General features: G+C 33.9%; 107 protein-coding genes and 4 tRNA genes (2 of these 111 running past the window's edge). 60 read left to right on the top strand and 51 right to left on the bottom strand.

Going from position 1 to position 115,343, the window contains the following annotated elements; translation table 11 throughout:
- Positions 1–213, top strand: partial view of a hypothetical protein gene (locus Q1A01_RS01160; protein WP_299674695.1) — the 3' portion only. It extends 81 nt beyond the left edge of the window; only the last 213 of its 294 coding nucleotides appear in the window; its start codon lies beyond the left edge, outside the window; its stop codon occupies positions 211–213.
- Between the two features lie 12 nt (positions 214–225).
- Here the strand turns inward: Q1A01_RS01160 and Q1A01_RS01155 are convergent, their stop codons facing one another.
- Both Q1A01_RS01155 and Q1A01_RS01150 read right to left on the bottom strand, forming a co-directional pair.
- On the bottom strand, positions 226–441 hold the full coding sequence (locus Q1A01_RS01155) for a hypothetical protein (RefSeq protein WP_299674692.1): 216 nt from the start codon (positions 439–441) through the stop codon (positions 226–228).
- A gap of 6 nt (positions 442–447) precedes the next feature.
- Positions 448–1,029, bottom strand: coding sequence for a MarC family protein (locus Q1A01_RS01150; RefSeq protein WP_299674689.1), 582 nt, complete (start codon positions 1,027–1,029; stop codon positions 448–450).
- 270 nt (positions 1,030–1,299) lie between these two features.
- Between Q1A01_RS01150 and Q1A01_RS01145 the strand changes: the two genes are divergently transcribed.
- From Q1A01_RS01145 to Q1A01_RS01105, 9 genes are all read left to right on the top strand, one after another.
- Positions 1,300–1,869, top strand: coding sequence for a DUF3109 family protein (locus Q1A01_RS01145; RefSeq protein WP_299674686.1), 570 nt, complete (start codon positions 1,300–1,302; stop codon positions 1,867–1,869).
- 61 nt (positions 1,870–1,930) lie between these two features.
- Positions 1,931–3,073 carry a methionine aminotransferase gene (locus Q1A01_RS01140; RefSeq protein WP_299674683.1) on the top strand — a complete coding sequence of 381 codons (1,143 nt, stop codon included), beginning with the start codon at positions 1,931–1,933 and terminating at the stop codon, positions 3,071–3,073.
- A 154-nt stretch (positions 3,074–3,227) separates the two neighbouring features.
- Entirely contained in the window at positions 3,228–4,190 is a 963-nt protein-coding gene (locus Q1A01_RS01135) for a DUF2268 domain-containing putative Zn-dependent protease (RefSeq protein WP_299674680.1), read from the top strand.
- A 31-nt stretch (positions 4,191–4,221) separates the two neighbouring features.
- Positions 4,222–7,158: a histidine kinase gene (locus Q1A01_RS01130; protein WP_299674676.1), complete on the top strand. Its 2,937-nt coding sequence runs from the start codon at positions 4,222–4,224 to the stop codon at positions 7,156–7,158.
- Positions 7,159–7,163: 5 nt separating this feature from the next.
- Positions 7,164–7,910, top strand: a complete 747-nt coding sequence (locus Q1A01_RS01125; RefSeq protein ID WP_299674674.1) for a LytTR family DNA-binding domain-containing protein — start codon at positions 7,164–7,166, stop codon at positions 7,908–7,910.
- A gap of 331 nt (positions 7,911–8,241) precedes the next feature.
- On the top strand, positions 8,242–9,225 hold the full coding sequence (locus Q1A01_RS01120) for a hypothetical protein (protein WP_299674671.1): 984 nt from the start codon (positions 8,242–8,244) through the stop codon (positions 9,223–9,225).
- A 234-nt stretch (positions 9,226–9,459) separates the two neighbouring features.
- Positions 9,460–11,013, top strand: coding sequence for a hypothetical protein (locus tag Q1A01_RS01115; protein ID WP_299674668.1), 1,554 nt, complete (start codon positions 9,460–9,462; stop codon positions 11,011–11,013).
- Entirely contained in the window at positions 10,986–11,564 is a 579-nt protein-coding gene (locus Q1A01_RS01110) for a T9SS type A sorting domain-containing protein (RefSeq protein ID WP_299674665.1), read from the top strand. The genes Q1A01_RS01115 and Q1A01_RS01110 overlap by 28 nt, the downstream gene beginning before the upstream one ends.
- Before the next feature lie 148 nt (positions 11,565–11,712).
- Complete coding sequence (locus Q1A01_RS01105; RefSeq protein WP_299674662.1) at positions 11,713–12,600, top strand: alpha/beta hydrolase; 888 nt, start codon at positions 11,713–11,715, stop codon at positions 12,598–12,600.
- A gap of 5 nt (positions 12,601–12,605) precedes the next feature.
- Here Q1A01_RS01105 and Q1A01_RS01100 read toward each other — a convergent pair whose 3' ends face one another.
- Together Q1A01_RS01100 and Q1A01_RS01095 are read right to left on the bottom strand one after the other, a co-directional pair.
- Positions 12,606–13,256 (bottom strand): DUF2459 domain-containing protein, encoded by a 651-nt coding sequence (locus tag Q1A01_RS01100; protein WP_299674659.1) that lies wholly within the window; start codon positions 13,254–13,256, stop codon positions 12,606–12,608.
- A 3-nt stretch (positions 13,257–13,259) separates the two neighbouring features.
- Positions 13,260–14,408: a serine hydrolase gene (locus Q1A01_RS01095; RefSeq protein ID WP_299674656.1), complete on the bottom strand. Its 1,149-nt coding sequence runs from the start codon at positions 14,406–14,408 to the stop codon at positions 13,260–13,262.
- A 236-nt stretch (positions 14,409–14,644) separates the two neighbouring features.
- On the opposite strand from Q1A01_RS01095, the gene Q1A01_RS01090 reads away from it, so the two are divergent.
- Positions 14,645–15,109: an ankyrin repeat domain-containing protein gene (locus tag Q1A01_RS01090; RefSeq protein ID WP_299674653.1), complete on the top strand. Its 465-nt coding sequence runs from the start codon at positions 14,645–14,647 to the stop codon at positions 15,107–15,109.
- 10 nt (positions 15,110–15,119) lie between these two features.
- Here Q1A01_RS01090 and Q1A01_RS01085 read toward each other — a convergent pair whose 3' ends face one another.
- Both Q1A01_RS01085 and Q1A01_RS01080 read right to left on the bottom strand, forming a co-directional pair.
- Complete coding sequence (locus Q1A01_RS01085) at positions 15,120–15,587, bottom strand: DUF6252 family protein (RefSeq protein ID WP_299674650.1); 468 nt, start codon at positions 15,585–15,587, stop codon at positions 15,120–15,122.
- 162 nt (positions 15,588–15,749) lie between these two features.
- Positions 15,750–17,054 (bottom strand): OmpA family protein, encoded by a 1,305-nt coding sequence (locus Q1A01_RS01080; protein ID WP_299674647.1) that lies wholly within the window; start codon positions 17,052–17,054, stop codon positions 15,750–15,752.
- 117 nt (positions 17,055–17,171) lie between these two features.
- Here Q1A01_RS01080 and Q1A01_RS01075 point away from each other — a divergent pair, with 117 nt between their 5' ends.
- Both Q1A01_RS01075 and Q1A01_RS01070 read left to right on the top strand, forming a co-directional pair.
- Positions 17,172–17,714 (top strand): sigma-70 family RNA polymerase sigma factor, encoded by a 543-nt coding sequence (locus tag Q1A01_RS01075; protein ID WP_299674644.1) that lies wholly within the window; start codon positions 17,172–17,174, stop codon positions 17,712–17,714.
- Positions 17,707–18,435 (top strand): tetratricopeptide repeat protein, encoded by a 729-nt coding sequence (locus Q1A01_RS01070; RefSeq protein WP_299674641.1) that lies wholly within the window; start codon positions 17,707–17,709, stop codon positions 18,433–18,435. Before Q1A01_RS01075 ends, Q1A01_RS01070 begins: the two co-directional genes overlap by 8 nt.
- On the opposite strand, the gene Q1A01_RS01065 is transcribed toward Q1A01_RS01070, so the two are convergent.
- The 5 genes from Q1A01_RS01065 to Q1A01_RS01045 are packed head-to-tail and all read right to left on the bottom strand — an operon-like array spanning position 18,425 to position 25,162.
- Positions 18,425–21,460, bottom strand: a complete 3,036-nt coding sequence (locus Q1A01_RS01065; protein ID WP_299674638.1) for a CHAT domain-containing protein — start codon at positions 21,458–21,460, stop codon at positions 18,425–18,427. The genes Q1A01_RS01070 and Q1A01_RS01065 overlap by 11 nt on opposite strands.
- Before the next feature lie 30 nt (positions 21,461–21,490).
- On the bottom strand, positions 21,491–22,141 hold the full coding sequence (locus Q1A01_RS01060) for an HAD family hydrolase (protein ID WP_299674635.1): 651 nt from the start codon (positions 22,139–22,141) through the stop codon (positions 21,491–21,493).
- Entirely contained in the window at positions 22,138–22,794 is a 657-nt protein-coding gene (locus tag Q1A01_RS01055; RefSeq protein WP_299674632.1) for a 3'-5' exonuclease, read from the bottom strand. Before Q1A01_RS01055 ends, Q1A01_RS01060 begins: the two co-directional genes overlap by 4 nt.
- Positions 22,794–24,701 (bottom strand): DUF294 nucleotidyltransferase-like domain-containing protein, encoded by a 1,908-nt coding sequence (locus tag Q1A01_RS01050; protein ID WP_299674629.1) that lies wholly within the window; start codon positions 24,699–24,701, stop codon positions 22,794–22,796. Before Q1A01_RS01050 ends, Q1A01_RS01055 begins: the two co-directional genes overlap by 1 nt.
- Positions 24,698–25,162 (bottom strand): NADAR family protein, encoded by a 465-nt coding sequence (locus Q1A01_RS01045; RefSeq protein ID WP_299674626.1) that lies wholly within the window; start codon positions 25,160–25,162, stop codon positions 24,698–24,700. The genes Q1A01_RS01050 and Q1A01_RS01045 overlap by 4 nt, the downstream gene beginning before the upstream one ends.
- 151 nt (positions 25,163–25,313) lie before the next feature.
- On the opposite strand from Q1A01_RS01045, the gene Q1A01_RS01040 reads away from it, so the two are divergent.
- Together Q1A01_RS01040 and Q1A01_RS01035 are read left to right on the top strand one after the other, a co-directional pair.
- Entirely contained in the window at positions 25,314–26,090 is a 777-nt protein-coding gene (locus Q1A01_RS01040) for an amidohydrolase (protein WP_299674623.1), read from the top strand.
- Between the two features lie 81 nt (positions 26,091–26,171).
- Complete coding sequence (locus Q1A01_RS01035) at positions 26,172–26,342, top strand: TonB-dependent receptor plug domain-containing protein (RefSeq protein WP_299674620.1); 171 nt, start codon at positions 26,172–26,174, stop codon at positions 26,340–26,342.
- Between the two features lie 58 nt (positions 26,343–26,400).
- Here the strand turns inward: Q1A01_RS01035 and Q1A01_RS01030 are convergent, their stop codons facing one another.
- Entirely contained in the window at positions 26,401–27,966 is a 1,566-nt protein-coding gene (locus Q1A01_RS01030) for an Ig-like domain-containing protein (protein WP_299674617.1), read from the bottom strand.
- 113 nt (positions 27,967–28,079) lie between these two features.
- Positions 28,080–28,760, bottom strand: a complete 681-nt coding sequence (locus Q1A01_RS01025; RefSeq protein ID WP_299674614.1) for a phosphoribosyltransferase family protein — start codon at positions 28,758–28,760, stop codon at positions 28,080–28,082.
- A 54-nt stretch (positions 28,761–28,814) separates the two neighbouring features.
- On the opposite strand from Q1A01_RS01025, the gene Q1A01_RS01020 reads away from it, so the two are divergent.
- The 4 genes from Q1A01_RS01020 (at position 28,815) to Q1A01_RS01005 (ending at position 37,399) form a co-directional block, all read left to right on the top strand.
- Positions 28,815–29,696, top strand: coding sequence for a hypothetical protein (locus tag Q1A01_RS01020; RefSeq protein WP_299674611.1), 882 nt, complete (start codon positions 28,815–28,817; stop codon positions 29,694–29,696).
- Between the two features lie 207 nt (positions 29,697–29,903).
- Complete coding sequence (locus Q1A01_RS01015; RefSeq protein WP_299674608.1) at positions 29,904–31,439, top strand: glycine--tRNA ligase; 1,536 nt, start codon at positions 29,904–29,906, stop codon at positions 31,437–31,439.
- 133 nt (positions 31,440–31,572) lie between these two features.
- Positions 31,573–34,245 carry a T9SS type A sorting domain-containing protein gene (locus Q1A01_RS01010; RefSeq protein ID WP_299674605.1) on the top strand — a complete coding sequence of 891 codons (2,673 nt, stop codon included), beginning with the start codon at positions 31,573–31,575 and terminating at the stop codon, positions 34,243–34,245.
- Between the two features lie 202 nt (positions 34,246–34,447).
- Positions 34,448–37,399 carry a GEVED domain-containing protein gene (locus tag Q1A01_RS01005; RefSeq protein ID WP_299674602.1) on the top strand — a complete coding sequence of 984 codons (2,952 nt, stop codon included), beginning with the start codon at positions 34,448–34,450 and terminating at the stop codon, positions 37,397–37,399.
- Positions 37,400–37,635: 236 nt separating this feature from the next.
- On the opposite strand, the gene Q1A01_RS01000 is transcribed toward Q1A01_RS01005, so the two are convergent.
- Positions 37,636–37,983: a hypothetical protein gene (locus Q1A01_RS01000; protein WP_299674599.1), complete on the bottom strand. Its 348-nt coding sequence runs from the start codon at positions 37,981–37,983 to the stop codon at positions 37,636–37,638.
- A 37-nt stretch (positions 37,984–38,020) separates the two neighbouring features.
- On the bottom strand, positions 38,021–41,458 hold the full coding sequence (locus tag Q1A01_RS00995) for a hypothetical protein (protein ID WP_299674596.1): 3,438 nt from the start codon (positions 41,456–41,458) through the stop codon (positions 38,021–38,023).
- A gap of 252 nt (positions 41,459–41,710) precedes the next feature.
- Here Q1A01_RS00995 and Q1A01_RS00990 point away from each other — a divergent pair, with 252 nt between their 5' ends.
- From Q1A01_RS00990 to Q1A01_RS00975, 4 genes are read left to right on the top strand one after another with little or no spacing between them, the layout of a single operon-like run.
- Complete coding sequence (locus Q1A01_RS00990; RefSeq protein WP_299674593.1) at positions 41,711–42,475, top strand: exodeoxyribonuclease III; 765 nt, start codon at positions 41,711–41,713, stop codon at positions 42,473–42,475.
- A 39-nt stretch (positions 42,476–42,514) separates the two neighbouring features.
- The gene (locus Q1A01_RS00985) at positions 42,515–43,498 is read left to right on the top strand and encodes an OmpA family protein (protein WP_299675583.1); all 984 of its coding nucleotides are present in this window, start codon (positions 42,515–42,517) and stop codon (positions 43,496–43,498) included.
- 19 nt (positions 43,499–43,517) lie between these two features.
- A complete protein-coding gene (locus Q1A01_RS00980) occupies positions 43,518–43,928 on the top strand; it encodes a hypothetical protein (RefSeq protein WP_299674590.1) in 411 nt (136 codons plus the stop codon).
- Positions 43,929–43,973: 45 nt separating this feature from the next.
- Positions 43,974–45,008 (top strand): aldo/keto reductase, encoded by a 1,035-nt coding sequence (locus Q1A01_RS00975; protein ID WP_299674587.1) that lies wholly within the window; start codon positions 43,974–43,976, stop codon positions 45,006–45,008.
- 195 nt (positions 45,009–45,203) lie between these two features.
- On the opposite strand, the gene Q1A01_RS00970 is transcribed toward Q1A01_RS00975, so the two are convergent.
- The 6 genes from Q1A01_RS00970 to panC all read right to left on the bottom strand — a co-directional run bounded on the left by Q1A01_RS00970 (position 45,204) and on the right by panC (position 50,990).
- Entirely contained in the window at positions 45,204–45,962 is a 759-nt protein-coding gene (locus Q1A01_RS00970; protein ID WP_299674584.1) for a T9SS type A sorting domain-containing protein, read from the bottom strand.
- Positions 45,963–46,043: 81 nt separating this feature from the next.
- The gene (gene radA, locus Q1A01_RS00965) at positions 46,044–47,414 is read right to left on the bottom strand and encodes a DNA repair protein RadA (RefSeq protein WP_299674581.1); all 1,371 of its coding nucleotides are present in this window, start codon (positions 47,412–47,414) and stop codon (positions 46,044–46,046) included.
- Between the two features lie 202 nt (positions 47,415–47,616).
- On the bottom strand, positions 47,617–48,765 hold the full coding sequence (locus tag Q1A01_RS00960) for an alpha/beta hydrolase-fold protein (RefSeq protein WP_299674578.1): 1,149 nt from the start codon (positions 48,763–48,765) through the stop codon (positions 47,617–47,619).
- A gap of 40 nt (positions 48,766–48,805) precedes the next feature.
- Positions 48,806–49,768, bottom strand: a complete 963-nt coding sequence (locus Q1A01_RS00955; RefSeq protein ID WP_299674575.1) for a lysylphosphatidylglycerol synthase transmembrane domain-containing protein — start codon at positions 49,766–49,768, stop codon at positions 48,806–48,808.
- A 4-nt stretch (positions 49,769–49,772) separates the two neighbouring features.
- The gene (gene panD / locus Q1A01_RS00950) at positions 49,773–50,123 is read right to left on the bottom strand and encodes an aspartate 1-decarboxylase (RefSeq protein ID WP_299674572.1); all 351 of its coding nucleotides are present in this window, start codon (positions 50,121–50,123) and stop codon (positions 49,773–49,775) included.
- Positions 50,124–50,141: 18 nt separating this feature from the next.
- Positions 50,142–50,990 (bottom strand): pantoate--beta-alanine ligase, encoded by an 849-nt coding sequence (panC, locus tag Q1A01_RS00945; protein WP_299674569.1) that lies wholly within the window; start codon positions 50,988–50,990, stop codon positions 50,142–50,144.
- A 95-nt stretch (positions 50,991–51,085) separates the two neighbouring features.
- Here panC and Q1A01_RS00940 point away from each other — a divergent pair, with 95 nt between their 5' ends.
- Genes Q1A01_RS00940 through glmS form a run of 3 tightly spaced genes read left to right on the top strand, consistent with a single transcriptional unit; the run spans position 51,086 to position 55,474 of the window.
- A complete protein-coding gene (locus Q1A01_RS00940) occupies positions 51,086–51,895 on the top strand; it encodes a glycogen/starch synthase (RefSeq protein ID WP_299674566.1) in 810 nt (269 codons plus the stop codon).
- Between the two features lie 7 nt (positions 51,896–51,902).
- A complete protein-coding gene (locus Q1A01_RS00935) occupies positions 51,903–53,603 on the top strand; it encodes a DUF4270 domain-containing protein (RefSeq protein WP_299674563.1) in 1,701 nt (566 codons plus the stop codon).
- Between the two features lie 23 nt (positions 53,604–53,626).
- Positions 53,627–55,474: a glutamine--fructose-6-phosphate transaminase (isomerizing) gene (gene glmS / locus Q1A01_RS00930; protein WP_299674560.1), complete on the top strand. Its 1,848-nt coding sequence runs from the start codon at positions 53,627–53,629 to the stop codon at positions 55,472–55,474.
- Between the two features lie 61 nt (positions 55,475–55,535).
- Here glmS and Q1A01_RS00925 read toward each other — a convergent pair whose 3' ends face one another.
- The 8 genes from Q1A01_RS00925 to Q1A01_RS00890 form a co-directional block, all read right to left on the bottom strand.
- Positions 55,536–55,802, bottom strand: coding sequence for a hypothetical protein (locus Q1A01_RS00925; RefSeq protein WP_299674557.1), 267 nt, complete (start codon positions 55,800–55,802; stop codon positions 55,536–55,538).
- A gap of 4 nt (positions 55,803–55,806) precedes the next feature.
- Positions 55,807–56,421, bottom strand: coding sequence for an inorganic diphosphatase (locus Q1A01_RS00920; RefSeq protein ID WP_299674554.1), 615 nt, complete (start codon positions 56,419–56,421; stop codon positions 55,807–55,809).
- 8 nt (positions 56,422–56,429) lie between these two features.
- On the bottom strand, positions 56,430–57,128 hold the full coding sequence (locus Q1A01_RS00915) for a LytTR family DNA-binding domain-containing protein (RefSeq protein WP_299674551.1): 699 nt from the start codon (positions 57,126–57,128) through the stop codon (positions 56,430–56,432).
- Positions 57,115–57,876, bottom strand: coding sequence for a sensor histidine kinase (locus Q1A01_RS00910; RefSeq protein ID WP_299674548.1), 762 nt, complete (start codon positions 57,874–57,876; stop codon positions 57,115–57,117). The genes Q1A01_RS00915 and Q1A01_RS00910 overlap by 14 nt, the downstream gene beginning before the upstream one ends.
- 289 nt (positions 57,877–58,165) lie before the next feature.
- Positions 58,166–58,825 carry a hypothetical protein gene (locus tag Q1A01_RS00905; RefSeq protein WP_299674545.1) on the bottom strand — a complete coding sequence of 220 codons (660 nt, stop codon included), beginning with the start codon at positions 58,823–58,825 and terminating at the stop codon, positions 58,166–58,168.
- A gap of 101 nt (positions 58,826–58,926) precedes the next feature.
- Positions 58,927–59,661 carry a VTC domain-containing protein gene (locus Q1A01_RS00900; protein ID WP_299674542.1) on the bottom strand — a complete coding sequence of 245 codons (735 nt, stop codon included), beginning with the start codon at positions 59,659–59,661 and terminating at the stop codon, positions 58,927–58,929.
- Positions 59,642–62,659, bottom strand: a complete 3,018-nt coding sequence (locus Q1A01_RS00895; protein ID WP_299674539.1) for a hypothetical protein — start codon at positions 62,657–62,659, stop codon at positions 59,642–59,644. Before Q1A01_RS00895 ends, Q1A01_RS00900 begins: the two co-directional genes overlap by 20 nt.
- An 8-nt stretch (positions 62,660–62,667) precedes the next feature.
- Positions 62,668–63,342 carry a DUF4956 domain-containing protein gene (locus tag Q1A01_RS00890; protein WP_299674536.1) on the bottom strand — a complete coding sequence of 225 codons (675 nt, stop codon included), beginning with the start codon at positions 63,340–63,342 and terminating at the stop codon, positions 62,668–62,670.
- Between the two features lie 295 nt (positions 63,343–63,637).
- Between Q1A01_RS00890 and atpD the strand changes: the two genes are divergently transcribed.
- The 4 genes from atpD to Q1A01_RS00870 all read left to right on the top strand — a co-directional run bounded on the left by atpD (position 63,638) and on the right by Q1A01_RS00870 (position 67,371).
- Complete coding sequence (gene atpD / locus Q1A01_RS00885; RefSeq protein WP_299674533.1) at positions 63,638–65,146, top strand: F0F1 ATP synthase subunit beta; 1,509 nt, start codon at positions 63,638–63,640, stop codon at positions 65,144–65,146.
- A gap of 70 nt (positions 65,147–65,216) precedes the next feature.
- On the top strand, positions 65,217–65,495 hold the full coding sequence (locus tag Q1A01_RS00880) for a F0F1 ATP synthase subunit epsilon (protein WP_299674530.1): 279 nt from the start codon (positions 65,217–65,219) through the stop codon (positions 65,493–65,495).
- A gap of 172 nt (positions 65,496–65,667) precedes the next feature.
- A complete protein-coding gene (locus Q1A01_RS00875) occupies positions 65,668–66,402 on the top strand; it encodes a LytTR family DNA-binding domain-containing protein (RefSeq protein WP_299674527.1) in 735 nt (244 codons plus the stop codon).
- A gap of 111 nt (positions 66,403–66,513) precedes the next feature.
- Positions 66,514–67,371, top strand: coding sequence for an alpha/beta fold hydrolase (locus tag Q1A01_RS00870; protein ID WP_299674524.1), 858 nt, complete (start codon positions 66,514–66,516; stop codon positions 67,369–67,371).
- A gap of 4 nt (positions 67,372–67,375) precedes the next feature.
- On the opposite strand, the gene Q1A01_RS00865 is transcribed toward Q1A01_RS00870, so the two are convergent.
- The 12 genes from Q1A01_RS00865 to Q1A01_RS00810 all read right to left on the bottom strand — a co-directional run bounded on the left by Q1A01_RS00865 (position 67,376) and on the right by Q1A01_RS00810 (position 76,562).
- A complete protein-coding gene (locus Q1A01_RS00865; protein WP_299674521.1) occupies positions 67,376–69,157 on the bottom strand; it encodes a PDZ domain-containing protein in 1,782 nt (593 codons plus the stop codon).
- Between the two features lie 45 nt (positions 69,158–69,202).
- The gene (locus tag Q1A01_RS00860; RefSeq protein ID WP_299674518.1) at positions 69,203–70,741 is read right to left on the bottom strand and encodes a polyamine aminopropyltransferase; all 1,539 of its coding nucleotides are present in this window, start codon (positions 70,739–70,741) and stop codon (positions 69,203–69,205) included.
- An 8-nt stretch (positions 70,742–70,749) separates the two neighbouring features.
- Positions 70,750–71,547, bottom strand: coding sequence for a hypothetical protein (locus Q1A01_RS00855; protein WP_299674515.1), 798 nt, complete (start codon positions 71,545–71,547; stop codon positions 70,750–70,752).
- Between the two features lie 71 nt (positions 71,548–71,618).
- Positions 71,619–71,981, bottom strand: coding sequence for a hypothetical protein (locus tag Q1A01_RS00850; protein WP_299674513.1), 363 nt, complete (start codon positions 71,979–71,981; stop codon positions 71,619–71,621).
- A 284-nt stretch (positions 71,982–72,265) separates the two neighbouring features.
- Complete coding sequence (locus tag Q1A01_RS00845) at positions 72,266–72,751, bottom strand: DUF4178 domain-containing protein (protein ID WP_299674510.1); 486 nt, start codon at positions 72,749–72,751, stop codon at positions 72,266–72,268.
- 3 nt (positions 72,752–72,754) lie between these two features.
- Entirely contained in the window at positions 72,755–73,567 is an 813-nt protein-coding gene (locus Q1A01_RS00840) for a potassium channel family protein (RefSeq protein ID WP_299674508.1), read from the bottom strand.
- Positions 73,557–73,949: an adenosylmethionine decarboxylase gene (gene speD, locus Q1A01_RS00835; RefSeq protein ID WP_299674505.1), complete on the bottom strand. Its 393-nt coding sequence runs from the start codon at positions 73,947–73,949 to the stop codon at positions 73,557–73,559. Before speD ends, Q1A01_RS00840 begins: the two co-directional genes overlap by 11 nt.
- 224 nt (positions 73,950–74,173) lie before the next feature.
- Complete coding sequence (locus Q1A01_RS00830) at positions 74,174–74,710, bottom strand: GNAT family N-acetyltransferase (RefSeq protein WP_299674502.1); 537 nt, start codon at positions 74,708–74,710, stop codon at positions 74,174–74,176.
- 8 nt (positions 74,711–74,718) lie between these two features.
- Positions 74,719–75,285, bottom strand: a complete 567-nt coding sequence (locus tag Q1A01_RS00825) for a DUF2975 domain-containing protein (RefSeq protein ID WP_299674499.1) — start codon at positions 75,283–75,285, stop codon at positions 74,719–74,721.
- A 64-nt stretch (positions 75,286–75,349) separates the two neighbouring features.
- A complete protein-coding gene (locus tag Q1A01_RS00820) occupies positions 75,350–75,790 on the bottom strand; it encodes an ankyrin repeat domain-containing protein (RefSeq protein ID WP_299674496.1) in 441 nt (146 codons plus the stop codon).
- Between the two features lie 28 nt (positions 75,791–75,818).
- Positions 75,819–76,025, bottom strand: a complete 207-nt coding sequence (locus tag Q1A01_RS00815; protein WP_299674493.1) for a helix-turn-helix transcriptional regulator — start codon at positions 76,023–76,025, stop codon at positions 75,819–75,821.
- Between the two features lie 3 nt (positions 76,026–76,028).
- A complete protein-coding gene (locus Q1A01_RS00810) occupies positions 76,029–76,562 on the bottom strand; it encodes a DUF2975 domain-containing protein (protein WP_299674490.1) in 534 nt (177 codons plus the stop codon).
- 121 nt (positions 76,563–76,683) lie between these two features.
- Here Q1A01_RS00810 and Q1A01_RS00805 point away from each other — a divergent pair, with 121 nt between their 5' ends.
- The 7 genes from Q1A01_RS00805 to Q1A01_RS00775 all read left to right on the top strand — a co-directional run bounded on the left by Q1A01_RS00805 (position 76,684) and on the right by Q1A01_RS00775 (position 83,702).
- Complete coding sequence (locus Q1A01_RS00805) at positions 76,684–77,229, top strand: hypothetical protein (RefSeq protein WP_299674487.1); 546 nt, start codon at positions 76,684–76,686, stop codon at positions 77,227–77,229.
- Entirely contained in the window at positions 77,216–78,400 is a 1,185-nt protein-coding gene (locus Q1A01_RS00800) for an aminotransferase class I/II-fold pyridoxal phosphate-dependent enzyme (protein WP_299674484.1), read from the top strand. The genes Q1A01_RS00805 and Q1A01_RS00800 overlap by 14 nt, the downstream gene beginning before the upstream one ends.
- Entirely contained in the window at positions 78,384–79,211 is an 828-nt protein-coding gene (locus tag Q1A01_RS00795) for a LytTR family DNA-binding domain-containing protein (protein WP_299674481.1), read from the top strand. The genes Q1A01_RS00800 and Q1A01_RS00795 overlap by 17 nt, the downstream gene beginning before the upstream one ends.
- A 113-nt stretch (positions 79,212–79,324) precedes the next feature.
- Positions 79,325–80,323 carry a S41 family peptidase gene (locus Q1A01_RS00790; protein ID WP_299674478.1) on the top strand — a complete coding sequence of 333 codons (999 nt, stop codon included), beginning with the start codon at positions 79,325–79,327 and terminating at the stop codon, positions 80,321–80,323.
- A gap of 98 nt (positions 80,324–80,421) precedes the next feature.
- The gene (gene bioD / locus Q1A01_RS00785; RefSeq protein WP_299674474.1) at positions 80,422–81,042 is read left to right on the top strand and encodes a dethiobiotin synthase; all 621 of its coding nucleotides are present in this window, start codon (positions 80,422–80,424) and stop codon (positions 81,040–81,042) included.
- 69 nt (positions 81,043–81,111) lie between these two features.
- On the top strand, positions 81,112–82,377 hold the full coding sequence (bioA, locus tag Q1A01_RS00780) for an adenosylmethionine--8-amino-7-oxononanoate transaminase (RefSeq protein ID WP_299674471.1): 1,266 nt from the start codon (positions 81,112–81,114) through the stop codon (positions 82,375–82,377).
- Between the two features lie 44 nt (positions 82,378–82,421).
- Positions 82,422–83,702 carry a hypothetical protein gene (locus Q1A01_RS00775; protein WP_299674469.1) on the top strand — a complete coding sequence of 427 codons (1,281 nt, stop codon included), beginning with the start codon at positions 82,422–82,424 and terminating at the stop codon, positions 83,700–83,702.
- A gap of 1 nt (position 83,703) precedes the next feature.
- Here the strand turns inward: Q1A01_RS00775 and Q1A01_RS00770 are convergent, their stop codons facing one another.
- Positions 83,704–84,165, bottom strand: coding sequence for a cytochrome c oxidase assembly factor Coa1 family protein (locus tag Q1A01_RS00770; protein ID WP_299674466.1), 462 nt, complete (start codon positions 84,163–84,165; stop codon positions 83,704–83,706).
- A gap of 14 nt (positions 84,166–84,179) precedes the next feature.
- Positions 84,180–84,593 (bottom strand): cytochrome c oxidase assembly factor Coa1 family protein, encoded by a 414-nt coding sequence (locus Q1A01_RS00765; protein ID WP_299674463.1) that lies wholly within the window; start codon positions 84,591–84,593, stop codon positions 84,180–84,182.
- A 158-nt stretch (positions 84,594–84,751) separates the two neighbouring features.
- Between Q1A01_RS00765 and Q1A01_RS00760 the strand changes: the two genes are divergently transcribed.
- The 3 genes from Q1A01_RS00760 (at position 84,752) to Q1A01_RS00750 (ending at position 88,067) form a co-directional block, all read left to right on the top strand.
- Positions 84,752–85,981 carry a beta-ketoacyl synthase N-terminal-like domain-containing protein gene (locus Q1A01_RS00760; RefSeq protein WP_299674460.1) on the top strand — a complete coding sequence of 410 codons (1,230 nt, stop codon included), beginning with the start codon at positions 84,752–84,754 and terminating at the stop codon, positions 85,979–85,981.
- A gap of 70 nt (positions 85,982–86,051) precedes the next feature.
- Positions 86,052–86,627 (top strand): hypothetical protein, encoded by a 576-nt coding sequence (locus Q1A01_RS00755; protein ID WP_299674457.1) that lies wholly within the window; start codon positions 86,052–86,054, stop codon positions 86,625–86,627.
- Positions 86,628–86,636: 9 nt separating this feature from the next.
- Positions 86,637–88,067 (top strand): flotillin family protein, encoded by a 1,431-nt coding sequence (locus Q1A01_RS00750; protein WP_299674454.1) that lies wholly within the window; start codon positions 86,637–86,639, stop codon positions 88,065–88,067.
- Positions 88,068–88,150: 83 nt separating this feature from the next.
- Here the strand turns inward: Q1A01_RS00750 and Q1A01_RS00745 are convergent, their stop codons facing one another.
- Positions 88,151–88,342, bottom strand: coding sequence for a hypothetical protein (locus Q1A01_RS00745; protein ID WP_299674451.1), 192 nt, complete (start codon positions 88,340–88,342; stop codon positions 88,151–88,153).
- A 330-nt stretch (positions 88,343–88,672) separates the two neighbouring features.
- Here Q1A01_RS00745 and Q1A01_RS00740 point away from each other — a divergent pair, with 330 nt between their 5' ends.
- The 3 genes from Q1A01_RS00740 (at position 88,673) to Q1A01_RS00730 (ending at position 91,750) form a co-directional block, all read left to right on the top strand.
- A complete protein-coding gene (locus Q1A01_RS00740; RefSeq protein ID WP_299674448.1) occupies positions 88,673–89,638 on the top strand; it encodes an alpha/beta hydrolase in 966 nt (321 codons plus the stop codon).
- Between the two features lie 63 nt (positions 89,639–89,701).
- Positions 89,702–90,793, top strand: a complete 1,092-nt coding sequence (bioB, locus tag Q1A01_RS00735; RefSeq protein WP_299674446.1) for a biotin synthase BioB — start codon at positions 89,702–89,704, stop codon at positions 90,791–90,793.
- 93 nt (positions 90,794–90,886) lie between these two features.
- The gene (locus tag Q1A01_RS00730) at positions 90,887–91,750 is read left to right on the top strand and encodes a cupin-like domain-containing protein (protein WP_299674442.1); all 864 of its coding nucleotides are present in this window, start codon (positions 90,887–90,889) and stop codon (positions 91,748–91,750) included.
- A 105-nt stretch (positions 91,751–91,855) separates the two neighbouring features.
- Here the strand turns inward: Q1A01_RS00730 and Q1A01_RS00725 are convergent, their stop codons facing one another.
- Entirely contained in the window at positions 91,856–92,665 is an 810-nt protein-coding gene (locus Q1A01_RS00725) for a S24 family peptidase (protein ID WP_299674439.1), read from the bottom strand.
- Between the two features lie 686 nt (positions 92,666–93,351).
- On the opposite strand from Q1A01_RS00725, the gene Q1A01_RS00720 reads away from it, so the two are divergent.
- The 15 genes from Q1A01_RS00720 (at position 93,352) to Q1A01_RS00655 (ending at position 107,470) form a co-directional block, all read left to right on the top strand.
- The gene (locus Q1A01_RS00720; protein ID WP_299674436.1) at positions 93,352–96,888 is read left to right on the top strand and encodes a hypothetical protein; all 3,537 of its coding nucleotides are present in this window, start codon (positions 93,352–93,354) and stop codon (positions 96,886–96,888) included.
- A gap of 194 nt (positions 96,889–97,082) precedes the next feature.
- A complete protein-coding gene (locus Q1A01_RS00715) occupies positions 97,083–99,434 on the top strand; it encodes a hypothetical protein (protein WP_299674434.1) in 2,352 nt (783 codons plus the stop codon).
- A 5-nt stretch (positions 99,435–99,439) separates the two neighbouring features.
- Positions 99,440–99,844 (top strand): hypothetical protein, encoded by a 405-nt coding sequence (locus tag Q1A01_RS00710; RefSeq protein WP_299674431.1) that lies wholly within the window; start codon positions 99,440–99,442, stop codon positions 99,842–99,844.
- Positions 99,845–99,993: 149 nt separating this feature from the next.
- Positions 99,994–100,383: a hypothetical protein gene (locus tag Q1A01_RS00705; RefSeq protein ID WP_299674428.1), complete on the top strand. Its 390-nt coding sequence runs from the start codon at positions 99,994–99,996 to the stop codon at positions 100,381–100,383.
- Positions 100,384–100,586: 203 nt separating this feature from the next.
- A complete protein-coding gene (locus Q1A01_RS23865; protein ID WP_366520077.1) occupies positions 100,587–100,703 on the top strand; it encodes a hypothetical protein in 117 nt (38 codons plus the stop codon).
- Positions 100,700–101,188 (top strand): SMI1/KNR4 family protein, encoded by a 489-nt coding sequence (locus Q1A01_RS00700; RefSeq protein ID WP_299674425.1) that lies wholly within the window; start codon positions 100,700–100,702, stop codon positions 101,186–101,188. Before Q1A01_RS23865 ends, Q1A01_RS00700 begins: the two co-directional genes overlap by 4 nt.
- Positions 101,189–101,562: 374 nt before the next feature.
- Entirely contained in the window at positions 101,563–101,955 is a 393-nt protein-coding gene (locus Q1A01_RS00695) for a hypothetical protein (RefSeq protein WP_299674422.1), read from the top strand.
- A 199-nt stretch (positions 101,956–102,154) separates the two neighbouring features.
- Entirely contained in the window at positions 102,155–102,457 is a 303-nt protein-coding gene (locus Q1A01_RS00690) for a hypothetical protein (RefSeq protein ID WP_299674419.1), read from the top strand.
- 129 nt (positions 102,458–102,586) lie between these two features.
- Positions 102,587–103,138 (top strand): hypothetical protein, encoded by a 552-nt coding sequence (locus Q1A01_RS00685; RefSeq protein WP_299674416.1) that lies wholly within the window; start codon positions 102,587–102,589, stop codon positions 103,136–103,138.
- A 320-nt stretch (positions 103,139–103,458) separates the two neighbouring features.
- Positions 103,459–103,809: a hypothetical protein gene (locus Q1A01_RS00680; RefSeq protein ID WP_299674413.1), complete on the top strand. Its 351-nt coding sequence runs from the start codon at positions 103,459–103,461 to the stop codon at positions 103,807–103,809.
- A 119-nt stretch (positions 103,810–103,928) separates the two neighbouring features.
- Positions 103,929–104,399 carry an SUKH-3 domain-containing protein gene (locus Q1A01_RS00675; protein ID WP_299674410.1) on the top strand — a complete coding sequence of 157 codons (471 nt, stop codon included), beginning with the start codon at positions 103,929–103,931 and terminating at the stop codon, positions 104,397–104,399.
- Positions 104,400–104,579: 180 nt separating this feature from the next.
- Positions 104,580–105,050 carry a hypothetical protein gene (locus Q1A01_RS00670; protein WP_299674407.1) on the top strand — a complete coding sequence of 157 codons (471 nt, stop codon included), beginning with the start codon at positions 104,580–104,582 and terminating at the stop codon, positions 105,048–105,050.
- Between the two features lie 209 nt (positions 105,051–105,259).
- On the top strand, positions 105,260–105,835 hold the full coding sequence (locus Q1A01_RS00665; RefSeq protein WP_299674404.1) for a hypothetical protein: 576 nt from the start codon (positions 105,260–105,262) through the stop codon (positions 105,833–105,835).
- Positions 105,836–106,087: 252 nt separating this feature from the next.
- The gene (locus tag Q1A01_RS00660) at positions 106,088–106,549 is read left to right on the top strand and encodes a hypothetical protein (RefSeq protein WP_299674402.1); all 462 of its coding nucleotides are present in this window, start codon (positions 106,088–106,090) and stop codon (positions 106,547–106,549) included.
- A 486-nt stretch (positions 106,550–107,035) separates the two neighbouring features.
- Positions 107,036–107,470 carry a phage holin family protein gene (locus tag Q1A01_RS00655; protein WP_299674399.1) on the top strand — a complete coding sequence of 145 codons (435 nt, stop codon included), beginning with the start codon at positions 107,036–107,038 and terminating at the stop codon, positions 107,468–107,470.
- Between the two features lie 596 nt (positions 107,471–108,066).
- Here Q1A01_RS00655 and Q1A01_RS00650 read toward each other — a convergent pair.
- Together Q1A01_RS00650 and Q1A01_RS00645 are read right to left on the bottom strand one after the other, a co-directional pair.
- Positions 108,067–110,259 carry a T9SS type A sorting domain-containing protein gene (locus tag Q1A01_RS00650; protein ID WP_299674396.1) on the bottom strand — a complete coding sequence of 731 codons (2,193 nt, stop codon included), beginning with the start codon at positions 110,257–110,259 and terminating at the stop codon, positions 108,067–108,069.
- 226 nt (positions 110,260–110,485) lie between these two features.
- Positions 110,486–111,586, bottom strand: coding sequence for a slipin family protein (locus tag Q1A01_RS00645; protein WP_299674393.1), 1,101 nt, complete (start codon positions 111,584–111,586; stop codon positions 110,486–110,488).
- A gap of 148 nt (positions 111,587–111,734) precedes the next feature.
- Here Q1A01_RS00645 and Q1A01_RS00640 point away from each other — a divergent pair, with 148 nt between their 5' ends.
- A complete protein-coding gene (locus Q1A01_RS00640) occupies positions 111,735–111,902 on the top strand; it encodes a hypothetical protein (protein ID WP_299674390.1) in 168 nt (55 codons plus the stop codon).
- Between the two features lie 349 nt (positions 111,903–112,251).
- Here Q1A01_RS00640 and Q1A01_RS00635 read toward each other — a convergent pair.
- The 4 genes from Q1A01_RS00635 to Q1A01_RS00620 form a co-directional block, all read right to left on the bottom strand.
- Positions 112,252–112,330 (bottom strand) — tRNA-Leu (locus tag Q1A01_RS00635).
- Between the two features lie 162 nt (positions 112,331–112,492).
- A tRNA-Phe gene (locus tag Q1A01_RS00630) sits at positions 112,493–112,565 on the bottom strand.
- Between the two features lie 7 nt (positions 112,566–112,572).
- A tRNA-Trp gene (locus Q1A01_RS00625) sits at positions 112,573–112,643 on the bottom strand.
- A gap of 35 nt (positions 112,644–112,678) precedes the next feature.
- Positions 112,679–112,751 (bottom strand) — tRNA-Phe (locus Q1A01_RS00620).
- A gap of 610 nt (positions 112,752–113,361) precedes the next feature.
- Here Q1A01_RS00620 and Q1A01_RS00615 point away from each other — a divergent pair.
- Positions 113,362–115,343 carry the 5' portion of a T9SS type A sorting domain-containing protein gene (locus Q1A01_RS00615; RefSeq protein ID WP_299674387.1) on the top strand. It continues 1,528 nt past the right edge of the window, so 1,982 of the gene's 3,510 nt are visible here — the first part of the coding sequence; it begins with the start codon at positions 113,362–113,364; its stop codon lies off the right edge, out of view.

Raw genomic sequence — 115,343 nt, 5'->3', positions numbered from 1 at the left:
TCAAATGGAATATCTGTAAGCCCATTCTATCTTCCGGCAGAAACAGTAATAGAAGAAATGAATAAGCTAGATGATGACAAACTAAAGCAAAAACTAAAACGCAATTTATTATACCAGAAATTACATAAAATATTTACCATCCTATCTATTATAACCCTTCTCGTAGGTATAGGATTAGAAATATATAAGCCAGAACTTATATACCTGTTTTAATACGTATTATACTTATTTAGCGCTTCTTTTTTGTTCTTTCTGTTTTCTTGCAATCTTTCTAGAGATTTGAAGAATAAATAGTAAAATAATAGCACATGCACTTCCTAATATACCAATAAGAGCAACAGAGCTATTACCTTGAAAAGGAGCATCATAATCAACTTTTGTTATATTATAAATGAGTAATATAGCGGCAAGGGTAATAAATATAGGAATAGCAATACGCATATGTTTTTATTTAAATAGTTCTTGAATATTAGCTGTAAATAATTTTACAGCAATGGCTAGCAAAATTACGCCAAAAACTTTTTGAATCACAGCAATTCCATTTTTACCCATAAAACGTTCAATATGTCTAGAGGTTTTTAGAACAATATAGATCAGTAAAATATTAATAGCGATGGCTACAATGATATTTTCAATTTTATATTCTGCACGTAAAGCTACTAAAGATGTAAGACTTCCAGGTCCTGCAAGTAATGGAAATGCTAGTGGAAATACCGTTACGGTTTTAGGACTTACCTCTTCATCTTTAAATAATGTAATACCTAAAATCATTTCTAAGGCGATAAAAAATAAGATAAAAGAACCCGCAACTGCAAATTCATTTACCTGCACCCCTATAACATTCAAAATACGTTCTCCTAAAAAAACAAAAGCAATCATAATAACTAAAGCAATGATAGACGCCTTAGCACTTTGAATATGCCCTGCCTTTTTACGTAATTTTATAACAATAGGAATATTTCCCACAATATCAATTACGGCAAATAAAATCATAGTAGCCGCTGTTATTTCTTTAAAATCAAAATTCATAACCTAAAGGTTTAAAATGCGCGGCAAAATTACTATAAATTGCAAGATCTTACTTGTATAATCTATATAAAGTTATAGTAAAATATATGTAAATTTATATGCTTTTGACAGAGTTCTACGTTTATGTTGAGTTTATCGAAACACGAAAGCGTATACTGGAAAATTAGAAAAAAATAGCTTGTCTCAAAGGGAAAAGTATGTTTAATCATTCCTATTTTAAATCTTTAAAGTGCTATTTTATAGCTCATACTTTCGGGGTATCTTTGTGATATGTTTCAGCTTAAAAATACTATTGTTTCTGAAGAGATTATCGAAAAAGATTTCGTGTGCAATCTCAATGCTTGTAAAGGAGAATGTTGTATTGCTGGTGAGGCTGGAGCCCCTCTTGAAGAGAATGAAGTTGAGACTTTAGCTGCTATTTATGAAGATGTAAAACCTTTTTTAAGACCTGAAGGAATTGCTGCAATAGAAGAACAAGGTACTTCTATTAAAACTGATTTGGGAGATCTTGAAACTACCTTAGTAAATGGTGCCGAATGTGCCTATGTCACATTTAATGACAAAGGTTTTGCTAGTTGTGGGATAGAGGATGCATATAATGCAGGAAAAGTCACTTTTAAGAAGCCTATATCATGTCATTTATACCCAGTTAGAGTACAAAAGTATAGTTCGTTTTCGGCAGTAAATTATCATAAATGGCCTATTTGCGATGATGCGTGTACCTTAGGAAAAGAATTACAGGTTCCAGTATATAAATTTACAAAAGATGCGCTTGTACGTAAGTTTGGAGAAGCCTGGTATAAGGAACTAGAAAAAGCTGCAGCAGAACTTCAAAAATAAGGTCAAACAACCATACCTGTTAATTTATACTGCCTGTGCTTCTAAATGAAATGAATACACTATGAGAAACACTTCCAAATTACCCGAAGTAACCAACTCTATTTTTAGTGTGATGGGGCAAATGGCACATACACATAATGCTATTAATCTTTCACAAGGCTTTCCAGGATTTGATACAGACCCTGAATTACATGCCTTAGTTACCGAGGCGATGGCTTCTGGCCATAATCAATATGCGCCTATGCAAGGAGTATATAGTCTTAGAGAGCAAATAACTTTAAAACTAAATACGCTTTATGGAAGTGACTACCATCCAGAGACAGAAGTAACGGCAACTGTAGGGGCTACCCAGGCAATTTATACTGTCATATCTGCTTTTGTAAATGTAGGTGATGAGGTAATCGTGCTAAAACCTGCATATGATTCATATGAACCTGCTATTTTAGTAAATGGAGGTAAGGTAGTGCCAATACAGCTCAAAGCTCCAGACTATAAGGTAGATTGGAATGTAGTACAGCAAGCCATCACATCAGCTACAAAAATGCTGATTATCAATACGCCTCATAATCCTACAGGAACGGTATTGACAAAAGCAGATATGATTGCTTTACAAACTATTTTAGAAGGAACCAATATTATATTGTTGAGTGATGAAGTATATGAGCATATTGTCTTTGATGGGATTACACACGAAAGCGTCGCTAAATACCCAAAGCTAGCCGAAAGAGCTTTTATAACAGCTTCTTTTGGAAAGACATTTCATAATACAGGATGGAAAATGGGGTATGCAGTAGCGCCTAAAGAGTTAATGTATGAATTTCAAAAAGTACATCAATTTGCTGTTTTTTCTGTGCATCATCCCACACAAAAAGCATTTGCTGAGTATTTAAAAACACCTAATCATTATTTAGAATTAGGAGCATTTTACCAACGTAAAAGGGATTTGTTTTTAGATCTTATAAAAGGCTCTCGATTTAAAATGACCCCTTCTTCAGGAACCTATTTTCAATTAGTAGATTATAGTGCTATTACAGAAGAATCTGATATTGTTTTCGCCGAAAGGCTGATTAAAGAAAAAGGGATTGCTTCTATACCAACATCTGTATTTAATTTAGATCAAGAAGATTTTAAAATGTTACGTTTTTGTTTTGCTAAAACAGATGAGACATTAGAGCAAGCTGCAGAAATTTTGAATTCGATTTAATTAAATTTTATGTGTTTAGTTAAGAAATGCAAAGGCGTATTTCAACAAGTATGAATCTGCTTTGAGCAGTTTGTAAATCGTTTTGAGTAGGATACTCTTATTTTTATATAATGATTATTCATTTTAAGCAGATGAACCTTTTATTCTAAACACAATGAAACGATTTTTTCTTTTTTTCTTTCTGATATATTTAGGAACATTACAAGCCCAAAATAGTACAACAGTTCAAACAAAAGACATCACCCATTTTTGGGAAGCTTTTGATGCGCTATCTACCTGTAAAACCAATACAGATAGTATACAGACCATGCAGCGATTGTATTTAGATCGTGCGACAAGAGGTTTAAAAGATTTTGCAAAAGTAAGAGATTTTACTGCCGATGGGTTTGTAGAAGTGATTGCTACATATCCAAAATATTATCAATCTATTAGAGCAAATACGCTTACTATTTCCAAAATACTTTCCGAGCTAGAAGGTATTGTTACCGCTTTTAAAAATGTATACCCTAGATTTGAAGAAAAAGGGATTTGTTTTGCGATAGGAATGCTTAATACAGGCGGAACCATCTCTGAAGATTTCTTATTAATAGGTTCAGAGATTGCAGCGTCTACAAATGCTACCGATCTTTCCGAAATTGATAATGATGCTTTTAAAAAAGTGTTATCATCTGGTACTAGTGTGAAACAGAAAATACGTAATATGATTGCACACGAGTATGTTCACACACAACAGAAAATAATGTATAGTGACAATGCAGTAAAATGTTCACTGTTAAAGAATACACTAGAGGAAGGACAGTGTGATTTTATAGGAGAACTTCTTGCTGGCGGTCAAATTAATACCATCGCAAAATCCTATGGAGATCAACATGAAGAAGCGCTTTGGAATTCTTTTAAAAATGAACTTTGTAATGTTTCTGATGAAAACTGGTTGTACAATTTTACAACTGTAAAAGAAGAACCTGCAGATCTTGGATACTATATAGGATATCAAATTACTAAATCGTACTATGAGCAAGCTATAGATAAGCAACAAGCTATTATTGATATATTAGAAATGGATAATCCTTTACACTTTTTACAAATGAGTGGTTATGATCAAAAATTTAAAGATTAATTTGCCTGTGTCTAACACCTTTTAAGTTTTATTGAAGAATCTTGTTTTCATATTATTTTTTATTAGCTCTTGTTTTAGTTTTGGCCAGAGTCCTGTTTATATACATCTTACAGAAAAAGACGGATTGCCAGATATTGAGTTTTATGATATGCTAGAAGATCGTAATGGTTTTATATGGTTTGCGGCAGATAAAGGACTTTTTAGATATGATGGTAAAGAATTTAAAAGCTACAGTAATGCCTCAAAAAAAGGACTCTCCGTTTTTGAACTATTTGAAGATGAGAAAGGTCGTATCTGGTGTACTAATATTTCTGGTCAGTTTCTTTATGTGGAAAATGATAAGCTTCACACGTTTATCGATGTCTCTGACAATCTAAAAGGGTCATTGGCAAACTATAAAATAATTAATAAAGCACTCATTATTTTTGGAGACGGGCAAATCATTAAAGTTTCTCTAGCAGATGGTTCTAAAAAAGTGATTTCTCAAAAAGAGAAGAGTGTTATAGGCTCTCCTTTTTCGGTGCCGGACGGAATTTTATTTAAAGATGAGAAAGATATTTTTAAGTTAGATTTTAATTTTGAAAAGACAAGAGTTGCGACTGCAACAGCCTTATTTGAAGATTTAACCGCAAAAAATGCCATCCCTACAAAGAAAACAACAATATTTCAAGTGGGTGAAAGGCTGTTTTTTTTTCATACTATTAGTAAAGAAAATATATTTTATACGCTTTCGCGAAAAAGTAATACTCTTCATAAAACCAGAACTCCAGAAATTTTAAAATCATGCCTCATCACTCGTGTGATCGAGCTTAATGATAAACTTTGGTTTTTAACAAGTACAGGAGCTCATGTTTTTAAAATGACTAATAATGAACTCTTATATGAACAAACGTATTTATCTAATGAATTTGTTACTAAAATAGTGATAGATAAGGATAATAATTATTGGTTAACAACACTGCGTAATGGAGTCTTTATAATCACAAATATTTATGTAGAAAATTATAACATTCAAAAATCAGTGTCAAATGTAAGTACGCTAGAAAAGATAGATGAGCAAACTTTTGCCTTTGGGACGGTACGTGGTGATATAGGTTTGTATAACCTATACAACAATGATATTAAAATCTTAAAGTCTTCTTCTGGAAGTAAAGTCTCTTCTTTGAGTTATAATGCATATTATCATAAATTATACATAAGCCACGATACTGATGCTTATGAGTTGGATCTAAAAACAGGATTTTTTGGATCTAGACTTAACGGAGTTGGAGCAAAAGACCTTGTTATTAAAGGAAGAGATACATTGCTTATTATAGGGGGGGGTAAATCTTATTTTGTGGCTAGAAATGATTTAGAAAAGAGAATCTCTTTTACGTATACGCTCACTAAAAAAAGAGCGTATGCGGGTTTCTATGACAAAACCCTAAAAAACACATACATAGCAACTATAGATAACTTAATTCAATATGATAGGAAACTAATAGCACACAAAATCTTATACAATGGAGCTCCTATTTTAGGTAAGCAAATCACTCAAACAAGAGATGGAATTATATGGATCTCTACGTTTAAAGATGGTGTATTCGGTATAAGAGGTAATCAAGTGATAAGGCACTTCTCTACAGATAATGATCTTGTTGCTAATGAAATTGTAGCCATTACAAGTGATGAGAACAACTTATGGATTGCCACAAATAAAGGCATACAACTTATTAATAGGACTACAGGCGCTATTAAGACACTCACAAAACGAGACGGTATACCTTCCTATAAAATATCTGGTATGATTGTTTTTGAAGATCATATTGTTTGTGCCAGTAATGTAGGCATCTTTAGTGTAGATAAAGAAAAAACATTTTACAGTAGACCTTTACCAGAACTTTACTTTACAGCGATTAAAATTGCTGACACGGATACTGTTTATAAACCCAATTATAAATTAGCGCATGATCAAAATAGTGTACGTCTAGACTTTAGAGCAAATAGTTTTCAATCAAGTGAGCATATCGTTTATCAATACAAACTCAATGCTGAGCCTTTTACCTCATTAGACAAAGGAGTAGACTATCTTGATTTAAAAAATCTAAAAAATGGAACCTATAACCTTAAATTAAGAGCCAAAAACAGATACAATAATGAGGTGTCGCCTTTACAACATATTTCATTTGTAATCGCATTGCCATTTTGGCAACAATGGTGGTTTATCTTGTTAACTCTGTTATCTGTAGTATTAATTGTATATTTTTATGTGCGTAGTATTATTACAAAAAGAAAACGATTACAACTTATTGAAGTAAAACAACTACAACAGAATAATAGGCTTACAAGCCTAAAGCTTGAGAATTTACGCTCACAAATGAACCCTCATTTTATATTTAATGCACTTAATTCTATTCAAGAGTATATTGTGTTGAATCAAAAAGATCTAGCAAGTGATTATCTAGGAAAATTTGCAGATCTTGTGCGTAAATATTTGAATCATAGTAATAAAGGAAGTATAACTCTTAGAGAAGAAATAGACTGTTTACAAATGTATTTAGAGTTGGAAAAACTGCGATTTGAAGATAAATTAATGTTTTCTATAACAGTAGATAATTCTTTAGATACCCATGAGATTATGATTCCAACAATGCTCGTACAACCGTATGTAGAAAATGCTATTAAGCATGGTCTTCTTCATAAAAAAAACCAACGAGAGCTTACTATTCTTTTTCAACACTCAAAAACTAAAAATACAATACAATGTCAAGTAATGGATAATGGTATTGGTCGGGAGAAGGCAGGTGAGATAAAAAATAGTCGTAATCCAGCACATGCTTCTTTTGCTACAAAAGCAACAGATAATAGGCTTCAATTGATCAACTTAAATCGAGTACATAAAGTAGGTGTTCACATTAAAGATTTAAAAGATTCCAATGATAATGCTCTGGGGACCGAAGTAACCATTGAAATACCTTATAAAATATAAACACAATGAAAGCAATACTGATAGATGATGAGCCTAAAGCTCGTAGACTTTTAGAGGTGCTTCTTAGAGAAAACTGCCCAAAAATTAAGCAGACATACCAAGCTGAAGATTTATTAAGTGGTGTTGCTTTAATCAAAGAAGAAGAACCCCAATTGGTTTTTCTTGATATAGAAATGCCAGAACATTCAGGGCTAGAAATTTTAAATTTTATAGATAAAGAATCTTTTAATTTTGAGATTATATTTACAACAGCATATAGTGAATATGCGATACAAGCTTTTGAACTATCTGCGGTAGATTATTTACTTAAACCATTAAGATCTCAAAATGTTGCTATAGCTGTTGAAAAAGCCATCACAAACCTAGGTAAAAGCCGAATTAATTTAAAGCTTGAAGAACTCAAAGAGACATTAAACAGTGCGCAATTTAAAAAAATTGCACTCCCAGTTTCTAATGGGATTCGTTTTGTGCCTTTTGAAGAGATTATGCTTTTAGAAGCAGATGGAATGTATACAAAAATAAACACAACTCAAGAAGAAATTCTCATAAGCAAACCTCTACGTCATTTTGTAGATATATTAGATAAAATACCCACTTTTTATAGACCCCACCGCTCCTTTCTTATTAATCTTTCGTTCATACAACAGTATGTAAAAAGTGATGGAGGTTATATTTTGATGGATAATGGAAAGAGTGTTTCGATATCCAAAGACAAAAAAGAAGAATTTTTAGAGTTAGTAAGTAATATTTAGGTTTTAAAAGCTGAAAATTAGGTTTCAGAAACTGTTAGCGCTAACTATTATTTTTTAATGTGAAATTTATCGTATGATTATATCTCATTAAAATTAGATTATACTAAGATCAAGCCCCATTATATGTAATGGGGTTTGGTTTTTTACGTTTTGTCGCTTTGTTTTTTGTTTGGTTATGAATCTCGTGTATTCGATTTCGCGAAAGCGTATGGCTTCAAAAAAGGACTTATTTTAAAAGTTTAGCAACCCAACTGCGACTTTCAGAAACTAGAAAGGATTACTTAGACCAAAGAGGAGGTTATTTGTAGTGTTACTAACTAAAATTATACTCATGAAAAATATCTTAACACTATTCATCCTTTTTGCCGTTGTCACAATGACACAAGCACAACAATCATTTTTTGAAGCCTTGGAGGCAAATGGAGAAAATGCAGTCTACGAGGGATTTGGTGGCGGCAGAAGTAGGCCTGCCATAAAAGTAAGTATTCAGCGTACTGCAGGAGGGATCCCTGTAGGATTTACTGGAGAACCCGTAACAGAAGACTGGGGATCTATTGGCCAGACAGAATTAAGTGATTATGGGAGAATGGACCATTATCCGCTAGCTATGAATATGAAACACACCTATACCAATGATGGGTATGTGGTGATAGACAATGTCATTTTTGTAGTTGATAATATTCCTAATGAAGGCGTACCCGCTTTTGAAAATGTGACTGCAATATATCTATTGAAAAAAGAAGGACAAAGCAATCAAGACGAGACCAAAAAAGGAAAGAAAAAGAAAGGCGGTCTTCTCTCAAAAATGAAAAAGAAGTTAGGAAATGCAGGGCAAAATTCTGTGCAGAAATACATAAAAAGTGTCAATATTGAACAACTATTTACAGACTATGTAACAGCTATGAAAGCAAAGCAAGATGCTTACATGCTTACCTCAAAAGATAAGATGGATATTGCTGCCATAAAAGCTGCACGTAATGCAGGAGATGAAGAAATTAAAAAGTATAACGACTCGATTAGAAAAACACCTGAGTATAAAAAATTAAAAGAGCACCAAGCACGTATGGAGCGTATGGAAAATAATAACATCGTAACTCTTAAAAACAATATGGGTCGTACTATTTACGTAGGGACTTCAGGGAGTCGTAATCGTGGTACTAAAATCAATCCAGGGGAAACCGCACGATGGGATTGTAGTACGGATGGCTATCTACAATCTGAAATCGTTTCGGGGGGTAGTTATAATTATAGCTCTACAAATCGCAAAGTATATAGCTCAAATACTGGATGCGGTAATACGGTATCTATAAACTAGAGTTTTCACCCTTATCTACAAAGAATCCCACACGCTAATGGTGGGATTTTTTTGTACGCTTTCGTACTTCGATAAACGCAGCATAAACTTCGGTTTTGTCAAAAACGTATCTCTAGTTATTACTTCTTTTAAAATTTAGAAATTCAAAACTGACATTCAGAAACCGAGGCCAAAATGACTGTCGATCTCTATGTTATTTAGCCATAAATAAAGACTAACAAAAACAAAGAACTTATGAAATCAAAACTACTTTTTGCAGTATGTCTAATCATTAATCTATATGGTTATGCACAAAACGTGAACATACCAGATGCTACCTTTAAATCGCTATTAGTAGCAAATACAACTATTAATACAAACGGCGATGGAGAAATACAAATGACCGAAGCCACGTCTTATACTGGAACTATTTCTGTGGCAAATCAAAATATACAAGATCTTACAGGAATAGAAGCTTTTACAGAAATTGTAGCGTTACAAGCGTTTTTTAACCCTATATCGAATATAGATATTTCTCAAAACACAAAGCTCACACAATTATTACTAGAACAAACAAATATTTCTGGGGAGCTAGACTTAAGTATGCTCACCCAACTTACCGATTTTAAAGGGCATACTACTAGTCTTACAGCTGTAAATATGGCCAACGGTAATAATGTGAATATGACAAGGTTTCAAGTACAAGGCACTCTGGTCACTTGTGTACAGATTGATCCTAGTTTTACACCAAATAATGATTGGATGATTCCTACAGGTTCATCTTACAGTGAGAGTTGTCCTGAATTTACGTGTATTGTAGATATACCAGACCCTATTTTTAAAAGCTTTCTTTTAGGATCTGCAATTGTGAATACTAATGGGAACAATGAGATAGAGTGTAGTGAGGCTGCATCGTTTACTGGAGAACTATTTTTGACAGTTCTTAATATACAAGATTTAACAGGTATCGAAGCATTTACATCATTGACTTCTCTTAATTGCTCAGAAACGTTACTTACAAATTTAAATGTAAGCGCTAACATTGCTTTGACTGAATTAAATATAGCTAACACTCAGATAGCAATATTGGATTTGAGCTCTAATAATCTACTTAATGAATTTATTGGAGTAAATACTTCTCTAACAAGCTTAGATGTAAGTGGAAATTCTATGCTGTCAAGAATAGTGGTTAGTAATAATACTCAACTTGAAGATCTAAATGTGGCAAATGGTAATAATACTGCTATTACGGATTCAGATTTTTTGGCTAACAACAACCCTAACTTATCTTGTATTACCGTAGATGATGTTGCTTATAGTGATACTAACTGGACAAATATTGATGCGCAGACAAGTTTTAGTTTAAATTGTAGTTCAAATACAGATACAACACCTCCTACAGCGGTATGTCAAGATTTTACACTTGTATTAGATGTAAATGGTGAGGCAATGCTTTTTGGAGCAAATATAGATGGAGGTTCGACAGATGATGTAAATATAACGACACTAATCGTAAGTGAATTTGAGTTTGATTGCTCGAATATAGGCGCAAATACTGTAACATTAACAGTAATGGATGCAGCTGGAAATTCAGACTCCTGTACAGCGACAGTAACGGTGGTAGATACTATAAATCCAACTATCGTTCCTGTAGCAGATATTACAGAAAATGTAGATGCAGGTATGTGTAGTGCGATGGTTTCGTTTCCAGTAATTATTGTAAACGATAACTGTTCTAATACAAGTTTTACGACAGATGCACCAGCAGGTCAAATTTTTCTGTGGGGACCACAGTGGTTACTGTTATAGGAATGGATGATTCAGGAAATATCGCTACAAACTCATTTAATGTAACGGTAGTAGATAATGAAGCTCCCGTTCTTGATTGTGTTGTTCTAGAGACGATAGAAGTAAACGAAGGGGAAACCTTTACGTTGCCAGATTATGTGGCAGATGGTGATACTACTGCAACAGATAACTGCTCAGTAACGATTACTCAAGATCCAGCAGCTGGAACAGTGTTAGTAGCAGATACATACCAACTTACGTTTACAGCAACTGATGCAAGTGGCAACACGGAAATATGTACACAAAATCTTATTATTGAAGAAGTATTAAGTGTTCAAGATGTCTCTATAGAGAGTGTAGTTTCAATATACCCTAATCCCGCAACAGACTTTATTCAGATAGCATCTGAAATAGCGCTTATAAATGTTGAAGTGTACAATATTAACGGACAATTGGTACTTACTAGCAATCCCGTAGCGGAGATTAATATTTCAAAGTTATCTTCAGGAGTGTATTTTGTAACCTTATATTCAGAAACTAGTTTTATTACTAAAAAACTGATTAAAAAATAATTGACGACGTTGATTTTTAAAGGCCGTCTATTTTTGATAGATGGCCTTTTTTTGTTTTATTTGGTATATGCTTTCGCGAAAGCATTGACCCAAAAACATAAACTGGTTTACATTTCAAACGCTGTTTTGTTTTACAAAAGATGATGAAATGCTCAATCTGACTACAGGTGTTTTTAAATGCAGGATACTACAAAGACTTTGGGTAAGTATTATACTTATCATACTATGCTCTTCTTGTACAGTATTACAATGGAGATCTAGTGATCAAGAAATTCAAGAATATTTTGCTAAAAAAGAGATTCCTACAGAAATTAGTTATTTTGAGATTGATAGCCTAGATCTAAAAATTAGGGTACAGCAAATTAAACAATCTGAAAACGATATCAATATTGTGTTTTTTCATGGCTCTCCAAGTTCATTGTCTGCTTGGAATGGCTATTTGAATGATACTACATTTGTAAAAAAAGCAGCACTTCATGCGATTGATAGACCTGGATATGGGTATTCAAATTTTGGAGATGCTATGACATCTATAGATACACAAGCTAAAGTCATGAGTCAACTTTTGGATTATTACGATCTTGAAAATGTAGTAGCTATTGGATCTTCCTATGGTGGACCACTTGCTGCTCGACTTGCTTATGAGAATCCTCGTGTAAAAGGAGTTGTCATGATTTCTCCTGCTATTGACCCAAATAATGAAAAGAAAATTTGGCAATCAAGATTTACGCAATGGTGGATCACCCGTTGGTTGTGCCCTACAGGATATCGTGTTGCGGGAGATGAAAAAACAGTCCATGCGCAAGAATTAGCATTGATTGCTGATAATTGGGATGAGGTTACGGTTCCTGTATTACATATACATGGTGATATAGATGATATTGTTCCTTATGAAAATGTGAAGTATACGAAAGAAGTTTTTTCTGATATAGAAATTATTACAACTCCCAATACAGGACATGAGATTGCTTGGGGGCGTCCTGAATTGATGAAGCCTTTAATTTTGAAGTTTATGGAGCGAGTGTTTGTAGAATAGTAAAATTATTCTTCATACCACCTCAAAACACCAAAATCAAAAGGTGTCCATAAACTCGCTTTCATATCACTTTCTTTAAGAGCCGTATTTGTCCAAGTGTTGCAGGTTTTATAGAACATATAATTCCCTTTTGCTTTATAAAAATTATCTCGATCTGGTGTATATGTAGCGCCTTCTATTAGTTGTTTTCCGTTGTCGTCCTCTTTAAAAGCAGCAAGTATATATGCATTGAGTTTTTGAAGTTGTATTTCTGTGACAGGAACTGCAATCCATTGGTCACGTTTGATGCGATAACGTGTTACATGAACCAATGTGTTACTTTTTAAAAAAGCAGCTCTAAATGCTGTAGAAAATGTAAGATCTCCCCATGTGGGTGTATTTATATAAAAATTTTCTTCTCCCCATCCAAATGCAAAATATTGTTCTCTTGGATGGTATTTTTGTCCGTTAAGAAGGTCAGGAACTATAAGCTTTTTCGGAAGTATAATATCACTATGCACACCATTAGAGGTAAGATATATAGTATGTTTTTTTTCAGCGTTTTCTGTCTTTTCAGAAACAGGAATGTATGTCAGAATAAGTGATATGATAATATACGTAATAGGTATCAATAGTACGTAGCCAATACTTTTTAGAAAGAGCTTTAGGTAGCGCATAGTTTATAATGCTTTTGTGAGCTTTGCCATGAATTCACCTACTTTACTAGGCTCTAACCAGCGAGTCACAACAACAAGATCATGCTTGCGATCTATAATAATAAAATTTCCTCCAAACCCAGCAGCATAGTATACATCTTCACCTACTTGCTCCCAATGTCTAGGTCCTTTTTTATTGAGCCACCACATAAACCCATAATTTACATTAGGTTCAGAAGGTATTATGGCATCTTGTATCCATTGAGAAGAAATCAAACGCTCTGTATTCCAGACACCGTCATTTAAAAATAGTAGGCCAAAGCGAGCCATATCTTCGGCACTTATAAATAAACCAGCACCACTATGTCCTCCTCCAGTGACAGATTTCATTTGGATGCCATCTATCTCTGCCCAAGCATCTTTATAGCCATGCCATCTCCAAGTAGTAGAAGCCCCTATTTTGTCCATAACTTCGTCTTTTAAGACTTGAGGTAAGGGTTTGCGCCACACTTGTAAAAGACTATATGATAATACATTTACACGCACGTCATTATATTCCATAACACTTCCAGGAATTTTGGGTGCTGCATATTGCCAATCATCTAAATCACCTTCTCTAGGTGGACGATCAGCCCAATCTTTTCCTCCCCAAAGAATTCCTTGCCAAGCACTATTTTGTTGTAATAAATGACGCCAAGTAATTTGAGAGTTATGACGTCCATCAAAAGTGCCATCCCAGATATAGTTTTTTACAGGGTCATCTACACTTGCAATAAGATTTTGATCTATAGCAAGTCCTGCCATAGTCGATAAGAAACTCTTGGTAACAGAAAATGTCATATCAACGCGTTTTGTGTCTCCCCATTGTGCTACCAGTTTTCCGTTTTTTAAGATCATACCTGCGGGACCTCCACGTTTTTTGGTAGGACCTAAAATTTGATGGAATGGTTCTCTTTTAAAGCCTTCTAAAATAGCAATACGTAAATCCCTAGAGCCTGAATATTCATTCGCTTTCGCGAAAGCGATCACATCAGAAAGACCTTCTGAATTTATATTGGCTTCTTTGGGAGTGATTTTTTCCCACGAAGCATTACGCTCAGGAAAATAATAATCTTGTGCGTGTACTTGTAAACCAGTAAGGAATACAATAAAAAGTATACTAAGTGTTTTCATTTAGCGTGAAGTTTCTATTTCATAGACTTTAAAAGTACTATTTTACTTCTTATAAAGAAAAAGAGAAAACTGTTTTCCATTTTTAGATCGTAAGAAGTAGGTTTTAAACAAGTTTTTTTGATAATGACATAAGAATTTCACGGTGTTAACGACTCTTATTTGTGAATTCTTAAAAAATAAATCAGGTTCAACAAAAAACAAGAGTAGTTATCTCGTTTTTTTATATCTTAATACCCATGAATAACTCACTATTTGATGCTATACGTTCTGCAGACCTAGAGATGGTTTCAAAAATACTGAACGCGCATCCGGAGCTCGTTGATATAAAAGACCCTAGAGGTTCAACACCTTTATTATTAGCAACCTATTATGGACATAAAGATATTTCTGAAGAAATATTAAAACATAAACCTGATGTAAATGCAAAAGATGGATCAGGAAATACACCATTAATGGGCGTGTGTTTTAAAGGATATCCTGAAATTGCAAAACTTCTTATAGATGCTGGTGCAGATGTAAATGCTATTAACTTTAATAATGCTACAGCGCTTATTTATGCAGCAACTTTTGCACAATCTGAAATTGCGAAGCTCCTTATAGAAAAAGGAGCTAATAAAGGTCATAAAGATGATCGAGGGCATACCGCATATGATCATGCTAAAATGCAGGGCGTGACAACTCTCATGGAGATTTTGTTATAAACTCTTATAGTTAATATGCGATTTTAAAAGTTCCTCTTGTAATATCAAAAGAAGGATTTTCTTTAACTATAGGTTTTGTTGTAAAATCGAAAATTCCTTCTATCTTTTTAGACGCTACATCATGTGTAGTTATTGTTACGGCTCCACGTATCGCAAACCCGGCTGACTCTTCATCTTGCTGATATTTTCCTTGAACAAGAAGATCTTCAAAAGGATATACTCCTGGGGTTATTTCTTTAGGGAGTATCAATTGTATATCTTCTCCTGTACCCATTGCTCCAGTAAGTAATAAGGTATTAGGTATTGTAGAGATAAATCCTGTAACATGAACAGCTTTATAGGCTTTTCCATTTATAGCTGCTTTTAAACTATTTGTTGAGGCGTGAACAGACTGATTTTTTCCTTGCTGTCCGCAGCTACTAACACTAAGTGTAGTGATTACAAATAGTAGAACATATATATAGTTGGTGATTTTCATAATGTGAAGGTGGTTTATTTTGTTAATGTTTGCGCCTTTTGCAAGACGCAAACAAACAAATGGGGTGTTTTAGTGAGATAAGATTACTATGATTAATAAGCTGGTTCTTAAAGCATATCAATTCTATATAGTAGTGTAATAAGACCCCATTATATGGCTATTCTATAATTGAATGATTTCTACACGTCTATTCTGCGCTTTTGCTGTTGCAGTGTTTTCACTAGAAAGCGGTTCTGATGATCCCTTTCCTAATGTTTGAAGTCTTGAAGAATCAATGTCAAATTCTTTCTTTAATGTTTTTTGTACTGCAATTGCCCTGTTTTCTGATAATGGAATATTAACACTATCACTTCCGTCATTATCTGTATGCCCTATAATCTTATAAGATGTATCTGGGTTTGCTTTCATTACCTGAGCAATTTGTTTTAATGTGGCATATGAAGACGCTTTGATATTAGCAGATCCACTATCAAAAGTGATCCCATGAGCTTGATAGCTCCCGTTTTCAAATAAACGATCTGAGGTTTTAACTCCTGTTGCAAATTTGATATTGTTGAGATAAAAATGCTCATTTTCAGTAGTGATTTCAGATTCAAAACGAATCGTTTTAAATAAAATATCTGATTCTGTAGCTCTAGGAATATCGATCACTTTTTCTTCATTGGAATATACCTTAATACGTGTCCCTTTTTTTAGAATAGAAATATGTATAGTTTCATATGCAGTACCCTCTTTTGAAAAAGAAACCGGATAACTTTTACTCGACAGATTTAAGCCTTTATTAGGTGTTTTTTTTGTAAAAAAAATACCTCTTCCACTTCCGCTACCTATTGCTAGCCCTATTTTAGCATAGTTTTTTCCTTGGTCATGATAGCTCATATAAGTATTTGGATCTGCTAAATCTGATAATAGAATATTCAAGTGTCTTTTAAAAGCCCATGAGTCTGGTTTGAAGTCATAAATAATATCAAATTCTAAGGTGAAATCTTCTGGGATATCACTCGGTATTTCAGAAAACACATATATCCCTACTCCTTTCCCTATACGCATCCAATTACCTGGTGTCGTATTTATAGTAACAATTTCAGAGCTTAAATTTGTATTCCATTTTTGAGGCAAATCTCCTACCATATCGTTAGAAAAATCTTCGTAGGCTACTAACTTTTCTCCGGGGATGAAATCATATTTAGAATATGCTTCAAATCCTACTTCTGGAGTTGTGATAGTTTCGTTTTCAGAAGTTTCATCTGTTTCAGTAGTTGAAGACTTTTTTTTCTTTTTCTTTCGTTTTTTCTTTTCTTTTTTTTCGCCGTCAAAAACATCGTCTATTTCTTTATCTACTTGTTGATCGACTTTTTGTTCAATTTTTCGTTCCACTTTATTTTTAATTTTTTTAAAAAGTTGTGCTTGAGCTTGTGAACTACATAATAAAGAGAGTGTCACGAGTGCTAATGATATATATTTCATAATGAGTTATTGTTGATTTCATATCTTTATGAGAGGGATTTTAAAAAGGTTAACAGAATCTCGAAAAAAAAAATTATTTTAGACTTGATGTTAACCTTCTACTACGTATTTACATAAATGAAAAACGAACCCTCTATTACAACACTCAGAACTGGAGATCCTGTTGCATATCAGGTGATTTACGAAGGGTACAGGGATGCTTTTGTGGGTTTTGCCAGTAAGTATGATATACATCACGATATTATTTTAGATGTTTATCAGGAGAGTATGATTACGCTGTATGAAAATGTGATGAGAGGAAAGGTAAAAGATTTTAGTAGTAGTATAAAAACATATCTTTTTGGTATAGGTAAGTTTAAGCTCTATGAGCAGTTAAGAGATCAAAAAAAAATGGTGCTGGTTGATGATTTTAACGATCAAGAAGCAATGGAAGAAGTTGAAATAATTGAACTTACAGATAGACAGAAGGCACTAAAGCAACATTTTCAAAAATTAGGAGAGCGTTGTCGTAATATATTAGAACTCTTTTACCTAAACGGATTGAGAATTAAAGAGATTATGATTGCTGCCGATTACGAAAATGAAAATACCGTAAAAGCTCAAAAATCACGTTGCCTCAAACAACTTAAAACAATGATGAACCCCCAAAATTATGGATAAGGATACACTTATACATAACTATTTCCATCAAACTCTCACAGAAGAGGATGAGGTCCTATTAAATAAATTATTGGAAAGTGATCCTGAATTTAATGCCTTATTTGAACTTGAAAAAGATTTAAATGCAGTACTTATAGATACGGGTAAAGATCGTTTAAAACAACAGTTTATTGATTTTGAAAATCAAGAACCTGAAGAAAATAAAGTTACATCATCTCCTTCATTTTTAAGATATGCTGTTGCAGCATGTGTTATTATAGGGTTGAGCATTTTAGCTTCTAAGTATTTTATAGATACCACAAATACAGATGATCTTTTTGCAGAAAACTTTACAGCCTACCGTAATATTGTAGTGCCAATAGAGCGAGGAGAAGGTATAGATACTTCTCAAGAAGATGCCTTTTTTAAATACGAAATGAAAGATTATAATGCTGCAATAACAGGATTTCAAGCTGAATTCAAAAAAACGCAAGCGTCTTATTATTTGTTTTATATAGCTAATGCTCATTTAGCGCTAGGAGATACAAAACAAGCAATACCTTTGCTGGAAGAGCATCAAAAATTTAAAGATGATTTTTATCAGAAATCCAGATGGTATCTCGCATTGGCATATGTAAAAGAAAAAAATAAAGAAAAGAGTATCGCACTTTTAGAAGAGATCAGTGCTAGTGATGGATTCAATCATAAAGAAGCTAAGAAACTCTTATATGCTATTCGTTAGTTTTTGTACGCTTTCGCGAAAGCGTATACATCAACACTAAAAGTAATAATCCACCTATTACATACCACCATACATGCGAAGTTTGCGTAATAGGAGCGGTATTACCACTAAGTGTAAAAGCAGCCCAATAATAAGGGTGTTTTAAAGTTTCATCTGTAGTACTATTTAGATACGTTAGATTTGCTTTTCTTAAAGCTATATGTTTTGAATCTCCATTTTTTAAATTATGATAAAATGATTTCATAATCTCTTTAGTAGATTGGTCATTTACATTCCATAAACTTGTAAGCGTACTATTGGTTCCCGCATATGTAAAGGCTCTTGAGAGACTTTGAAGGTCTTCTCCTTCTTTTAAAATGCCAGTTCCTGTATTACATGCACTTAATACGGCTAGTTGCGCAGGAATATTATAGGTGTATAACTCATCAAATAAAAGGCGTTCATTTTGAGAAAATACGAGGCTAGATTGTTCCGAATCATTTGACGCAGATAATGCATGCATTGCTAAATGAAGAATATCATAGTTTTCTTTTTCTTTTATAAACATTTCTTTTGATGCTCTATCGCCAGTGTATAAATCGCCATCAAAAAGAGCACTTATCTCTTTACTTTCTTCTTGTGCAAAAGGAAGTTCATAAAATCCACTTCGTTGTAGAGCAATTAAGTCATCAGGCATTTGATCATTGTGTGCATATATAGGAGCAAAAACCCCTAAACGCTTTCCGTTTGCTTTTAACTCCTTTTGTATATCCAATAGTGGTAATGAAAAAGCTGTAGAAACGGTATTAGATTCAATTAAAAATTTATCTTCTGGATTTATAAGTGCAGCAAACGGAACATAGCTCAATTCATTTTGTGTGATAAATGTAAAATGTTTTTGTGATGGATTTTTAAGGTCTTTAAGTAAAGGAGCTAAAAGTAATTGGTATAATTCTTTAAACGTTTGTTTATAAGACGCTGTTCGATCAAATATAGTGCTGCGTTGTGTGTCTATAAGCGCTATAATTTTTTCTCTACTTCCCAAAGGCATCATAGAGATGTGATCTTTTTCTATCCGAATTCCGAAGAGTGTTTGGTCACCTAATACATATCGAATAATGCATTGGTCTTCTGAAAGTGTGTTTTGAAACGTATTTACAGACCACGTCCCTGTTGATACTATATTTTTTTTGTCTTGTAATTGTTGTATGACTGTTTTAATACTATCTGCCGTTTTTTGAAGTGCGCCTATATTTTCGGGATAGTCTACAATAGCTTCTGAAGTAATAGCCTCTATTTTTATATCTATAACATCTTTTAAAATATCAAGGTTTTCAGGTACTTCTACATGGGTATTTCGTTTTTGATTGAAAGTAGCTGTAAGATGTTGGGATAAATTATTTTCTATGAGATTAACAAGCTCAGAAGTATCTTCAAAGAGCTCTTGATGATCTAATAAATTTTGATTGATATGGAAGATGTAACGCTCTAAATTTGCATTAAATAATCCATCTTTATATAGCTGATTAAACTTTTGCGCTGCTATATAAGAAAGGTCTACTTTTCGATAGAGATATGTAGTGTCTTTAGTAGCCTGGTATAATTTATCAAAATCATTACTGATTTGTAATAAAAGATTAATAGTATGGGCAGAGTTTTCTTTTTCAAAGGAAGCACTAAATAATCGTTCTTTTTTTATATCGCTACTATCCTTCATGAGTTTTACAATAGCTTCATTTAGTTGTAAAACAAATGCATTTTTATTTCCTGTTTTAAAAGCGGCCTGCGCTCTTAAACTTTTTACTCTAGCTTGAAAAGTTTTAAAATAAGAAGCACCTTCAATAGCAATATCTTCAAATTCTTGATTCATGATCTTGTAATCTCCTGATGTGAAATATGCTTTTCCAAGCATAAATTTTGCGACACTATAATTATGTGTACAATTAGAGACTTTCATCTCTTCAGTAAATTCTTTGAGGTGTATTTTCTTTTCTTCAAGTGTCCAGATCATTTCCATTTTTAAGGCAGCTAGTGAATAAGGTTCTAAAAAATCACATCGTTTATCAGTCAGGGTTTCTTTAAGCTCCTTCATTTTCTGGAACGTTGCTACGGCCTTATCTACATTACCTGTTTGTGCATAATATCTTAAAAATGGTAAGTGGTAGTAAAGTTTAGTCATGATGATAGAATTGTATCGCTCATGGGGGTCAAACTGATGTCCTAAGAATTCAGATCCTAACCAGCTTTCTTGCTTTTGCTTTAGTATGTGTAATATTTTTAATGCTTCGTCATAGTCGCCGTATAGAAGAACTTCATTAATGTAATTTCCTAATTTATGTATGATTGGGTACGGATCTTTAATATCACTATTTAATCCAAAGGCAACCCCTTTTTTGTAATACTTTAATGACTTGTCTAATATATCTTGATCACTATAATTAGAGCCAATCCAATTATAATACTCGGAAATTAAAGAGGAATCTACTTCCTTTTCTTTTTGCATAAGTTCTATACCTAATACATTATAATAAGAAGAGGCTTTATAATTTCTTGAAAAGTTATGTAAGAATCCAAGATCAGAATATATTGCTTGAATAATACTAGCAGAGGCATTTTTAGACTCTAAAAAAACAATGTATTTTTCACATATGTCTAGACAAAAATCGACCCCTTTACTTGGAAAAGCTGTTACATAATAATTAGCTACTGACGAAGTTAAATAATCAAGAGCATACTCATTTGAAGGTGTCATTTCTTTATATTGCCAAACAGAATCTAGATAGGTAAGCCCTTTTTCAATTTCATTACTTTGGATGGCTAATGATCCTTGAGTAGACCAGTACCGAATCTGATTTAAACCATATAAAGAATCTGTTTCAGAAGGTTGTTGTAGTACTTTTTTTCTGATTTTTAAGGCCTCTTCATTTTTGAATTCTTTAAACTGTAAAGAGTCTGCTAGTCTTGATAGCTCTTCGATGTCTTGAGAATATATAAAAGAAGTACTGAGAATAAGAAAATTCAGCGTGAGAATTAATTTTCTTTTCATTTTTAGATGGTTAGCTATCAACTAAGATACTCAAATTTTATAATCTCTAAAATTTTCAACCCATGCAGTACAACCATGCTGTTGTATGACTTCTTTATTCTTTAATCCTACTCCTAAAAAATCAATTTTTAATGCTTGTGCTGCTTTCAAATCCCATAATCCATCACCTACGGCTACTATCTTAGTAAAATCTCGTTGGTAATATGTTTTAGATTTTTGAATGGCTTCATTTACAAATCCTACTCTAGAAACACTTGTTATTGAAGTAGCCAACACTTCTGGAATAAAAGGAATATTAGCATCGTTCATTTTGACAACCGTTGCTTTAGGAAAAGCCCCCGTTCCATAAGCAAATGGGATTTTTTGATCTTGAAATTGTAACAGTAGCTCTCTAGCGCCAGGAATTTCAATCACAGGATCATGTTTACGAAGTTCAGTTTCTAGGAGTGTATCTAGTTCATATCGCAATGAGTCTGGTGCTTTTTTACCAAAATTTCGTTCGTAATTATATTCTAATGCATATCTATCTGTATGATGTAAGTAATTGTCATAATCGGTGTCAATATCTTTTAGTCCAATACCGGTAAGTACTTTTGTAATCACTTTTAAATACGTAGGTATACTATCTGTGAGTGTGCCGTCTATGTCAAATATATATAGTGTATCAGAAGAAGTGCTCATGTAAATAATTCTTTGAATTTTAAGGTGCCGTCTTTTTTGAGGCGTTTACTTATTTTAATAAATGCAAGGGCTGTAATCATAGCATCACCAGAGGCGGTATGTCTGTCATATAAAGGTATTTTTAAGGCTTCACTTAATTGATCCAAGCTATATCCTTGTTGCATAGACATTCTATTTACAGGATGTTGTAGCTTTTTGTATAAAGTACTAGTATCTATCACTTTATTTTTTAATTTTCCGAGATGATGTCGCTGTAACATTTTATTAATGACTGCAATATCAAAACCGATATGATGTCCTATGATAATAGCTGTTCCAATGTAGGCTAAGGTTTGTTGTATAGCTTCTGCCTCTTCTATTTTCTTTACTTTTCCTTTCTTTAATATACCGTGTATTGGTGTGCTTTTAGAGTCATAATGATCTTGTGCTACATACAATTCAAGGCTATCAGACACGGCAATAGTATTTCCTTTTAATCCGACAGCGCCAATCGATAAAATTCGATCCTTTTTAATGTCTAAGCCCGTGGTTTCTGTATCTAAAGCAACAAATCGAGTCTCTGCTAATGGTTTTTGTTCCGCTTTCGCGAAAGCGGACTCATACTGCTCCCAATAAGGAGGATATTCTTTAGTAAGTTGCCATGGCCATTTCATTAAATATGTTGTGTTTGATAACGAGCACGAAGCACTTCCTGAACATCTCGTAAAGGTTTAAAACATCGTTTTAATTTTAGTTTTTCAGATTTTGTGAGTGCCTCTAAATTAATAAAACGACCACTGTCACTTTGAGCAATCCCTCTTTTTGTTCGAAATTTTAATAATGCCTTAAATGCATACGAGCAATTTTCAAATAACTCTCTATTGGGAGTGTCTAATTGAGCCAAAGCCTCAAAACGCTCAGCAGTATTTTTAGTATATAAAATACCTTGTCCTAATGCCAATACTCTGGCAGCATCACTTAAAGGAGCAATAGCTCTATGTTTAATATCAAAAAAGTCTTTATGTTCACCATTGTGCTCTACAATGAACTGTCTAAAAAAACTAACAGGAGGTAAGTTTTTAAGTGCATTTTTTGCCATATGGCGTAATAAAACTTTTTGGTTTTCAAGTTTTTGTGAAATATGATCGGTAAGTTTTTTTACTAAAACTTGATCTCCATACATAAGCGTATAATCAAAGAAAATACCAGAGAGTAAAATGTTTTCTGGAGTAGGAGTTGTAATCCAAGTAGAAAATTGTGACTCCCATTCTGAAAGAGAAAGACAATACAAAGGATTGCTTGCCATCATATCTGCTGGACAATAATCGTATCCTATTTTATGTAATCGTTTATTCATTCTATTAGCCAACTTTAAGAAGTATTGTTTTACTTCTTTAGCATTTTCTGGACTACTATTTGCGTAGATCAATGCATTATCTTGGTCAGTATATAATAATTGCTCTTTACGTCCTTGGCTTCCTAAGGCCAACCAAGCAAAAGAAACAGGAGGAGCGTCCTCCATCTTACGCAATGATAATTGCATAGTTTGATATACAAGTGCATCTTTAAGTTCTCCAAATATTTTAAGAATTTCCGACAACGGAAGGTTTTGATCTAAGTACCGTTTTAATAAAACCATCGCTTTATCCCAAGCATGTCGTAGGTGCTTTGTACGGGTAGCTCGTTTTATTTCTTTAAGTAGTCCAACAGGGCTATTCCCAAAAGAAACCACAATATCATGTTTGCTTAAAATACCGACAATATCAGTTTGAGGACTCCCATCTTTTGTAATGATGAGATGACTGATACCATGTTTTAATAATATAAGTTGTGCTTGAGTCACATTAATATCTGGAGTGCCGCAAATTACAGGAGAAACCATTACATCATTTACCAAAGTAGCTGCTGTAAATTCTCCAGAAGCAATAACATTACGAAGTTCTCTATTGGTGAGAATCCCTATGGGTTTATTGTTTTTAGAAATAACAAGACATCCTATTTGATGTTTTTGCATTTGCATTGCTGCTTTCTGAATAGATGTTTTAGGATTGTTTTGAATAACGGTCTCGGTAAATCTTGCAGTCGAAATATTATAGATGTTTTGAGACTTGTCACGGTCATATTCATTTAATAATTGTCCGCTATATTCAAGGCTATAGGGATCTTTTATATTAGAAGCAAAACTTGTAATTAGGTAGTTAGAAATGACTTTATTTGATTCTGTAAGCTTAGAAAAAGCTTCCATAGGAAGCGCATATACGATAGTTTCTTCATTAGCAATTGCGGTAGTACGATAGGAATCTTCTTTAGTAACACGTAATCCTAATAAATCTCCTTCATCACAGACATCTACAACTTTATCTGTATTATTGGAGGGGCGGGAAAGCTTAATAGCTCCTTGATGTACGATATAAAAATGAGAGTTATAAGGAGTATTGCGTTTAAAAAGTACTTGATCTTTATCTAGATACTGTACTTCAGCTGACTCGCAGATTTCTATTAAATCCCATTTTGCCATAAATTGAAATGGCGGAAATTGCTTCAAGAAATCATAGATACGATAAGCAATCGTATTTTTCATGTGTTATTGAATTCGTTAGTAGTCTTAATCTTATCTCTTACTTTCATAAGTATTTTACCTAAACGATTTTTTCCAGTGCCATTGCCTCCATCACCCCAATAAGAATCGTTTTCAGTATGTTCTATTAATATAGCATCATTCGTGCTTATGAGTATACTTTTTAATTCTTCATGTTGCGTGAATTTCGCATAAATAACATCATACATGGCATTGTCTTTTTTGTTATCCCAATTCTTTTTAATCTTTACTTTTCTAGATCTTCCCATTTCAGCAGCTTTCATTGGAGAAGCACTTTTCCTTATTTTTTCTTGATAATTTTTATCGTCAAATTTTTGAGCTTGAAAGTAATGCTCGCTAGTTGGCCAAGTTTTACCATTGAGTTTTACTTGGTATAATGAGAAATTAGAAAATTCGCCCCATTGAGCTTTCTCGCTATAAAACTTAATTTCTTCTTTTTTCATTACAAGCTTTCTTTTCAAAGTTACATAGAATTAAGGACTTAAAAACAATAGGGATACGTGATTTTTATTATAAGATAATTTTGATATTGCAATATTACATTGATGTAAATTATGCTAAAATTAATTTTAAACTTCTTGTATCTTTGAGTCTATGACAGATACACTTCATATTGCTATTATTCAAACCCATCTAGTTTGGGAAAATGCAGTTGCAAATCGTAAAAACTTAGACGCTTTATTAAATGAAGTGCCTGAAGAGACACAACTAACTATTTTGCCTGAAATGGTTACAACAGGATTTAGTATGAATCCCGTCGTTCTTGCAGAATCTATGAGTGGAACCACTGTGCAATGGATGAAAAAATGGGCATCAACAAAAAATATGGCAATCTGTGGGAGTGTCATTATAATAGAAAACGATAACTATTATAACCGATTTTTATTTGTACAACCAGATGGAACTATTGTTCATTATGATAAACGTCATCGTTTTATGATGGCAGGTGAAGGAGAGTTGTATACCGCAGGAGAACGTCAAGTGGTTATAGAATACGAAGGGTGGAAATTGTTTCCACAAATATGTTATGATTTACGTTTTCCTGTATATGCACGTAATACCATGAATTATGATGTAGTTATATATGTGGCAAATTGGCCTAAACCTCGTGTGTCTGCTTGGGATGCGTTACTCAAAGCAAGAGCAATTGAAAATATGAGTTATTCTATAGGCGTAAATCGAATAGGTCTTGACGGTAATGGATTGGAATATGTAGGTCATTCTGGAGTATACAATGTCTTAGGAGATGAGATTGCTTTCGCGAAAGCGGAAGAAAAAATAATCACAGCTATCTTGTCAAAAATACATATTAAAGAAACTCGTGAACGCCTGCCTTTTCTAGAAGATAGAGATTTGTTTACACTGAGCTAATTTGCTGTTAAATATTTGATTGGACTACTATAAGTAATTTTATAGCAGTAACTTATAGTTTATTAATATAAAAATAAGCTCATGGAAAAATTAACAGAAAAAGAAATGCAATTGCTATTAGGTGGTGCTAGTTCTAATGGTCGACCAGGAAATGCTGCTATTGTGCGAATCAGAGGTTTGGGTAGTGTGCAACCTTTATATGTTGTAGACGGAAAACCTATTACTGAAGCTCTTATTGTAGTTGGAGCATAAAAAATAGTGTTTTATGAAATAGATAAGAATGAAGAGAGTTATATGCCTTCTTCATTTTTTAGTTTTTAAACGTAAAGTTCTCTTGCTTATACCAACTTGCATTCACTTCTATAGGAGCGCCAAAATGTATCACTTTTTCAGGTTGTCGTTTTTCTAGATAATTTCCAGTATCATAGATTTTATTGCCATTTTGATCCTCGATGAATTGAATGAGATATGTTGAAGGTTTTAATGTAGTAAAATCAAACACTGTTTCCTCCGTGGTATATCGTTCCTGTATGACTTCTCCTTTTTGATTTGTTAATTGAATGATATACGGGAAGTTTTTTGCATTTGTAAGCGTAAGCTTAATATTTCCATAATCAGAAGCTTCTTTTGTAGTAGAAGTATAAGATAGTGTGTCATTTGTAGTTCCAAAAAAATCTGTTAGCGCACCTGGTAATGCAGTAATTGTATATTTAGTTTTCTCTTCTGTTTCAAAAGATACTGAGAGTTTTGTATCTCTTTCTGAAAGGAGTGCTTCATAAGCTATAGGAATAGAATCTCTAACTACTTGTATGAGGCTGTCTTGTATTTTTTCTATAGGAATATTACTTCCAATTTCAAAAGGAGCCCCTAACACTAACGTTCCTCCAGATTTTGAAGAAAAACGTAAGGAATCTACTTGTGGGCTACGAAGTTTTGCAACGAGTGTATCTCTATACTTTGGACCAGTTACTTCAAAAACAAGGGAATCTATTTCTGGTTTTGGATCATACCAATAATATAAAGTATCACTATTGACTTTCTGTGTAATCTTAGATCTAAAATCTGGAGAAGTCTTTGTAAGTAAATCTATCGAAACACTATCTACAGGTCCAGAAATACCAAAGGTAATTCTATTAGATCCAGAATGTCTAGGTCGAGATGATTTGGTCTCAGGTACTTCTTTAAATAATTTTAAAGTATAAGAGCTGTCTGTAGGAACAGTTATAAATTCTTTTAAAAATCCTACCTTATCTTTATTTGGTTGAAATGTAAAATTAGCATCCTCATCTTTCATAGCAATGAGCATATATTCACCTTCTTTAATATTCCCTATTTCAAAAGTAGTAAGACTATCTAGTGTATTTGTCACATACCTTGGACGCTCATTATAAATAATAGAATCATTAAATGTACTATCTACAGCATATAGCATAACAGAAACAAAATCGTCTGGAGTCGTTTTTAATTCATCAGTAATGACTCCTTTAACGGTAAGACTATCTATATAATCTCCAGTAGAAAACACATATTTGAAATAAGAAAAAGGGTTACTTTCGTTATTATCTACAATACTTTGTCCGAAGTTAAATACATATGTAGTATTAGGTTCTAACGTGTCTTTAATTTCAATATTTACATATTTAGCAGCAGACCCTTGTGGAGAGATAACACTGTTTTCTAAAGGGGGTGATACAATTAATTGTTTCTGATAATCTTTCAGCTTGATGTATTCGTCAAAATAGATACGAATTCTATTGCCATCAAAATTTGTCGTGTAATTGGGAGGTTCAGATTTAATGAATACTGGTGGAATGCTATCTTGAGGACCACCAGTAGGAGACCCTGTCTTTGCACAATTTACTAAGGTAAGCGCCATAAACGCTAGCATACCAATATAGTAGAGGCACTTTTTTGCTTTCAAAATATATAGAGATCTAGTATTCATTTAATATGACAAAGAAACAACTAATTTTTAGCCAAACGAAATACTTATTGCGCTATTGCCATGGTTGCAATACTTAACTTTATTTTAGGAATCTTGAGTAATTGTAATGCACATGCCTCTAAGGTGGCTCCAGTAGTAAGAATATCATCTACTAATAAGATGTGTTTTCCTTCAAGAGATTGGTCTTCTGTAATTGAAAAAGCATCTAATATTTCATCACTTCTAGAAAAACGACCTTTAAAAACTTGTGTCTTGGTATTTTTAGATTTTATTAAAACATCATCAATATGTGAAGCATCGAGATGTTTAGCTAGTGTATTTGCAAATCCAGAAACTTGATTATATCCTCGTTTTTTTCTTTTTTTAGGGTGTATAGGTACAGGAATGACAGCATCTACAGTTTGATAAGTAGATAATTGTGATAACTCATGACCTAACCAATCACCTAAAAAAGAACTTATCTCTTCTTTACCATTATATTTTAAATTATGTAATAATGCCTGAACAGGACCTTTTTTCTCAAAATAGAGCAATGCAGTTGCTTGCTCTAGCATAATACGCCCGTAGAATACTTTTTGAACAACCCTGTCGTTATACAAATGAAACTGAGTAAGTGGTAAGTGATGCCTACATTGCGTGCAAATCATATATTCTGAAGCTTGTAAACTTTCAGAACACGCATGACAAGCTTTTGGAAATAAAAAATACCGTAATGATTGCAACATGCATTTGTTATTTTTTTTCTAATTTAACCACTTTTCAAGGAATAAAGAATTTCTATGGGTACTAAAAGTACTAAAAACACACTTCTTATACTTACGATACTACTTTGTGTGGTTGTTGTGAGCTTGGGAGCATACACTATAAAGGTGCATGGTGAGATGCAAGAAAATGAGTCGCGACTCAAAGAAGAAAAAGCACTTATAGCAGAAGAACTTAAAGAAGAAATAAAGAAGTATAATGATATTCTGACAGAAAAAAATATCCTTTCCAATGAACTTTCTGATGCCAAAGAAAGCTTAGAAGCACTACAAAAGCGTTTAGATAGTAATGAGATAACACAATCTATAGTAAGAGCATATAGAATAGAACTCAATAAGATGCGCCGTGAGCGCGAACTATTATTTAAACAAAATGATAGTCTACTTAATGAAACCGAACGATTAGCAAAACTCCAAGCAGAAACCCAAGATGCTTTAGAAAAAGCAACTAAAGCGCAAAGCACATTAGAAAATGATAAAAGAGTGCTTGAAGAAAAATTAAGTTTAGGGGCTCAGATTACAGCAAATAATCTCATAGTGAGGGGCGTTATACAACGTAATAGCGGTAAGTTTTTGAATACTTCCAGAGCAAATCGAGCAAAGATGGTACGTATTTGTTACGAAATAAATGAAAATAAATTAGCAAAACCAGGAGATCTTCAGTTTTTTGTGCAAGTATTCAACAGCGATGGTAAAATGATAGGAATCCCTAGAGAAGAAAAACTTTCTAATGGAAAGAATATTCTTTTTAATTCCCGTACCACGATACCTTATCGTAATAAGCCTTTTAATGTGTGTGAATTAGTACTTCCCGTTCAAACTTTTGAAAAAGGAATCTATACTGTAAACGTACTTCATGAAGACAGACTTCTATTAACTTCCGAGTTGGAGTTAAAATAACATACCTTCTATTTCTTCAAAAGAAGCGGTATTCCTATTTTTGCGATCTTAATTATAAGATGTTACCTATGTAACAATTTATATAGAGGTATACGCTTTCGCGAAAGCGAACCCTTGAGATTCACAACCATGAGAAGAGTGAAGCAATAAAGCGTATAAAGAAATAAAACAATAAAGCAACAGCATAAAGTAAATAACATATAGGTTATGGCGAAGCAAGAAGATAAATTCAAGAAAGTAATCTCCCACGCAAAAGAATATGGATATATTTTTGGAAGCAGTGAAATTTATGACGGACTAAGTGCCGTATATGATTATGGCCAAAATGGAGCAGAGCTTAAGAAAAATATACGAGAGTACTGGTGGAAGAGTATGGTGCAAATGCATCAGAACATTGTGGGATTAGATGCCGCTATCTTTATGCATCCTACTACTTGGAAAGCTTCTGGTCACGTAGACGCATTTAGTGACCCTCTTATAGATAATAAAGATTCAAAAAAGAGATACAGAGCAGATGTTCTAGTAGAGGATTATGCCGAAAAGCTAAACATAAAAGCTGAAAAAGAAATTGCAAAAGCAGCAAAGCGTTTTGGAGAAAGCTTTGACCGTGATCAATATGAAACAACAAATCCTCGTGTAGTGGGATATCGTCAAAAACAAAAAGACGCTACTGCTAGACTTGCAAGATTGTTGGAAGATGAAGACTTGGCTGGTGTAAAAACTCTTATCGAAGAGTTAGAAATTGCATGTCCAGAATCTGGATCTAAAAACTGGACAGATGTACGTCAATTTAACCTGATGTTTGGAACAAAACTAGGGGCTTCTGCCGAAACAGCAACAGATCTGTACTTACGTCCAGAAACAGCACAAGGTATTTTTGTAAACTTCTTGAATGTTCAAAAAACAGGAAGAATGAAAATCCCATTTGGAATTGCTCAAACAGGAAAAGCTTTTAGAAATGAGATTGTAGCAAGACAGTTTATTTTCCGTATGCGAGAATTCGAACAAATGGAAATGCAATTTTTTGTACGTCCAGGAGAAGAAATGAAATGGTATGAATACTGGAAAGAAACACGTTTAAACTGGCATAAGTCATTAGGACTTGGAGAAGAAAATTACCGTTTTCATGATCATGAGAAATTAGCTTTTTACGCAAATGCAGCTACAGATATAGAATTTAATTTTCCATTTGGATTTAAAGAATTAGAAGGGATACATTCTCGTACTAATCATGATTTAAGTGCTCATGAAAAACATTCAGGGAAGAAGTTACAATTCTTTGATCCAGAACTTAATGAAAGCTATGTTCCTTATGTGGTTGAGACTTCTATTGGTCTTGATCGTATGTTTTTAGCAGTATTTTCTACGGCATTGCAAGATGAGGTATTAGAAGATGGATCTTCAAGAGTTGTTTTAAAATTACCTTCTATACTTGCTCCAGTGAAAGCTGCTATCTTACCACTTGTCAAAAAAGATGGATTACCAGAAATTGCACAACAAATCATAGATGATTTAAAATTTGATTTTAGTGTAATTTATGACGAAAAAGATGCTATAGGTCGTCGTTATCGTCGCCAAGATGCTGCTGGAACACCATTTTGTATTACTATAGATCATGATACAATCAAAACTAAAACAGTGACGATACGTCATCGTGATTCTATGAAACAAGAACGAATAGCTATAGAGGGTATTAAAGGAATTATTGAACAGCAAGTGAGTTTTAAGAACTGGATTTCATAGTGCTATTTACTATGCGTACATAGTTAAAACGAGTAATTGTGTGTCTTTTTGTGTTGTAGTTAGCGAGATTTTAAGTAAATTTAGCAACTTTTTAACAAAAATTTTATACTAATTAGACAAAAAACTACGCACGATGAGTAAGTTCATGAAACTAGTGGTAGTTGCATTATTAGCCTTTGGCTTTAATGCTACCGCTCAAGAAAAATTCCCAGCAGGAAGCAAGGGAACATTACCAGCACCTATACTAGTTCCTAGTATTGCAGACCAGATTAAGAATGGTACTGTAAAGTATGCTGACAATACACCACAACTAGGCCACCCTAAAGGGAGAGCAGGAAATAATGTTGTGCCAGGTAAGGGTATGCCAGAAGGACCAGATCCTTTAATAGAGCTACAGCGTAACGCTGTACAGACTCCAATGAGAGCTCCAAACCTTATTTTTACAGCAGATATTTCTCAAGCAACACCATCTGATCCAACAGGAGCGGCAGGTGTAAACCAATATATGGCTGCTTGGAATAGTGCATTTAGAATTTTTGATAAAGATGGAAACCCTGAAACAGCAGAACTTGCTTTAGGAACTATCTTTCCAGGAAACAATATTGGAGATCCAATTATCTTTTTTGATGCTGAAGCAGACAATGGAGATGGAGAGCCAAGAGGGCGTTTTGTAATCACTGAGTTTGATAACAATCCTAATGGATTTAACGTAGCAGTATCTACAGGTCCTGATGCAATGCAATCTGCATGGCACGTATATACTACAGGTTTTGGTACAGGAGCTTTTCCTGATTATACTAAATTCTCTGTATGGGGAGATTCTTATATTGTAACTGCAAACGTAAACAATGGAGCAAACGGAGATAGAGTATTTGCTGTAGAGCGTAACGAAATGTTACAAGGTAACCCAGCACAGTTTGTAGGATTCCCATTACCTGGAATTGCTACAAACGGTTTCTATAGCCCACAAGGTTTCCATATCACAGATGCAAACCACCCAGCTCCAGGAACACCAGCACCTATTATTTATATGCAAGATGATGCATGGGCTGGAGTTGCTGAAGATCACTTACAAATTTGGGAAGCTACAATTGATTGGGCAAACCCAGCAAACCACAGTATCGTATCTGCTCAAGAAATAGGTCCTGCAGAGGGTCTAGTACCATTCGTATCTGTATTTGACGGAGGAAGTTTCTCTAACAGACCACAACCAGGAGGTCCAGATCTAGATGTATTACAAGCTACTGTAATGAATCAAGTTCAATATAGAAGATTTGCAGGTCATAACTCTGTTGTATTAAATTTTGTAATTAATACAGAAGCAGATTCAGGAGGAGAATTAGCAGGTGTTCGTTGGTATGAATTAAGACAGCCAACAGGTGGTGACGCTGAAGATTGGGAGATTTTCCAACAAGGTACATACAATGCACCAGATGGTAGAGATGCATATTCTGCGAGTATGGTAATGAATACAGAAGGAGATATTGCTATGGCATATTCATCTTCATCTGCTACAGATCAAATTTCTATACGCTATACAGGTCGTCAGAGTGATGATGCATTAAACGTAATGACATCTGCAGAAGAGCTTATCGCTCAAAGTACTGCTGCAAACCCTTCTAACAGATTTGCAGATTATGTACAACTTACTATTGACCCAGTAGATGATACTTTCTGGCATATTGCAGAATACTTCGAGCCATCACGTCGTGATGTAGTTGCAAACTTTGAATTACTTGAGCCAATGCCAGATGATATTGGGGTTTCAAGTATCGATAGCCCTACAGGAGGTGTTCTTACAAATGCAGAAGATATTACAGTTTCTATAAGAAACTTTGGTAATAATGATATAGATAACCCTATGGTGAGTTACTCTGTAGATGGAGTTGAGATAGCAACAGAAATGTTCTCTGGAACAATTACTGCTGGAACAACAGAATCTTTCACTTTTGCAGCTCAAGCTGACTTAGGAGTAGATGGTCAAACATATGAAATTTTTGCTACGACACTTCTTGCAGATGATTCTAATACAAACAATGATTCTAGTACTGTGATGGTAACTAACGCAGTTGAATTATGTGAGCCAGTATCTGATTGTGCTGGATTTAATGATGGTGTAACATTATTACAATTAGCAGATCAAGACCTTGTTGTAAACTGTGGTGCTACAGGTTATAGTGATGATCGTGATATCATATTTACTTTTGATCCTGATGGTCCTGGTTCTATAGATGGTGTTTTGCAAATGGGATTCAATGATTCTATTTTTGCTATCTGGATTGATGTGAATGATAATGGTATATTCGAATCAGGAGAAGTTGTTGCAACTGAGCAAGTAGCTACAGCAGATACTGACTTTGCATTCTCATTAGATATCTCAGCATTTACTGTTGCTGAATTATTAGGAGAGCATACAATGCGTGTAAGAGGGGAAGATGAAAGTACTGCTGGAGATGTATTAGATCCTTGTGATGATTTACAATTTGGTAGAACAAATGATTATACAGCATTCTTTGATCCTGCATTAAATGTAGAGGAGCAAGCATTTGAAGGATCAGATTTAGTGATCTCTACAAATGATAATCAATTATTTGATATCACTTTAAATACAGGATTTGAAGGAAAAGCTTCTATCAATGTATTTAACTTATTAGGACAGCAAGTTGTTTATAATAACCTTGACAAAGAAGGAAACCAGTTTAACTACAACTTAGACATGTCTTACGCTGCTAAAGGAGTTTATATCGTTCAGTTTAATACACTTGACGGTGGATCTACAATTAGCAAAAAGATTATTGTAAAATAAGCATAGCTTACATACACTCATAGTAAAAGCCTTGTCATCCTGACAAGGCTTTTTTTTATCAATTATCTTCAAAACAAGATGTTATGATACGCAATTAATTGATGAATATTTAATCAAATCGTAATACTTTTAACTTTTTCTTTAGAAAAGTCTTTTTTTTTCGATACTTTTATCGTTTATAAATCCTATTAAATAATATAACATGATTAAAAAACTAAAAGTGGCAGCTTTTGCACTATTAGCCTTTGGCTTTACTGCAACAGCTCAACAAGACGACCAGGGTGGTAGTTTAGAGTATGTAGGACAAGCAGCATCTATGCGAGTTGTTCCTTCAATGGCTTCTAGATCTTCTACATTAATCCCTGCCGACCCTCCAAGCGGAGAACCTAAAGATGGTAGATACATCAGAGGTGTAAAATCAAACGTTGTTCCAGGTAAAGGATCTCAAGTAAGTTATGAGCAAGTAGTATCTAGTACAAATAGATTAGATAAAACAATTAACTTAAATAGATCTCTAGAAAGTGATTTTGTTGTAAATAACACCGTAAATTCACCTTCAGATCCAGCACTAGCTGTAGGACCTGATCACGTATTTATTGTATACAATACAGGATATATCATTTATGATAAAGATGGAAATGATCTTACAGGACCGTTAAACGTAAATAATATTTTTACGGCAGGAGGTTGTTGTGATTTAACTGCTTCTTATGATAGCGAAGCTGAAAGATGGGTGCTTTCGTATTTATTTGTTGGTGCTGGAGTAGAGATTGCAGTCTCTGATGGTCCAGATCCAATAACTGCAAACTGGACATTATATTCTTTCCCTCAAATATCAGATTATAACAAATTATCAATATGGCGTGATGGATACTATATTACTGATAACGGACCAATGGACGTTTGGGTAATTGATAGAGATGCTGCATTAGCTGCAGATCCTGGTGCAAATATTCAAGGATTTGTTGTAAATGGTATTAACTCTCCTAATGGAGGATTTACAAGTGCTCAAGTAGCAAATGTTACTGATGATGTGATGCCTACTACAGGAGGAGCTCCTCTTGTATACATGAGAGATGATGGTTTTCAAGGTGTAACTGAAGATGAGGTTTGGATTTGGACACTAGATGTAGATTTTGATACGCCAGCAAACTCAACAGTTTCTGCACCAGAAGAATTTCCTGCGTTACCATTTAACAATGTATTTGATGGAGGTGCTTTTGCAAACTTAACACAACCAGGAGGTGGTTCTGATATTGATGCACTTCAGTCAACAATTATGAACCAAATGCAGTTTAGAAAATTTGCATCTCATAATTCATTAATCTTCAATTTTGTAGTAGACGTAGATGATACAGCGGGTGAGCTTGCAGCAATTCGTTGGTATGAATTCCGTCAAGCAACAGATGGTGGTGCTTGGACAATGGAACAAGAAGGTACGTACATGGGACCAGATGGAAAACATGCATGGATGGGTAGTATGGCTATGGATAACCAAGGAAATATCGGAATGGGATATTCTTCTATGGCAGGTCCTACAACACCAAACCCAACCGATAATAGAGTAGGAGCTTTCTATACAGGACGTTTTGCTTCTGATCCAGCAGGAACAATGAGTATTGACGAAGTTGAAATAGCTATCGGAACTCAAAATGTAGCTGGAATTAGATTTGGAGATTATGCAAAATTAGATGTAGATCCAAGTAATGATAAAGAATTCTGGTTTATTACAGAGTATGCAAATACAAACCACGTAGCAAAATTCCAGATTCAGTCTGACTTTGATAATGATATAGGAGTAATTAGCATTGATACTCCATTAGATGGTGATTTAGCTGCACCACAAGATGTAACAGTAACGATCTTTAATTTCGGTTTAGCAGATGCTTCTGGATTTGATGTTACCTATTCAATTGATGGAACAACAGTTGTAACTGATGCTTTCCCAGGAACAATAGCTAGTGGAACAAGTGCACAACATACGTTTACAGTACAAGGAGATTTTTCTGTAGTAGGTCAAACATATGAAGTTGTAGCAGCTACAGTGTATGCCGCAGATGAATTTAATGAAAATGATGCTACAACAAGAAACGTAACACACCTTAATCCTGACGATGTAGGAGCTGTTAGTGTAACTGCAACAATCTCTGATGCATCACAAGTAACTATTGAAATTCAAAACTTTGGTACTGCAACACAAACATCTATTCCAGTATTTTATACATTAGATGGTGGAGCACCAGTTCAGGAAACATATACAGGATCTCTAGCTTTTGGAGCGACAGATACGTATACATTTACAGCAACAGAAGACCTTTCTGCATTAGGAGATTATGTGTTTGTTGCAGGAACTGAACTTGCAGGAGATTCTGACGAAACTAATGATGATACAACAGCTACTGTTACTAACATGGTTTGTGAACCAGAATCTAATTGTGCAGGATTTGATGATGGGGTAACACAAATTATGTTAGCTGATCAAGATATTTCCACAAACTGTGGTACTTCACCAGCTGGTTATAGTGATGATACTGATATTATTTTCAATTTTGTACTTGACGAAAACCCATTTGAAGGTGTATTACAAGTAGGATTTGACGATTCTACCTTTGCCATTTGGATTGATTTTAATGATAATAACGCTTTTGAAGCAGATGAGTTAGTTGTTACAGATTTAGTAGCAACTGCTGCAACTGATTTCGCATTTACTGTAGATTTCTCTACAGTTGCTGCAGACGTTACTCCTGGAATGCACAGAATGAGACTTAGAGGAGAAGATGATGATCAAGGAGGAGATCTTTTAGATCCTTGTGATGATTTAGTATTTGGAAGAACTAACGATTACACAGCTAATATTAGTGGTACTTTAGGAACTGAAGATGAGTTATTTGCTGCTACAGATTTACAAGTACACTCTTTAGGAAATGATCAATTTGAAGTGGTGTTTAATAATGCATCAAGCTTCTCTGAAAAACTTCCTATCTCAGTATACAATACATTAGGACAAACATTAGCATACTACACAGTTGATAATAACGGTGGTGGTTACACGAAAACAATAGATATGTCTTACGTGTCTAATGGAGTTTATTTTGTAAAAGTTGGTAACGCCGATTTAAATAAAGTAAAAAGAATTATAGTAGGAGCTAACTAAATCTAGATCTTATTAATATTTTTAAAAAGGGTGAAAGTATAGCTTTCACCCTTTTCTTATGCAATTCATTTAAATGAGATGCTTCAATGATATAGTAGGTATTTACTTTACACGCTTTCGCGAAAGCGTACCAAGAATCATTCGTAATGTGTATAAATAAAATAGGTCTAACTCAGAAGCCCTGAATTAAACCTATTATAAGATGATACTAATCCCTTAAAGGAACAGAGTTGTTGTTACTTTTTTGCTGATCGCATTTCTTCTATAGAGACAGGGTTTGCTTTAGGGCAACGATTCATCATACGTAAACCTCTAAATTTAAAATAAACAGCCATTCCGTCTTTTTTATAACCATCTTCTAAGTTTATAGGATCATAATGTAAACCATCTTTCAATCTGATGGTGTACTCACAGTCGTCTTTTTCTTTAGAATATACAATAACTCCAGCAGTATATCCTGTTGGGTCAAATTTTTCTTCTGCTACTTTTTCTTCAATGTTATCTTTTGCCACTTCTTTGGTGTTTTTACAGGAAGTAAAGCATAGTAATGCTGCAGTTCCCAATAATAGTAATGTAGTTTTCATAATGGTTTGATTTTAAAAATTAAAGATCGTGAAAATTTTAGAATAAAGCTTTTAGCTGAATATTACCCGTGTGTATGGTTCTAGAATCTTCACTTTTTCTACCAAAATAGGAGATGTTTAAATCTAAGAATTTAGTCAATCTCTTTTGAGCAATTAGATTCCACGTAAAATTGGTTCCCGGTTGCAAGCCTTCTAATATCTGAAAGGCTACTGGGCTAAATGCACTTCCTTCAAATTGATTGTCTATATAATTAAATTCTCCCATAAGAGATAGCTTCTCACCATCTGCTATTGCAAAAGAAGTGCCAAAACTATTTTGTTGCAGGGCTTCCAATCCTCCATTCGTGTTTTTTTTGTCTTGAAAAGTATAGAATAATGAAACTCGTGAAGTTTTGCTTATGAGGTATGAAATCTTAGGATTAGCATTGATATTATCAATACTGAAGTTTCTAGTTGGGAAATTTTCAGCAACACTTCTTGTGGTGCCTGTTTCTCCTTTAAAATTAAAAAGCCAACTCTCTTGTATCTTGTGTAAAAAATTTATTTGATGGGTTTCTAATTCATTATCCTGAAGTCCAGTAGAAAGTAAATTAGTAGATTTATTAGAAATATAGCTATATGTGGTAGTGTAGTTTTGTTTTCCTCGATTAAAGGAGAGTGCATTACGGAAATTCAATCCTAATCCTATTTCGTTCTCATCCTCCTCAAAAGGATTGATTGTAAAGCTTTCTCCTTCACGCAAAGCTCTTCGGTCTATACTATAGTTGGTTTGGTTGTAAAAACGCGATAGAAACTTCTTGAGGCCTTTTTGGCCATTCCATTGCTGGGGATTCATAGTTAACTGACTACTTAACTTATTTTGATGTGTTTGTAAGAAAATTTGATTAGGTAATAATACACGTATAAAATCGGCTTGATCTTGAAATTGTGCAAGATCAAACTCCTCTAATTGCTGAATTCCATCGCCATTAAAATCATTCCAGGTATGTGTTCCTTGACCTTCATCTACCGCAATAAATGTAAACTCTTGCTGTGGTTGTGTACCGCTATTGGTTTCAAAAACCGTATTGAGTCTAATAATGTCTTTTGCAAAACGTTGATCGTACAGTAATCTAGAGTTTAATGAATTCTGGGTTTCTATGTCGGTGTCTTCAAATGCTAAGGTTCTATAGTTTAAAAAAAGCGACAGATTCGTTTTTTTGTTTTTTAGTAATTGGGATTTTAAAAAATAAGTATTAGAGGTATTGACGCGTTGTATATTATTAGTACGTAAACTATCATTCACACGATAGCGATATCCTGCCTCTACATATACATTTGTACTATCACCTACTCCTACAAAACCTTCATATAGTTGAAATCGCTGACTATCGGGAGTAATAGAATCATTTGCTTTTGTTGTTCTCACATTATCTTCCGTATAAAATTTACCGCCTACCCAAGCTTTTTTAAGATCATATACTGCGCTACTATATAACTTAGAGAAATTAGACGTTACATTTAAGTCATTTGTATTTAAGACACTCCCATTGATCGCTCCTTTTACTTTTTTAGAATTAATAATACTCGCAACAGAGTGTCTTGTTCCTGAATAGGCAGTATTAAAATCTAGGTTCTCAAAACTATATATGATAGACCCTATCTTGGCGTTTTCATATTTTAAACCTGTTGTTAGAAAACTTTGATCTCCAGTAATAATAAGTCCGTTTCCATTAGTGTTTTGAAGTCCTGTGTCTATATTCCAATCACGGTTAAATTCTACATTGTAAAGTCCTTCTACATTGGTAAAACTTTCTTGAATATAATCCCATTTTCCAAAAGCTTCTAATGTAGCGGTACTGTCTTTTTTAAATAATTGCTGTGTTGCTTTGAGATGTGTAGCAAATGCATTGTTATCATCATCATCGAGGTTAGAAAAAAGATTTAGATCATTTTTACTCCCTGCTGCCTCAAAAGAAATAGCTGTTTTTTCTGAAGGAGTATAGCTTCCATTAACAATGGCAAGTTGTAATAAGGTAGGCGCAAAAAGTCTAATTTGAGGCGCAAAAGTACCTTGTGGTATTCCGTCAATAGGTGCCACATATTCAAAAGTACGACGTAATGTATTGGTGGTGCTTAAAATATAATCCCCTTGATTAGGCCCTACATTTGTAAATCGGACATTGAATAATTCCTCTTCGGGATCGGTGCTAAATTCAAATACTTCAACACCATTTACAGTAATTTGACGATACAATACTTTATTGTCACTAAAGGTATCTGGCACGGCACTTTGCGCTACCATTTGATTGGGGTCATCTCCAGCATTTGCAAGTACAGCCACTTGATCTTCACTTAGGGTCTGCTGTAAAGGTTGGTTTTTAGCGTCAGATTCAGAATATACTTGTGCAGCAATTTTAAAGGTATCGCTTTCGCGAAAACTACCACCTCCATACGCCACAAAACGTGTAAAATTACGTTCGCTAAACTGATAGTCTACCGTAATACGCATCTCGCTAGTAATTGGAAATGTGGAGTTAAAACGAATCTCACCCGCATTATAATCAATGATATAATCTTTTGCTTCGCCACGTTCTAGAAGAATTCCATTTACATATACAGCTTCACTGCCAGAAACAATCAACACAAAAAGTTCCCCGTTTGGACCTGTAAGTTTATAAGGCCCTTGGTTTCCTTCCTGTCCTGTAAATACACTCGTATTAAAAACACCTCTTACTAAAGCACCAGTTGCAAATAAACTCGTTTTACTGTCTTCAGAATGATTAATATCTCCTCGTAAAGACAGTCCTTGTATTTTTTTAGTAAACCGACCATAATACGATTCTGTGTCCTGAAGATTAATGTCTCCTGCGCGAATGTTCCAATTGTCACTAAAAAGTTCAATAAATATTTGATCAAACTCATCTAGGTTTTGAGAAAATCCACCTTCTTGACTAGGAATATTTGCATCTTGGATAGAGGCTCGTAAGGTAACTTTATCACTTAGTTTTCCACTTAATTGTAGATCTAATTCAGAATTTACAGTACTATTTTGATTGCTTCCTACGGTGACACCTCGCACGATACTACCACTTGTATTTAATCCATTAAATGGTGTAAATCCTTTTCGTTTTTTTTGATTACGTAAATTGGTAAGACGATCTAAGTTTCCAGAGCTAGTAACGATACGTTTCGGATCAAATTGAACATATTTACGAGTGAGAAAGTTGGGATACACTCTGTAGGTAATCACTAAAGTGTCTGTTGGGATGGCTTCTTTCGCTTTAAGCGAAAGTAAACTATTAGCATAATCAATCGTGTATTTTGTGCTATCAAGTATCGCGCCTTCTCGGGTTTCTATTTTGAATAATGAAGGGTTGATGCTAACCGAATCTAGTTGTATCGTATCTCGTAACGGAATTCTTTTGGTGCGTACTTCTTGGGCTACGAGTGTAGCTGTGCATAAGAAGAAAAACAAAAAGTAAAGATTCCGCATTATAACTAGAACTCTCTTGGGTTAAAAATATTTTGTAGCTATTAGAAATCAAAGGTAAACTTTATAGCCTTTTTAACTTCTTATGTGTACTACTTTTATAAATTAGCATTTTAACATTTTTATACGACTATAAAATGAACATTAATATATTTTAATATGTAAAGAGTTAGAATTTTTAATGTGAGAACGCAGTGGTTACACACGTTCTCAATTTTATAAGCATTATATAAATAACTATTAAAATTTAAACGTGTGAAAATTATTTCTTACAATGTAAATGGTATCCGAGCAGCACTTCGTAAAGGGTTTGATACTTGGCTACAAGCTACAGATCCAGATGTAGTACTGCTTCAAGAAACAAAAGCAACTGTAGACCAGGTTGATGTGGCTGTTTTTGAAGCATTAGGATATCACCACTATTGGTTTAGTGCACAGAAAAAAGGGTATAGTGGAGTGGCTGTTTTAACAAAGCAAAAGCCCAATCATGTCGAGTATGGTACAGGCATTGAGTCTATGGATTTTGAAGGTCGTAACATCCGAGTAGACTTTGATGACGTATCTGTAATGAGTTTATATCTTCCATCAGGAACTAATAGTGCTAGGCTAGAGCATAAGTTAGAATATATGGATTTATTTCAATCCTATATCACTGATTTAACCAAAGAATACCCTAACCTTGTGATAGGAGGTGATTATAATATTTGTCATGAAGCTATAGATATACACGACCCAATACGCAATAAAAATACAAGTGGATTCCTTCCTGTAGAACGAGAATGGATTGGTAATTTTATGGAAAGCGGCTTTATAGATTCTTTCCGTCACTTAAATAAAGAACCTGATAATTATACGTGGTGGAGTTATCGTGCCAATGCTAGAGCAAATAATAAAGGATGGCGTATCGATTACAATATGGTAAGCACTCCTTTAAAAGATAAAATTGCACGTGCTGTTATTTTAAAAGATGCTATGCATAGTGATCACTGCCCACATATGGTTGAATTATCACTTCCTTAAATCAAAATAATAATAACCCAAAAATTGAGAATACCTATGATGATGAAGAAAGTCCTACTCTTATGCCTAGCAGGAATTACCCTAAGTTCTTGTGTTTCAAAAAAAGTTTTTGAAGACCTTGAGTCAAAATACGCACGACTTCGTAAAGAAAATCGCAATTTGTCAAGTGATCTCGCTTCCGCGAAAAAAGACTTAGCAAAAATGACTAGTGATTACGAAGTGGCATCTAAAGACTTAGAGACTACTAAATCTTCTTTGGCTGATTTTAAGAGTAAATACGAAGGTACTAAAGCCAGTCTGGAGAGTCTTCAAGCATCATATGATGCATTAGAAGCAAACAGTAGTGCGAGTATTGCGGCAAACTCAAAGAAAAACAGAGAATTGCTTGCAGAGTTAGAGGTGAAGCAAGCCGCTCTTGCTGCAAATAAAGAAGCTTTGGAAACAGAGCGCAAACGACTAGAACAGTTGGAGAAAGATCTTGCCGATCGTTCCAATCGTATTGATGAATTAGAAGCTGTAATTGCAGCAAAAGATGCAAATCTTCGCAACTTAAAAGATGCGATATCAAAAGCACTTACTGACTTTGAAGGAAAAGGACTCACGGTAGAGCAAAGAGATGGAAAAGTGTATGTGTCTTTAGAAAACAAACTTCTTTTTGATAGTGGTAGCTGGACCGTAGGAGCCAATGGAAAAACAGCAGTAAAACAATTAGGAAATGTTTTAGGAGATAATCCTGACATTGCAGTATTGATTGAAGGACATACAGATAATGTACCTTATGGAGGATCTGGAAACCTAAAAGGAAATTGGGACCTATCTGCAAAAAGAGCCACAGCTATTGTCAATATATTACGAGAAAATAAAAGTATAGATCCAAAAAACTTAACGGCAGCAGGTCGTGGAGAATATGCGCCCGTAGCTCCTAATGATACTGCCGAAAACAAAGCGAAAAACAGACGTATTGAAGTGATTTTAACACCAAAACTTGATGAAGTCACTGCGTTATTACAGGATATAGATTAAGTGATTAAATAATGAGACAATGAAAGAATATAAGGATTTGACCATTAAGGAGTTCCTGCGTATTCTTTTTTATAGCCTTATCGCACTGGTATGTGTGTCTTTATTAGTTTTTTTATTATTAATAAATACAATGGGAAATCATTTTGTTGAGCGCGAATTTTCGTCTAAAGTTTGGAAAAAAGATGAAAATAAGCGAGTAGAAATGATAGATGATCTTATAAGTAAAAAAGTAATAGATGATTTACCAGCATGGCAGATGATTACTCTTCTAGGTATGCCAGACGAAGACTGTTATTTTTATCAATCAGGTCACGATATGATCTATTATTTAGGACCAGAGAGAAGTTATTTTAGCATAGATAGTGAGTTTTTGCTAATCTGGTTAAATGATGATAATTTTGTAGAAAAATATGAAATAGTGCTAGATTAAATAATCTAGTTATAATTAAAAAACCGTTGCTGCGGAAATAGAAAAATGAAATATACCCACTTACCAAACACAGACATTAAAGTCTCAAAAATATGCCTAGGTTCTATGACTTGGGGAGAACAAAATACCGAAGCCGAAGGGCATGCACAATTAGACTATGCCATATCACAAGGTGTTAATTTTATTGATACGGCAGAGCTATACAGTGTGCCTAATGCACGAGCAGAAACCTATGGAAGTACAGAGCGTATCATAGGAAGTTGGCTAAAGAAAACAGGAAAGCGCGATCAAGTTGTGATTGCTTCTAAAATTGCAGGGCCCGCCGAGTTTACAAAACACATCCGTACTGGTGGATTTGCAAAACATGAATTGGAAGATGCCGTTAATAAAAGTTTAGAGCGCCTCGGAACAGATTATATTGATTTGTATCAGTTGCATTGGCCAGAACGACCGACTAACTTTTTTGGTCAATTGGGATATACGCATAACGCTGATGATGCTTGGGAAGATAATTTTGCTCAAATCCTAGAAGATTTGGACGGCTTAATAAAAGCTGGGAAAATTAGAAATATCGGACTCTCTAATGAAACACCTTATGGATTATCAAGATATCAAGAAGAAGCGCGTAAAGGAGCTCCTAAAATGATTACAGTACAGAATCCGTATAGTTTATTAAACAGAAAAGACGAGGTAGGACTTACGGAGATTATGCATAGAGAAGAAGTAGGGCATTTACCATATTCTCCTCTTGGTTTTGGACAGTTAACGGGAAAGTATCTAGATGGATATCCTCCAAATGCGAGAGTTACCTTATTCCCTAATTATGCGAGATATCATAATGAAAACTCATTTGAAGCAACCAGACGTTATAAAGCTATTGCAGATGCTCATGGATTAAGTTTGACGCAAATGTCGCTTGCTTTTGTAAACACACGTCCTTTTGTAACGGCAAATATTATAGGAGCCACTTCGGTAGAACAACTTACTGAAAATATTGGCAGTATCGATGTTGAGTTATCTGAAGAGGTTTTAAAAGCAATAGAAGAAGTACATGCAGCGATTCCTAATCCTGCGCCTTAAGTAAACTACTTCGGGACAAGCCCACGAGGCATTTATACGAAACTGAATTTTAATTTCGATACAGGCCTCGGGATATTTAACCCTTTGGCGGTGCCAATAAAATAGTAAATGGTATTATACGCTTTCGCGAAAGCGTATTTAGAAGCCTTCATAGTGTACATGCTATGAAGGCTTTTTAATTTTGGTATATATTGATTACGATTTTATAAATCGAAATATGCCTCTATTCGAAGGTGTCATCACAATAGAATAATACGTTCCCATTGCTAATGGAGCAATATCCATTCTTAAAAGATCTGTATTTGTTATTCGTTCTTCCATGACGAGCTCTCCAATAAAATTATAGGTGCGTATAGTGATTTCTTGTTGGAAGCTTCCTAGTGAAACATCAATGATTTCTGAAGCAGGGTTTGGGTATGCAGAGATAATCATTAAATCTAAATCGTCTGTAGCTAAAAACTCATCAGAGATACTTACGTTAAATACAAAATCTACTACTTGTCCAAATTCACCACCATTTTCAAAGGCAAATCCTCCTGGATAGGGATTATTAATATCTACTAGTAGGTTTACGGTTACCCCAGGGATTTGAAATGTAAATACATCGCCATTTGAAATAGGGAATGCTTCTGCGAGATTGATGCGTAGGCTTTCTCCAGCAGCACCAAAATTCATCGTTGGAAATTCTTGTGTGTAAATAGGGTTTCCAGATACCGTTGCGCCTTCAAAAATCTCTAGAGTTCTTGCTTGTTGTGTACCACCACTACCTGTGATGAATTCAACATATTCTAAGAAGCCATCACACTCTGCAGTGAATGATTGTGCCCAGTCAAAATTGTTTTGAGGATCAAACGACCCTACGTCATTTCCGAATGTACATTGCGCCTGTATTGAGGAAGGCATAAAAGCAATAAAGAATAGGAAAAGGTAAGTTGAAATGTAGTTTTTTATCATGATATGTGTGTTATTGTCTTGCGATTCAGTCGTAAGCTTACGAGGTGACTTACTAAATAACATCCATATTATGAATGGTGTTTACCCAAATAAATGCCGTACGACATCATGTACTTTGGCTACTTTAATGATGGAAATCTTGTAATCATGATCTGGGATTTTACAATATTTAGAAACAATAATACCTCTAAAACCTAATTTTTCTGCTTCATGAATACGTTGCTCTACACGTGTAACGGGTCGTACTTCGCCTGCTAGTCCAATTTCGGCGGCGAGACATAATGATTTATCTATAGCGATATCTACATTGCTAGATAGTACAGCGGCAATTACAGCAAGATCAATAGCAGGATCGTCTACAGAAATTCCTCCTGTAACATTTAAGAACACATCTTTTGCTCCTAATTTAAAACCAGCTCTTTTTTCTAAAACAGCCAACAGCATATTGAGACGTTTTACATTGTATCCTGTGGCGCTACGCTGTGGAGTTCCGTATACGGCGGTGCTTACCAATGCTTGAATTTCAATCATAAGAGGACGTAGACCTTCGAGTGTTGCAGCAATAGCGGTACCACTGAGGTCTTCATCGTTTTTTGAGATTAAGATTTCACTAGGATTCGATACTTCACGTAAACCACTTCCTTGCATTTCATAAATACCTAGTTCATTTGTACTTCCAAAACGGTTTTTATGAGCTCTTAAAATACGATATACATGATTGCGATCTCCTTCAAACTGAAGCACAGTATCTACCATGTGCTCTAAGATCTTTGGCCCTGCAATATTTCCGTCTTTAGTGATGTGACCAATTAAAATGACAGGTGTAGCTGTTTCTTTTGCATATTTGATGAGCTCTGAAGTCGTTTCTCGTATTTGTGAGATACTTCCTGGGCTACTTTCTATATGATTGGTATGTAATGTTTGTATAGAATCTATAATGACAATATCAGGTTGTATCTCTGAAATATGTCTAAAAATGTTTTGCGTTTTAGTCTCTGCAAGAATATAACATTGATCACTATCTGGATGAATACGATCTGCTCGCATTTTAATTTGTTGCTGGCTTTCTTCTCCAGACACATACAATGTTTTATAAGGAAGGTTTAAAGAAATTTGAAGACAAAGCGTACTTTTTCCAATGCCAGGTTCTCCTCCTAGTAGTGTTAATGAGCCAGGCACGAGTCCTCCTCCTAAAACACGATTGAGTTCGCCATTTTTTGTGTCCAACCTTTTTTCGGCAGAAGCAGTAATCTCATTTATTTTTAAAGGGGTATTGGTGCGGGTATTTGCTTTCGCGAAAGCGGTATCCTGTTTCCAATCCTTCTTATCTTCTTTTTGGATGACTTCTTCAACAATAGTGTTCCATTCTTTGCAGGCATTACACTGCCCTTGCCACTTGGCATGTTGTGTTCCGCAGTTTTGACAGAAGAAAGTTGTTTTTGTTTTTGCCATTGTTATATTTCGCTTTAAGCTAAAATACTAATAAAAATAGGTAGAAATACGTGCTTTTTAAGAATAAGGACGTCTTATATTTGTCTCAATCAAAAACATGTCGTGTTTTGATAAAAATATTTGATTGGGGGATTGAATATTATGCAAAAGAGCAGTTACTTAGTAACTGCTCTCTTTTGTTTTTATAGATTGTGTACGCTTCTTAATAACCGAAATCTGCTTTGATTTTATCTGCTTTATCAAGCATCAAGTCTTTGGTTAAGAAAGATATTTCTTCTAATAAGTATGCGTTTTGGTATGTACGCATCGCTTTTTTAGGTTCTCCAGATTTTTCAAAGGATAATGCAAGGTAGTAGCTTCCTAACATTGTCTCTGGATATTGTTTTCTAGCAAGTTGCCCTAATCGCTCCATATCTTCCCATTTTGATTTTTTCTGTAATGCTTTTCCAACAGCAACAATATCATTAACTCGCATAGGGTCATCAAGTCCAAAAAGTTGTCGTACTGTTGTGTATTTGTCCACAAGATAATCATAAGGAGAACCATCTAGTTTTAGAAGGACTTCTTTGTATTCTTTTTTACTAATAGGGCGATAAATTGAAAATATTTCTTCGATAGCTTTAGGAATGGCGCGTCCTACAAGAGAGTAGTGTGTTGCTCCTTCAAAATTATCGAAGTAATATTTTAGATTAGAATTTGAGACTAGTTTTATTTGACTATTTAAAGGCTCTATTGTTTCTCTTAAAACACGTATGTCTTCTGTAGCAGTAGCTAAATAATAAAATACTTTTTGTTCTGAAGCGCCTAACCTTGCAATAAGACGTGTTTCCATTTCTGGAGCGAGATCTGGACTTAATGATACATATCCTTGAAAGAGTGCAGGACTCTTCATAAGATAATAGTTCATAAAGTTTGCGGTAAGATCATGACCTACGACCATTCTAAACTGATTGGTACGGTATTTTTCATCAAGCCACGGCATTAACTCTAAGCCTATAAATTCAAAAAAGGCAGCACCTCCGTCTACAGGTAAATAACTCACATCATCATAATAGGTGTCGCTATCTCTTGTATCTACTTGATTAATGCCTACAACTATAGCTTCTGGCATTTCTTCCCAGTAGCTGTAATAATCTACATTACCGGCTACAGGTTCAAATAGGTAATCGCCATCTAGTACGACAATAACGGGATATGTTTTCTCAACATTCGATTCGTAGTTACGAGGTAGCTGTATTTTAAGTTGACGTGTTTCGTCTAGTTTTATAGAAGAGATTTCTTCATACTGTGTTTGTGCAATACTTCCAAAGGAAAGGCATAGAAATAAAACTGAAAAAAAAATTGATTTCATTAGGGCTGTTATTTTAATAAGTGCCCTAAAATACAAAATTTTATCTGCGGCGTATTACAAATACATAAAGAGCACAAATACCACCAATAAGTATATTGAAAATAGTTTGTGTGCCCCAGATAATAGAGCCAAAGGCATTCCCATCTGCTTCGTCATAACCGAAAAAAGAAAAAATAGTGACCATGGCAATAGGGTAGGCTCCCATACCTGCATTGGTGGCACTCATGGCAAAAGCTCCTATAACAAATGCAGCAAGCGTAACACCTGTAGAAATACCTTGAAGTCCTGGAACGGTAAGTGTTACAATCCAAAACATAGCGATGTACATGGCCCAAATGAATAAAGTGTGAAAGATGAAAGCAGCATTTTTTTTCATAGATAAAATGCTTTTTACTCCTTCTAAAATCCCTAAACCAAAGTTGCGAACTTTTACAATAAATGGATGTGATGATTTTTTTAAAATACGTAGCCCTACAATTCCTATAACGAGTAGAATAGCAAGGCTTATGATGGATGATATAGGATTTGCTTTTTCTTTAAATAGATCTATTAACGCAGTAGATTGCAATATAACTGCGGTAATCATTATTAAGAGGAGCATAATGAGATCTGCAATACGCTCAGATACTACAGTTCCAAATGCTTTTTCAAATGGAATTTTATCTGTGCGCTGAATGGCTACTGCTCGCAATACCTCTCCAGAGCGTAATACAAATGTATTTGCAAAATAGCCCGTCATTACTGCTGCAAGACCATTTCCAAATTTTGAGGTATACCCCATGGGTTCCAGCATAAAATTCCAACGATATGCTCTAGACGCATGACTGAGAATAGAAAATATAAAAGAGATGCCTATCCAGAGTGGGTTTGCATTTTTGATGGTATCCCATAAATTGACTCTTTCTTGTGAAGTCATTCCTCCAAGCCAATACCACATTAAAAAAACTCCCAAAGCGAGTGGGAGTATAATTTTAAATGCTTTTATGACTTTTTTATAAGCCACAGGCTTACTTTAACAAGTTTGTGCTTTCGTCAGGGAAACAAAGCGTAGGCTTGAACTTTTTTGCTTCCTCTAAATCCATAAATGCATACACAATAAGGATTAAAATATCTCCTTTAGAAACTTTTCTTGCAGCAGCTCCATTTAAAGTGATTTCTCCACTTTTTCTTGGGCCAGGGATTGCATACGTTTCTAGGCGTTCTCCATTAGTAACATTTACAATTTGAACGCGTTCTCCTTCAATAATTTTTGCAGCATCCATAAGATCTTCATCTATGGTAATACTTCCTATATAATGTAATTCAGCTCCTGTTACTTTAACACGATGAATTTTAGATTTTACAACATTTACTAGCATGGGTCAAAGATAGGTATTTTAGTTAACAGCCATATTATCTATGAGACGTATTTCTCCTGCAAAAGCAGCAATAAAGGCACGGTATTTTTGATTTTTACGCTTTCGCGAAAGCGGTTTTAGATTTTTTACATTTGAGATTTCGAAATATTCCAACTTAAGGTGTGGATTCTCATTAAATTGACCAGTGACCCATTTTCGAAGTTTGCTAGCGCTTTTGTTTTTAAAATCTTTATTTACTTGATGGAGTATCTTGTAAATAAAGGTAGCTTCTTCTAATTGTTGAGGTGTTAATCTTGCGTTTCGGCTACTCATTGCAAGCCCATTTTCTTGTCTATGGATAGGGCAACCTGTGATTTTAAGAGGTAATTTTTCTATTTCAACAAGTTTTTTTACAATAAGTAATTGTTGAAAATCTTTTTCTCCAAAAAAAGCTTCATCAGGATTTACTTGTCTAAATAAATGATTAAGAACCGTTCCAACACCATCAAAATGTCCAGGACGATGTGTTCCTTCCATTACGGTTTCTATTCCTTTAAAATTGTATTGCTTTGAAATGACATCAGGCCCATATACTTCTTGAGCTGTAGGGGCATAAATAGCAATGCGGTTCTTGTACTTTCCTAAAAATGAGGCATCTTGATCTAGAGTTCGAGGATATTTTTCTAAATCAGAAGCATTGTTAAATTGTGTAGGATTCACAAAAATGCTTACAATTATATAATCGTGACGCTCTAAGCCAAAGTCAATTAATGACGCGTGGCCTTGATGTAAAGCTCCCATAGTAGGGACAAATCCTATGGTAGATTTTTGTGCTTTTTTCTCTGAAACATATTTAGCTATTTCAGTTTTTGTTTTTATTAAGTTCACTTTATCAAAAAATTAACGCCTGCAAACTTACTATATTAAAGGCAGATTGCATAAAATTTAGTATTTTTGCGTGTTTTTAAATCAACAATTTATATATGAAAGATAAGAGGATATTGTACGTGTCATCTGAAGTTATTCCCTATTTACCAGAGACCGAAATTGCCTCTATGTCGTTTGAAGCTCCTCAAATGGTAAACTCTAAGGGGGGTCAAATACGCATTTTTATGCCGCGCTATGGCAATATTAATGAGCGCAGGCATCAGTTACACGAAGTAATAAGGCTTTCAGGAATGAACCTAGTCATTAATGACTTTGATATGCCTCTTATTATAAAAGTTGCTTCTATTCCTAAAGAGCGTATACAAGTATACTTCATAGATAATGAAGAATACTTTAAGAGAAAAGCTACATTTACAGATGAGGATGGAAATCTTTTTCCTGATAATGATGAACGTGCTATTTTCTTTGCGAAAGGAGTAGTTGAAACTGTAAAGAAACTAAATTGGTCTCCAGATATTATCCATGTACATGGATGGTTGGCATCATTATTACCATTATATCTTAAAAAATATTATGCTAGTGAGCCTCTATTTAGTCAAAGTAAGATTGTTACGTCTATTTATAATCAAGGATTTGAAGGATCATTAAATAAAGAAATGATTAATAAGATTGCTTTTGATGGAGTAGACACAGAAAGTATTTCTGAATTACAGGATCCTACATACGAGAACCTTATAAAGGTAGTTGTAAAAAATTCTGACGCAGCTATTATTGGGTCTCCAGAATTACGTGAAGATCTATCTAAAATACTTAATACATCTAAGATTCCTGTTTTACCTTATAAAAAGAAAGAGGAATTTCCACAAGCGTACGAAGAATTTTATACCACCAAAGTACTAGAGTAAAAAGACTATGAAAATTTATAATTATATAAGTAAAGGCTTAATAGCCTTACTCTTTGTATTTGCATATGTTGCTTGCGAAGAAGAATTAGGTGAAGTAGGAACTGGGATTGTAGGAGAGGTAAACTTTGATACTGAATTGATAGATGATTTAGGTGTTATTGCTTATAGTGATAATTATCCTTTAGGCGTTCAGACAAATGGTGCTCCAGTGGGAGTGCTAGGGGTGTATAATGATCCTGTGTATGGTAAAACAACAGCTTCATATTTATCTCAAATGACCCTTTCAAGAACAAATCCAGAGTTTGGAGATAATACAGTTCTTGATAGTGTCATATTTACATTACCCTATTTTGCGAGACAAATTGCGGTAGATGAAGATGGGAATAATACCTATGAACTTGATTCTATATTTAGAAATACAGGTGGTATTACATTATCTGCTTACAGATCAAACTTTTTTTTAAATGATCTTGATCCAAACTCAAACTTTGAAGATCCTCAAATATATTTTTCTAATGATGTTCCAAATTTCCAAGGAGTAGAGGGAGATTTGTTGTTTCAATTGACTGATTTTGTGCCACAAGCTGATGAAATTATCTTGGCAGAAGTTACTTTTGATGAAGATGGAGAGCCTGTTTTAGATGAAGAGGATAATGTGGTAAAAGAGTTTTCTGAGCGTATTTCTCCCGCATTAAGACTAGAGCTTAATAAAGAATATTGGACTCAAAATATTATTGAAAGAGAGGGAGATGATGTGCTTTTAAATATAAACACATTTAATGATTATTTCAGAGGTCTTTATTTAAAAGCAGAAGATGCCGATAGTAATGGCAACTTATTCTTGTTTGATTTTAATCAAGCAAATATTACACTTTATTATAGTTTTGATGGAGATGATGATTCAGCTGATCCTGGAGAGCCTACTAATGATGGATTAGGAGAAATTACTCTGAATTTTAATGGAGTTAGTATTATAGATTATCAAAACCAATTTGATCCTACTATAGAAAATGCTATAGAAAATTCTGATAGAACTAATGGTGAAGATAACTTATATCTAAAAGGAGGTGATGGAAGCATTGCTATAGTAGAGCTTTTCGGACCTGATTTTGATGGTGATGAAGTTGCAGATCAGCTAGAAGTACTTCGTACGTGTAATGATGATATCATTATTAATGAGGCAAATTTAACTTTTTATGTAGATCAGGATGATTTAGGAGCTGGAGGTGGAGTGTTAGAGCCAGAGCGATTATTTATGGTAGATTTTGACAACAATAGATTGTTAATTGATGGTTCTTTAGATAATACAGCAGGTATAAATGGTCCTGTTAATACAAGAATAAATCATTTAGGAAGACTTGTTAGAGAAGAGGAAGGGAATGAGTCGAGTTTAGGACAGAGTTATAGAATACGAATTACGCAACATGTAAATAATCTTATTAAAAATGATTCTACAAACGTGCGTTTAGCATTGGCTGTTTCGCAAAATGTAAGTGTTGATAATACAGCAATAATAGCAGGAACAGGAGGCATAGATGATGCTTTAAGAACGCCCCTTTCTAGTGTAATTTCTCCAGAAGGAACTATTCTTCATGGTAATTTGAGTGCTGATGAAGCTAAAAAATTAAAATTGAGAATATTTTATACGATAACAGGAGATATAGACCCTGACAGTCCTTGTGGTCAAATATTAGGTTTAGATAATTAAATAATTGAATAACATATAGCAGTATGTGCGGAATTGTTGGTTACATAGGATATAGAGATGCATATCCTATTATTTTACAAGGATTACAACGTCTTGAATACAGAGGGTATGATAGTGCAGGAATAGCACTTTATGATGGGGAAAACCTTAAAATGTCAAAGACGAAAGGAAAAGTCGAAGATTTGAAGAATCGCTTAGAAAGCGAAATTTCAACAAATGGATCTATAGGTATTGGTCATACAAGATGGGCAACACATGGTGTGCCTAATGATATTAATTCACATCCTCATATTTCTAATTCAGGTAATCTTGTTATTATTCATAATGGAATTATAGAAAACTATGATCCATTACGTAAAGAACTTATAAATAGAGGGTATTCTTTTACATCAGATACAGATACAGAAGTACTTGTAAACTTAATTGAAGATGTAAAGATAAAAGAAGGTGTAAAGTTAGGAAAAGCTGTTCAGATAGCACTTAATCAAACGATAGGTGCATATGCTATAGCTGTTTTTGATAAAACAAAACCTAATGAAATTGTAGTGGCTAGACTTGGAAGTCCGCTAGCAATAGGTGTTGGAGATAATGAACTTTTCATAGCATCAGATGCGACTCCTTTTATAGAATATACAAATAACGCTATTTACTTGGAAGATGGTGAGATGGCAGTTGTGCGTAATCATAAGAAATTAAAAATTCGTAAGATTAAAGATGATTCTCTTGTAGATCCTTATATACAAGAACTCCAATTAAATCTAGAGCAAATAGAAAAAGGAGGTTATGATCACTTTATGCTTAAGGAAATTTATGAGCAACCAGATGCAATTACAGATACTTTTAGAGGGCGTATGCTTGTAGATAAAGGTATTGTTAGGATGGCTGGAATAGATGACAATTTAGAGAAGTTTTTAAATGCGCGTCGTATTATTGTCGTTGCTTGTGGTACTTCTTGGCATGCAGGTCTTGTTGCTGAATATATTTTTGAAGAGTTTGCTCGTATTCCTGTAGAAGTAGAATATGCTTCTGAGTTTAGATATAGGAATCCAATAGTATATAAAGATGATGTTGTTATAGCAATTTCTCAAAGTGGAGAAACAGCAGATACAATGGCAGCTATTAAATTAGCAAAAGACCAAGGAGCTTTTGTTTTTGGTGTTTGTAATGTTGTAGGGTCTTCCATATCTAGAGAAACACATGCGGGAGCCTATACGCATGCTGGTCCAGAAATAGGAGTAGCATCAACAAAAGCATTTACAACTCAAATTACAATTCTTACACTTATTGCTTTAAAGTTAGCAAAGCATAAAGGAACACTTTCAACTTCTGAATTCAGAGCGTATCTGCAGGAGTTAGAACGTATTCCAGCAAAAGTGGCGAAGGCTTTAAAATCTAATGAGCAAGCAGAACATGTAGCTTCACAATACAAAGATGCATCTAATGCATTATATCTTGGACGTGGTTATAACTTTCCTGTAGCGCTAGAAGGAGCATTAAAGCTTAAAGAAATCTCATATATCCATGCAGAAGGATATCCTGCAGCAGAAATGAAGCATGGTCCTATTGCATTGATAGATGAGCAAATGCCTGTAGTTGTTATCGCTACCAAAAAAGGACATTATGAGAAAGTGGTTAGTAATGTAGAAGAAATAAAGGCACGAAGTGGAAAAATAATTGGTATCGTAACAGAGGGTGATGAAGAAGTGAAAAAACTGGCAGATCATGTTATTGAAATACCAGAAACATTAGAGCCGTTTACACCTTTACTAGCGACAATACCATTACAATTATTATCATACCATATAGCAGTAATGTTAGATAAGAATGTAGATCAACCTAGAAACTTAGCTAAATCTGTTACCGTAGAATAAGAGATAGATTTAGTAATACAAAAAAAAAAATCTCGCTATTTGCGGGATTTTTTATGTTTTATTATGAGCTGTTTATAGGTAATTTTAATTGCTCTTTTTCAATGTCAAAGTTGGCTTTAAGCCAATCTGATATTTGCCAGATATGCCTGTATTCTTTTGGTTTTTTAAATTTATTTATAAATGTTCTAGAATATGTTTCAAAATGGATAATTAGATAACATTTTCGATTTATTTTTTTTATTTCTAATGAAGAATATGTTTTGTCGCGTAAAGAATTAATGAGTGCCTCATGTGTTGTCATGTTTTCTTCTTCTTCTTCTTCTTTCATGAACTCATTTCTCATTTTTAAGCACTACACTTTTAGTAATTTCCTTAAGTGCTTCCTCTTCATCTCCCCAGCCTTTACTTATTAATTTATCACCTCCTGTGTCATAATGTAAGAACCATGATTCTATACTGTTTTTTGCATGAATGTATTTTTCTGAAAAAATAGTATACGTAGATGCGTCTATAATACGTTTTTTAGGATCACTAGGGATGCAAATAATTTTATAATCAAATTCTCCATTATCTAATAATTTAAGCATTGCGATTGGAATTACTTCTACTATTGAACCTGTAGGAACAGCTTCTGAAAGAAGAAGAATATCCAACGCATCTCCATCTCCTCCTTTAGCTGGGTCTGAATGGGTGGAAGGGATAAATCCATAATTTGCAGGATATGGTAAGAATGAAATGATACGATCTTTACCATCTCTTTGATCTATTTCAAATAAATGAGTTTTAGGATTAAACTCTATTTTTTTATTGGTGCCCCCAGGTATCTCTATAACGCAGTTTATGGTGCCATTTTTAGAAAATGTGGGAGTGGTGTATATATTATCTTTTGGGGTGCAATTTGTATGCAAGAATGCTATCAATAAAATATAAAGTGTGCGTTTGATCATATTTGTTATTATAGATTAAGAGCTTTTAGAACACTGGCTTTATAGGTTTGGCCAATAGGTATTGTGTGGGAATCTAATAGTATTTGATTTCCCGAAAGGTGATTTAGTCTACTTAGATTTATGCTAAATGATTTATGAGTGCGTATGAAGTAATCTGGAAGGTTTTCTATAAAATTAGAGAATGTACTATGTGTAACAATAACCTTTTCTTCTAGAATTACTTTTATATAGTCACCATAGGCTTCTATGTATTGTATGTCCTTAAAAAATACCTTATGGAGTACTTTACTTTCTTTTAAAACAACAAAATCATCTATAGTTTTTATTTGAGGTTTGTGGTTTAGAACTTTATGTATTGCTTTTAAGAATCGATCATAAGCGATAGGTTTTAAGAGGTAATCTATAGCATTTACTTCAAAGCCTTCTACAGCATATTGAGGATAAGCAGTGGTAAAGATTACTGCAGGGGGGTGTTGTAGACCTTTGTAAAAATCTAATCCAGATTGTTGAGGCATATTAATATCTAGGAATAAAAGATCAATATCATCGTGTAGCTGTAAATATTTATAGGCCTCTGAAGTGCTACTACATGTTTGTTTTAATTCTAAAACTTCAGTGTCCTTAATAAAATGATGTAATACACGTTGAGAAGAAATCTCATCATCAATAATAAGGCAATGTATATTTCTATTTTTATTGGTGCTCATCTGTGATTTCAATAGTGACTTTAAAAGTGTCAACAGTATTTTCTACAATAAATTGGTGACATTCAGGATATACCAAATGTAAGTTATTCTTTAGATTTTCTAGGCCTACTCCTGAATAGGTAGTAGCTAAGTTATTTTTTATAGAAGGGTTTGTAGCGTTCGTTATTTCAAATTTAAAATGATTTTTAGACTGCAGTAATTTGATTTGTATTGTCTTTTGGGCATGAGAGTCAAAAGTCCCGTATTTATAACTGTTTTCAATAAGTGGTAATAATAACATAGGATATATTTTGAACTGCTCATCTTGGATGATTATTTTAAAATCTACGCTGTTTGAGTCTTGTACACGATATTCCTGGAATGCAATATAGTTTTGCAGCAATTTTGTTTCTTCTTTTAAAGTGACACGCTCTGTATTTGAATCATAAATTACATAGCGTAATACATCAGAAAGCTCTACGATTGCTTTTGTAATATTAGTATCTTTTTCAAGTGCCATTGCATAAATCACATTTATAGAATTAAATAAGAAATGCGGATTTATTTGTGATCGTAATGATAATAGTTGTGTTTGAATATGTTGGTTTTTAAGTTTTAAAACTCTGTTTTCATTAGTGTTAAAATAAAACCAATCTTCAGCTAGTTTTAAAAGTGTTGTAGCGATAAGGAAAATGCTAAATATGGTATACACGTTTTTATTTGAAACATAAGAAACAAAGAAAAAGTCTGGGAATAAAGTATCTAGCATTGGTTGGAAAAATGATAGACACAAGGTTATGAAAAAAGCTAAATTTACTAAAAATAATAGGGTGTATACTATATATTTTTCAAGCTTTAAAAATTTAGGAATTAAGAAATAAAAATTGATATTCACAGGCATAGCCATAAAAAGAATGAACATAAAAGTGTAGATATAATCAACTTTTATAGGTTGTTGTCCTTTGGAAAATATAAATACAAGAACTACAAACGCTAAAGACCACAAAACGCTATGTAATAATAGTGGTCTGTGATAATTAGCTTTTTTAAAGTTAAAATTAAGGTCTTGCATTTCTAGGTTTTAACGTGTAAACATCATCATTGTCCCATTTACTGTCGAAATCTAATGTCATAAACTTCTTTAGAAAGTTATGAAGCTCTTCACTAGGAGCTGTAAGAACTAAATCTTCATTAACACCTGTTTTTTCATGTTTAATTCGCAGTTTATTTTCTTTCATTAGATTGTTAATTGCTTTTTCTGATAACCATTTTAAAGTAATAGAACCGTCTTCGTTCATTTCTACATAAGCTGTAGAATGTGTTGTTAAAAGATGCGCTGCGGCAAGTCCATTTAATTCATTGCTCCCATATTCAAAAGGAGTGAAATCAACAAATAAATATTCATTTACTTTAAATGGCATTGCTATAAATAGAGCTTCGGAGTTTTTTTTAGTATAATTAATGATATACCCGTCTTTGTATGTTTCAAAAGCTTTTAAATCATCTTCAGATGGTTTTTCTTCTTTTTTTTGGTTTTTTACAAATTCTTCTTTTACAGAAGTGACAGTCCAAATATCATTTTTTTGATCAGTCCAGTTACCTATAAGCTTTTCATTATATGATAGGTCTTCTGTTTTATAAAAAGGCTGAAGTGATTTTACAACACAAGAGCTAAAAAGTAAAACAGATGTGAGTAAGATAAGAGCTTTAGATTTCATAGTGTTTAATTTTAAAGTTTAGGCTAAACTCATGTTTCTATGCCTAACTAACAACAAATTTCGACAAACACAAAGGAACTAATGCTAAACACTATAATAGCTTAATTATTCTGCTGGTGATGTATAAGGTTTACGCCTCGTACATATTTTGAATTTTTAGATAAACGAGCGGTAAATTGCTGTGTGAGTTTTCTACTTTCTTTGTCATCAGATACGTTGTATTTTAATTCTAAAACAGTATCAGATAGTGGTTCTTTTGATCGGTCGTAGTCGGGAAAATGCGGATTATAAAACGTCATATTATAATCTATAGTAATTCTATAGTTGCCACAGTCAGATAAAAAATACCTGCGCTCATAAGAATTATATAGAGAAGGGGTTAGGTTGCCCAGCTTTAAAGCCAATTCAGGGGTGTGGTTTTCTTTGATAGCCTCTCTAATTCTTTGTTGGATTTCTTGACTTGTATGTTTTTTTAAATGAAATGTATGTTCGCTTAAAGCGAAAGACAACTTATCTCCAACTGCACCGTATTTTTTCTTTATTTCAAGAACAGGCTTTTCGATAAGCTCAAAAGCATCTCCATACCACCGCAATCTATATTTATCACGAAGTTCGTCTCCAGATACATTCTGATGATAAAAACTCATTGCTTGATCATCATAGTAGATGTTATTGACGGTACGCCGGTGAAAAATTTCGCGAAAGCAAAAAGAATTAGAAAGCACAACGGTATTTATAAGATCTTCTGGAGTTATGGTTTCATAAATGAATTTACGCTCATATCTCAGATTATTGGAAGCTGTTGTTGGCATATGTTTAGCGACTACTTTTTCCATATTCATTTCCGTACATCTTATCAATGACGTTGTCATCTACTGTTTCTACAGCAATATCATTTAAAATAAGGCTTGATTTGTTTTCGATTAGATAGTCAAGTTCATTGTCTTTCAGAATAGCATCTTTAAGGATTATAGTGGCTACCCCGTACTCTGATTTTTTCTGAAAGGCAGAAATACCTAATCGTGTGTCTGTAATATGCACATTGGCAAGTCTTACGTTAGAGAGATCTTTACTTACAACGCCTATTTCTCCTCCAAAAACTTTAATGTCTTGCCCTGTGATTGTGCTATTTTCACCAGCACTAATTGCTTTATCAGAAGGAGTTTTTATAGTGATGTCTTTTAGATAGAGTTCAGATCCGGAAACATCAATACCATCATTTCCTGAGTTTAAAAAAGTACATCTTTCTAAAGTTCCTGTAACAAAATCTCCATCAAATGCATCAGATTGCGTGCTTTCAAATAACGTATCTGTCATTGTAAATGATGAACGTATAATGTTAAGACCATCTTCACATCTATTATTACTAAATACACTGTTTGAAATAATTACTTCACTTTCGTGAAAATTTACTGCGCCAGACACTTCCCAGATATCTGATTTTGGGTTTGAAAGATTGTCAAATGTGCTGTAGCTTACTTGAGATTGTTGCGCTGCATTTGAAATAAAAATACCTCTACCCGAGCTATCTGATGAGTAAAATTTGATAGGTTTTTCTTTAGTGCCATTACTTATAAAAGTAGCATAAGAAAGTAGGGATGCTTCATTTTTAAAATCGAGAATGCAACCAGGAGTTATATGTATGGTATAACCTGCTTGGATAATAAGATCTTTTGTGATTTCATGAGCCCCTTCTTTAAATACAAGAATATTTTCTTCTTGTATTTCTATGAAAGAAAACTCTTGAAAGTTTTCTTCTTTTTGCTTTTTGTAATACGTAATGCTTTTATCTAGGTTTGGATTTTTACTAAAAGGGGCAATAGTCGCATTCCTTCTTGTAAGAATACCCTTTACATAATGAGACACTCTTAGTTTTTGTACATCTTTAGGGTACTGAAAAGCTCCTTTTTTATTTTTTTTTGAAACAAATGCGTTTACAAAATAGTTGCTGAGTGAAAAATCAACAACAGTACTAGATTTTTCTTTTAAAGTAATTGCTTCTTTGTTAATGCTTAAAACACGTCCTTCTGTATCTAATAAGTTTTCTATAGTAACAGGTTGTCCAGATACATTGTTAATTTCGATTCTCATATGGTTTTCATCATATGAAATTAAATCTGCAGTGATAAGAACAGCAGGATTGATCTGTTTTTTGATAAAGTTGCTATTATGTGCAAGAATATCTAAGTCAAAAGAGTTTGTGAATTCAGTGTATATATCTGTTTTCAACGGTTGCAGTTCTTTAATATGGCGTTGTATAAGATCATTAATAAAATTAGAATCACTAACTAGTTTGAGTTTTTCGAGCACTTTTTCTTGAAGAACAGTATCATTTTTAGACATAGGGTACTCAAGCATTTTAGTTAATCGAGTTCCGCTATTTGAATCAAAGGATATAGGTTCTAATTTATTTGTAATAGGATTGTAATAGATGCGCAAGTTGTGCCAGATGAATCCATGATATCCTCCAAAAAGATTAGTAAGTGCTATGAACGTTGCAAGTTTATCTACATCAAAAACTTCAGATGTTTTGTATTTTCCATTGCGTAGCCCGTCTAGTAAATCTTTTGCTGTATCAAACTGCTTTGAAAGTTTAGGGTCAGAAAGGACTTTGTTCTCATTAAAAATTTTGATTTGCGCATTACGTAAGCTGTGAAGGTCTCTAGATAAAGAGTTGGGTTCTAAATTAAGAATGCGCTGTTTTTCTCTATCTTTCCATAATAGAGATTCGTCAAAACCTACTATAATACCTTCTCTCTTTTTATTATTTTCGATAAGGATCTTGTCAAAAGACTCTTCTACTGCCATAATTCCCATTGGAATATCTACATCAGTTATGCTTCCTGAAACTTTAAGATTGACTTCTGCAAAATTGTATCGTAGTCCTATAAGTTCATTTTCTTTAACAACTTTATTAAATAACCATTCCCATAAATAATTACGCACAATGGGATGTTGTACAGAAAATTTGCGCATCCCTTTAAAAGTGTTTTCACCTTTCATAATAAATCGATATGACCATTTGTTCTCATGCTTTAAATGATCTGTCCAATCCCCTTTAAGGCGCAGTTCTACTTTTTGATATTCTTCATTATTTAAAGAGATACGACCATTCACAATATCGTCATCTTGAGATATAAGAATTCCTTTGCTTAAAGCATCATTTCTTTTTGCTTTAATTTTAGCAAAAGCCTCCTGATTTATTGTGAAATTAATTTTGTCTAATTTGTTTTTTAGTTGATCTTTAGGAATGTCTTCAACAGTTAGTTTTCTAACGTCTAAAGATCTACCTGCATTAGGTTGAAAACGTCCAGTATTGATATACGCTATATTTTCGATAGGGATGTAGCTTTCCATATAACTACTACTAACTAAGTCTTTTTGGAAAACATAATATATATCACCATCATCTTTAATAACCTCAGGCTTTTGTTTAAAATCTACATTAGCATAAGTTGCTTTCCCTTTAAGTTTCGTACTATCTTTTACATATACATGCATAAAGAAATTATCAGATAGTGATCTTCCTTCCGGCTTATCCTTGTATTTGTAGATTAATTTAGGTGTTTTTGATGTATTTGCAATGTAAATATTTAAATCATCGTCACTATATAGTTCATGATCAGTTGTTTCAAATAAATTTGTATACGTTATTTCTTTTAATATAGTAGGCGTATTTATGTTATTAGCATTACTATTTTCTGTCGTAGAAAGTTTTTTGGGAGTATTTGAATTTCCTTTGGTGATTAAAAAAAAACTTAGAACAAACACCCCAATTATCGCCGCGATTGTAAAGGGGTTTACTTTTGCCGAGGTGTTGTTTTTAATTTTCATGTTATTCCTTAAAGTGTGTTATCTATAAAAGTCACTTGTATATTAGGATCTATAGCGATCAGTTTTTCATTAATACTATTTAAATCTTCTAATGATTTTACCTTTACCAGAAAATTAATAGCAACAGATGTCGCCTCGTGTTTTATTCTCTTTACGTCAACTTGTGTTGCGTTTTCACTTACTGTATCACTTATTTCTTTGATGATAGTTGTTTTTTTATCAGTATCACATTCAAGATTTATTAATAAATTTTGAGTGATAGAAGAAGATTGTCCTTTGTGTTGTAGTACAATGATTAAGAGTAAAACAATAAACCCTACCAATGTGGGTAATAATTGATTTGCACCCATACCTAAACCTATGGCAATAGCCATAAAGAAATACCCCAACTCTTCCGGCTCTTTTATAGCTGTTCTAAAACGTACAATAGATAATGCTCCCACAAGACCTAGGGAAAGCGCCAAAGATGATTTTACAATGGATATAATAATAAACGTAGTAAGTCCTACAATCATTAGTACTTTAGATAATTGATGTCTATTTGAGATAGACTGTCCATATCTATTGTACACTACAGAGAGTAAATAAAGTAATACAGCACAAAGTAAAATGTATGCGATATAATTTATAGGAGAAAACGAATCTTCGACAGTAATAGAAATTTGCTCTAATAATTTATCCATAAAACAGTTGTAAAATTAAAGTAAAGCTAATGTAAATTTATTTCTTTACACCAGCTAAGTTTATTGTGATTTTTTCAAAGAAGTCCTCGTGTATGACTGTATTAAATAATAGATTTCAGATGTAAAAAAGGAGACTATTTTCATTTGGTTTTGGTGCGCTTTCGCGAAAGCAAAAACTTCCCCATAAAAATTAAAGACAATAGGCTTTTTTATAAAGAAGAAAACAGTATCTTTGCGCGGTGAAAAACGAAGTATTTTTTCATCATATATTTTGCTAAACATTAAATAGTTAATAATGTCAAAAGTTACAGGTAAAGTTGCACAAATTATTGGCCCAGTAGTAGATGTAGCATTCGAAAGCGGCGCTGAATTACCGAAAATTTACGATTCACTAGAAGTGAAAAATTCAGATGGAACGCTATTAGTTCTTGAAGTACAATCACATATCGGTGAGAATACAGTACGTACAATATCAATGGATTCTACAGACGGATTAAGCCGTGGCGTAGATGCAGTAGCTACTGGAGCACCAATCCAGATGCCAGTTGGAGATGATATTTATGGGCGTCTTTTTAACGTAATTGGAGATGCCATTGATGGTATCGGTAACTTGCCAAAATCTGGCGAAGACGGATTACCAATTCACCGTCAAGCACCAAAATTTGAAGATTTATCAACATCTACAGAAGTACTTTTTACAGGTATTAAAGTAATCGACCTTATTGAGCCTTATGCAAAAGGAGGTAAGATTGGATTATTTGGAGGAGCTGGAGTAGGAAAAACAGTACTTATTCAAGAGTTGATTAACAATATTGCAAAAGGACACGGTGGACTTTCTGTATTTGCAGGAGTAGGAGAACGTACACGTGAAGGAAATGACCTTTTAAGAGAAATGCTTGAGTCAGGTATTATCAAATACGGAGATGACTTTATGCACTCTATGGAAGAAGGAGGATGGGATCTTTCTAAAGTTGATAAGAAAGCAATGAAAGATTCTAAAGCAACCTTCGTATTCGGACAGATGAATGAGCCTCCTGGAGCACGTGCTCGTGTGGCACTTTCTGGACTTACTATTGCTGAATATTTCCGTGATGGAGCAGGAGAAGGACAAGGAAAAGATGTACTTTTCTTCGTAGATAATATTTTCCGATTTACACAAGCAGGTTCTGAAGTATCAGCACTTCTTGGACGTATGCCATCTGCGGTAGGATACCAACCTACATTAGCAACAGAGATGGGTGCAATGCAGGAGCGTATTACATCAACAAAAAGAGGATCTATTACATCTGTACAAGCAGTTTACGTACCTGCAGATGACCTTACCGATCCAGCACCAGCAACAACGTTTGCTCACCTTGATGCAACAACAGTACTTTCTCGTAAGATTGCAGAGCTAGGTATTTACCCAGCGGTAGATCCATTAGATTCTACATCTCGTATTCTTACAGCAGATATCTTAGGAAATGAGCACTATAATTGTGCACAAAATGTAAAAGAGCTTTTACAGCGTTATAAAGAACTTCAGGATATTATTGCCATCCTTGGTATGGAAGAACTTTCTGAAGAAGATAAAATGGCCGTAGGACGTGCACGTCGAGTACAACGTTTCCTTTCTCAGCCATTCCACGTAGCAGAGCAGTTTACAGGTATTCCAGGAGTATTAGTAGATATTAAAGAAACGATCAAAGGATTTAATATGATTATGGATGGAAAGTTAGATCACCTTCCTGAAGCAGCATTTAACCTTAAAGGAACGATCGAAGAAGCTATCGAAGCTGGAGAAAAAATGCTTGCAGAAGTATAATTAAGTATACAGTAAAGAAACAATATAGCATTATTGTAACTGATACTGTTTTACTGAAAAACTAAAAAGTATGCACTTAGAAATTGTAACACCAGAAGCATCATTAGTAAAAGGAGAAGTAACATCTGTTACAGTACCTGGCATAAATGGAGAGTTTCAAATGCTAAATAATCACGCCGCTGTAGTATCATTACTTGCAGAAGGGAAAGTGAAATTTGCTGGAAGCCCTGAAATTGCAGAAGGTTTTGAAGATAAATTTGTAAAAGAAAGTGACGGTAGTTGGTCACTATCTATTACAAGTGGAACAATTGAAATGAATAATAATAAAGTGATTGTATTAGCAGATTAATTCTGACCTATATAATCAAAATTGGTATATTTAATCCCTGCTTTGAATAAGCAGGGATTTTTTTATGTTTCTAAGTAATTCGTTTCCTTTTGTAAAATTATATCGGCACCAGTTTTTAATTGGTATTACCTTAGGCCTTTTTATTGCATTTCTTGTTATTTTTTTGGAGCCTATGGGCGCAAATAATTATTCAAACCCTTATAAGAATTTATACTTTGCAGGGTATGGAGTGCTTGTTTTTCTGAATTATTTGCTTTTTGTTTTTCTGTCAAATATCTATATACATTTTCTGAAAATATGGAATTGGCTTGAAGAGATTTTATTTTCATTTCTACTCATATCAACGGTAATTATCATCACCTTTTTTTATACAGAGCTTTTTATTAATAAGCGTACAGAAAGCCTGAGTTTAGCGACTTTTTTATGGTGGTATAAAAGTATGTTTCTAGGTTTTGGAATTATAACAAGTATTCTAATGCTTGTGCTGAGGCATTATTATGGCAGAAAACCTCTAGTGTCAGAAAAGATAAAAACTTTAGGTGGTTTTACGACTGATGAAGTAACGCAGGAAATAGTGATTAAGGGAGCTCTAAAAAAGGATTTCTTTACATGCATACCTAACCATATATTATATATAAAATCGGAAGATAATTATGTACTTATTTATCATATAACCCCTGAAGGAATTAAAGAAAAGATGCTACGGGGTACTTTAAAACACATCCAAAATCAGTTGTCGAACTTTCTGAAAGTTCATAGATCATTTATTGTAAATCCTATTCATATAAAAGAACTTAAAGGAAATGCTCAAAATGGAAAGTTATACCTAAGCGAAGTAGATACGCCTATCACAGTTTCCAAAACACACTTTGAAAGTGTAAAAGCAACAATATCTTCACAACAATAATATATGTTTTAACCACAGAAAGTATAAGTTTACCACAAATACACAGCTGTCACGTCATTTTTTTTGAAGACCCATAGGGTGTCTATTTATTTGCTTTCAAATACAATAGATATGAAACGATTTTTAAAATTAACAAAACAGTTTTTTCTTATTTTACTATTAGCATGTGTAGTAGCAATTATATATATAAGATGTACTCGCCTAACGGATGAGATTATGTATGAAATGGGAAATGCTACGTACAGTAAGTATACAACGAATCTAAACCATGAAGAGTTTTTTTATGAAGTAGAAGATGTTACCTTGCATGCAGTGCTTTTTAAACCAGATTCTATAGCTCCTATAGGAACGATCATTCACTTTTCAGGAGGAGGAATGCACATACCAACATCTGAACAGTCTTATGGTCCTTTTTTGGAAAAGGGTTTTCAGATATTTAATTATGAACGTAGAGGTTTAGGGCAATCTACAGGAGTAGCAGATCATTCAAAAGAACTACTAGAAGATGCCTTCTATGTTTTTGATCAAGTAATGCAGATCCCCCATATCAAAAATACACCTATTATTTTGTGGGGACAATCTATGGGAGGACCTTATGCTACATCGGTGGCGGCGGTAAATCAAGATAAGATTAACGGGCTTATTCTTGAGGGAACCTTTTCATCTTTTCCAGATATTGGAAAAGAATTTGCTCATGTTTTGCATCTAGAGCAGATGAGTTGGATAGTTCCAATAGTTATGAATAATGACTTTCCAACAGCTGAGGTTATTAAAGATATAACAAAACCTACGGTTATCATACATAGTACAAAAGACGATACAGTTCCTTTTGAACTAGGTGAAAAGATATATAAAGCCTCAAATAAGGAAAATACTAAATTCTGGACGGTAGACTCTAAGCATATAGGAGCATTATATAAGTACGAATCTTTATATCTCTCAAGATTTGAACAACTTATCAATGATTGATATATTACTTAGCATCTAACCACAAATTACGACGCTTTACTATTGCTTTATTAGAAGTAGCATCGTTTAACTTAATAGTATAAGAAGGATCTTTTTGAAGTGTTGCTGTTGCTTCTTTTATAACTCCATAACGTTCGTAGGTGATGTTTAAGATATCATTAGGGGATAATGATGTTATGATATCTTTAAAAGGATAATCGTTTGTTATAGGCTTATTATTTACTTTAATGATTTTATCTCCTTTCTCTAGTCCTGCTTCATATGCCGCAGTACCTATAGTTGTATTTCGATTAATGGTGCCATTTACAATAGGAACACCAAATGAAGCTTTGCTTTCATCTTGCGTTAAAGAAATACCCATACTTTCAAAAAGACGATGCATATCTGGCATATTACTTTTGTAGATATAATTCTGAAAAAAGAAATCTCCAAAGGTATCTCCAGCATATTTCTTTAATAAGTTATGTAAATCTTCTACGGTATATGGTTTTTCTTTTTTACCGTGTTTCTGCCAGACCAATTTCATATAATCATCAAGGTTGAGTCCTTTCTCTCTAAGCGATAAATCTAAGGCAAGACCTAATGCGCTTCCGTATGAGTAATAGGATATAAATGTATTATTCCTGTTTACTGGGTCTACGGCAGTAGCGGCATCTACAAAAGGTGCTTGGTAGCTCATCTCTATCGGATTAAAAAATGCGCGTGCTGGAGAGTTCCAGACATAATTAAATGTTCTTGTGAGCCCTTGTACATATTCTTCTTTAGTTAATAATCCAGCTCTACACATCATTAAGCTTGTATAATAACTCGTAAATCCTTCGGCAAACCATAGTTCTCCACTCATATTAGCAGCTTCAAAATCAAAAGGCTCTAAGCTTTGAGGTCTAATGCGTTCTACATTCCAGCCATGAAAAAACTCATGAGAGACTGTTCCCATATTTCTTTTTAAACCTCCGTCGGCTAGGCTTCGTGTACTGGTAAGAATCGTAGAATTTCTATGTTCCATACCATCGCCAGATGCATTAGGGATATAACATGCTAGAAAATAGTAATTGTCATAATCGTAGTTTGGTAGTTTGCCGAAGACCTTTTTTTGTTGTAGTACGACCTTTTTTACATCTTCAAAATAGGTGTCTAGTTCAGCTTCGGTACCATTGTGATGTAATACAAAATTAATCGTCTGTTTATCTACAGTAAAAGAGCGTATACTATGACTGCTAATCTCAGTAGGACTGTCCATAAAATACTGTAAGTCTTTTGCGTAATAAGTATTATTTCCTAAGGGTTTAAGTTGGGTAGCCACTTTCCAATTGAGGTCTTTTCTAGTGTTGAAAATAACTTGCATTCCTTTACCTGCGAGAGTAGGCATATACATAAATGTAGCAGGCATATTAAGATGCGCATGTGTTTCGTCTATTTGTGTATACGTTCCACCTCCGCGATTTGCAAATAAGGTGTAGGATACCTGAATCGTGCCGTCATGACCTGTTACTTTCCATGAATAAGGGTCTGGTCGTGTCGTGTTGAGTGTATTTCCTTTTCCATCAGTTACAGCCACATTATATACATTTTTTGCAAACTCATGTATGGCATACCTGCCAGGAGAAGCTCTACTCATTCTGAAAGTCACTTCGTTATTTTTTACATTAGAAAACACTACTGCTACCTGTGCTTCGTGATGAACTGCGTTTTCAAATGAAATGGTATATGAAGTAGCAACATTATCTTTTTGAGCATATGAAATCAATGATGAAAAAGTAGTGAGAAGTACGAAAAGGTATTTCATAGTATATGTTTTATGGTGTTTTTATACGCTTTCGCGAAAGCGTATTTAATATAAATCCCAATTGCCTTGTTTATAATATATATACAACGTAGGCTCAAAAATAGTATTGATTTTAATACCCGTTGTATCTATAAGTGGTTTTCCAAAAGAGGTAATTCCAGGGAGTACCTCTTTGTTAAGCCATTTAAGTTGAAGGTTTTCTAAATTAATAGCTTGTAAATCTTCTTTATGTATAGGTGTTTTCTTTGCAAGAATCCATCCCCATTCTCCTAATGTAAGTATTTGATTATGAATAGGTAATGTGTGGAAACCAGATTTCTTAAGTGTTTTGTCTATACAATAAAATGCTTTCGTAGCATAATAAGGACTGCCAGATTGTGTGATAAACGTACCTTCATCTGAAAGATGATTATAACAAATAGTATAAAATTCTTTCGTATATAATTTATTGAGATCTACATTGTTTGGATCGGGTAAATCTACAAGAATGACATCATAGGTTTTAGTAGATTTTTCTAGAAAGGTAAATGCATCTGCATTGATCGTAGTGACCTTCGTATTGTTAAGAGAATTTTTATTTATAGAGGCAAAAATGGGATGCGATTTCCCAATATCAATCATCCTGCTATCTAAATCTACAAGTGTAATAGTGTTGATGGTTTCATATTGCAATAATTCTCTTGCAATACAGCCGTCTCCTCCTCCTAATACAAGAATGTCTTTTTTAGAATCGGTGATTCCAAGTGCTGTATGCACCATAGGTTCGTGATACAAATATTCATCAAAAGTAGATAATTGCTGATTGCCATTAATATATAAAGAATGCCAATCACTCCATTTGGTAATTACTATTTTCTGATATTTAGTTTGCTCACTAAAAACAATTTTATCTTTATACTTTGCTTGTTCTCCAAATAAAACCAATGGTTTTGCATAGCATAATCCTAATAAAACAATGCTAAAAACACCTATGTAAGAAATCCATAAAATGCGCTGTAGCTTTTTTGAGATATGTTCTTTAAGAGTGTAAAACAGCCAGAAAGAAACTATGAGGTTTACCAATCCCAAGACAAAAGGAGTGTAGGTTAATCCAAGATAAGGAAGACCTATAAAGGCAAAAAATAACCCACCTAAAAGACTTCCATAATAATCTTTTTCTAGAATATTAGAAATATTAAGACGCAACTCTTCATAGGAGTCATTAATACGCGTAGCAAAAGGAATTTCTAATCCTATGAGCAAGCCTATAGCTATGGATAGTACATAGATAATAATCCATGAGTTATTAGAATAGCCATATACGATATAAGACGCTATAGCAGAAAATGAAACGAGTAATGATAAGAGTAGTTCTGCAATAACAAAATAGAATACAATATTTGCATTAAAGGTTTTGCTTATTCTACTTCCTAAACCCATTGAAAATAGCATAATAGATACTATAAGGGTAAATTGCAGAATTGCATTTCCTATAAAATAACTTGCAAGTGTAGATAACACATACTCTGCAACAATGCCACTAAAGCCTGTTGCAAATAATGCTATTTTTAATACGAGAGATTTCTTTTTATTAGATATACTCAATACAACCTTTATTTTCCAGACCCTCCTGAACGAGAACGTGTAGAAGAAGAGCTTTTATAGCGAGAACTACTACGACTTGTTTTCTTTGAAGAAGTCGTGTATGATTTCCAAGAATTACTAGACCTTCTTCTATTAAAAAAGGAAGGACGTTTTGCTTTTTGATATGTGCTATTGGTACCGTACTTAGAAGTTCCATTGGTTTGTGAACCATAATAGGATCTGCCGGCAGCACTAGCTGTTCTATATCCAGCATAGTCTCTTTGATAGGTAGGTCTTCTCATCATCCAGTACCAGAAAATGAAACTAGGAGTATGAGAACGCCATCTTCTTTCAGATCTATTATTTGTATTTGTTGTTGTGCTTGCAGTACTGGTACTATCCTGTGTTTTTGATACCTCTTCCCATTCACCATATTTTGGATTTCCAATCGCCCACTCAAAACCTATAGGTCGTGCTACTTTAGATAGTTTTCCATTATGATTTGAAACAATTTCCATCCCTAAATCTCCTTGGTGCTTTTCAAAGAAAGCCTGATTCACTGGTTTCCAGGATAAAGAATCTACAACTAGAGAGTCTTTAACTACTTTAAGAATATGGTATTTGTGTTCAAAAAGACGCTTATTGTCTTTTTCTGAAATATTCATGTCATTTAATACGACAGAGAAGTCCTGTCCTTTTAATTGCTGTATAATTTCTTCAGAAGGTTCAATAGGGACTTTGATGCTCTCTAAAGTATCTACTTGTCCACAGGAAATAATCAACGTGGAGAATAACAGTATAAGAGCGTAGTAAAATGTAGACTTCATAGTGTATACAGGTATTAGATTATATGAATTGCTAATGTACTATTTTTAAATTACTAAGGTGTGTTAATAATTTATCGGGCTAAAACGTTTATATAAGGTTTCCTAAATCCGAAATGAATAGCATCTCCTTCATTTAGAATTTCTACAGATTCTTCAACAGCAGATTCATTGGTTATTATAAAAACATCATTTACAATTCTAAAATGCTCTTCTATCACGGATGTAAATTTAACGATAGGATAGAAATTAGCATCTAAGTAATGTTTTATGTACTGTTTAATAAATATTTTTCGTTTTTCTATATTAAAATCATCGCTAAAATATGTTTTAACAATGTTTTGAAAATTTCCTATTTCAGGTTCGTGGTTCTTAGAAGATTTTGAGCCAACAAAAAAGAAATATGGATGCCTTCCATAATCGTAATATAATTTCAAAAAAAGTGAAGGACTATCAACTTTTAATCGATCTATGTAAACATACTCTTCATTAATAATTACATTAGATTTTAAAATATTTTACTTAAAAAGGTACCCTAAATTTCCAAAAGCACTTTTAAATTTGATTATTTTACTATTCGTTTGATTGTCATAGTAATAGTATTTATAGAATGTAAAGCAGTATATACTTTTGAATTCTCTAAATAACTTTTCAATATTGTTAACTCTTTTTAAACTCATATTTTGAGTTTTAAACACGTTCTCAAAAGTGTAATAAAGCCTTAATTTGATTTTATGCTTTTTAATGCCTTTTCCTTTATCTCGACACCGGCATAAACAGTGAGTGTTTCATCTTGTGATTTTTCTATAGTGATAATACTATCATCACTAGCATAAAACATAAAGACTTCTATTCTTTCCCAGCTACCTCCTAAGGTTTGATTTTTAAAACTTCCTCTATAATGTTCTTCTTGCTCATACTCTTGACCATCATAGATAATAAATTTAGTTGCAATACTATCTTTAAGTGTTTCTTCTGGAAGTGTGATTTGCTCACTAAAGTAGATCTCATAATCCCCTTGATGACGTTCTACTTCTAAGAAGGCTTCACTGTTATTTTTTGAACGTATTTTATATTCTGTGCTTTTTCCGTCTACTCCCCAATCATAATCAGATACTTCTATAATTTCCCAAGCATTGCTTTTGTATTTAAATGTAGTACCTACTCTAAGGTTAGTAAGTTGTACATCATTATTGTTACCAAACATATGTTATTTTTTTATTTCCTTCCCACAATGCGGGCATTGTTCTATTGAATTGTTTTTACTTTTTTCTCTATTATATTGTATTTCTTCAATATATGCAGAGCTTATAATTCCTGTAGGTAATGCTACAATACCAATACCTAATAATGCAATAACACCACTTAAAATCTTTCCTATTCCTGTAACAGGATATATATCACCATATCCTACCGTGGTTAACGTAGCAACAGCCCACCAAAGTGCTTCTCCAATATTAGCAAATGCTTTTGGCTGTGCTGCATTTTCTATATTATACATTAATGTAGCAGATAGAATAAGTAATAAAGAAACAATAAAAACAGTAATTAGAATATCACTTTTTGTTCGTTTAAATACATTTATAATAAGCTTAAGAGAGTTCGAATGTCTGTTTAATTTTAGGAGTCGCAAAAGACGGAATAACCTAAGCACTCGTACTACGCGTAAATCTATCTTTATGAGATATGGGAGATAAAATGGAATAATTGATAATAGATCAATGATCCCCATAAAAGAGCATATATATTTTAACCGTGCTTTATAGGGTTTTATGTCTGTATATGCTAGATCTGCAGTCCAAATTCGGATTATATATTCAATGGAAAAGATGATGATAGAAAATATCTCTATAAGCCAGAATAGGGTACTGTATTCTTTATTTATATGCTCATAGGATTCTAAAAAAAGCGCAATAACATTTATAATAATAAGAATGGAGATAAAATAGTGTACAAAGAAATCGCCTTTGCTATTCTTTTTATCTTCATCTATTAAGTTAAATATCTGCTGTCTAATTTTCATTTTTCATAGCATTTAACGCCTCTATTCTTTTCAATCCGCCTCTTTTACTATCTTCTTCTTTGCAATGTGTGGCTCCAAAAGCTTCTTTTAGCCATAAAATACCAGACGCTAGTGAGTATGAAGGGCTACACGTAAAAATATCTAAAGCCACATATTTATGTTCTGGCCAGGTATGAATCGCGATATGACTTTCTTGTATCACAATGACACCGCTTATTCCAATAGGAGAAAACTCATGAATAGTTGTATTAATAACCGTGAGCTCCATCATTGATGCGGCTTTAAGTAGGGTGTGCTCAATAAAATCTCTAGTATTTATTTTTTCAGGATCACAACCATAAAAATCAATAGTCTTCTGATATCCGAGGTGTGTTTTATTCATATTCCAAATATAAAGGAATCTATAACAACTGGAAATCTTTCAGGATGTATTAGTTGTATGTTGAAATGTGGTTATAAATGCTTTAGTGCTTTACTCTCCCTTTAGTCATGAATCTCGCAGGCATGCTTTAACGTTTTACTTTCCTTTTGGTCATGAACCTGCCTGCCTACAGGTCTCATAAACTCAATTTCGCGAAAGCGTGTAAAGAATAAAAAAACTAAAAATTATTCATTCCAATCCCAATTAACAATTGCCCAAGAGGTGCCATCGGTAATTTGAGTTTCTAGAATTTTAAAACCAACACTTTTGTGAGCCTCAATAGAGCGTGTGTTTGAAGTCGCAACTTCTGTAAATAAGCAATCATATGTGGCGCTTAATTGTGTTTTGTAAAATGTATAAAGACCTTTAAATACACCTTGACCACGATATGGCTTGTCAATACATACTTGGCCCATCGCTACATAGTTTTTTTCTTTAAGCAATCTGTCTGCCGTCTCAAACATAGGTATAAGGATAGGCATTTCATATTTAAAACTTCGCAACATAACAAGGGCATATCCAGCGACACGATCACCATCCATAGCAAGTATATGAGGGCAGGCATCGTTCATTTTCTTTAAAATCTCAAAGGTATGAGGGACCGTAATATAGCCTTGCTCTTTTCGCTCTTGAAGAGAAATTACTGCTTTTAAATTGCGTTTTTGAATCGCTAATATTTCTTGTAACTCTTGATCTGATGTCGCTCTTTTGTACGTAATCATGGTGTTTTTTATACCGTTAAATCATTTTCTGTCTGTAATTCGATGCCTCTTTGGAATACTTTTGCAATAATAAAAAGAATAGCCGCAAGAAATAAAAATTCTTTACCACTCAAAGTAAAATCAATATCAATTCTCCCTTCTATGATACGTTGACCGCCCAAAGTTAAATCGGCCTCAAATCCTTTTTTTATCAAACGTTTGCAGTATCGGTCTGCAATAATTGAAATGACTCCACAGCCTAATGCTAATTGACTAATCTTTGAGATAAGAACCGCTGTAGCTTCTGTGAAAGGATGTCTTAGATTTCCTGTAGTTGCTATTTTTATAGTAAGGTATGCGATGTAGGCATGTAAGCTCAATACAGTGATTGAGAGAGAACCTACCGCCCAAAATGCTCTTATGTCTGTTGTACGAAGTTTAAAAAGATCAAGATCTAGGTATATAATTCTAGCATTTTCAGGATGTATAGAACCCAATCCAAAATTGAATACTAATACCCCTATTGTAATTAAAAGAGTAATAAAGACGATCCAAAATATAAATTTCAAGATATTGATAAGTTGATGTGTTTTCATATGTTATAGTGTTAGAGTGATCCAGTAGTAAATAATCGTTCTACTGAATCACCTTAAGAATCATTTATTCAATAGATGATAAATAATCTATGATCTCTTGTTGTTTGTATTTCTTTGCGTAATCTAAAGCTGTACGTCCATTAGGCGCTGCTTTTTTTGATATAGCTCCTTTTTCTATAAGTGTTTTTAGCATCTCTAAATGACCATATTTTGCAGCATATTGTATTGCAGATTTACCTCCACAGGTTTGTTCTAAATCAACCTTCTCTTGAGAAAGTAAATACTTGAAAATAGCAGCACTTTTAAACTTGATACTAACTGCCAATAAGGTGTATGGATTTCCTTTTATATCAAAGCATTCATTCATTTGACTTGTGTCTACATGACTTTTCAATGCCGATACATTGTCATTTTTAAATGCTAAGTACATGTCTTTGTTAAATTCTTGTGCACGTGTTATTGTAACAATACTTAAGAATAGGAAAATGGATAAAAATTTGTTCATAATTGTTTGATTTAAGATTGATGAATAATTAGTCTTTTGTGTATTCTAAAAGATCTCCTGGCTGGCAATCTAATGCCTTGCAAATAGCTTCTAATGTGGTAAAACGTACAGCTTTTGCTTTTCCAGACTTTAGTATGGAGAGGTTTGCTGTGGTTATACCAACAATCTCTGCAAGTTCTTTGCTTTTCATCTTGCGTTTAGCAAGCATAATATCTAAGTTGATGATGATTGCCATAATCTAAATAGTTAAATCGTTTTCATCCTGTACAAGCTTCCCTTTCTTGATTAAGTCTATATAGAGATATACAAACAATGCAATACATAAATGAGGTATAGGTAAAATATATGTTGAATCCATATGTAAAGACATATTTTGAATCAGCTCAATAATAAAATATAAGAGAATGAATACAGGAGGAATAAGGTTTAAATATCCAAAAAGGCTTAATTTCTTTACAGAATAATTTGTAAATACTTGATCTTTTGTAAATACTTTGAAAAATTCTGAAAGCGCATGAAAATACAATGCATAAAATCCAAAACTTAACCATAAAGCCACAACTCCAAGAGAATTAAAAAATTCTATATGTGATTTTAAAAGTGGAATACTAATAGATGTTTGATTTCCTGAAATTGTTATTAAAGGTATATCAATATCAAAATAACTTTCAAAAAATGATAATACACTAAATAGAAGTATAAAAACTGTAAAAACAATGCATATATAAAACAATGCACGACTTAATAAATATATAGTTTTTGATAGATTCATACTTCAAATATTATCGTTTTACGATAACAAATATATAAAAATTATTGATAAACAATAATAAATTGTTCTTTTTTGATAATTTGAGATGTTTCTTTTGTAGAAATTTTCAACTTATATTTGAATGATGGGAGAAGAAAAAGTAATTATTCCAGAAATAAGGAGACCTCTTTGGCAGATTATAGCAGCAGCCTTATGTTTTACTGGATGCGCATATGCCTTTTTAGGGATTTTTTATCCTCCAGAAAACGAAACTATTTTTAGAATACATGAAGCGGTTTCAGAAAGATGGCTTGTCTTGCTTGTAGGCGGAATAGGATTGTGCTACAAAAAAGGTATACAGATACGTCCTGTATCAAAGGAGTTTAAAGCTACCTTTGAAATAGGTCCGCTGGTTTTAGGACAATGGAAAAAAATACCCAATCCAGAATATGTGTCTGTTTTCCAACAGCTTTTAAAAAACGGACAATATATCTTTGAGGTAAATCTTTGGTATGATACTAACAAACACTGGCAGTTATATACAAATGAAGATTATAGAGATGCTTTTTTGATAGGTTTTGACCTTTCAGAAGAGTTGGATATAGATTTACTAGACGCAACAACACCTAATGATTACAAGTGGGTAGATAAAGATGAATGGCGAGAAAAATTGAATGAAACTTCCTAAAAAACTTCAAAAAAAAATAGATGCTCGAATGGTTACTGGAACTTTACGAGTATTAAAAGAAACAGATGATCTCGTTGACTTTTCGTCAAACGATTATTTAGGGTTTTCTAAAAACACCTCTCTTTTAGATAAGGCATCTGAGATTCTTAAAAAAAATAATATACAACAACAAGGAGCAACAGGAAGCAGATTGCTGTCGGGTAATCATAAGCTATATCCTATAGTAGAGACCACCATCGCAGGTTTTCACGAAAGTGAAACAGCATTGATTTTTAATTCAGGTTATGATGCTAACATAGGCTTTTTTCAGAGTGTTCCGCAACGAGGCGATGTCATTCTATATGATGAATATATTCATGCGAGTATTCGAGATGGCCTTACCATGAGTCATGCAAAATCTTATAAGTTTATACATAATAATCTAGGTCACTTAGAAAAATTACTGATTAAATACGCAAATGAAGAAAGACCTCAAGATCAGAGTGAACAAGAAATTTACGTAGTAACTGAATCTGTATTTTCGATGGATGGAGATACGCCCGATCTTTTAGCAATACAAAGGCTATGCGACACCTATAGCGCACACCTTGTCGTAGATGAAGCGCATGCCACAGGAGTCATAGGTGATTATGGACAAGGACTCGTACAGCAGTTAGGATTAGAAAACAGTGTATTTGCTCGTATCGTTACCTTTGGTAAAGCCATGGGAACACATGGAGCTGCTATATTATGTAATGAAAAACTACGCGAATATCTCATTAATTTTGCACGTTCCTTTATTTATACAACTGCATTGCCTCCTCATACATTGGCTACCATTTTAGCAGCATATCTTAATCTTGATACAAAAGATGTATCACATCCAGCTGTAGTTCAATTACAAGACACCATAAAAATATTTATAAAATCTTTAGCTTCACTAAAGATAAAGGATCATTTTATATCAAGTTCTTCTGCAATACATTGTATCATTATTCCAGGGAATAGTAGGGTAATTACGCTTTCGCGAAAGCTAAAACAGCATGGTTACAACGTAAAACCAATACTTTCTCCTACGGTACCAGAAGGACAAGAACGCTTGCGCTTTTGTTTGCATAGTGAAATGACGGAAGAAAAAATAAAAAGCGTATTATCTTTACTAGAAAGTTTTATATATGAGTCTATCACTTAATCGTCCTATTCCATACACGCAAGGTTGGAAGCAAACAGTAATAATTGGTAGTATTGTTGGAGGAGGATTAAGCATGCTTTTAATCTTTTTACAACCTTTTGATACCGATCAAGTACAGTTTAATTATAAAGTCTTAAAACTTGCTGGGTATGGTTTGTGTTTTTTGATTCCGATTCTAGTAATGCATCCTATTGAGAATGCTCTTTTTAAAAAACAACAGTATCGCTGGTATATTTTAAACGAATTAGGATATATCATTGCGTGTTTGTTACTCGTATACACAGCTTGCTATTTTTATAATACATACATTGTAAATAACGGAGGGAGTGCATCTCTAGATGGATGGCGTTATTTTATGATTTATTACGGACTTCCTTTTATGCCTTTTTTAGGACCGCTTTGGTTATATTTTAGAAATAGGTTTGGGAAGATTACATTGCCAGAATCTTCAACGCAAAAAAATATACTGACTACTATTACTGGTGAAAATAAAAAAGAAACCCTAACGATTGCCGTTTCAGATTTTGTGTATGCGCAAGCACAACAAAACTATGTAGCAATCCATTATTTGATAGACGGAAACTTGCAAAAAGAGATGATGCGAAGTACACTTTCTAACATTCAAAAACAAGTACCCGACGCTTGGCAAGTACATCGCTCTTATTTAGTAAATCTTGCATATCTAAAAACGATTTCTGGAAATAGTCGAAAACGAGAATTATTTTTGACCATTTCTTCAGAAGCAATTCCAGTATCTCAAAAATACTACGAAGCGCTACAAAAAAGAGCTTCAAATTCATCCCAGAAATAGCAATTAGAGCCCTGAAATAGCAAACTCGGCACAAAAAAGTCATACTCGTCACTATCGTTTTTTTAAGGTGTTTTAAACGCTTCTATTTGTATAGAATTTAAAACACACAAGACATGAAAACAATACTTATAACCATTAGTTTATTATGCGTATCTATACAATCGTATGCGCAATTTGATCCATTACAAGAACGAAGAGAAATGGTCAATACCATTATAGATCTTGCAGATACGCATATGTGTAATCCTACTTTTTTAGAAACCGAAGAATGGGATATATTTGTAAAGTATATTCAAAGCGAAGAGGTACTTTCTCTAGAAGAAACTGAATTTAAAAATGCATTTAATAGGGCTACTCAAAAATTAACATTCTCTCATTTTTACTTGACGTATTCTACTAAAGAAAAACGTCGTCAAGCTAAAAAAAGAAAGAAGACAACAGTGACGAAAAAAGCATTTGAATTATCAGAAATAGACTCAGAAACGGTGGTGCTTACGATACGGGAATTTATATCCAATGTACCTCTTATGAAATCACTAGTAACTGAAATATTAGAAAAAGACTATAAAAACCTCATAATAGATGTACGAGGGAATAGAGGAGGAACATTAGACGCAGCAGTTGTGTTAGGACAGTTTATAACTCCTAAGATGATAGATGCTGGATCTTACTTGAGCCGATCTTGGTTTGAGCAAAATGATCATTATCCTACATCAGAGGAAATTACTAGCTTTCCATTTCTTCAAGATATGACCTATGCTGGATTCAGAGAAGCAGCTAAAAAACCAGCTTTTAGAATGGTAGTGCCTCCGCATAATAATCCTACATTTAAAGGAAAAGTGTATGTGCTTACAGATAAGTATACCGCCAGTACTTGTGAGCCTTTTGTATACCTTATAAAAGAACAAGGTGTCGCAGAAATAGTAGGAGAACATACTGCAGGAGCCATGTTAAGTGGGATGAATTTTAAACTTACCAAAAATTTACATCTTTTTATGCCAGTACAAGATTATATCACTGCAGATGGAAGTAGATTAGATAAAGTAGGAGTCGCACCAACCATTAAAACAGCTCCAGAAGATGCGCTAAACACAGTTTTAGAACTTCTTTAATTTTAAGATATATTTTAATGCCAAATGCCTCTGTAAGATAGGGGCATTTGGTATTTTTGTAAGAAGGTTAAGATTATAAATACACCTTATTAAGTGATATGAATACCTATTTTATTACAGGAATCTCCACCGAGGTAGGAAAAACAATTGCATCAGCTATTGTTACAGAAGCATTTGAAGCCGATTACTGGAAGCCTGTTCAAGCAGGAGAACTTGATCATAGTGATACTCATAAGGTAAAATATTTAGTGTCTAATGGTATATCGCAATATTACGATAATTCATTTGCTTTAGAAACTCCAATGAGCCCTCATGCCGCTGCTGAGATAGATGGTGTAAAAATCACAGTGGCCAAGATAAACCGCCCTAAAACATCAAATAATCTTGTTGTAGAAGGAGCCGGTGGATTGTTAGTTCCTCTAAATGATACAGAAACCATCATTGATTTAATTCAGCCTAAAGACAAAGTGATTATTGTTTCTAGACATTATCTTGGAAGTATCAATCATACGTTATTGACCGTCGAGGCTTTAAAGAATAGAAATCTTACGATAGCAGGCATTATTTTTTCTGGAGAAGAACACCCTACCACCGAAGCAATTATTACTAAAATGGCAAATGTCCCTATCATAGGTCGTATCAATGAAGAACCATATTTTGATGAACGCGTAATAAGTGAATATGCTGCTTTATTTAAAGAAAATTTAAGCGCATTATAAATCTTTAGAAAAGCTCTGTATATAGAGCGATTCGTTACATTTGTAATGCAATTAATTTAGTGTAATAGTATGAGTATTTCATCAATAGATCAAGCACATATTTGGCATCCCTTAACACAACACAAAACCAGTAGTACTCCTATGCCTATTGAGAGAGCAGAAGGCGCTATGCTTTATGCTGAAGATGGCACCGAGTATATAGACGGAATTGCCTCTTGGTACACTGCCATGTATGGGCATTGTAACCCATATATTATTGAGCAAGTAACGGCTCAAATGAAAACGTTGGATCAAATTGTATTTACAGGATTTACACATGCTCCAGCAACAACACTCGCCCAGAAAGTATTAGCTATTCTTCCTGATAACCAACAGAAAATATTCTTTAATGATAATGGTTCTACAGCAGTAGAAGCAGGTATCAAAATGGCATTACAATACCATCATAATAAAGGAAATAAACGCAATGTGCTTATTGCTTTTGAAAATGGATTTCATGGAGATACATTTGGTGCCATGTCTGTAAGCGGACTCTCCGTATATAATGGCCCTTTTGAAGATTATTTTTTACACGTAGAACGTATTCCAACACCAACAGAAGAGAACCTTCCAGAAGTATTACAATTGTTGCAGACAACTATAGATGAGCACCCATGTGCGGGTTTTGTCTATGAACCCTTAGTACAAGGTGCTGCTGGAATGCAAATGTATGAAGCGACTGGACTTGAAGCTATTCTTAAGAAGTGTAAAGCAAATGATATTGTTACTATTGCCGATGAGGTGATGACAGGTTTTGGAAAAACAGGAAAACATTTTGCATCCCTGTATTTAGAAACCTACCCAGATATTATTTGTTTAAGTAAGGCACTTACAGCAGGCTTAGTTCCTATGAGTTTGACCACGTGTACACAAGCTGTTTATGATGCTTTTCTAGATGATACAGTCGCTAAAGGTTTTTTTCATGCCCATACGTATAGCGCAAATCCGATGGCTTGTGCAGCAGCCATTGCAGGAATTGATTTGTTGGTGAGCGATACTATTCAACATCAAATACAACATATTCATAAACGTCATACCGCTTTCGCGAAAGCAATTAAAACCAACCCTAAAGCCATCAATATACGTGTAAAAGGTGTGATCTTTGCCCTAGAACTCCATACCGAAATGGAACGTTATGGAAGCCTTCGGAATCAACTTTTTAAACATTTTATGGATCGTGGCGTATGCCTAAGACCCCTAGGGAATACGATTTATATATTACCGCCATTTGTAATTACCGATGGGCAATTAGATCAAATTTATAAAGCGATTGAAGAAGCATTAGATCTATTTTAAAAACGTGGCATTTTATTTGAGAGAGTGTAGAAAATCTTTTTTATATGTATAAATATCTACTTCTCTTACTTTGCATTGGTTCCATCATTTCTTGTCAAAAAGATATAGAAGTACAGGAAAATCTTTATTCTTTATTAGATATAAAAGAAGATGAACAGTATTTTTCAATCCCATTAGATAGTGTAGTTACTATTAAAGGAAAAAAGGGAACTGAGCTTACACTTCATAGTCAGGATTTTGAATTGAATGGCGATGATGATTTACAACTTTTACTTATAGAATTGCAAGATCCAATGGATTTTGTAATGCATAATGTACAAACAGTATCTGATGATAAATGGTTGAATTCTGGTGGTTCCTATTATATTGAAGTCACACAAAATGGAATAGCAGTTCCTTTAAAAAAAGAACATACACTAAAAGTTAAGTTTCCTAAAATAACCGATCAATCCATGGATCTTTTTAAAGGTAAGCGTTCAGAAAATGGGGATATGAATTGGAGGAAACTAGAGATGTCGCTAGACTATAAGAAATATAAAACATTCTTAATTAGAGATACTGTTGTTTTTGATGAATTTCACACCTATAAATATGGGGTAGATACCTATATGAATTTGCCTATAGTAGAGAATAAAGGATTGATGAGTCGAAAAACATCTGATATACTGTTTAAGAGTATTAAAGTAGATACTTTTCTGATTGTGAATGACACAATAATAGGAATAGATTCTGAAGCAAAATATGTGCACTCAGAAATAGGAAATACAAGTAAAATGGCAGACTCTGTTTTAAACCTTAGAGATGCTTCTATTGAAGAAATAAGAAAATTACTTAAAAATCAAAATAGTATATCTAATAAATTAGATAGCTTAAAGATTACTTGGAAAATAGAATCTCAACGGTTGGATACATTAAGAGCAAAAGAGAAATCACTTAATGAAAAGATAAGATTGGCTAATCAAAAACAACAATTGCTCCTTTATAAAGAAATTGAATTAGCCACCCAAGGTTGGATAAATGTAGATCGTTTTAATGAATTTCAATTTAATGAAGAAGCAACGCTTACGATTACAAATGATTATATACAATACGTATATATTGTTTTTGATCGTACTAAAACAATCGTAAGGCTACTTGTTCCTTTCAAAAAAACAATAGATATCCCCGTCAATGAGCCATTTACACTTATAGCTTTTAATGTGCTAGAAAATGGAGACGCAATGGGGTATAAACATACAATGGAACTTAATAACGATATAAATGTACAGGTGGAATTCACAAAAGTTGCAAATTCAGAAGTAAAGAAATGGTTATATCAAGAGTGATTTAAAAATCCTCTTCTTCCTCAGGTTTGTCAAGTCCTTCATTAAGCAAGTTAATGACCTCGTTATTTTGATCAATTCGTACTTCCATCTCACTATAGGTCCATTCATCATTTCGTTTTTCACCTACAATATATAATCTCCCTTCTCCTTTAGGACCTTCTATGGGAATATTAAAATCCGCCTCTCCATCACCATTAGAAAAATTAAGATTCCCCTGCATGATACCACTTTTTTCAATAGGTGTTCCTAAAAGTTCTACGATTTGTTCATTACTATTTACTCTTTCTAAAGCCTCTTGATATGGAGTCGAATTTGTAAATGCACTTGTTATTCCAGCAAAAAGCCCTCCAATAAATAAAATAACAAGAATTAGACATCCACCGCATCCACCAACAGGGACTACCCATTTCCAATTACGTTTCCACCATGATTTTTCTTGGATAAGTTCGTTTTGATCGGTCATTTTATAGTATAGTTTTAGTCGTTTAAAGAATCTTTAATATCTATTACTTGATTTGTGCCTTCTATTGTAATGATACACATGGAATATACCCATTCTCCATCTATTTTTTCAGCCTTTGCAATTAATGTTCCATCTGCTTTTTGCCCATCAAGTTGCATTTGTATATCTAAATGATCTTTAGATGATTCTGGGTCATACCCTTCTTCTAGTATCTCTATTGGTTTCCCAAGTGCTTGAGCTACTTCTTTATTCGTCTGAAGTTTTGTTACTATATTTATATATGCAACGATAGAGGTTCTTTTAGATACCTTATTAAAAGCAACGCCAATAAAGATAGCAATTACAATTAAAATTGTAAGGCAACCTCCAGAAGGTAATGCCCATTTCCAATTCCGCTTCCACCAACTTTGTCGTATTTCTTCTTCCATATAAAAAGATTGTATGATTTGCTAATAATACCCATGTTATGGTTATACCGATATAAGTAGATCAAAACGTCTTTATGTTACGAAATACAGTAAACAAACTTTGCGTTTTAGTTCTTCTTGCATTTTTGAACTCGTATTTTTGTAAAAAATATTTCTTCTTGAAAACACCCATTGCTATTACAGGACTCGCATCAATTTCTCCACTTGGAGTAACAAATACTCAAGAATGGGATGCATATTTGACCTCAAAAACAGCGATTGCTTGGGATGATAAATTACAAGGCCCTGTGTCTAAACTATCAGAAGAAGCATACACTCTTGTTAATGCGTTACGACAAGAAAATACGCATTATAGAAAACTAGATAATTCAGTATTGTATGCGATAGTTACTGCTAGAAAAGCAGTAGAACAATCAGGCTGGAAGCAAGGTGATTTTGGGATTAATATTGGTTCGTCGAGAGGAGCAACGCAATTATTTGAATCGCATTATAACGCTTTCGCGAACCTGCCTGCCGACAGGCAGGAGCACAAAACAACATCCACACACACCTCCCCATCAACAACCTTGGGTAATATTGCCTCTTGGGTGGCACAAGACCTTAAAAGCACAGGACCTGATATATCTCATTCTATTACGTGTAGTACAGCATTACATGCAGTATTAAACGGAGTAGCATGGTTGCAATCTGGTATGACATCTAAGTTTTTAGTAGGAGGTAGCGAAGCGGCACTTACCCCTTTTACTATCGCTCAAATGCGTGCTATGAAACTCATTCCCACGCAGGCGGGAACCTCACGCAATAAGACAGAAGCCTCATCCAGTATGGTAAAAGCTTCACCTAATAACGAGCCAAATTATTATTGTAAAGCTTTAGATCTAACCAAAATCTCAAACGGAATGGTATTAGGAGAGGGAGCTGGTATTGCTTGTTTAGAAGTAGGGAAAAAAGAAAATGCACTAGCTTATATTACAGGCATTGGATATGCAACCGAGCAGCTTACACATGCTGTTTCATTATCTGCTAATGGAAGTTGTTTTCAGAAATCTATGCGTATGGCTATAGGAGATAAAGACCCTTCAGAAATTGATGCTATTGTCATGCATGCACCAGGCACCGTAAAGGGAGATCAATCAGAAATAGAGGCAATTCATACGATTTTTTGTAACAAAACACCTTTGTTGACTACCAATAAGTGGAAGATAGGTCACACTTTTGGTGCTAGTGGGCTGTTAAGTCTCAAACTTGCCGTACAGATGTTACAACATCAAACGTATATAGGCATTCCATATCTGGAAGAGAAAACAAGACCCCAAAAGCTCCATAATATTCTCGTAAATGCCGTTGGTTTTGGAGGCAATGCCGTAAGCGTATTAGTCTCAATATAAAGCTTTGCTGTCATTTATAAAGTCGCTATCTTTTCAAAGTTAATTTCTAATCATTTTAAAAACGTTTCTTATGCAAGAATGGTATAGTGCGCTCTCTAGTTTTGAGCAAGTCTTTTGGAGTATCGCTTTGATTGCTTCTGTGTTTTTTGTTTTTGTTCTGGTAACTACCCTTTTAGGGGGTGATACAGATGGTATAGACGGAGATGTAGATGCAGAAATAGACGGTGATACTGGAATAGGATTTCAATTTTTCAGTTTTAAGAATATCGTTGCCTTTTTTACCATTTTTGGATGGAGCGGTATCTCTTTTCTAGAGGCAGGTATGTCTAAAGGAATTGTGGTGCTTTTAGCGGCACTCTGTGGTCTAGCCATGATGTTTGTGATGGCATTTTTGCTCTATCAAATGCGTAAAATGACCAGTAGCGGTACTTTAAAAATGAAAAATGCGATCGGTCAAATAGGGTCTGTGTATCTTACCATAGGAGCCAATCGATCTCGAATAGGAAAAGTGCAAATTACCGTGCAAGGAGCACTACGCGAACTCGAAGCGCTTACGGATGAAAAAGAAGAACTTACTACAAATACTGTCGTACAAGTAAAAGAAGTAACGGCAAATGGAATTTTAATCGTATCACCAACCAAATAATTAAAACTTATGTCAAAACTATTGTTATTGCAAACAGATGGTATAGCAGGAGTTGCAGCTATTGGCGCAGCTATTATATTCATCTTTATTATTATCATTTTTATAATACGTCGTTATAAGCGATGTCCTTCAGATCGTATTCTTGTCGTTTACGGAAAAGTAGGGGGAGGGCAATCGGCCAAGTGTATTCATGGTGGAGCCGCCTTTATAATCCCTGTGTTTCAGGACTATGAGTTTCTAGATTTAACTCCAATGTCTATTGAGGTAAATTTGATCAATGCCTTAAGTAAACAAAACATTCGTGTGAATGTACCTTCTCGATTTACTATAGGAATCTCTACAGAGCCTGGGGTGATGCAAAATGCAGCAGAGCGTTTGTTAGGACTTCGTATGGAAGACGTAAAAGAGCTTGCGATGGAGATTATCTTCGGGCAGTTACGTCTGGTAGTCGCTTCTATGGATATTGAAGAGATTAATTCTGATAGAGATAAATTCTTAACAAATATCTCACAAAGTGTTGAGGGCGAATTAAAGAAAGTAGGTCTGAAACTAATCAACGTAAATATTACAGATATTGTTGATGAATCTGGATATATTGAAGCTTTAGGAAAAGAAGCAGCAGCACATGCAATCAATGCAGCACGTAAGTCGGTAGCAGAGAAGACTCGTGATGGGTCTATTGGAGAAGCAAATGCAGTGCAAGATGAACGTACACAAGTTGCAGCAGCAAATGCGCAAGCAGTAGAAGGAGAAAACCAAGCAAAAATTGCCGTAGCAAATTCAGATTCGTTACGTCGTCAGCGTGAAGCAGAAGCAGAGCGTGTAGCAATCGCTGCTGAAAAAGTGCAGAGTGCAAAAGCATTGGAAGAGTCGTATGCAGCAGAAAAAGATGCCGAGCTTGCTCGTGCCGATAGAGAGCGCTCTTCTCAAGAAGCAGATGTTATCGTTCCTGCAGAAATAGATAAGCGTAAAGTAGAAATTGATGCAGAGGCTGAAGCAGAAAAAATAAGACGTCGTGCAAAAGGAGAGGCAGATGCGATCTTGTTTAAAGCACAAGCAGAAGCACAAGGGTTGTACGAAGTATTAACCAAACAAGCAGCAGGTCTTGATCAGATCGTAAAAGCAGCAGGTAATAACTCTAAAGATGCAGTACTATTATTAATTGCAGATAAACTTCCAGAGTTAGTCGCTACACAAGCAGAAGCGATTAAGAATATCAAAATAGATAAAGTAACCGTTTGGGAAAATGGTGGTGGAAAAGATGGAAAAACATCGACATCAAACTTTATCTCAGGAATGTATGGTGCCGTACCTCCATTACAAGAAATGTTTAATATGGCCGGTATGGAATTACCTGAATACCTAAAAGGGAAAGATATTTCAAAATCTGTAACCGATGTTGTAGAAGATGCAGAAATTGCAGATGATGAGACAGAATAATCGTTCTCTTAATTCATAATTTTAAAAAGAGGCTGCCTTAATTTTTAAGACAGCCTCTTTTGTTAGCCAAAAAAAAGAGTTATTTAATTAAACTGGCATACTTTACCATAACCCCAAGGATTATTTCTACAAGAAATATCACCAGGCCCTAAATAAGGATGACTATTCCAGCAATCACTGTTTGTATTACAAGGCATACCTGCAGAACCTCCTTTAATTTCTCTTTGCTGTTCTTTTGTTAAAGATTGTCCTAAAGCTTGAATTGTTTTTAACATAATAAAATGGTTTTTAGAATTAATTAGTGATTTAGTGAGTATCTAATATACTGATTTTTAAGGAGTAAAATCATTTTTTATAACAAGAGTGTAATATCTTGTACATAGAAAATAAAGAATATGATTGATATATATTACTTTTGAATAGATACAATTAAAGATGTTTTATACGCTTTCGCGAAAGCGAGTTTACGAGACCTGCCTGCCGGTAGGCAGGTTCATGACCAAAGGGAAAGTGAAACGTTAAAGCGAGTTTACGAGACCTGCCGGCAGATAGGTTCACGACCATAAGGAGAGCGAAGCGTTAAAGCATACCCAGCACTATTTAATATGAAAAATATACTTTACCTTCTTTTTGTAATAGGATTATCAATGACATCATTAGCTCAAACAGATCCCAATATTTATGAGAAGTTTACAGAGCAAACTATTAGCATAGATGGATATAACATTCATTTAGAAGTAAAAGGAGAAGGTGATGCTATCTTTTTCTTGCCTGGCGGACCTGGAAATTCTCATGACTATATGCAAGGAAATTTTGGGCAGTATTATAAAACACATAAAGTAGTGTTTTTTGATTGGTTAGGAAGAGGGAAATCAGATGATGCGAAAGACGTTTCTGAATATTCTGTAGAAGCAGATATCGAAATGATTGAAAAAATACGTGCGTATTTAGGATTGGAAAAAATTTCGGTAGTAGGTCATTCTTATGGTACAGTGCCTGCGCAAGGATATGCCATAGCGTATCCTGATCGTGTGCAACATATGGTCCTTATTAATGGATTTCATAGTGGTGCTATGTGGCAAGCAAATTGTGATAGCTATAATCATTATGCAAAAACACATTTTCCAGAACGTTGGGTAAAAGTAGATTCTTTACGAGCATTAGGATACCTGTCTACAGATAAACCGTTACAAGATGTGTATGGTGATTTTCCTACAAAATATATATACTATCACAATACGAGTTTACAACAGCATGTGCCCTCTATAAAACATAGAGGCTGGGCAGGTGATGTATATGCGCAAATTATAGGGCCAGATGGAGATTTTGATGTGAGTGGGAGTATGATACATCAGGATTATAGAAGAAAATTAAAAGGCGTGCCTGCAAGAACACTGATTATAGCAGGTAGATACGATGGAGTCTCTACCCCAGAATTTGCTGTGCAGTACAAAATATTTATGCCACAAGCACGTTTTGAAATGTTTGAAAACAGTGCGCACAATCCATATCTTGAAGAACCAGAAAAATTCTATGATATATTTGATGAATTTTTTGGGATTAAAAAGTAAATTGAGAAGCATATTTATGAAAACTAACGGAGTCATAACCTCCCTTTTTCTTATTTTTGACGTATGAGTGAGATCAGACACAATTGGACTAAAGAAGAAATACTTTCTATTTATAATAAACCTATGATGGAGTTGCTTTATGAAGCTGCTACCGTACATAGAATACACCATGACCCTAATACAGTACAGGTGTCTACATTACTTTCTATAAAAACAGGAGGATGTCCTGAAGATTGCGGATATTGTCCGCAAGCAGCAAGATATCATACAGATATAGAAGGAAATGACTTAATGTCTGTACAGCAAGTAAAAGCACAGGCATTACGTGCAAAATCTTCTGGAAGCTCTAGGGTTTGTATGGGAGCTGCATGGCGTAATGTAAAAGATGGACCTGAATTTGATAATGTGCTAGAAATGGTACGTACGATCAATAAACTAGACATGGAAGTTTGTTGTACATTAGGAATGGTTACTGAAAATCAAGCACAACGCCTTGCTGAAGCAGGATTATATGCTTATAACCATAACCTAGATACCTCAGAAGATTATTATAAAGATGTGATCTCTACACGTGCTTTTGAAGATCGTCTAGATACGATTTCAAATGTACGTAAAACCAATGTGACGGTTTGTAGTGGCGGTATTATAGGTATGGGAGAAGCTGTTGAAGACAGAGCAGGAATGCTAGTGGCTCTTGCAACATTAGATCCGCAACCAGAATCAGTACCAATTAACGCGCTAGTAGCTGTGCCAGGTACTCCTATGGAAGATATAGAACCTATTTCTATCTGGGAGATGATTCGTATGGTAGCTACTACTCGTATTGTAATGCCACAGACACAAGTAAGACTTTCGGCAGGACGTACAGAGATGAGTAGAGAAGGACAAGCAATGTGTTTCTTTGCAGGCGCTAATTCAATTTTTGCTGGAGATAAATTATTAACAACTCCTAATCCTGATGTAAATGAAGACATGAAAATGTTTGAATTATTAGGATTGAATCCTCAAAAACCATTTGTTAAGAAGGCGCAACCAGAAACAGTAGAAGCTCAAGATTCTCAATATGAATCACTAGGAGAAAAACCAAAATGGACACGCCCAGAACATAAAATAGAACGTAATGAAGCAGCAAAATTAGTTGCTAAAGACAAGTAATTACATTCTTTTTACATATTTAAAAGCTCATTTTGTAACAAAAATGGGCTTTTCTTATCTTTAGTCTATAATACTTTGTTTTTAGATTATTATATGCAATTAGAAACTATAGAGAGAGTAACTACAATTACTAAAACAGCATTTTTAGAGAAGTATGTAAAACCACAAAAACCTGTGGTTATTGAAAAACTTATAAATGATTGGCCAGCGTATAAAAAATGGTCATTGTCTTATGTGCAAAAGGTTGCAGGTGAAAAAGAAGTGCCTTTATATGATGATCGTCCTGTAAAACATGATGAGGGCTTTAATGAGGCGCATGCTACAATGAAAATGAGTGATTATATAGCACTTCTTAAAACAACGCCTACCAATTATCGAATTTTCCTGTATAACCTGATGAAGGAGGTGCCCTCTTTAAAACATGATTTTAGGTTTCCTAAAATAGGCCTTCGATTGATAAAACAAATTCCAATGTTATTTTTTGGCGGAGAAGGAAGTAAGGTGTTTATGCATCATGATATTGACTGGGCAAATATTTTACATTTTCACTTTGAGGGAAAGAAGCAATGTATTCTATTTCCTCCTAGTGAGACAAAAAATCTTTATAAAGTACCATATAGCTTGATTACTAGAGAAGACATAGATTTTGATAATCCAGATTATGAAAAGTTTCCAGTGCTTAAAAAAGCAAAAGGATATATCTGTCATCTTAATCACGGGGAGACGTTATATATGCCTGAAGGTTATTGGCATTTTATGAAATATGAAACGCCTGGGTTTAGTATGAGTTTGCGTTCGCTTCCGCGAAAGATGAAACACCTTCGCTATGCGTTATATAATGTGTTTATTATGCGGTATTTTGATAACCTAATGCGTCGCCGTAAAGGGCAAGCGTGGATTGATCAAAAAAATGAAAGAGCTATTTCAGATACGCATAAATTACACAAGTTGATATAAGTAACTTCAAACCCCTTAGCGATTTATGGGTTTGTAACGTGCTTTCATCTATCTAGTATTGCATTTCGCGCTTGCCTGCCGGTAGGCAGGAAAGCGTACTCAAAATTAATTGAGTAAGCGATGTTGTAAGTTTTCTTCAAGGTCTACCACTTTACTTTCTAGTTCGTGAAGACGATGATAAATATCTACAGGTTCTGGCATTTGCTTAGATGCATACATAGTAACGTACCATACCTCCATAATATCTTCTGCATTCATGGTGTATGTTGGGTAATTGCCATCGGTATTATCACTTTTTAAAATAAGTTTACCACGCTCGGCTATTCTGTTGATAGTACGTTTTAAAACAATACCATCATTCTTACTTACAATTACGTATACACGGCCATCTTTGATATCACTAAGGTCTTCTACATATTTACCAAAGACAAGATCGCCGTCAAAAAATGTACGCACCATAGAGTTGCCGTGTACCTCAAAACAACGGTAGGTACCATTGGTAAGGTGTGGCATATGGAATGTGGGTAAGGTCTCTATATAATCAGTATCTCCATAACCATCCAAATATCCAGCTCTTGCTTTGATAGGAACATAGATTACATTTTCTTCCCCTGTTTTGTTAACAGCAACGACTTGTGGCATTCCAGAATATGTTTGAATTTGTGAAGTGTCATCTTTAAGCATGATATCACTTTGTCCAAAGAGATAATCGGGGTTGATTTTAAAGGTCTCTATAATAGATAGTAGAACATCGTATCCGGGTTTTGTTTTCTTTCGAGTACCATCTTTTTGGGGTCTCCCATTTACAATACTGTCTATAGTTGTGCCTGTGACACCTATTTGTTTTGAAAACGAAAAGTTGTTGAATCCAAAATGCCGGATAATGTTTTTTATCTTATCATTTATAGTTTCCATAGGGGGTGTTATTTTATTTTGCTTTTTGTGAAAAAAATAACACAAATGTTTGTTTTAAACTGCAAAATGTTTTATATTTGTACTGTGGTTAAGCGCTAACTTACAAAAAAAAGCTAAATAATTAAACATTTGTACATAAATTTAACTTTTTACGAATATTGTAACACATCCCCTATCCAAAATAGTAAGACGTATTCTAACATTTTTGGGAATTATCACATGATCTTTTCAAGCACCACTTTAAGAAAAGAGTAGTACGTATCCTTTTATAAGGGTGAATATGAATTTTTTAATTTTTAAAGTTTTGAAAAAACCAATTATATTTTTTTAAGCATCATTATGTTTTAATACGCAAGGCGTACATTAAAACGCAACTAAACGTTCAATATACATTTAGTGTATTGAATACTCCTCACACATTATTGTTATAGAACTTTTGTAAAAGATCTAGAAGACTATATATAAACATTTTGACATGTTTGCCTAGGATACCTATGGGTATATGTAAAATGTTGCATACCAAAAATAGTTTGCTTTTTCTATCGCATGTACTAGGCAATATGTATTGCTATGATCTAAGGTACCTTATTGTATTCAGGTATCTAACCTCTTTTCAAACGTCACATTAGAAAAGCGAGATGCGTTCCCGCATGGGACACCTATGTAGAAAAATAAAAACAAAAAAAATGAAGAAAAAACCTTCAAAATCAAATCTCTTTAGATTTGTAACACTTAGAAATCCAGAATTAATTGCTGAGGAAAAGAAAGATCAAGGCTTTGTATTTTTCCCAGATAATTTATATAGTCAGTTTATAACTGCTCTTGATGGGAAAGATCAAGAAACACAAAAAGTGGTGATGGATTTAGCTGTAGTAGAAGCTCCGCCATTATTAACAAAAAAAGAAGTGGGTGATCAAAACGAAAACTTATACCGCTTTTCGTCTTGGTTGATGCGTAATAAGAATCAACTTACCTACGCTGAAATTAAAATAGCTATTGCGGGTGTGGCACCTTTAACGGATGAAAAAGAAATAAAAATTTGGGATAATTTAGTATACCAAACTATTGAGCGTACATCAAACTATGTGAGAGAAGCAACGATTCAAATGCTTATTGCAAATAAGTTTGTAAAAGCTTTTTTAGAATTTTCTAAAGAACTTTTAGAGGATATTGTCTTTACAGAAGATCAAGAAAAAGAGTTTACACGTAGAGCGCATGCTAGTGTGGTGATTTCTAAAAGCATGTACAATCCAGATGCTAAAGAAACGAGCAAAAAGAAACAAGTCTCGAAGCGTGTTCAAGAAGCTACAGAAAATGAAGTGAAAACTGTACTCACAAAAGAGCGCATTGCTTTTTATGAAAAAGTAATGAAAGAACTTGATGCGGCTGAAGTTGTGATTAAAAAAGAAAGTCAGCAAGCGTATGATACAGCTTTAGAAGTACATAATACACTTGTTAAGTCACGTATTAAAAATGCAACAGGAGTAGTTGTAGAAGAAGTAAACACAGTAACGGGAAGAACAGAAACTAAAACAACCTATCCAGATTTAGTAATTCCAGAATTTGAGTTTGAAACAAAATCTGAGACAGAAGAAGCTGTTATTTCAAGTAAAATATCAAAGAATTCTTTTGATTTATTAAAATCTGAAGGATTATTAGAATATGATACCATTGCACAAGCAAAACAAGCATTAACAGATACAATCGCTAGAGAAAATGAATTTGTAATTGCACAAACTCCTAAAAAAGCAAAACAAGTAAAAATAGGAGGATCTGTAGTTGCGGTATCTAATAAAATAAATGTGCCTGATGCAGATTATAGTATATCTCCATTACACCAAACCAATCCATCTGGAGAACGAGATATTAATATACAAGTTTATCGCCAGCTAGATGGAGCGCAGATTATAGCTGTAGAATATGAAGCTGAATTTAGTAATGGTACAACAATAGACGGAACTGATTTTACAGTAACTGATACACCTTCGGGGAAATTATTGAAATTCTTTCCAAATTTAGTTGCTTTTCCTCCAAACACCACATCATTTATGCTTGAAGGGGAAATTATATTAAGTGATGGTCGATCCTTAACTTTTAATCAACAAGTTCTCAGTACTCGAATGAACTTGGGTGATTTTCATGAAACAATTTCAACTGGTGACTCTTCTCCATCAAATGGTCAAGTATACGGTGTAACAAATCTTGGTATTGCAGACTTTAGACGTGTAGAACAAGAAGTCTGTTGTTATGTGCCAGGCGAAGTATCACATATAGAAAATATTTTAGCAAGAGAATATAAAGAACGCTCTACCCGAAACTTAACAAGTGTAGAAACCACAACAGAAGAAACAACTGAACGTGAAGTAGAAAATCTAACAGACACCTCTACAACAGAACGTTTTGAGATTCAAAGTGAGGCATCTTCTATTATAAATGAAGATAGTGCACAAGATGCTGGAGCAAATGCGGGTGTCACTGGAGGTAATCCAGCAACGGGTTTCCGATTTAATGCCAATGCATTTTTTAATACATCATCATCAAGTTCTACCTCAAATTCAAATTCTGAAGCACAAACCTATGCAGAAGAAGTAACAGAAAGAGCTTTAGAACGTGTAGTTGAAAAGGTAACTCGTAAGCGTACATCACGTATTCTTAAAGAGTTTGAAGAAAATAACAAACACGGATTTGATAATACACAAGGGACTGAACACGTGACAGGTGTATACCGTTGGGTAGATAAGATCTATACCAATAAGTTAGTGAATTATGGAAAACGACTCATGTATGAATTTGCCATTCCAGAACCTTCAAGATTCTTTAAAGAGGCTATTGCATTACAAGCAACATCAGGAACTGTAAATCCAAATACAATAGTATTACCAGAAGAACCACAACATCCAAGTGAGATTGGAATGATTGCGCCTACCGTGGTTTTAGCGGGCAATTATAAAGCATTTGCAGGCGCATATAATGCAGAAGTAAATGCGATGCCACAGCAGTTTATGAGTGTGTCAGATTCCTTTAGTGCAAAAGGGACAGAATACGTAACAGAGTTTAATCATCCAGGTGCTAGTAATTTTAAAATGGAAATTCCAGATGGGTATGAAGTGATTTCTGCAAATGCAACCATGGGATTCTCTTTTGTGCCTACAAAAAAAGAGCATACATATGGAGCAATGACTGTAGGACATCATTATTCAGAACTTTCTAATATTACAAATTCCAAAATTGTTAGAAATTATAGCTTTTCTTCTAATCCAATTCAGAAAGAACTAGGTATTGGTTTCCATGGAGCAGATGTAGGAGGGGTTTCAATAGGTGTTGTAGCAAATTGTAGAAGAACTTCAGAAGCCTTTGAGCAATGGCAATTAGAAACGTTTAATGCAATTATGAGTGTGTATGAAGATCAACTTCAGGCATATAATGATGCATTAGCAGCTGTAGTGACACCCGTAGAAGAAGATCCAGGAAACGTTTCTTTTAATCCATTATTTAATCGTAGTGTTGAGAAAAAAGAAATCAAGCGCATTGCTATAGAATTATTAGCAGATCAATTAGGTCAAACAACAGCTCAGGAGAATTATGGTGCCGAAGATGGCGTAACGGGAATCTCAAAAGTGACAAAAAATAGTGCTTTTAATACGCATGCAAGTACGGTAAAATTCTTTGAGCAAGCCTTTGATTGGGATATTATGGCGTATTTATTTTACCCATACTTTTATGGAAAGGAAGAAAACTGGAGATCTTTATTTCAAGAAAACGATGCAGCAGATCCCATCTTTCAAGCCTTTTTACAGTCAGGAATGGCACGTGCGGTAATACCAGTACGTCCAGGGTTTGAAGAAGCTGTAAACTGGTATATGGAAACAGGAGAGTTATGGGAAGGACAAGGACTTGTCATTGCAGAAGATAATGACCTGTATCTGTCTATTTCAGAAGAAATGCAAACCATAGAAGGAGAAGTAGAAAAAGAATGGGAAACACGTGTGCCTACAGCACTTACCATTGTTCAAGCAGACTCTGCGGTACTTAAAGAAGGTGGGTTGCCTTGTTATTGTGAGAATGAAGAAAGTGATAGTACGATAGAACGTGGTATTGCAATTCTTACCGGAACTCAAAATACGCCAGAAGCGTTAACAGAAATTGAACCAATATCACAATCTGATATATTATTAAACCCAATTCCTTTTCCTGAAAGAGAAGAAGGTGAAGCTACTTTTTAAGAAGTAGTTTTTAAAAACCTTATCTCTTTTGCGAGAGTTAGTAGTGGTCACGCTCCTGCCTGCTGGCAAAGGCAGGGTCGCGAAAGAAAACACAGCCCATATTCTATATATGGAGTATGGGCTGCGATAAGGGAGTATGAGTGTCTATGTCTGCACAGATGGATACGATGTTTAATTAAATAAAAATAAAAACAATGAGCATATTTGAATTTGCAGACCAATTGGGGTTTAATCCGCCCATTGTGTTTGAAGATGATACTGTTTCTGAAGAAGGGGTTTTTACTTGGCCAATAGATTTTGAAGCTTTAGGGAAGGATTTGGGTAGTGGTAGACCCATTCCTTATTACTATAAAAACTATATAGCAAATAAAAGATCAATTATAATAAAAGATGAAGTTGGAGGGGATCAAGAAATTGAATTTGAAAGTCAAATTCCTATGAAAATAGATTTTCCCGATGGAGAAAAAAGAAGCTTGCAATTAATAGGTAAACTAAATAAAAAATTAGGTACAGTTTCCATAAGACAGCGTAAAGTATTTTTTGATTTTGAATTAGAACTTGGAACATCTATTTCTTTTATTAAAAAAATTAAGTACGCACATCAAGATGAAGTAGCGATTGAATTAATTGCTAACAGTTATGATGATTATTCTGTTTTGTCTAATTATATAGGCGTTGGAGAAAACGAAAAAGTTAGAAATAAAATTACTAATGATTTTAATAAAGCGTTTAGAAATGCTGGTACTGATGAGGCATTGTTAAAATGGTTGTATGAAAAAGCACCACAATTTGTTTTGCAACAGAGAGGTAATGAAATTCTTATTAAAGATCTAAAAACTTTACTTGCCTATGATTTAGAAGGAGCTTTAAGTTGGTTTAAAGATAGTGGTACAGCCATTATGAAATTGCTTTCTGGATTTACAGATCCAAAAGTTTTATACGATTATTTTAATACAAAACCCGAAGAAGCTATACGTATTTATGATGCACTTCAAGGAACAGCAGAAGTACAGTTTACTACATTATTAACCACGCTAGCTCAGTTATATACTCGAGAAGTCAAAAATGATGAAACGATACAAGAAGCCTCAAGACGAGATGTGACTTTCAATATAGGTAAAGGGTATAGATTGAACAGTAATATTCTTATAAAGGATGATCAAAAGAATATTAAACTTGAACAATTTTCGATTCAAACTAGAAAAGTAGATGTTGACGCTGGTTTAGGAGAAACCATAGGTCTTGATGAAAATTTTAGTGTACCTATATTAGGTCCTGCTGTTTTTCATCCATTAGATCTTGTAATTCTAAAAGATGCAAATGGGAATGGTGAAGTGCCAGTTTGTGCATTAGAAGTAAAGTATCTTTCTGATGAAGCTGAGTGGGAAACTGTAATCAATACTACTTTTATTATTGTAAATATTGTAGGCATATTACTATCTGCAGGAGCCTTATCTGCAGGAGCTACAGGATTCACAGCAGTTATTGCAGCAGCAGATATTGTGATAAGCACTATTGACATTGCTGTAATTCTAAGAAGACCAGAATTAAAAGGAACTCAAGAAGGAGCATGGCTTGATAGAAATTGGGAAGCGATCAGTGGCTCTTTTGCGATTGTTAGTGTATCATCTGCTGTAAGACAAGGCCTTATTAAAAATGGTCCTGGTATTGTAGGAAAGCTTAGCAAAGTAAAAGATGCCAGCGCTATTTTAATTAAAGAACGTATACAAAGATTACTCTTTCAAGCAATCATAAATGTTGAGATTTCTAATTTTGGGAATGTAACGTTTAAAATAGTACCTATAAACCAAGTTCGCTCAGTATTAAAAACTAAAATAGTACAATCTAATATAGATCGTTTATTAGGATTAGGAGTCTCAGTATTAGAAGGTCAAGTAGGTGGAAAAGCAATTTATGGTTTGATATATCAAGGAGAAGTAATACTATCTGGAGCTACTAAAGAAATTGATAACTTCCTTAAAACTAAAATTTTTACTCATGGGGCAAAAGATGCAGATGTATTAAGAGTTTTAGATAATATAGCAGAGCGATTAAGAAATGTTGGGTTTCATCATATTCCTACTTCAGGAGTGATTATTAACTCACAAACAAAGAAAGGTTCATATCTTGTTGGTAGTTTTGCTTCGGATTTGCAATTTATATTAAAACAATTGGATTATCCTGAAATAAATAAAATAGATGATCTATTTCCTTTGTTAGATGGACAGAGATTTAATTTACTAAACGTTTCTGATGATCTTTATGAGTTTTTTGTTAAGAGTGGTGGTTTTTTTAAACAAGTAAATGCAAAATGGGTAGATTCTGCCGTTGAGAAAAAAGTAGATGTGTTTATTATGTCTAAATTAAAATACCTTTATACTACGGATAGTTTTGGGAATAGAAAACTCACTGGTTTTGGTAAAGAAGTACATAGATTCGAATGGAAATATGGTTATCGTTATGATCCAAATACAAAAATGATGGTCCCTCCAGAAAATGCAAATAGTTTAGATTTATTAACTAGATTTGAAGATAATATACTATAATAAAGATGAAAATAACAGAATATATACCTTTTATTGCTAAGGAGTTTCAAGAAATAAAAGAAGATTATAAATTGTCTTGGAATAAAGATAATAATGAATATCTCATAAGTTTATCAAATGAATTTGTTGATATAGAGTTTTCTACAGAAAGAGGAGAGTTTAATACAAATATGTCAATAATTTTTACTGATGTAAAAAAAGATCAATATTATCATATTTGGGATATCCAAGAAAAGAAAGGAATTCAAAATTTAGAAGATGTTTTATCTTCTGAGGAAAAAGTCGAATCTAAAAAACATAAAGAAACTATAATGTATATTATATACATATATAGTAGACTTTTAGGAAATTATTGCCAAGATATGCTTTCTGGAGATTTTTCGCAAGTAGGTCCTGGGCTTTCTAATTAGGTTTATGTCTTTTTCTGCCTCTCCGCTCCTGTTAGTTTGTAACTGGTGACGATACCAGTGATTAAAAACAATGTAATTATATAAAAGCTATGATCATGCATCATAGCTTTTAGTATTTTAGAAGATGAAGATAGGTTAATATAAATAAGATGAAAATAAATATTGAATTTATACAACAACAATTCGAAAATATTGCACAACAATACAAGTTAAAATGGATAAATATAACGGATTGGACAAGGGAATTAATCAATGATAAAGTTAGACTGAGTTTTGGTACAGAAAGATGGGAAGACGGAATGACAGTAACGATAGAAAATGAGATGACTAATGATTTTTATTATATTAACCATATAGAAGAAATTCTTGGTTTTGAAGTATTTGGAAATGAGTTTTTTACCTCTGAGGATAACATCTATTACGAATCTTTAACTAGAGGTAATGATAAGATTGTTTTTTATTTTAGGATTTTGTTAGAGCGTTATTGTCAAAAAGCACTGTCTGGAGATTTTTCAGAACTAGGTCCAAGAGATCAATAATTTATTCTTTATTCCTACTAGTTTGAAATTGGTGGTAATAAGAGTAATCAGAAAATAACAATAAGCAAAAGCTATGACCTTACGTCATAGCTTTTTGTATTTTAGGTCAAATAGAAGTGTGTTTTGTGATTTGAGATGTTATTTGTTTAGAGTTTTACTCAATACGGCACTCGTCACAGACGAGCGCTAGCGGGGAATGTACAATGCAGTTAGTGCTAACTGAAATACATGAAAAAACGTACCCTCATAAAGGAGGTGCTGGTTTATGGATGGATTTATTTGATATAGTTTATAAGAATAGGAAAAAAGCAAAAAAATGAAAGATTTAAAACTTAAACAAAGTGCTGAAAAAATATTTCCAGAACAATTAGAAATTTTTAAAAATAAATTTGATTTGACATTGCCAAAAAGTTATGAGGATTTTATTTCAGAAAATAATGGTGGTTACCCAGAAATATCTGCATTTGATAATCCAAATGAAGACGGCTCTATTATCAATGTTTTTTGTTGTGTAAGAATAGAAGAACCTGAGTTAGATTTTTTAAACCCCACACCAAGATTAATTAGTTCAAAAAGTTTAATTGAATCACATCAAATATTAGAGAAGAATATTTCTAAATACTTATATCCTTTCGCTTTGGATGAAGGTGGAGGTAAATTTTGTATCTCAATGCGAGAAGAAGATTTTGGTTCAATTTATCAAGTCTTCTTAGATGGTACTGTAGATGAACCGGTATATGTCACTGATTCTTTTGAAAACTTTATTAATGGATTAGAGGATCCAAGCATTTATGATGTAGATTAAGTAAAGAAGATATGTGAAATGGATTTCAGTGAAAAAATCTACTAACTCCGTTCCCGCCAGTTTGTGACTGTTGCTGTAATAGTAATCAGAAAATAACAATTTGCAAAAGCTATGACCATGTGTTATAGCTTTTTGTATTTTGGGGTAAATAGGAAATAGATTTTTGTATTCTTAATTCTGGAAACACTTGTCACAGACGAGGCTAGCGGGGAAAAACTTTCTGGTTTTGGAAAAGAAATTCATAGATTTGAATGGAAGCATGGGTATCGTTTTGACCCTAAAACAAAAATGATGGTTCCGCCAGAACTAGCAAAAGAAAAAAATCTACGCGCATTAACGAGAATGAACGAAAATAAATTGTAATACGAAAGATTATGTTAATAACAGAATATATACCTTTTATTAGGTCACAATTTCAAAGTATAAAAGAAGAATATAAAATGGATTGGGATACTGATAGTAATCAATATATTATTACGTTAAGTAATGAAAAGGTATTGATAAAATTTTTTACTGAAATAAGAGAAGAGGATATAGGTATTACTTTGAGAAACAAAAAGATAAATGAATTTTATTATGATTTTCCTTCATTAAAAGGTTTTGATAATTTTAATGAGGGATTAACGGATATTGAAATTTCAGAAGTAGAAACATTTACTGATGATATAAAGGCTACAGTATTTTTATTTAGAACTTTTTTTGAAAAATATTGCCAAGACATGCTTTCTGGAGATTTTTCACAAGTAGGTCCAGGACTTCCTAATTAGATGTATATCCTTTTTTACCTGCTACCACCAGTTTGTAGCTGGTGGTGTTAAGAGCGATCAGAAAATAACAATAAGCAAAAAGCTATGATCACGTATCATAGCTTTTTGTATTTTGGAGTAAATAGGAAAGAGGTTTTTGTGTTCTTAATTCTGGAGACACTCGTCATAGACGAACGCTAACGAGGGTAATTGATAAACTATGGATATAAGTGAATTAGTAATAGGAGATGTTTTTATTGCCAATGATAACATTGTTATTGGAGCAACATTTAAAGACATAAAAAGTAAAGAAGAAGGTGCAAAAATGGATATTTCATTTTTTGTTGATTTATGGAAAGGGAAACAATTAGAAGTTTCAGGGAATGGATATAATATTAAGACTAAAATATTAGATGTTAATGTTACATCATCGATAGCTGAATTTAAAAATATTTTTTTCTTAACAGATTTGAAATCTATTGGGAAGATAAAGGTTAACGATTCTGTCATCGTATTACAATAAATTAAATGTAAATCTTGCTCTCGCCAGTTTATAATTGGTGGCGTAAAGAGTGATTAGAAAAAAAACAATTTGCAAAAGCTATGGCCCTACTTCATAGCTTTTTGTATTTTAGGTCAACGAGTATAATCTATGGAAATAACAGATATACAATTAGATTTTTTATGGTTAACTAAAGGAGGACCACTTCTTGGAGCACCTGATCCTTTTTGGGAAAAATGGAGAAAAGAAAAATTAAAACTTAGTGATTTTATAAAAATAGAGTCTATACCTAAATTAGTACAGCTCATCGTTACAGCCTATAAAGATCAATATCCAAGAAGTTATTGGGGAGGAGGGATTCTTTTAGACCTTGAAAACTATGCTCCCAAAGAAGAAGAAGGATATGTTCTTATAGAATCTTCTAGTATGATAAGAAAAGATATTAAGAAGATCAAGAAGAAACATTACACAGATAATGAAGATTTAAGCTATCTCTCAGAATTAATATATGAGTTTACAGATTCTCATGAACTAGAAGTGCCAATAGAAACCATTTTAGAAGGGAAAGCGTATGAAAAAGTTACTAATGTAAATGAGATTACATATACGGTAGAAAAGAGTCCTATAGCACAACTTGTTATTACACCTCAGAGTTTTAAACTCATCGTAAATGAAGCTTATTTTGTGTACTTAAGTTTATAACTTGACTATAAATTAGTATTAATTTAAGTATTCCTTGACCCACAAGTTTCTAAAAGGTGGCGTAAAGAGTGATCAGAAAATAACAATAAGTAAAAGCTATGACTATACGTCATAGCTTTTTGTATTTTAGGTCAAATAGAAATGTGTTTTGTGATGTTATTTGTTTAGAGTTTTACTCAATACAGCACTCGTCACAGGGGAGCTTTAGAGGGTATGTATTTAAAGGGATTATAAAAGATGGTTATAAGGTTGAGTTTTGGATTGATAAACAAACTAAAGAAATAGATACGGCATACTTAGTATTTTAAAAATTATATGTAATGAATAAAATAGAATTTTACATACTTGAAAATTGGGGAAAAGTTAATAAACCATTAACTAAAGAATATGCATTATTAAGTCATTTTTTAGATGATATTGGACGTTATTTTCCGTATCATCAAGATGATACGATAGAGAATTTGAAAAATATCTTGAAAGGAGAGAAAACCTTTGCTGATATACAAGATCCAGAAGTTTACTGGAGTTATGGTGAAGGTTCTGGATATTTTGAAATAGAAGGTACAACTGCTTTTTTTGAACCAGATTCATCTGATGCACCAAGAATTGTAATGCCGTTGGCAGAGGTTATAGAAATCGTTCAAGAGTGGATTGCTTTTCTTAGGCAATAACAAGATGATTTTGAACCTCAATTAAGTACAAATCAACCAGATATTACTAATGGAAATGATTTGATATAAAAGAGAAAAGTGAGTTTTGATTCTTATGCATTTAAATATAAATAAGAGTAATGAAATTTAGAGAAGAAGTACAAGAGCTTTTTAAAAAAGCCGGTTGGTATCAAGGTAGAAATATACAATCAGTTTTCGATGGTATTCCTAGGTTTAAAGAATTTCCAGATTTTCTCAAAGAATTTTTATATGAATATGGCGATTTAGAAGTTGAAACGTATAAATATTTTGAGGAAGATGTAACGGCATATTTAAACTTGAAAGCCCTAAAAACAGGTGTTTATAAAATAAATAATTACCTTGATAATCCTAGGTATTATGGAAATATGATAACATTTCCTATCGCAGATTATCATTTAGACGTTACAATTCTAGAATGTGATTTGGAAGGCAATATATACATGTCAGGTGATTATCCGTGCTTAGTTTCCAATGATTTTAAGAAAGGTATTGAAAAAGTAATTATGGAAGATTATTCTAATACTTTAGAGTGGAACCCAGAAAAAAAGATATGGGTTCAAGAATATTAGAGTTTTGATTCCTAATGCTCCTAGTAGTTTGCAATTGGTGACGTTGAGAGTAATCAGAAGACAATAATATATGAAAAGCTATGGCCTTACGTCATAGCTTTTTTGTATTTCGCAAAAGTGTATTTTTGAGTATATGAAACAAAAAGATGAGTACTTATAGTTTAGAATATTAGAGTAATAATGAAAACATCGTATCATACATATGACAAGGGAAAAGGATTTTGGATAAAGGAATCTTATTTTGAATTAGTAAGTTATTTTATAGTAAAATCATTTATAAACGAAGAATTAGAGGACAAACCTATGTGGTATCTAGATGTATATGAAGATTTTTTAGATATAACAAATGGATATGTTCAAGGCTATGCTTATCTTAATTTTGAAGGAGATTTAGAATTCATTGAGGAACGTGAACAAGAAATAATAGTCATTTTAGAAAAAGCTATAGACATAATAGTGTTAGAAGGGGAAAAAGTCTCTTATAATAAGTTAAATAAATGGGAAGAGGATAAGAAAGATTGGCCAGATACAAAAATAGAATGGATATCAGATGTTTACGCTGAGGATTTAATTAACGTAGTAAACATTTTAATGAAAATGCTTAAACACGAATGTAAAGAAAACATTGATGTTGATTGGAAAGTGAGATAATTCCCCGGCCCCCACGACGCTTTAGCGTGGTGGTAATAAGAGTGATTAAAATAACAACAATAAACAAAAGCTATAATGTGTCATCATAGCTTTTTGTATTTTAGGTTAAATAGAAGTGTGTTTTGTGATGTTATTTGTTTAGAGTTTTACTCAGTACGGCACTCGTCACAGACGAGTGCTAGCGGCGACATTTATGTAGAGAAATAATTATGAATATAGATTTTGATATAGCATTTTTATACTATCAAGAACTAGCAGTTCTTGATGGACAGGATCCTAAAATGGAGGAATTAAGGTCACATATAGATAAGTTTAAAAAATATGTTGAATCTTCAAGTTTATCAGATTTACTAAAACTTATTTGTATTTCTTATAAATCTAAGTATGGACAGGAGAGTTATTGGTATACGCAATTGTTAATACAAGATGCTTATAAAATAGAGGCAGTTTATCCAAGTGATTTGGATGAAGATTCAGATCTTTACCTTCCTGAAGAAAAAATGATAAGAAAAGATTTAAAACATTTAATTTTAAAAAGATTTGATGATTTTAAGAACAATGCTTATTTACTAAAAGAAATGGAGATAGTATTTAAGGAGTCGCAAGATCAGTTAATGCTAGCACAAAGTATAGAGGGAGCATTAGGAGAAACATCTTTTATGAGAGAAGATACTCTAGAAGAAACTGTATTTACAGTAACAAATTCTCCTATTGCAAGCATTACAATTAATGCTAGTACATTTATCATAGTTATCAATCAAGATAAATGGATAGAATATCGTTAATTGTAAATAAAGTTTAAAAGTATTAAAACCCCTGCTCCCCTAGCTACTGCCTGGTGGTAAGGGTTAATACAATAACAATATACAAAAGCTATGACCCTACGTCATAGCTTTGTATTTTAGGTCAAATAGAAGTGTGTTTTGTGATTTGAGATGTTATTTATTTAGAGTTTTACTCCTTACGACACTCGTCATAGACGAGCGCTAGCGGGGAATGATGATCATTTGATTAAGCTTAATTTTTAAAACTTGATTATGGCAGAAACAAAAATAGATTATAAAGAAAAAAAAGGTTTTTGGGTTGTAGAAGATTTAATGGAATTGGCGTTTCAATATATTTACAATGAATTAAAACAAAAAGACACGTACGATAATTTTTCTGATATAGAAAAATTACTATTAGATAGCAATCTAATAATAAATGGGCGTTGTAGAGGATATTTGACCTTATCTTGGAGACGATTCTTTACAGGAGAACAAGATGAATTAGAAATGATCCGTTTGTTAGAAAACATAATTGTAAAGCTACATACAAAAGAAGAAATGATTTCAGTAGAAGAATTACATTCTTTTTCATCAGAATCAGAAGATTGGAAAAGTTTTTGGGATAAACCTTTTCCAAAAGAAAACCTGCTAAATGTTTTTAATGCTTTAATTAAAATGTTAAAAGATGAGTGGGAGTCTACAAATCATGACATAGGCTTTAAGTGGGATTAACACCTTGTCCCCAACCCCGCCAAGCTTTAGCGTGGTGGATATAAGACTCATCAAAACAACAGTAATATGCAAAAAAACTATGACCATGCATCATAGTTTTTAGTATTTCTTTATAAGCTTTATCGCTTCGCTCTCTCTTCGGTCGTAAACATCACAAGTTCGATTTAACGATTCACTTTCCCTATGATCATGAACCTGCCTGCAGGCAGGTCTCGTAAACTCAATTTCGCGAAAGCGTAAAAACAAAAATCACACATAATACATGTTTTATTAAAACAAATTACATAAAATTTGTATTTTATTTGTAATATGTGTATATTTGTAAAGAATCTTACGACTAAGAAACCAGAATATATGCTATGAAAAATTCTTGAGGTTTCTAGTCTTACCAACAAACAGTCGAGAATATAGTGAAGCTTGCTACTAGCTAGGAAGCTTGTATCGCAACGCCCCAAACATGATGTTGAATTTTTAAAAACAATTGCAATGGAAACAGAAAAAATAACAAAAATCCTATTTTGGGTATGTACAATACTAGCGCCTGTACAAGGAATGATGGTGACTATGATTTTCTTGATTATCGTAGATTTTATCACAGGATCCTATGCTTCTTTTAAAAATGGCGTGACAATACGTAGTTATCGTATTATGCATACCATTTCAAAGTTTTTTATCTACAACCTAGTGATTTTGGCAGCTTACTTTATGGAAAAACATATTCTAGAAGAAATCCCATTATTAAAGATTATTGCAGGCTTTATTGCCATTGCAGAGATCAAATCTATCCTAGAAAATTTCAACAAAATCTATGGTGTCAATCCTTTTAAAGCATTGACCAATCTTTTAAAGAATACCGCATTAAAAGAGACTTTAGATCAACTTTCGGAAGATCCTTCCAAAAAGAAGAAAAAGAAAGTGTGAAAAAGTAAATTAAAGTCATCTTTTCGGTTTTTCTTTTTTTTCATCGCCAAAAAAAGAAACAAAAAAGTCTAGGCTTACAAAAAGTTGTCTAAATTTATTACTCGATCCCTGAATTTCCTAAACTCGCTTCGCTCAGACAGTATGAAATTCTGCGGGATTCTCACTTCAAATTTCACAACAACTTTTTGATAGGCCGCTGTTTTTAATGTGGTATGATTAAAATATTCCAAATGCTTACTCAATAGAAGCTATTGTATTTCCCTCTTTTTCTTCAGTATAATAAAAACGTTACGTTAAAAATTTTTGAAGCCTTGGAAACGACAAAACGTAAGTTTTGGGCGAGGAGGAACTTGGCAAAGAAAGTTTTATGATTTTTCGCTTAAAGCGAAAAAATACCTAAGAAATCGAAGATTCATGAGTTCCAAAATTTAAAATAGAAATCACGCGAATAGAAAGTGTCTTTTCTTTTGGTTCGTTTCCTATGGACAAGCAAAGAAAATGAACAAGCAAAAATAGAAAACACAAAAGGTGACTGAGTGATTTACCGAAGGTAAATTTTATCGAAGCCACCTTGTGTTTTATTAAATGTAAGCGAACTACTGCTTTATAATCTTTAGCGTTTGTGAGGTATTTTGGACTTTATCTACAATAGCTAAAAAGTAAATTCCAGTCGTTAATTTTTCAACATCTAGTGTTGTACTATTAGTAGTCATTTGTTTTGTTTCAGAAAGTACTTTTTTTCCGTCGATGCTATATAATGTAAAAGCAACATCACCTTGATAGGCGCCAGAAATTTGAAGTAAGTTAGCTACAGGATTCGGAAATACCGTTACAGGAGTAATCACTGCTTCTTCTGTATTTAAAGCAGCACCAGAAAAATAAGCAAGCCCTCTATCATACACATCATTTCCTATTTGTTCTCCTAAAAAACGACCAGGAATATCATCAATAGGAGGGTGGATACCTCCCCAAATTCTGGATAAACTGGTTTGATCTGAAGCATCTTTATAAGTGGCCCATTGTAGTGTCATATCTACAGAAGGTCCTTGTTCAAATACGAGAAATTCATTTTGAGCAATGTCAAAAGTTCCCATGCCTCCTGGGAAAAAAGGATCACCTGTTACTAGCGTAAGAATTTGAGCAGCAGCGCTAGAGAATGTAGAGTGTCCCGAAATATACCCCGCAAAAGGAGGCGTTACAAACGTAGGTCTTTGATATGGCCACCACCTATTAGCATAAATCCAATCTACACCCGCAATATCTGTATCAGGTTCTTCTATAAAATCAGGTCCTTTCCAAGCATTCATTTTTAGTTTACCAACAAACTCATTTGCATCACCTGCTAATGGATCTCCTTCTTCAATTACTTCAATAAGGCCGTCTATAAGTGGGAGTCCATGCGGGTCATAATTTGCCAAAGAGCTATCATCACTTTGTCCTCTTCCTGCCATATAACGTATGGCAGATATAGGACGTACATAATCATAATATCCTTTTAGTCCCCATGTATTTACAGCGCTATCATGCATAGCTGCGCCTAATAAGAAATACGTTTTAATATCCCATTCAAGATCAGATACGGTTTCCCCTTCACCTCCTATTTTCTTTTCTAGAAGAGGGTTGTCATTTACATAATTCAAAATAGTAAACCAATGCCCTGGAGGGGTTTCAGAATCAGGGCCATCTGCCCAGAATTCAGCAAGTACTCTTGCATAATCTGCTCTAGGTACCATTTGCGTTTCATATGGCTGTCCTGTTGCTGGGTTTGTATCATGACCAATACTAGCATCACCTCCATTTTCAAAATCATAAAAATCTTGGTATTCTTCAAAGGTAGTAGGATAGCTTTGTATGTTTCCGATGCTTGCAGGTGAAATGTCAATCATGACACCATCAGCCGGATCTAATTGTTGTGACCAAGAAGCCACTAAACCAAACCCCCATTTATAAGGGTCTTGTAAAGCATTGCCGTCAGAATCTTGAATAAGTGATGGACTTCCAGGGTCGTTATATACATAGTAATCAAATCCGTTTATTGGAAAGATTTCCAAATTGTCTTCACTAAGCGCAAAAGGTGTTACAATACCCCATTCTGGACTTAAAAAATCAGGTACCTGTGTAGGAATTGGGTTTCCTGATTGATCTATAAATGTTTCAAAAGCGAGTGGTTGCCATCTGTTTGGATCGATTTCATTTGTCTCATCATACATGTCTAGTAACAAAGGCTCATTAACGGGAAGATACGAAGTGTTGCCATAATCAAAATCTTCATTAGAGCCATCTTGCAATCCAAAAGCAATCATTTGCGCAGCCATATAATTTCCTAATGCTGCAAACGATCCTCCTGAGTAATCAGTATCTGTAAAGGATGCGTCATATGATAATTCAGAAAACTTGGCTTCTAATGCAGGTAATGTATCATCTACTCCAGGAGAGTTGGCAAATCGATGCATTAATAATCTAAAAACAGCATAACTTATCACTTCGTCTCTAGCAGCTTCTAAATCGGCTTCATTATCTGGAATAGTTATGTCATCAAATGGAACTTGAAAACCTCCAAAAGATTTTCCTAAAAATAAAGGAACAGAAGTGTCATCAAAAATAGCCCACCCATCATACATTAATACAGAAGTATGAAAAAGATTTCGCGCATGTACCGTAGGACGTGCAAAGTCATTACGGATGGCTTCTAGAAGTTCTTCATTCCATTCTCTAGCGATGGATTCCTGTGAATTTACAGAGATAGTACTTAAACATAAAAAAAGTACACAGCGTAATGTTCGCATCATAATTTCAACTTTTATAGATTGGTTATCGTGAAGATGTAGTCAATACTACATTTTAGTGATTGTTGTAAAAATATGAATTCTTAAGAATGTATCATTTATCATATTTGTTAAAAACGCGATTTATGTAGTTGTTATCATGCTATATAATAACAAATGTATTGCTTAAAGAGTATTATGAAACAATAAACGCCAAGATATTATCTTAGCGTTTGTTTTGATATATGAATTACTTTGTTGTAAATAATTCCTTTAACTGTGTGACCATACCACTATTTCCAGTAAGTGTAATTTCACCAATTTTATCAGCAATTTTTTCAACATATTCCATTTCTTTCAGCTTATAAAGCATTTCGTTTTCTTCCATAAGCTTTGCGGTATTCAATAAACTACGAGTACTCGCAGTCTCTTCTCTACGCGTGATGACATTTGCTTGTGCTGTTTTTTGTGCAATGAGCACACGGTTCATAATGTCTTTCATTTCTCCCGTAAGAATAATATCACGTACACCACAATGTAGGACTGTAACACCTAACTTTTTTGCAGTGTCTTTGCTATCTTCAAAAACAGATTGTGCCAAAACTTCTTTACTTTCCAGTAATTCATCAAGTGTATATCCACCTACAAAAGCACGTAATGCTAGTTGTAATGATACATATAATTGCTTTTCATACTCTTTTGTTTCTAACAAAGCTTTCTCAATATTAGTTACTTTATAGTGTGCATAAAAGTTTAAACGTACCGTTGCTTTATCTTTAGTTAGCAATTCTTGACCTGCTATTTCTAGTTGCAATTGACGTAAATCTACTTTTGCAATTTTAATAGTGGTGTCATTACGCCAGAAACGGTAGGTACCTCCTGTTAAGGTTTTTACATATTCATCATTTACGAGCATGACTGCTTTTTCATGAGCAGCTACTTCAAACACACGAATGTGACTATGTAAGTCATACTTAGCAAATACAGCTTTGTCTATCTTTTCTGTGATATAAATCTTCGAAAGATCGGCGCGTGTAAAATCATAGGTTACGAGACCTTTCCAGAAGACATAACGTCCTGCAGTAAGCGTTTGGCTATATTTTCCATTTTTGTATACAATCACAATCTCGTGATCTAACACATCAATGACATGCCATAAATTAGTAAGCTCTTTATCTCGTAAAAAGACTTCTAAATCTAATGCATTAGATGTAAAAGAAAGAGAGGTGTTGTATATGTGTACGCTTTCGCGAAAGCGTACCCAGTAAACTCCCTCTGTAAGGACACGTTTGTAATCTCCATTTTTGAAGACTAAGCCGACTTTACCGGCATTAATACGTACTTTTTTCATAATTCTCATGCCCGCGAAGGCGGGTATCTTTTGTTTTTAATCCCATCTATCTGGGAAATAGTTAAACTTCAGTTTTTGAGTATAGTACTCAGCATAACTTCGATGACCGGTATACATAAAAGCTATATTTTATTAGTAAAACACTATTATGAAAAGTCTGAAGGACAAATTCAGTTACTTTTTAATAGTTTCTTTATATATTATTTTTCATTTCGCTAGTGCTATTGTTTCTGGCATAGCTTTCGCGAACCTGCCTGTCGGTAGACAGGAGCGTAATTCTTTTAAAAAACAATACAAGAACTATCATCCTTTATGAACGGAATAAGAGATTTTATAGACTAGCCTACTATTGGTTTTTTAGAGATTGTAAACGAGAAAGAAAAGTTTAGAAACAGTCCTTTGCCGAAAACAGGTACTATAAAAAAGCAACAATTTTGTAGCATCTAAAATCAATGATTCAAAGTACATACAAGATGTGTTGTAGTCTCCCTAAAGAGAAACAACCGATAGTTCTTACATTGTTTATAATTTATACAGATTAACAGTCTGTTGATCAGTTTTAAAAGATGATCAGCTTGATGGTGGAGATGTAACGTATCTCCTAACGTCAAAAAAGTGTAGTGCTCTACCGCTGAGCTACAGACCCTTATTTTTCTGTATGATTGTGGGTCTGATAGGATTCGAACCTATGACAGCTACCTTTCGTTGCCAGAGCCTAAATCTGGTGCGTTTACCAATTCCGCCATCCTGAAAGCAGGAGTGGGACTCGAACCCACATAACGATGTGTTGATTTTTGGAGAATCAAAAAACCTCTATGTCAAGTTGGATATGCAGCCATCATACAAAAACTGTAATACCGCATACAATAGTGCTATACAGAAACACCCAACAAGACTTGCATAGTGTGAAACAGATACGAGTCGAACGTATATCTTCAGGGCTTCAACCTGACGCTTATACCGCATAAGCTACTGTTTCAGTATTGCACGCCCACAAGGATTTGAACCTCAACCCTAAGTTTTGGAGACTTAGATGCTACCGTTACACCATAAGCGTGTGTTATATTGAAGAGATATACTCTCAATATATAGTGAAACAGATACGAGTCGAACGTATATCTACCCGTCTTCAGCGGGTCGCTTATACCACATAAGCTACTGTTTCAAGTGTACACCAAGAATATTGATGTACGTGTCTCCCGAGAATCGAACTTCAGACTTGCAGGATATACCTACTGTGCTAGCCATTACACTACAGACACATTGTTGTACTTACATATTGTAAGATATTTTGTAGAGCGCGATAATGATGTTTACTTAGAAAGTAAACAACATTTTTAGTAGCTTAAAATGTGCGCTACTAAACTGATCACCACCATCAGATCACACTCTTTTTCAGTATGAATTAAATTCACACTTACTTGTTTCATTTTTTAATCCCGCCATACGCCATGTTATGACGGGATATCCTTTTTTTGAATACCTCATTGATTCCAAAAGATGAGGTCACTCAATTAGTATTTACAGTGCAAATGTGAAACGTTATTACGCAGTCTTTTTGCGTAGTATTTTAAAAATTTATTTTTTATTGAAAATGAGCGATTTTCTATGTTGAATACGTGTTTTTTATACTCTTTTTCCAGAGGGGCGTTACGGCTTTGCCATAGAAATGAGGGGTATTGTGTTTTTTAAGAAAATTCTTGTCAATAGTTCCTTGAGTTTTTTATAACTTAACTAATAACTAACTTATTTTTAACACCTTATACTAATCAAAAATGAAGAAAATTACACTTTTTATTTTATGTCTTTTTGGTGCGTTTACAGTTTACGCCCAAGACGGATCAATGTCACCTACCTCATATGGTCAAGCCGAATATATGAGAGAGATACCAGCACTATCTTCTATGGATAATATCATAGCTGCTGCTGGATTTGAACATGTAGCTCCTCCTAAACGAAGAGGATCCAATACATTTATTCCAGGAAAAGGACTTCCTGCAGGACCAGATCCTTTACTTCAAAAACAAGGAGAAGTACAAGCTATTCAAGGGAGAGCTCCTGTGGCTTCTTTTGGTGCTCATCAAGGAACTGTATTAAATGATCCAACGGGAGCAATAGGCCCAAATCATTATGTATATGCTTTTAACTCTGGTTTTGGAATCTTAGATCGCTCAGGAAATGTATTGCTTCCAGAAGCATCTTTAGGAACTATATTTCCAGGAGAAACCTTAGGAGATCCTGTTGTAGTATATGATCGCTATGCAGATCGTTTTATTATTATGCAATTTAGTAACACACCTAATGGTTTTTTAATCGCGGTAGGACAAGGGCCAGATCCAGTAAATGATGGTTGGTTTACCTATCGTTTTAATACAGGGTCATTTCCAGATTATGAAAAATTATCTATCTGGAGTGATGGCTATTATATCACTGCAAATAAAGATCAAGGATCTATTACAACAAGTGAGGTTGTATTTGCGGTAGAGCGTGATGAAATGCTAGTAGGAAATCCAAATGCTCAATTAATTGGATTTCCATTACCAGGAGCATCAAATAATGGATTTTATAGTCCAGGAGGATTTAATGCTACAGGACCTACATTACCACCAGTAGGAGTACCACACCCTATTGTATATATGCAAGATGATAGTTGGAGTGGAGTCTCTCAAGATCACTTAGATATTTGGAATGTAAGTGTGAATTGGAATAACCCAACGAGCTCTTCAATTTCAAGTCCGCAACAAATCAATACAGCTTCTTTTGATGCGGTGTTTAATGGAGGGTCGTTTAATAACCTTGATGAACCGGGAGGTGGACCTAATATTGATGCTATTCAAGCCACGATGATGTACATGACAAACTATAGACGTTTTGGAACGCATAATTCGGCAGTAATGAATTTTGTAGTGGATGTAAGTGGAAATGATACTAGAGCAGGAATACGTTGGTATGAATTACGTCAAACAGGAGATAATCAACCATGGACTATTTATCAAGAAGGTACCTACTCACAACCTAGTTATAGTGTGTTCTGTGGAAGTATAGGAATGGACTTCCAAGGAAATATAGGATTGGGATATACCATTGTAAGTAATTCTATATTTACATCATTACGATATACAGGGCGATTAGCATCAGATCCATTAGGAACGATGACAGTTGCAGAGCAAAATATTGTAGACGGAAATGCACAAACAAATAGACCAGATGGACGTTATGGGGATTATTCACAACTTACGATAGATCCAACTGATGATTTGACGTTCTGGCATATTGGAGAATATATGAATGGAAGTGCAGCAACTGTTAGAAAGAGTCATGTGGCTGCTTTCCAAATTGGTTCGGCAGTACCAGATTCAGACCCTCCATCTACACCTACAAGTTTGGCTGCTTCAAATACAACAGCAACAAGTACTGATTTATCTTGGAATGTTTCTACAGATAATATTGGAGTGACTGGATATGATGTGTATCAAGATGGAGTTGTGGTAGGAACCGCGTCTGGAACTAGCTTTACAGTAACAGGATTAAGCCCAACCACCACCTATAGTTTCTTTGTGATTGCAAAAGATGCTGCAGGAAATCAATCAGGACAAAGTAATTCAGTAAGTGTAACCACAGGAGCAATTACTGCATGTACAGGTGGAATTTCTTCATTCCCATATTCAGAAAGTTTTGAAAGCTCGCTAGGAGATTGGACACAAGCAACAGGAGATGATTTAAACTGGACGCGCGATTCTGGAGGAACACCTTCTAA

Source organism: uncultured Dokdonia sp., assembly GCF_947492815.1.
GTDB lineage: Bacteria > Bacteroidota > Bacteroidia > Flavobacteriales > Flavobacteriaceae > Dokdonia.
The sequence above is the reverse complement of the archived record's forward strand: the minus strand, read 5'-3'. Positions and strand labels throughout refer to the sequence as shown.

Excerpts from the sequence above, each read along its gene's own strand:
- Q1A01_RS01155 (WP_299674692.1), bottom strand. The coding sequence starts at position 441 with ATGCGTATTGCTATTCCTATATTTATTACCCTTGCCGCTATATTACTC.
- Q1A01_RS01150 (WP_299674689.1), bottom strand. The coding sequence starts at position 1,029 with ATGAATTTTGATTTTAAAGAAATAACAGCGGCTACTATGATTTTATTT.
- Q1A01_RS01145 (WP_299674686.1), top strand. The coding sequence starts at position 1,300 with ATGTTTCAGCTTAAAAATACTATTGTTTCTGAAGAGATTATCGAAAAA.
- Q1A01_RS01140 (WP_299674683.1), top strand. The coding sequence starts at position 1,931 with ATGAGAAACACTTCCAAATTACCCGAAGTAACCAACTCTATTTTTAGT.
- Q1A01_RS01135 (WP_299674680.1), top strand. The coding sequence starts at position 3,228 with ATGAAACGATTTTTTCTTTTTTTCTTTCTGATATATTTAGGAACATTA.
- Q1A01_RS01125 (WP_299674674.1), top strand. The coding sequence starts at position 7,164 with ATGAAAGCAATACTGATAGATGATGAGCCTAAAGCTCGTAGACTTTTA.
- Q1A01_RS01120 (WP_299674671.1), top strand. The coding sequence starts at position 8,242 with ATGAAAAATATCTTAACACTATTCATCCTTTTTGCCGTTGTCACAATG.
- Q1A01_RS01115 (WP_299674668.1), top strand. The coding sequence starts at position 9,460 with ATGAAATCAAAACTACTTTTTGCAGTATGTCTAATCATTAATCTATAT.
- Q1A01_RS01105 (WP_299674662.1), top strand. The coding sequence starts at position 11,713 with ATGCTCAATCTGACTACAGGTGTTTTTAAATGCAGGATACTACAAAGA.
- Q1A01_RS01100 (WP_299674659.1), bottom strand. The coding sequence starts at position 13,256 with ATGCGCTACCTAAAGCTCTTTCTAAAAAGTATTGGCTACGTACTATTG.
- Q1A01_RS01095 (WP_299674656.1), bottom strand. The coding sequence starts at position 14,408 with ATGAAAACACTTAGTATACTTTTTATTGTATTCCTTACTGGTTTACAA.
- Q1A01_RS01090 (WP_299674653.1), top strand. The coding sequence starts at position 14,645 with ATGAATAACTCACTATTTGATGCTATACGTTCTGCAGACCTAGAGATG.
- Q1A01_RS01085 (WP_299674650.1), bottom strand. The coding sequence starts at position 15,587 with ATGAAAATCACCAACTATATATATGTTCTACTATTTGTAATCACTACA.
- Q1A01_RS01080 (WP_299674647.1), bottom strand. The coding sequence starts at position 17,054 with ATGAAATATATATCATTAGCACTCGTGACACTCTCTTTATTATGTAGT.
- Q1A01_RS01075 (WP_299674644.1), top strand. The coding sequence starts at position 17,172 with ATGAAAAACGAACCCTCTATTACAACACTCAGAACTGGAGATCCTGTT.
- Q1A01_RS01070 (WP_299674641.1), top strand. The coding sequence starts at position 17,707 with ATGGATAAGGATACACTTATACATAACTATTTCCATCAAACTCTCACA.
- Q1A01_RS01065 (WP_299674638.1), bottom strand. The coding sequence starts at position 21,460 with ATGAAAAGAAAATTAATTCTCACGCTGAATTTTCTTATTCTCAGTACT.
- Q1A01_RS01060 (WP_299674635.1), bottom strand. The coding sequence starts at position 22,141 with ATGAGCACTTCTTCTGATACACTATATATATTTGACATAGACGGCACA.
- Q1A01_RS01055 (WP_299674632.1), bottom strand. The coding sequence starts at position 22,794 with ATGAAATGGCCATGGCAACTTACTAAAGAATATCCTCCTTATTGGGAG.
- Q1A01_RS01050 (WP_299674629.1), bottom strand. The coding sequence starts at position 24,701 with ATGAAAAATACGATTGCTTATCGTATCTATGATTTCTTGAAGCAATTT.
- Q1A01_RS01045 (WP_299674626.1), bottom strand. The coding sequence starts at position 25,162 with ATGAAAAAAGAAGAAATTAAGTTTTATAGCGAGAAAGCTCAATGGGGC.
- Q1A01_RS01040 (WP_299674623.1), top strand. The coding sequence starts at position 25,314 with ATGACAGATACACTTCATATTGCTATTATTCAAACCCATCTAGTTTGG.
- Q1A01_RS01035 (WP_299674620.1), top strand. The coding sequence starts at position 26,172 with ATGGAAAAATTAACAGAAAAAGAAATGCAATTGCTATTAGGTGGTGCT.
- Q1A01_RS01030 (WP_299674617.1), bottom strand. The coding sequence starts at position 27,966 with ATGGCGCTTACCTTAGTAAATTGTGCAAAGACAGGGTCTCCTACTGGT.
- Q1A01_RS01025 (WP_299674614.1), bottom strand. The coding sequence starts at position 28,760 with ATGTTGCAATCATTACGGTATTTTTTATTTCCAAAAGCTTGTCATGCG.
- Q1A01_RS01020 (WP_299674611.1), top strand. The coding sequence starts at position 28,815 with ATGGGTACTAAAAGTACTAAAAACACACTTCTTATACTTACGATACTA.
- Q1A01_RS01015 (WP_299674608.1), top strand. The coding sequence starts at position 29,904 with ATGGCGAAGCAAGAAGATAAATTCAAGAAAGTAATCTCCCACGCAAAA.
- Q1A01_RS01010 (WP_299674605.1), top strand. The coding sequence starts at position 31,573 with ATGAGTAAGTTCATGAAACTAGTGGTAGTTGCATTATTAGCCTTTGGC.
- Q1A01_RS01005 (WP_299674602.1), top strand. The coding sequence starts at position 34,448 with ATGATTAAAAAACTAAAAGTGGCAGCTTTTGCACTATTAGCCTTTGGC.
- Q1A01_RS01000 (WP_299674599.1), bottom strand. The coding sequence starts at position 37,983 with ATGAAAACTACATTACTATTATTGGGAACTGCAGCATTACTATGCTTT.
- Q1A01_RS00995 (WP_299674596.1), bottom strand. The coding sequence starts at position 41,458 with ATGCGGAATCTTTACTTTTTGTTTTTCTTCTTATGCACAGCTACACTC.
- Q1A01_RS00985 (WP_299675583.1), top strand. The coding sequence starts at position 42,515 with ATGATGAAGAAAGTCCTACTCTTATGCCTAGCAGGAATTACCCTAAGT.
- Q1A01_RS00980 (WP_299674590.1), top strand. The coding sequence starts at position 43,518 with ATGAAAGAATATAAGGATTTGACCATTAAGGAGTTCCTGCGTATTCTT.
- Q1A01_RS00975 (WP_299674587.1), top strand. The coding sequence starts at position 43,974 with ATGAAATATACCCACTTACCAAACACAGACATTAAAGTCTCAAAAATA.
- Q1A01_RS00970 (WP_299674584.1), bottom strand. The coding sequence starts at position 45,962 with ATGATAAAAAACTACATTTCAACTTACCTTTTCCTATTCTTTATTGCT.
- radA (WP_299674581.1), bottom strand. The coding sequence starts at position 47,414 with ATGGCAAAAACAAAAACAACTTTCTTCTGTCAAAACTGCGGAACACAA.
- Q1A01_RS00960 (WP_299674578.1), bottom strand. The coding sequence starts at position 48,765 with ATGAAATCAATTTTTTTTTCAGTTTTATTTCTATGCCTTTCCTTTGGA.
- panD (WP_299674572.1), bottom strand. The coding sequence starts at position 50,123 with ATGCTAGTAAATGTTGTAAAATCTAAAATTCATCGTGTTAAAGTAACA.
- Q1A01_RS00940 (WP_299674566.1), top strand. The coding sequence starts at position 51,086 with ATGAAAGATAAGAGGATATTGTACGTGTCATCTGAAGTTATTCCCTAT.
- Q1A01_RS00935 (WP_299674563.1), top strand. The coding sequence starts at position 51,903 with ATGAAAATTTATAATTATATAAGTAAAGGCTTAATAGCCTTACTCTTT.
- glmS (WP_299674560.1), top strand. The coding sequence starts at position 53,627 with ATGTGCGGAATTGTTGGTTACATAGGATATAGAGATGCATATCCTATT.
- Q1A01_RS00925 (WP_299674557.1), bottom strand. The coding sequence starts at position 55,802 with ATGAAAGAAGAAGAAGAAGAAGAAAACATGACAACACATGAGGCACTC.
- Q1A01_RS00920 (WP_299674554.1), bottom strand. The coding sequence starts at position 56,421 with ATGATCAAACGCACACTTTATATTTTATTGATAGCATTCTTGCATACA.
- Q1A01_RS00915 (WP_299674551.1), bottom strand. The coding sequence starts at position 57,128 with ATGAGCACCAATAAAAATAGAAATATACATTGCCTTATTATTGATGAT.
- Q1A01_RS00910 (WP_299674548.1), bottom strand. The coding sequence starts at position 57,876 with ATGCTAGATACTTTATTCCCAGACTTTTTCTTTGTTTCTTATGTTTCA.
- Q1A01_RS00905 (WP_299674545.1), bottom strand. The coding sequence starts at position 58,825 with ATGAAATCTAAAGCTCTTATCTTACTCACATCTGTTTTACTTTTTAGC.
- Q1A01_RS00900 (WP_299674542.1), bottom strand. The coding sequence starts at position 59,661 with ATGGAAAAAGTAGTCGCTAAACATATGCCAACAACAGCTTCCAATAAT.
- Q1A01_RS00895 (WP_299674539.1), bottom strand. The coding sequence starts at position 62,659 with ATGAAAATTAAAAACAACACCTCGGCAAAAGTAAACCCCTTTACAATC.
- Q1A01_RS00890 (WP_299674536.1), bottom strand. The coding sequence starts at position 63,342 with ATGGATAAATTATTAGAGCAAATTTCTATTACTGTCGAAGATTCGTTT.
- atpD (WP_299674533.1), top strand. The coding sequence starts at position 63,638 with ATGTCAAAAGTTACAGGTAAAGTTGCACAAATTATTGGCCCAGTAGTA.
- Q1A01_RS00880 (WP_299674530.1), top strand. The coding sequence starts at position 65,217 with ATGCACTTAGAAATTGTAACACCAGAAGCATCATTAGTAAAAGGAGAA.
- Q1A01_RS00875 (WP_299674527.1), top strand. The coding sequence starts at position 65,668 with ATGGGCGCAAATAATTATTCAAACCCTTATAAGAATTTATACTTTGCA.
- Q1A01_RS00870 (WP_299674524.1), top strand. The coding sequence starts at position 66,514 with ATGAAACGATTTTTAAAATTAACAAAACAGTTTTTTCTTATTTTACTA.
- Q1A01_RS00865 (WP_299674521.1), bottom strand. The coding sequence starts at position 69,157 with ATGAAATACCTTTTCGTACTTCTCACTACTTTTTCATCATTGATTTCA.
- Q1A01_RS00855 (WP_299674515.1), bottom strand. The coding sequence starts at position 71,547 with ATGAAGTCTACATTTTACTACGCTCTTATACTGTTATTCTCCACGTTG.
- Q1A01_RS00845 (WP_299674510.1), bottom strand. The coding sequence starts at position 72,751 with ATGTTTGGTAACAATAATGATGTACAACTTACTAACCTTAGAGTAGGT.
- Q1A01_RS00840 (WP_299674508.1), bottom strand. The coding sequence starts at position 73,567 with ATGAAAATTAGACAGCAGATATTTAACTTAATAGATGAAGATAAAAAG.
- speD (WP_299674505.1), bottom strand. The coding sequence starts at position 73,949 with ATGAATAAAACACACCTCGGATATCAGAAGACTATTGATTTTTATGGT.
- Q1A01_RS00830 (WP_299674502.1), bottom strand. The coding sequence starts at position 74,710 with ATGATTACGTACAAAAGAGCGACATCAGATCAAGAGTTACAAGAAATA.
- Q1A01_RS00825 (WP_299674499.1), bottom strand. The coding sequence starts at position 75,285 with ATGAAAACACATCAACTTATCAATATCTTGAAATTTATATTTTGGATC.
- Q1A01_RS00820 (WP_299674496.1), bottom strand. The coding sequence starts at position 75,790 with ATGAACAAATTTTTATCCATTTTCCTATTCTTAAGTATTGTTACAATA.
- Q1A01_RS00815 (WP_299674493.1), bottom strand. The coding sequence starts at position 76,025 with ATGGCAATCATCATCAACTTAGATATTATGCTTGCTAAACGCAAGATG.
- Q1A01_RS00810 (WP_299674490.1), bottom strand. The coding sequence starts at position 76,562 with ATGAATCTATCAAAAACTATATATTTATTAAGTCGTGCATTGTTTTAT.
- Q1A01_RS00805 (WP_299674487.1), top strand. The coding sequence starts at position 76,684 with ATGATGGGAGAAGAAAAAGTAATTATTCCAGAAATAAGGAGACCTCTT.
- Q1A01_RS00800 (WP_299674484.1), top strand. The coding sequence starts at position 77,216 with ATGAAACTTCCTAAAAAACTTCAAAAAAAAATAGATGCTCGAATGGTT.
- Q1A01_RS00795 (WP_299674481.1), top strand. The coding sequence starts at position 78,384 with ATGAGTCTATCACTTAATCGTCCTATTCCATACACGCAAGGTTGGAAG.
- Q1A01_RS00790 (WP_299674478.1), top strand. The coding sequence starts at position 79,325 with ATGAAAACAATACTTATAACCATTAGTTTATTATGCGTATCTATACAA.
- bioD (WP_299674474.1), top strand. The coding sequence starts at position 80,422 with ATGAATACCTATTTTATTACAGGAATCTCCACCGAGGTAGGAAAAACA.
- bioA (WP_299674471.1), top strand. The coding sequence starts at position 81,112 with ATGAGTATTTCATCAATAGATCAAGCACATATTTGGCATCCCTTAACA.
- Q1A01_RS00775 (WP_299674469.1), top strand. The coding sequence starts at position 82,422 with ATGTATAAATATCTACTTCTCTTACTTTGCATTGGTTCCATCATTTCT.
- Q1A01_RS00770 (WP_299674466.1), bottom strand. The coding sequence starts at position 84,165 with ATGACCGATCAAAACGAACTTATCCAAGAAAAATCATGGTGGAAACGT.
- Q1A01_RS00765 (WP_299674463.1), bottom strand. The coding sequence starts at position 84,593 with ATGGAAGAAGAAATACGACAAAGTTGGTGGAAGCGGAATTGGAAATGG.
- Q1A01_RS00755 (WP_299674457.1), top strand. The coding sequence starts at position 86,052 with ATGCAAGAATGGTATAGTGCGCTCTCTAGTTTTGAGCAAGTCTTTTGG.
- Q1A01_RS00750 (WP_299674454.1), top strand. The coding sequence starts at position 86,637 with ATGTCAAAACTATTGTTATTGCAAACAGATGGTATAGCAGGAGTTGCA.
- Q1A01_RS00745 (WP_299674451.1), bottom strand. The coding sequence starts at position 88,342 with ATGTTAAAAACAATTCAAGCTTTAGGACAATCTTTAACAAAAGAACAG.
- Q1A01_RS00740 (WP_299674448.1), top strand. The coding sequence starts at position 88,673 with ATGAAAAATATACTTTACCTTCTTTTTGTAATAGGATTATCAATGACA.
- bioB (WP_299674446.1), top strand. The coding sequence starts at position 89,702 with ATGAGTGAGATCAGACACAATTGGACTAAAGAAGAAATACTTTCTATT.
- Q1A01_RS00730 (WP_299674442.1), top strand. The coding sequence starts at position 90,887 with ATGCAATTAGAAACTATAGAGAGAGTAACTACAATTACTAAAACAGCA.
- Q1A01_RS00725 (WP_299674439.1), bottom strand. The coding sequence starts at position 92,665 with ATGGAAACTATAAATGATAAGATAAAAAACATTATCCGGCATTTTGGA.
- Q1A01_RS00720 (WP_299674436.1), top strand. The coding sequence starts at position 93,352 with ATGAAGAAAAAACCTTCAAAATCAAATCTCTTTAGATTTGTAACACTT.
- Q1A01_RS00715 (WP_299674434.1), top strand. The coding sequence starts at position 97,083 with ATGAGCATATTTGAATTTGCAGACCAATTGGGGTTTAATCCGCCCATT.
- Q1A01_RS00710 (WP_299674431.1), top strand. The coding sequence starts at position 99,440 with ATGAAAATAACAGAATATATACCTTTTATTGCTAAGGAGTTTCAAGAA.
- Q1A01_RS00705 (WP_299674428.1), top strand. The coding sequence starts at position 99,994 with ATGAAAATAAATATTGAATTTATACAACAACAATTCGAAAATATTGCA.
- Q1A01_RS23865 (WP_366520077.1), top strand. The coding sequence starts at position 100,587 with ATGCAGTTAGTGCTAACTGAAATACATGAAAAAACGTACCCTCATAAA.
- Q1A01_RS00700 (WP_299674425.1), top strand. The coding sequence starts at position 100,700 with ATGAAAGATTTAAAACTTAAACAAAGTGCTGAAAAAATATTTCCAGAA.
- Q1A01_RS00695 (WP_299674422.1), top strand. The coding sequence starts at position 101,563 with ATGTTAATAACAGAATATATACCTTTTATTAGGTCACAATTTCAAAGT.
- Q1A01_RS00690 (WP_299674419.1), top strand. The coding sequence starts at position 102,155 with ATGGATATAAGTGAATTAGTAATAGGAGATGTTTTTATTGCCAATGAT.
- Q1A01_RS00685 (WP_299674416.1), top strand. The coding sequence starts at position 102,587 with ATGGAAATAACAGATATACAATTAGATTTTTTATGGTTAACTAAAGGA.
- Q1A01_RS00680 (WP_299674413.1), top strand. The coding sequence starts at position 103,459 with ATGAATAAAATAGAATTTTACATACTTGAAAATTGGGGAAAAGTTAAT.
- Q1A01_RS00675 (WP_299674410.1), top strand. The coding sequence starts at position 103,929 with ATGAAATTTAGAGAAGAAGTACAAGAGCTTTTTAAAAAAGCCGGTTGG.
- Q1A01_RS00670 (WP_299674407.1), top strand. The coding sequence starts at position 104,580 with ATGAAAACATCGTATCATACATATGACAAGGGAAAAGGATTTTGGATA.
- Q1A01_RS00665 (WP_299674404.1), top strand. The coding sequence starts at position 105,260 with ATGAATATAGATTTTGATATAGCATTTTTATACTATCAAGAACTAGCA.
- Q1A01_RS00660 (WP_299674402.1), top strand. The coding sequence starts at position 106,088 with ATGGCAGAAACAAAAATAGATTATAAAGAAAAAAAAGGTTTTTGGGTT.
- Q1A01_RS00655 (WP_299674399.1), top strand. The coding sequence starts at position 107,036 with ATGGAAACAGAAAAAATAACAAAAATCCTATTTTGGGTATGTACAATA.
- Q1A01_RS00650 (WP_299674396.1), bottom strand. The coding sequence starts at position 110,259 with ATGATGCGAACATTACGCTGTGTACTTTTTTTATGTTTAAGTACTATC.
- Q1A01_RS00645 (WP_299674393.1), bottom strand. The coding sequence starts at position 111,586 with ATGAAAAAAGTACGTATTAATGCCGGTAAAGTCGGCTTAGTCTTCAAA.
- Q1A01_RS00640 (WP_299674390.1), top strand. The coding sequence starts at position 111,735 with ATGAAAAGTCTGAAGGACAAATTCAGTTACTTTTTAATAGTTTCTTTA.